Annotated in this window: 101 protein-coding genes, 1 tRNA gene and 3 pseudogenes (2 of these 105 cut by a window edge); 44 read left to right on the top strand and 61 right to left on the bottom strand. The window is 66.8% G+C overall.

The genetic code is table 11. From position 1 onward, the window contains the following. The 14 genes from BBJ41_RS00750 to BBJ41_RS40145 all read left to right on the top strand — a co-directional run. Positions 1–89, top strand: partial view of a hypothetical protein gene (locus BBJ41_RS00750; RefSeq protein WP_146121702.1) — the end only. The gene continues 136 nt to the left of window position 1, outside the view; 89 of the gene's 225 nt are visible here — the last part of the coding sequence; its start codon lies off the left edge, out of view; the stop codon is at positions 87–89. Positions 90–320: 231 nt separating this feature from the next. Then, positions 321–5135, top strand: coding sequence for a hypothetical protein (locus tag BBJ41_RS00745; RefSeq protein ID WP_069744883.1), 4815 nt, complete (start codon positions 321–323; stop codon positions 5133–5135). Between the two features lie 243 nt (positions 5136–5378). Continuing rightward, positions 5379–6092, top strand: coding sequence for a hypothetical protein (locus tag BBJ41_RS00740; RefSeq protein WP_227893494.1), 714 nt, complete (start codon positions 5379–5381; stop codon positions 6090–6092). Positions 6093–6161: 69 nt separating this feature from the next. After that, complete coding sequence (locus BBJ41_RS00735) at positions 6162–7964, top strand: hypothetical protein (RefSeq protein ID WP_069744881.1); 1803 nt, start codon at positions 6162–6164, stop codon at positions 7962–7964. A 118-nt stretch (positions 7965–8082) separates the two neighbouring features. Next, positions 8083–8448 carry a hypothetical protein gene (locus BBJ41_RS00730; RefSeq protein WP_069744880.1) on the top strand — a complete coding sequence of 122 codons (366 nt, stop codon included), beginning with the start codon at positions 8083–8085 and terminating at the stop codon, positions 8446–8448. A gap of 15 nt (positions 8449–8463) precedes the next feature. Beyond that, a complete protein-coding gene (locus tag BBJ41_RS00725) occupies positions 8464–10026 on the top strand; it encodes a DUF87 domain-containing protein (RefSeq protein WP_069744879.1) in 1563 nt (520 codons plus the stop codon). Next, positions 10023–11327 (top strand): type IV secretory system conjugative DNA transfer family protein, encoded by a 1305-nt coding sequence (locus BBJ41_RS00720; RefSeq protein WP_069744878.1) that lies wholly within the window; start codon positions 10023–10025, stop codon positions 11325–11327. Before BBJ41_RS00725 ends, BBJ41_RS00720 begins: the two co-directional genes overlap by 4 nt. 129 nt (positions 11328–11456) lie before the next feature. After that, positions 11457–12056: a hypothetical protein gene (locus tag BBJ41_RS00715; protein ID WP_069744877.1), complete on the top strand. Its 600-nt coding sequence runs from the start codon at positions 11457–11459 to the stop codon at positions 12054–12056. Position 12057: 1 nt separating this feature from the next. Further along, on the top strand, positions 12058–12609 hold the full coding sequence (locus tag BBJ41_RS00710) for a hypothetical protein (protein WP_069744876.1): 552 nt from the start codon (positions 12058–12060) through the stop codon (positions 12607–12609). A 93-nt stretch (positions 12610–12702) separates the two neighbouring features. After that, positions 12703–12993 (top strand): hypothetical protein, encoded by a 291-nt coding sequence (locus BBJ41_RS00705; protein WP_069744875.1) that lies wholly within the window; start codon positions 12703–12705, stop codon positions 12991–12993. A gap of 392 nt (positions 12994–13385) precedes the next feature. Continuing rightward, a complete protein-coding gene (locus BBJ41_RS00700; protein ID WP_069744874.1) occupies positions 13386–13874 on the top strand; it encodes a hypothetical protein in 489 nt (162 codons plus the stop codon). A gap of 23 nt (positions 13875–13897) precedes the next feature. Beyond that, positions 13898–15115, top strand: coding sequence for a GIY-YIG nuclease family protein (locus BBJ41_RS00695; protein WP_156814710.1), 1218 nt, complete (start codon positions 13898–13900; stop codon positions 15113–15115). 23 nt (positions 15116–15138) lie between these two features. Then, positions 15139–15801, top strand: coding sequence for a hypothetical protein (locus BBJ41_RS00690; RefSeq protein ID WP_069744872.1), 663 nt, complete (start codon positions 15139–15141; stop codon positions 15799–15801). Positions 15802–15902: 101 nt separating this feature from the next. Beyond that, complete coding sequence (locus tag BBJ41_RS40145) at positions 15903–16052, top strand: hypothetical protein (protein WP_156814709.1); 150 nt, start codon at positions 15903–15905, stop codon at positions 16050–16052. A gap of 69 nt (positions 16053–16121) precedes the next feature. Here BBJ41_RS40145 and BBJ41_RS00685 read toward each other — a convergent pair whose 3' ends face one another. The 4 genes from BBJ41_RS00685 to BBJ41_RS00670 all read right to left on the bottom strand — a co-directional run bounded on the left by BBJ41_RS00685 (position 16122) and on the right by BBJ41_RS00670 (position 18504). Then, the gene (locus BBJ41_RS00685; protein WP_069744871.1) at positions 16122–16583 is read right to left on the bottom strand and encodes a hypothetical protein; all 462 of its coding nucleotides are present in this window, start codon (positions 16581–16583) and stop codon (positions 16122–16124) included. Further along, positions 16580–16837 (bottom strand): toxin-antitoxin system HicB family antitoxin, encoded by a 258-nt coding sequence (locus BBJ41_RS00680; RefSeq protein WP_008650047.1) that lies wholly within the window; start codon positions 16835–16837, stop codon positions 16580–16582. The genes BBJ41_RS00685 and BBJ41_RS00680 overlap by 4 nt, the downstream gene beginning before the upstream one ends. Positions 16838–16920: 83 nt before the next feature. Next, positions 16921–17826 carry a murein L,D-transpeptidase catalytic domain family protein gene (locus BBJ41_RS00675; RefSeq protein ID WP_069744870.1) on the bottom strand — a complete coding sequence of 302 codons (906 nt, stop codon included), beginning with the start codon at positions 17824–17826 and terminating at the stop codon, positions 16921–16923. A 90-nt stretch (positions 17827–17916) separates the two neighbouring features. After that, positions 17917–18504, bottom strand: coding sequence for a hypothetical protein (locus BBJ41_RS00670; RefSeq protein ID WP_069744869.1), 588 nt, complete (start codon positions 18502–18504; stop codon positions 17917–17919). Between the two features lie 236 nt (positions 18505–18740). Here BBJ41_RS00670 and BBJ41_RS00665 point away from each other — a divergent pair, with 236 nt between their 5' ends. The 3 genes from BBJ41_RS00665 to BBJ41_RS00655 all read left to right on the top strand — a co-directional run bounded on the left by BBJ41_RS00665 (position 18741) and on the right by BBJ41_RS00655 (position 22573). Further along, complete coding sequence (locus tag BBJ41_RS00665; protein WP_069744868.1) at positions 18741–19487, top strand: hypothetical protein; 747 nt, start codon at positions 18741–18743, stop codon at positions 19485–19487. A 71-nt stretch (positions 19488–19558) separates the two neighbouring features. Continuing rightward, complete coding sequence (locus BBJ41_RS00660) at positions 19559–21748, top strand: beta strand repeat-containing protein (RefSeq protein WP_069744867.1); 2190 nt, start codon at positions 19559–19561, stop codon at positions 21746–21748. Positions 21749–21895: 147 nt separating this feature from the next. Further along, on the top strand, positions 21896–22573 hold the full coding sequence (locus tag BBJ41_RS00655) for a hypothetical protein (RefSeq protein WP_069744866.1): 678 nt from the start codon (positions 21896–21898) through the stop codon (positions 22571–22573). Positions 22574–22664: 91 nt separating this feature from the next. On the opposite strand, the gene BBJ41_RS00650 is transcribed toward BBJ41_RS00655, so the two are convergent. Together BBJ41_RS00650 and BBJ41_RS00645 are read right to left on the bottom strand one after the other, a co-directional pair. Next, complete coding sequence (locus BBJ41_RS00650) at positions 22665–23351, bottom strand: hypothetical protein (RefSeq protein ID WP_069744865.1); 687 nt, start codon at positions 23349–23351, stop codon at positions 22665–22667. Beyond that, positions 23348–25066, bottom strand: coding sequence for a tyrosine-type recombinase/integrase (locus tag BBJ41_RS00645; protein ID WP_069744864.1), 1719 nt, complete (start codon positions 25064–25066; stop codon positions 23348–23350). Before BBJ41_RS00645 ends, BBJ41_RS00650 begins: the two co-directional genes overlap by 4 nt. Positions 25067–25235: 169 nt before the next feature. Between BBJ41_RS00645 and BBJ41_RS00640 the strand changes: the two are divergent. Beyond that, positions 25236–25434, top strand: a pseudogene (locus BBJ41_RS00640) (MutS N-terminal domain-containing protein); the annotation flags it as partial. 198 nt (positions 25435–25632) lie between these two features. Then, positions 25633–26589 carry an IS110 family transposase gene (locus tag BBJ41_RS00635; RefSeq protein WP_027457584.1) on the top strand — a complete coding sequence of 319 codons (957 nt, stop codon included), beginning with the start codon at positions 25633–25635 and terminating at the stop codon, positions 26587–26589. A 54-nt stretch (positions 26590–26643) separates the two neighbouring features. Here the strand turns inward: BBJ41_RS00635 and chrA are convergent, their stop codons facing one another. The 7 genes from chrA to BBJ41_RS00600 form a co-directional block, all read right to left on the bottom strand. After that, positions 26644–27873: a chromate efflux transporter gene (gene chrA / locus BBJ41_RS00630; RefSeq protein ID WP_049405859.1), complete on the bottom strand. Its 1230-nt coding sequence runs from the start codon at positions 27871–27873 to the stop codon at positions 26644–26646. After that, positions 27870–28199: a PadR family transcriptional regulator gene (locus BBJ41_RS00625; RefSeq protein WP_223277441.1), complete on the bottom strand. Its 330-nt coding sequence runs from the start codon at positions 28197–28199 to the stop codon at positions 27870–27872. The genes chrA and BBJ41_RS00625 overlap by 4 nt, the downstream gene beginning before the upstream one ends. 67 nt (positions 28200–28266) lie before the next feature. Beyond that, complete coding sequence (arsC, locus tag BBJ41_RS00620) at positions 28267–28689, bottom strand: arsenate reductase (glutaredoxin) (protein WP_027457581.1); 423 nt, start codon at positions 28687–28689, stop codon at positions 28267–28269. Positions 28690–28704: 15 nt separating this feature from the next. Beyond that, positions 28705–29790, bottom strand: coding sequence for an ACR3 family arsenite efflux transporter (arsB, locus tag BBJ41_RS00615; RefSeq protein ID WP_069744862.1), 1086 nt, complete (start codon positions 29788–29790; stop codon positions 28705–28707). Between the two features lie 10 nt (positions 29791–29800). Continuing rightward, the gene (locus BBJ41_RS00610) at positions 29801–30298 is read right to left on the bottom strand and encodes an arsenate reductase ArsC (RefSeq protein ID WP_027457579.1); all 498 of its coding nucleotides are present in this window, start codon (positions 30296–30298) and stop codon (positions 29801–29803) included. A gap of 12 nt (positions 30299–30310) precedes the next feature. Continuing rightward, positions 30311–30781 (bottom strand): ArsI/CadI family heavy metal resistance metalloenzyme, encoded by a 471-nt coding sequence (locus BBJ41_RS00605; RefSeq protein ID WP_069744861.1) that lies wholly within the window; start codon positions 30779–30781, stop codon positions 30311–30313. Positions 30782–30793: 12 nt separating this feature from the next. Further along, entirely contained in the window at positions 30794–31123 is a 330-nt protein-coding gene (locus tag BBJ41_RS00600) for an ArsR/SmtB family transcription factor (RefSeq protein ID WP_027457577.1), read from the bottom strand. An 86-nt stretch (positions 31124–31209) separates the two neighbouring features. Between BBJ41_RS00600 and mutS the strand changes: the two are divergent. Both mutS and BBJ41_RS00590 read left to right on the top strand, forming a co-directional pair. Continuing rightward, a pseudogene (gene mutS / locus BBJ41_RS00595) lies at positions 31210–33699 on the top strand (DNA mismatch repair protein MutS); the annotation flags it as partial. After that, the gene (locus BBJ41_RS00590) at positions 33680–34939 is read left to right on the top strand and encodes a hypothetical protein (RefSeq protein ID WP_069744860.1); all 1260 of its coding nucleotides are present in this window, start codon (positions 33680–33682) and stop codon (positions 34937–34939) included. The pseudogene mutS and the gene BBJ41_RS00590, both read left to right, overlap by 20 nt. Here BBJ41_RS00590 and BBJ41_RS00585 read toward each other — a convergent pair. After that, on the bottom strand, positions 34919–35461 hold the full coding sequence (locus BBJ41_RS00585; protein WP_069744859.1) for an FKBP-type peptidyl-prolyl cis-trans isomerase: 543 nt from the start codon (positions 35459–35461) through the stop codon (positions 34919–34921). The genes BBJ41_RS00590 and BBJ41_RS00585 overlap by 21 nt on opposite strands. A 32-nt stretch (positions 35462–35493) precedes the next feature. Here BBJ41_RS00585 and BBJ41_RS00580 point away from each other — a divergent pair, with 32 nt between their 5' ends. The 3 genes from BBJ41_RS00580 to BBJ41_RS40140 are packed head-to-tail and all read left to right on the top strand — an operon-like array spanning position 35494 to position 37209. Beyond that, positions 35494–36714: a cupin domain-containing protein gene (locus tag BBJ41_RS00580; protein WP_069744858.1), complete on the top strand. Its 1221-nt coding sequence runs from the start codon at positions 35494–35496 to the stop codon at positions 36712–36714. Between the two features lie 56 nt (positions 36715–36770). Further along, complete coding sequence (locus tag BBJ41_RS41975; RefSeq protein ID WP_075122947.1) at positions 36771–37016, top strand: hypothetical protein; 246 nt, start codon at positions 36771–36773, stop codon at positions 37014–37016. Then, the gene (locus BBJ41_RS40140) at positions 36946–37209 is read left to right on the top strand and encodes a hypothetical protein (RefSeq protein ID WP_034195863.1); all 264 of its coding nucleotides are present in this window, start codon (positions 36946–36948) and stop codon (positions 37207–37209) included. The genes BBJ41_RS41975 and BBJ41_RS40140 overlap by 71 nt, the downstream gene beginning before the upstream one ends. Positions 37210–37321: 112 nt before the next feature. Here the strand turns inward: BBJ41_RS40140 and BBJ41_RS00575 are convergent, their stop codons facing one another. The 10 genes from BBJ41_RS00575 to BBJ41_RS00530 form a co-directional block, all read right to left on the bottom strand. Beyond that, the gene (locus tag BBJ41_RS00575) at positions 37322–38098 is read right to left on the bottom strand and encodes an MBL fold metallo-hydrolase (RefSeq protein WP_069744857.1); all 777 of its coding nucleotides are present in this window, start codon (positions 38096–38098) and stop codon (positions 37322–37324) included. Between the two features lie 4 nt (positions 38099–38102). After that, positions 38103–39248 carry an outer membrane protein assembly factor BamC gene (bamC, locus tag BBJ41_RS00570; RefSeq protein ID WP_069744856.1) on the bottom strand — a complete coding sequence of 382 codons (1146 nt, stop codon included), beginning with the start codon at positions 39246–39248 and terminating at the stop codon, positions 38103–38105. 111 nt (positions 39249–39359) lie between these two features. After that, positions 39360–40265, bottom strand: a complete 906-nt coding sequence (gene dapA, locus BBJ41_RS00565) for a 4-hydroxy-tetrahydrodipicolinate synthase (protein ID WP_048248727.1) — start codon at positions 40263–40265, stop codon at positions 39360–39362. A 47-nt stretch (positions 40266–40312) separates the two neighbouring features. Next, a complete protein-coding gene (locus BBJ41_RS00560; RefSeq protein ID WP_069744855.1) occupies positions 40313–40915 on the bottom strand; it encodes a class I SAM-dependent methyltransferase in 603 nt (200 codons plus the stop codon). 9 nt (positions 40916–40924) lie between these two features. Continuing rightward, complete coding sequence (locus BBJ41_RS00555; protein ID WP_069744854.1) at positions 40925–42127, bottom strand: tryptophan--tRNA ligase; 1203 nt, start codon at positions 42125–42127, stop codon at positions 40925–40927. 8 nt (positions 42128–42135) lie between these two features. After that, positions 42136–42798 carry a site-2 protease family protein gene (locus BBJ41_RS00550; RefSeq protein WP_069744853.1) on the bottom strand — a complete coding sequence of 221 codons (663 nt, stop codon included), beginning with the start codon at positions 42796–42798 and terminating at the stop codon, positions 42136–42138. 51 nt (positions 42799–42849) lie between these two features. Then, positions 42850–43482, bottom strand: coding sequence for an L-threonylcarbamoyladenylate synthase (locus tag BBJ41_RS00545; RefSeq protein WP_069744852.1), 633 nt, complete (start codon positions 43480–43482; stop codon positions 42850–42852). A 73-nt stretch (positions 43483–43555) separates the two neighbouring features. Then, positions 43556–44386, bottom strand: coding sequence for a 3',5'-nucleoside bisphosphate phosphatase (locus BBJ41_RS00540; protein ID WP_069744851.1), 831 nt, complete (start codon positions 44384–44386; stop codon positions 43556–43558). Positions 44387–44468: 82 nt separating this feature from the next. Beyond that, positions 44469–45359: an alpha/beta fold hydrolase gene (locus BBJ41_RS00535; RefSeq protein WP_069744850.1), complete on the bottom strand. Its 891-nt coding sequence runs from the start codon at positions 45357–45359 to the stop codon at positions 44469–44471. Between the two features lie 174 nt (positions 45360–45533). After that, positions 45534–46391: a ferritin-like domain-containing protein gene (locus BBJ41_RS00530; RefSeq protein WP_069744849.1), complete on the bottom strand. Its 858-nt coding sequence runs from the start codon at positions 46389–46391 to the stop codon at positions 45534–45536. A 147-nt stretch (positions 46392–46538) separates the two neighbouring features. Between BBJ41_RS00530 and BBJ41_RS00525 the strand changes: the two genes are divergently transcribed. From BBJ41_RS00525 to BBJ41_RS00515, 3 genes are all read left to right on the top strand, one after another. Next, positions 46539–47063: a gamma carbonic anhydrase family protein gene (locus BBJ41_RS00525; RefSeq protein WP_069744848.1), complete on the top strand. Its 525-nt coding sequence runs from the start codon at positions 46539–46541 to the stop codon at positions 47061–47063. 25 nt (positions 47064–47088) lie between these two features. Beyond that, positions 47089–48039 (top strand): Hsp33 family molecular chaperone HslO, encoded by a 951-nt coding sequence (hslO, locus tag BBJ41_RS00520; protein ID WP_069744847.1) that lies wholly within the window; start codon positions 47089–47091, stop codon positions 48037–48039. Between the two features lie 135 nt (positions 48040–48174). Beyond that, complete coding sequence (locus tag BBJ41_RS00515; protein ID WP_069744846.1) at positions 48175–48525, top strand: hypothetical protein; 351 nt, start codon at positions 48175–48177, stop codon at positions 48523–48525. Between the two features lie 89 nt (positions 48526–48614). Here BBJ41_RS00515 and ftsB read toward each other — a convergent pair whose 3' ends face one another. From ftsB to BBJ41_RS00470, 9 genes are all read right to left on the bottom strand, one after another. Continuing rightward, on the bottom strand, positions 48615–49040 hold the full coding sequence (gene ftsB, locus BBJ41_RS00510) for a cell division protein FtsB (RefSeq protein ID WP_069744845.1): 426 nt from the start codon (positions 49038–49040) through the stop codon (positions 48615–48617). A gap of 81 nt (positions 49041–49121) precedes the next feature. Next, positions 49122–50405, bottom strand: coding sequence for a phosphopyruvate hydratase (eno, locus tag BBJ41_RS00505; RefSeq protein WP_069744844.1), 1284 nt, complete (start codon positions 50403–50405; stop codon positions 49122–49124). A 106-nt stretch (positions 50406–50511) separates the two neighbouring features. Then, a complete protein-coding gene (kdsA, locus tag BBJ41_RS00500; protein ID WP_069744843.1) occupies positions 50512–51366 on the bottom strand; it encodes a 3-deoxy-8-phosphooctulonate synthase in 855 nt (284 codons plus the stop codon). A gap of 2 nt (positions 51367–51368) precedes the next feature. Next, entirely contained in the window at positions 51369–53021 is a 1653-nt protein-coding gene (locus tag BBJ41_RS00495) for a CTP synthase (protein ID WP_069744842.1), read from the bottom strand. 146 nt (positions 53022–53167) lie between these two features. Further along, positions 53168–54013, bottom strand: coding sequence for an alpha/beta fold hydrolase (locus BBJ41_RS00490; protein ID WP_069744841.1), 846 nt, complete (start codon positions 54011–54013; stop codon positions 53168–53170). An 86-nt stretch (positions 54014–54099) separates the two neighbouring features. Next, the gene (locus tag BBJ41_RS00485) at positions 54100–56583 is read right to left on the bottom strand and encodes a DNA internalization-related competence protein ComEC/Rec2 (protein ID WP_069744840.1); all 2484 of its coding nucleotides are present in this window, start codon (positions 56581–56583) and stop codon (positions 54100–54102) included. Positions 56584–56640: 57 nt separating this feature from the next. Beyond that, complete coding sequence (locus BBJ41_RS00480; protein WP_069744839.1) at positions 56641–57429, bottom strand: TatD family hydrolase; 789 nt, start codon at positions 57427–57429, stop codon at positions 56641–56643. Between the two features lie 67 nt (positions 57430–57496). Then, positions 57497–58255, bottom strand: coding sequence for a lipoprotein-releasing ABC transporter ATP-binding protein LolD (lolD, locus tag BBJ41_RS00475; protein ID WP_083281769.1), 759 nt, complete (start codon positions 58253–58255; stop codon positions 57497–57499). Further along, entirely contained in the window at positions 58248–59501 is a 1254-nt protein-coding gene (locus tag BBJ41_RS00470) for a lipoprotein-releasing ABC transporter permease subunit (protein ID WP_069744837.1), read from the bottom strand. The genes lolD and BBJ41_RS00470 overlap by 8 nt, the downstream gene beginning before the upstream one ends. 150 nt (positions 59502–59651) lie before the next feature. Here BBJ41_RS00470 and BBJ41_RS00465 point away from each other — a divergent pair, with 150 nt between their 5' ends. The 5 genes from BBJ41_RS00465 (at position 59652) to BBJ41_RS00445 (ending at position 66368) form a co-directional block, all read left to right on the top strand. Next, complete coding sequence (locus BBJ41_RS00465) at positions 59652–60728, top strand: regulator (protein WP_069744836.1); 1077 nt, start codon at positions 59652–59654, stop codon at positions 60726–60728. Positions 60729–60742: 14 nt separating this feature from the next. Then, positions 60743–62440 (top strand): single-stranded-DNA-specific exonuclease RecJ, encoded by a 1698-nt coding sequence (gene recJ, locus BBJ41_RS00460; RefSeq protein ID WP_069744835.1) that lies wholly within the window; start codon positions 60743–60745, stop codon positions 62438–62440. Between the two features lie 152 nt (positions 62441–62592). Then, positions 62593–63697 (top strand): peptide chain release factor 2 gene (gene prfB / locus BBJ41_RS00455; protein ID WP_122165467.1). Its coding sequence is split into 2 segments (ribosomal slippage): positions 62593–62673 and positions 62675–63697, totalling 1104 coding nucleotides; the frame shifts between segments, so codons are not numbered across the junction. Positions 63698–63769: 72 nt separating this feature from the next. Further along, positions 63770–65296 (top strand): lysine--tRNA ligase, encoded by a 1527-nt coding sequence (gene lysS, locus BBJ41_RS00450; RefSeq protein WP_069744834.1) that lies wholly within the window; start codon positions 63770–63772, stop codon positions 65294–65296. 346 nt (positions 65297–65642) lie between these two features. Beyond that, the gene (locus BBJ41_RS00445) at positions 65643–66368 is read left to right on the top strand and encodes a glycine zipper 2TM domain-containing protein (RefSeq protein ID WP_069744833.1); all 726 of its coding nucleotides are present in this window, start codon (positions 65643–65645) and stop codon (positions 66366–66368) included. A gap of 93 nt (positions 66369–66461) precedes the next feature. Here BBJ41_RS00445 and iscX read toward each other — a convergent pair whose 3' ends face one another. The 12 genes from iscX to BBJ41_RS00385 all read right to left on the bottom strand — a co-directional run bounded on the left by iscX (position 66462) and on the right by BBJ41_RS00385 (position 75690). Continuing rightward, complete coding sequence (gene iscX / locus BBJ41_RS00440) at positions 66462–66671, bottom strand: Fe-S cluster assembly protein IscX (protein WP_069744832.1); 210 nt, start codon at positions 66669–66671, stop codon at positions 66462–66464. A gap of 19 nt (positions 66672–66690) precedes the next feature. Further along, on the bottom strand, positions 66691–67032 hold the full coding sequence (fdx, locus tag BBJ41_RS00435; RefSeq protein ID WP_069744831.1) for an ISC system 2Fe-2S type ferredoxin: 342 nt from the start codon (positions 67030–67032) through the stop codon (positions 66691–66693). An 88-nt stretch (positions 67033–67120) separates the two neighbouring features. Next, positions 67121–68989 (bottom strand): Fe-S protein assembly chaperone HscA, encoded by a 1869-nt coding sequence (gene hscA, locus BBJ41_RS00430; RefSeq protein ID WP_069744830.1) that lies wholly within the window; start codon positions 68987–68989, stop codon positions 67121–67123. Positions 68990–69043: 54 nt separating this feature from the next. Continuing rightward, complete coding sequence (hscB, locus tag BBJ41_RS00425) at positions 69044–69571, bottom strand: Fe-S protein assembly co-chaperone HscB (RefSeq protein WP_006491598.1); 528 nt, start codon at positions 69569–69571, stop codon at positions 69044–69046. Between the two features lie 97 nt (positions 69572–69668). Continuing rightward, positions 69669–69992 (bottom strand): iron-sulfur cluster assembly protein IscA, encoded by a 324-nt coding sequence (gene iscA, locus BBJ41_RS00420; RefSeq protein ID WP_014896627.1) that lies wholly within the window; start codon positions 69990–69992, stop codon positions 69669–69671. Between the two features lie 170 nt (positions 69993–70162). Then, positions 70163–70570, bottom strand: a complete 408-nt coding sequence (gene iscU / locus BBJ41_RS00415) for a Fe-S cluster assembly scaffold IscU (protein WP_006481982.1) — start codon at positions 70568–70570, stop codon at positions 70163–70165. 68 nt (positions 70571–70638) lie between these two features. Next, positions 70639–71862 (bottom strand): IscS subfamily cysteine desulfurase, encoded by a 1224-nt coding sequence (locus BBJ41_RS00410; RefSeq protein WP_069744829.1) that lies wholly within the window; start codon positions 71860–71862, stop codon positions 70639–70641. 65 nt (positions 71863–71927) lie between these two features. After that, positions 71928–72467 carry a Fe-S cluster assembly transcriptional regulator IscR gene (gene iscR / locus BBJ41_RS00405; RefSeq protein ID WP_006760276.1) on the bottom strand — a complete coding sequence of 180 codons (540 nt, stop codon included), beginning with the start codon at positions 72465–72467 and terminating at the stop codon, positions 71928–71930. A gap of 112 nt (positions 72468–72579) precedes the next feature. Continuing rightward, positions 72580–73062, bottom strand: coding sequence for a low molecular weight protein-tyrosine-phosphatase (locus tag BBJ41_RS00400; protein WP_069744828.1), 483 nt, complete (start codon positions 73060–73062; stop codon positions 72580–72582). 101 nt (positions 73063–73163) lie between these two features. Beyond that, on the bottom strand, positions 73164–73391 hold the full coding sequence (locus BBJ41_RS00395) for a hypothetical protein (RefSeq protein WP_069744827.1): 228 nt from the start codon (positions 73389–73391) through the stop codon (positions 73164–73166). A gap of 129 nt (positions 73392–73520) precedes the next feature. Further along, entirely contained in the window at positions 73521–74933 is a 1413-nt protein-coding gene (locus tag BBJ41_RS00390) for a lactate utilization protein B (RefSeq protein ID WP_069744826.1), read from the bottom strand. Between the two features lie 34 nt (positions 74934–74967). Then, positions 74968–75690, bottom strand: a complete 723-nt coding sequence (locus BBJ41_RS00385) for a (Fe-S)-binding protein (protein WP_069744825.1) — start codon at positions 75688–75690, stop codon at positions 74968–74970. 183 nt (positions 75691–75873) lie between these two features. Between BBJ41_RS00385 and BBJ41_RS00380 the strand changes: the two genes are divergently transcribed. Next, positions 75874–76683, top strand: a complete 810-nt coding sequence (locus BBJ41_RS00380; protein ID WP_069744824.1) for an IclR family transcriptional regulator — start codon at positions 75874–75876, stop codon at positions 76681–76683. A 97-nt stretch (positions 76684–76780) separates the two neighbouring features. Here BBJ41_RS00380 and pbpG read toward each other — a convergent pair whose 3' ends face one another. Continuing rightward, the gene (pbpG, locus tag BBJ41_RS00375; protein ID WP_069744823.1) at positions 76781–77950 is read right to left on the bottom strand and encodes a D-alanyl-D-alanine endopeptidase; all 1170 of its coding nucleotides are present in this window, start codon (positions 77948–77950) and stop codon (positions 76781–76783) included. A gap of 655 nt (positions 77951–78605) precedes the next feature. Between pbpG and BBJ41_RS00370 the strand changes: the two genes are divergently transcribed. Further along, the gene (locus BBJ41_RS00370; protein WP_069744822.1) at positions 78606–79172 is read left to right on the top strand and encodes a phasin family protein; all 567 of its coding nucleotides are present in this window, start codon (positions 78606–78608) and stop codon (positions 79170–79172) included. A 198-nt stretch (positions 79173–79370) separates the two neighbouring features. Here the strand turns inward: BBJ41_RS00370 and lpdA are convergent, their stop codons facing one another. From lpdA to aceE, 3 genes are all read right to left on the bottom strand, one after another. Then, entirely contained in the window at positions 79371–81137 is a 1767-nt protein-coding gene (gene lpdA / locus BBJ41_RS00365) for a dihydrolipoyl dehydrogenase (protein WP_069744821.1), read from the bottom strand. Between the two features lie 282 nt (positions 81138–81419). Then, a complete protein-coding gene (gene aceF, locus BBJ41_RS00360) occupies positions 81420–83051 on the bottom strand; it encodes a dihydrolipoyllysine-residue acetyltransferase (RefSeq protein ID WP_069744820.1) in 1632 nt (543 codons plus the stop codon). A 68-nt stretch (positions 83052–83119) separates the two neighbouring features. After that, a complete protein-coding gene (gene aceE, locus BBJ41_RS00355; RefSeq protein WP_069744819.1) occupies positions 83120–85816 on the bottom strand; it encodes a pyruvate dehydrogenase (acetyl-transferring), homodimeric type in 2697 nt (898 codons plus the stop codon). A 273-nt stretch (positions 85817–86089) separates the two neighbouring features. Between aceE and fixL the strand changes: the two genes are divergently transcribed. The 4 genes from fixL (at position 86090) to BBJ41_RS00335 (ending at position 92664) form a co-directional block, all read left to right on the top strand. Beyond that, on the top strand, positions 86090–88606 hold the full coding sequence (gene fixL, locus BBJ41_RS00350; RefSeq protein ID WP_069744818.1) for an oxygen sensor histidine kinase FixL: 2517 nt from the start codon (positions 86090–86092) through the stop codon (positions 88604–88606). Next, the gene (gene fixJ, locus BBJ41_RS00345) at positions 88603–89241 is read left to right on the top strand and encodes an oxygen response regulator transcription factor FixJ (protein ID WP_006493245.1); all 639 of its coding nucleotides are present in this window, start codon (positions 88603–88605) and stop codon (positions 89239–89241) included. The genes fixL and fixJ overlap by 4 nt, the downstream gene beginning before the upstream one ends. Positions 89242–89481: 240 nt before the next feature. Continuing rightward, the gene (gene folD, locus BBJ41_RS00340) at positions 89482–90339 is read left to right on the top strand and encodes a bifunctional methylenetetrahydrofolate dehydrogenase/methenyltetrahydrofolate cyclohydrolase FolD (protein ID WP_069744817.1); all 858 of its coding nucleotides are present in this window, start codon (positions 89482–89484) and stop codon (positions 90337–90339) included. A 237-nt stretch (positions 90340–90576) separates the two neighbouring features. After that, the gene (locus BBJ41_RS00335) at positions 90577–92664 is read left to right on the top strand and encodes a M3 family metallopeptidase (protein WP_069744816.1); all 2088 of its coding nucleotides are present in this window, start codon (positions 90577–90579) and stop codon (positions 92662–92664) included. 63 nt (positions 92665–92727) lie between these two features. Here the strand turns inward: BBJ41_RS00335 and dinB are convergent, their stop codons facing one another. Further along, complete coding sequence (gene dinB, locus BBJ41_RS00330) at positions 92728–93891, bottom strand: DNA polymerase IV (protein ID WP_069744815.1); 1164 nt, start codon at positions 93889–93891, stop codon at positions 92728–92730. A 136-nt stretch (positions 93892–94027) separates the two neighbouring features. Between dinB and BBJ41_RS00325 the strand changes: the two genes are divergently transcribed. Then, on the top strand, positions 94028–94720 hold the full coding sequence (locus tag BBJ41_RS00325; RefSeq protein ID WP_069744814.1) for an aspartate/glutamate racemase family protein: 693 nt from the start codon (positions 94028–94030) through the stop codon (positions 94718–94720). A gap of 285 nt (positions 94721–95005) precedes the next feature. Beyond that, positions 95006–95809, top strand: a complete 804-nt coding sequence (locus BBJ41_RS00320) for a DUF3472 domain-containing protein (RefSeq protein WP_069744813.1) — start codon at positions 95006–95008, stop codon at positions 95807–95809. A 97-nt stretch (positions 95810–95906) separates the two neighbouring features. Here the strand turns inward: BBJ41_RS00320 and BBJ41_RS00315 are convergent. After that, positions 95907–95983, bottom strand: a tRNA-Met gene (locus BBJ41_RS00315). Positions 95984–96166: 183 nt separating this feature from the next. Between BBJ41_RS00315 and xth the strand changes: the two genes are divergently transcribed. Next, positions 96167–96943, top strand: coding sequence for an exodeoxyribonuclease III (gene xth, locus BBJ41_RS00310; RefSeq protein WP_069744812.1), 777 nt, complete (start codon positions 96167–96169; stop codon positions 96941–96943). 19 nt (positions 96944–96962) lie between these two features. Here the strand turns inward: xth and BBJ41_RS00305 are convergent, their stop codons facing one another. The 4 genes from BBJ41_RS00305 to glnA form a co-directional block, all read right to left on the bottom strand. After that, positions 96963–99071: a prolyl oligopeptidase family serine peptidase gene (locus tag BBJ41_RS00305; protein WP_069744811.1), complete on the bottom strand. Its 2109-nt coding sequence runs from the start codon at positions 99069–99071 to the stop codon at positions 96963–96965. 89 nt (positions 99072–99160) lie between these two features. After that, positions 99161–100678: a nitrogen regulation protein NR(I) gene (ntrC, locus tag BBJ41_RS00300; protein ID WP_069744810.1), complete on the bottom strand. Its 1518-nt coding sequence runs from the start codon at positions 100676–100678 to the stop codon at positions 99161–99163. A gap of 46 nt (positions 100679–100724) precedes the next feature. Continuing rightward, positions 100725–101867, bottom strand: a complete 1143-nt coding sequence (gene glnL / locus BBJ41_RS00295; protein WP_069744809.1) for a nitrogen regulation protein NR(II) — start codon at positions 101865–101867, stop codon at positions 100725–100727. 161 nt (positions 101868–102028) lie between these two features. Further along, positions 102029–103444 carry a type I glutamate--ammonia ligase gene (glnA, locus tag BBJ41_RS00290; protein ID WP_014896606.1) on the bottom strand — a complete coding sequence of 472 codons (1416 nt, stop codon included), beginning with the start codon at positions 103442–103444 and terminating at the stop codon, positions 102029–102031. 406 nt (positions 103445–103850) lie between these two features. Between glnA and BBJ41_RS00285 the strand changes: the two genes are divergently transcribed. Then, positions 103851–104315 (top strand): rhodanese-like domain-containing protein, encoded by a 465-nt coding sequence (locus BBJ41_RS00285; RefSeq protein ID WP_069744808.1) that lies wholly within the window; start codon positions 103851–103853, stop codon positions 104313–104315. A gap of 103 nt (positions 104316–104418) precedes the next feature. Here the strand turns inward: BBJ41_RS00285 and BBJ41_RS00280 are convergent, their stop codons facing one another. The 5 genes from BBJ41_RS00280 to hrpA all read right to left on the bottom strand — a co-directional run bounded on the left by BBJ41_RS00280 (position 104419) and on the right by hrpA (position 112536). Continuing rightward, the gene (locus BBJ41_RS00280) at positions 104419–105234 is read right to left on the bottom strand and encodes a competence/damage-inducible protein A (protein ID WP_069744807.1); all 816 of its coding nucleotides are present in this window, start codon (positions 105232–105234) and stop codon (positions 104419–104421) included. Continuing rightward, positions 105231–106058, bottom strand: a complete 828-nt coding sequence (locus BBJ41_RS00275; RefSeq protein ID WP_069744806.1) for an EI24 domain-containing protein — start codon at positions 106056–106058, stop codon at positions 105231–105233. The genes BBJ41_RS00280 and BBJ41_RS00275 overlap by 4 nt, the downstream gene beginning before the upstream one ends. Before the next feature lie 111 nt (positions 106059–106169). Then, entirely contained in the window at positions 106170–107144 is a 975-nt protein-coding gene (locus BBJ41_RS00270) for a sterol desaturase family protein (RefSeq protein ID WP_069744805.1), read from the bottom strand. Positions 107145–107160: 16 nt separating this feature from the next. After that, the gene (locus tag BBJ41_RS00265; RefSeq protein WP_069744804.1) at positions 107161–108150 is read right to left on the bottom strand and encodes a YVTN family beta-propeller repeat protein; all 990 of its coding nucleotides are present in this window, start codon (positions 108148–108150) and stop codon (positions 107161–107163) included. Positions 108151–108330: 180 nt separating this feature from the next. Then, positions 108331–112536 (bottom strand): ATP-dependent RNA helicase HrpA, encoded by a 4206-nt coding sequence (gene hrpA, locus BBJ41_RS00260; protein WP_069744803.1) that lies wholly within the window; start codon positions 112534–112536, stop codon positions 108331–108333. A gap of 23 nt (positions 112537–112559) precedes the next feature. On the opposite strand from hrpA, the gene argA reads away from it, so the two are divergent. Next, a complete protein-coding gene (gene argA / locus BBJ41_RS00255; protein ID WP_069744802.1) occupies positions 112560–113939 on the top strand; it encodes an amino-acid N-acetyltransferase in 1380 nt (459 codons plus the stop codon). Between the two features lie 51 nt (positions 113940–113990). Continuing rightward, complete coding sequence (locus BBJ41_RS00250; RefSeq protein ID WP_006478357.1) at positions 113991–114266, top strand: oxidative damage protection protein; 276 nt, start codon at positions 113991–113993, stop codon at positions 114264–114266. A 136-nt stretch (positions 114267–114402) separates the two neighbouring features. On the opposite strand, the pseudogene BBJ41_RS00245 reads toward BBJ41_RS00250, so the two are convergent. Then, positions 114403–114905: pseudogene (locus BBJ41_RS00245) on the bottom strand (MFS transporter) (it continues 894 nt past the right edge of the window).

The raw sequence follows: 114905 nt of genomic DNA, 5'->3' as shown, positions 1-114905 counted from the left end.
TGCGGGAAAACGAACGGGAGCAGGCCGCGAACCGCCAGGCCTGGCGCCGTGAAGCCCAGGGGAAGCGTTACGGGCAGTGGGCCGCCTGACCGCCCCGCTGGATCTGAAGAGCAAGGGGACGCGACGTTTCAGGGGTGAAGCGTTGCGATTTGAGGGGGCGCCATGCCCCCTCGTTTTCGTCTGGAGCCCCGGATTTCAAGCCGTGCCAAGGCACGGGCCAACGTGTTGCACCCAGGGCTTGCGCCCGCTCGAAAAGCCGCTACCCTGGGGTGATCGGACGCGTTCGCGCGCCCGCCACGTACAGTACAGGGGGAGACAGCATGGCCGACCAGCAGAACGCCCGTCCGGGCCTTTTCGGTTCCGTTCAGGAACGCGTGAGCAACCTGTGGGGCCGCGTGCGCGAGTTCCGCGCCGTGGAGACCGCCCGCACCGCGCCGGCGCCCGCCGCGTCCAAGCCGCTGGAGCAGTCCAGCGCTCAGGACGTGTTCGAGCTGACGGCCATGGCCGCCAGCGACGCGTCGAAGGCGGAGTTCCAGCGCTACATGGAACGGTTCCAGACCTCGCCCACCGCCGACTGGCTGCGTCAGCGCTACACCGACGGCCCGGATGCGTTCGACCGTGATCTGAACGCCGAGGCGACGAAGGCCCAGGCCGAAGCGCTGCGCGGGAACCTGCTGCACGAACGCCCGACCCCCGACACCATCGGCGACTTCCTGGCCCACACCGTGCCCGATCGCCTGCAGGACACGCTGCACCACACGATCTCGCACACGTTCCTCGAGCCCGTGGCGAAGGAGCATGGGGTCGACTGGCGCAGCCCGGAAGGGTTCGCCCTCTCCCAACAGTTCTACGTCGACGCGCCCGAATCGTGGCCGTCGAACTACGCGATGGAACTGCACAACATCACCGACAAGATGCCGGAAGACCTGCTGACCGACCTGGCCACCGGGCTGACCGCAGACGAGCGTGCGCTGTTCGACGAGCACCGCGCGTCCGTCGTGCACGATGCGGTGGCCTGGGTGTGGGAGACCCGCCCGGTCGACACCCCGGACGCGTCGATTTACCAGCAGTTCGAGGAGCACGCGCTGGGCCTCCTCGAAGAGCGTTCCGGCATCGACCTCACCCCGCAGCTCGACGAGCGCCTGCAAGCCGCCGAGGACCGCGACCTGCGTTGGCACGAGGTGGCCCCGCGCCAGGACGAGCTGCTGGAGCGGTTCGACAACACGCCGACGGGACAGGCGTTCAGCGCCTACGCGTACGAACGTAACCTGCCCACGGCCGAGCATCGCCAGTCGGCCCTGGACGTCGCGATCGCCGCCAACAACGACGTCATCGCCCCGGGCGTCGAGGTGCCCAACGGCATCACGCGTGCCGACCTGTTCGAACAGGGGTTCAAGGCGCGTCTGCTCGACGCGCTGACGCCGTTCGTCGACCACCTGCCAGCCGCCGAGCGTGACACCGCGCGCCAGCAGGCCGAGGAGGATCTGGTCGCCGTGTTCGCCCCCACCGACCTGCCCAGCCGCCAGATGGTGAACGATGCCGTCGAGAAGACGCTGGGCGTGACCGCCCCGGCGCCGGCGAAGGCCCAGGCCACCACCCAGCAGCGTGCCCAGCCGGTCGCCGCGCGTGCACCGGCCTCGCCGTCGCTCGCCCCGTCGAGCACGCCGTCCGTCGCCGCAACCGAGCAGGTCGAGCAGGCCCAGGCCCCTGCTTCCTCGTCCACGGCCACGGCCACCACCACCCCGGCCGCGAAGGTCCAGGACGGTGCTCCCGCCCAGGCTGCGGAAACGGTGGCTGCGCCCGAGCGCGTGCCGACCGGCCCGTGGGACAACTACCCGGGCAAGTGGGGCGTGGCCGTCTACGACTCCTGGCGTGCCCGCTACGCCGACCCGGCGAACAACGTGGCGATGAGCCCGCGTGAGGACGCCCCGGACGGCTTCGTGAAGAACGCCAAGGGCGAGCGTCTGGGTCTGTTCGACGCCGCTGCGTTCGTGAAGGCGCTCCCGGAAGGGACCAGCCGCACCGACTCGTTCGTGGCGCTGGACAACGCGTACAAGGCCCACGAGGAGGCCATGTACGTCAGCCGGATGAACAGCACCGGTCCGGACACCATCCGCTTGGACCTGGTGAAGGCCGCCGAGCACGCGTCGTTCAACGCCGAGCGTTCCGCCCTGCTCCGCGGGACGCCCGACCAGGTTGCGGCGAACCGCGAAATGGCGCGTGAGGCCTTCGGGGCCCTGTTCGCCTACGACGTGAAGCACGGTCACCCGATCACCGACCCGGACCGTGACCTGAGCAGCGGGGCCACGGTGCAGGAGCAGTACAACTGGGTCAAGCGCGAGGACACCCGCGAGGATGGCCGCCTCGTGGCGCGCAAGGAAGTCGGTGCGTCCGTGCTGGGGACCGTGCCCAGCGAGGGCCACCTGTTCATGACCCTGATGACCGGTCAGGGCGAGCTGATCGTGGGCCGCCGCCGGTCCATGATCGGGTTCAAGCCGTTGCAGGTCACCCCGCTCGAACGCAGCGAGTTCACCGCGCCGCAGGAGATCCGCACCGCGATCGCGAAGGCGCACGCCGAGGAGGTCGCCGCGAAGAACGCCAAGGTCCACGAGCTGCAGGAGGCGCAGAACGCCGTCCGCGTCGAGCTGGAAAAGGTCCAGGCGAAGGAGAAGGCCCAGGAGGCGGCCGTTGCCCAGCCGTTCGTGCCCGAGCCCGATTACCAGAAGACCGACGCGGTGGTCATCGCCCGCGGGAAGCTGGTCGATCACGGGGTCGACGACATCAAGATCAACGGCCAGGACCCGATGCCGTACGCGTCGATCGAGGACCGCGAGGGGAACGTGCGCCGCATCTACGGCCACGACGTTCCGCGCGCCCTGCAAGAGGGCAACGTGCTTCCCGGCATGACCGTGGAGCTGCGCGGCGACACGACCAACTACATGAAGCTCGACCAGAAGACCGGCGAGGAGTACCCCGCCACGGCGGTCCACTTCAGCGCCCGTCCGCACAACTTCGAGCAGTACGACGCCCAGCAGCGCGCGAAGCACGATGCGCTGGCGAACCAGGCGAAGGAGAAGGAACTGGCCGCGGCCCAGGGCATCCTGCCGTTCGTGCCGCAACCGGATTACGCCCGGACGGCCAGCGAGCATTACGCCCGCGGCACGCTGCTCGAGCAGGGTGTCCGCCCGTACCAGGACCGGGAAGGCGCCAAGCCCTCCCCGTTCGCCGTGGTGGAAGGCCGGGACGGTGAGAAGCACACCGTCTGGGGCAAGGACCTGGCGAAGGCCATCGAGGTCGGCGGGGTCCAGATCGGCGAAACCGTGGAGCTGCGTGCGTACCGCACCGAACCGAAGACCGTCCAGCTCGCCAACGGTGAGCAGCGGGTGGTGCCCCAGTCCACCTGGTCGGCCGCCCCGCACGATTTCGTGGCCCACGAAACGCAGCAGCGCGAGGCGCACGAAGCCCTGCACGGCAAGATCCGCCAGGAGGTGGCCCTGACCGTCGAGGAACGCATGGCCTCGTGGCTGGACGCGAGCGTCCAGAACCCCGAGCACTACCAGCCGATGGCGCGCGACCAGAAGGCCGGGTCGACCACGACCCTGGCCAGCGCCGCGGCCGAGCAGACCAAGGTCGTCGCCCAGGAGGAACTCTCCGCCGAGGCCCAGCGCCAGGCGGGGATCCAGGCCGCCATGAACGCGCCGGCCGCCTCGTTGAACGCCGACGTGCTGAACGAAGGGTTCAACTCGATCAACGTGAAGGGCTTCACGCAGCACGGCGTCGCGTACAGCATGTCCATGGGCGGCCAGACCGTCGAAGGGGTCGCGCCGTGGAACCGTGAGGCGAACAGCCTGGACGGGGCCACCAGCCCGGCCATCAACCATATGACCGCCGGTGCGCGCCTGAACAACGCGATGGGCGGCCCGATCTCGCCCGACGATCGCGCGTTCGTGAACGACGCGCTGCACGAGCACCTGGAAGCGCAGACCCAGGCGTTCGTGCGCGAGCACGGCCACCAGCTCGTGCCGATCGAAGCCCGCCTGCCGAATCGCCAGAACGGTGGCCTCGCCGCACGTCTGGACACTTGGGCCCAAGCCCAGGCGCAGAACGCCGAGCAGGACCAGCAGAAGGGTCGCGGTGAGCAGGGCCAGGCCACGCTCGTGCCGGCCGCCGCCACGGTGGAGCCGGTGCAGACGGTGCAGGCGGTCCAGCCCGTCGCCGAAGCGCAGGTGGTTGCCCCGTCCACGGTCAGCGTGGGCAAGGCCGAGGACCTGCGCCCGGTCGGAGCCACGCCGCTGATGGCCACCACCCCGCCGGCCGAGCGCGCGCCGCAGGAGCAGCAGGTCGCCGCGCCGATCGTCGATCGCGAAGCCAAGCTCGTGCCCCCGGGCCAGTCGAACGCGCACGTGCCGCAGCAGGACGCCACCAGCACCACCAAGGCCCTCGACAGCCTGATGTCGTGGACGGGTGGCCCTGCCGCGCAGGACCGCGAGTCCGCCCGCGCGGTGGCGGAGCCGGCCCACCAGGCCGACCGTCCGATCGCCGAGCGCGAGGCCAAGCTCCTGCCCCCGGGCCAGGCCAACGTGCAGGCGCCGCAGCAGGAGGTCGAGGGCACCGCCAAGGCTCTGGACAGCCTGATGTCGTGGACGGGTGGCGATCGCGAGCCGGTCCGCGTGGTGGGTGCCCCCGCCGCGCCGGCCCAGCAGGCCGAGCGCCCCATCGTCGAGCGCGAGGCCAAGCTGCTGCCGCCGGGCCAGTCGGGCGTGCAAGCGCCGCAGCAGCAGGTTACTGGCACCGCGAAGGCCCTGGACAGCCTCATGTCCTGGACCGGTGGCGCTGCCACGCAGGACCGGAAGGACGCGGCGCCCATCGTGGTGGATCCGAACAAGCCGCTGGCCCCGCAGGTCCACGAGCACAACGACCGTGTCCGCGAGAACAGCGACGCGGCGAAGCAGTTGTGGGAAAGCCTCGAGCTGCGTGGTCCGAAGGCCGAAGCCGCGCAGCGTGCACGCCTGGGCCTGCCGCCGGTGAACCAGGCGCAAGGCGTGAGCCAGACCCAGACGGGCCCCGCCCAGGATCTTGGCAAGCGCCGCGAGCTGAAGCTGAGCCTTGACGACGAGTACGAGCGCCGCCGCTGATCCGCAACGTCTCCTCCCGCCCTGTCCGGCATGGGCAGGGCCCCTGCCCCGGGTTCGCCCCGGGGCATTTTTGTGCCCATCGCTCCCGTTCGCCACCTTCCCCTGGTGACGGGGCGAAGCCGGATCGCCCGCCTTTTCCAGGTGTTTTAATCCGTGCCAGGGCACAGATTGACATACCCCCTGAAGCTGCTAGATGTGGGGGATCGGCCTAGCACGGCCCTAACGTTCGGGAGGATCCACCCCATGCGCAACACCCTCAAAACCTCGGTCACGTTCGTGGCCCTTGCTGCGTCGGTCAGCCTCACCGCCGGCTGCGCGTCGATCAACGACACGAGCGAATCGCTGGGCCATCACCTCGGCATTTCGAACCAGAGCGGTGCCGCTGCAGCCGGGGGTGCAGCCCTCGGTTGCCTGGGTGGCGCCGCGGTCGGCGGTGTCATCGGCGTGATCACGGGCCATGGCCTGGCCGGCGCCGGGATCGGTTGCGCCGGTGGTGCTGTTTTGCTGGGCGCCGAAAGCTACGCCGCCTCGGTGCAGAAGCAGCTCGACAACGCCCGTGCGGGCGCCAAGGTCCTGCAGGACCAGTTGACCGCGATGAACGCGCAGCAGCAGGCCGTCGTGGCAACCCAGATGGTCCACGACCACGACAAGGACGGGAAGCCGACCAGCAAGGAAATCCCGGCCTGGTACCACACCGACATCGGCCTGCCGCCCGCCGGCATGAAGTCCCACGACCCGCGCGTTGCCGCGCTGATCGGCAAGGCCGGCGAGCTGGCGAGCAAGTCGGACAAGCCGGTGACCATCGGCGTGTACGTGATGGCGCGTGACGCGAACTGGGTCCGCGGGATCCTGGACGCTGCGATCCCGAACAGCAACAAGGCTACGTCGTACGTGGTGCACACCGTGACCTCGCCCGCGAAGGCGAAGCTCGTGCTGACGCCGGTCCCGTCCGTCTGATCGGCCGGACGTCCAGGGCGGCCCGCCGGTCGCCCTGCCCTATTCCAACATCTCTGGAGGAGACAGACGATGGACAAGAAAGCGCTGGAAACCGCGGTCAGCTACGCCTGGGACGACCTCGGCAACGCAGCAGTGCTGGTGGCCATGGCCGCGAAGGACTACGTCGAGGCCGCGCAAAGCACGCTCGATGCGTTCAACGAAGTGCAGCGCCAGCTCACCACGATCTTCATGCAGAACCTGAACCTGGAACAGGCCGGCCAGCTCATGGCCGACCTGCGCAAGCAGCCCGCCGGCCAGATGACCGTTGCGTTCGCGGAAGACACGCAGCTTCAGGCCAAGCTCAAAAGCGCCAACGACGGCAAGCAGGCCTACCGGGATGCCCGACACGCATGGCGCCAGGCGGTCGAAGCCGCTGAAGCCGAAGGGTGCGAGCCGACCGAGCGGTTCAGCCAGCCCGACGAGGTCGTGGACGCTGACCAGGCCATCGAGGCCGAAGCCCAGATCACCGAGCGTCTCAACGCCCTGCGTGCCGAGATCGAAAAGGGTGCCCAGCACGTCGATACGATGGTTCTGAATGCGCAGCAAAGCGCGAGCGTCGCGCATGCCACGGCAGTCCCCCAGTCGGCTCCTGCCGCAGTGGCTGCACCGATCGCTCAGGTTTTGGAACCCGAGCCCCTCGTCGACAGCGGGGATGTGGACGTGGACGCGTTCGCCATGCTCGAAGGGATGACAGGCGACGTCGATGTTGACGTTGCTCCTCCTGAATCCACCGCCCCGGTCGCCCAACCCGCCCAGTCTGTCGTCGAGTCTGTCGTCGAACCTCATGCTGGCGATGGCGAGCCGATGAGGCCCCGTAAGGTGACGATGCCATCGGAGGGTTTGGGAGGTCAGGTGACTCGGGCCGTTGACAGCCTCTCCGAAGCTATGACCCCCTTCGAGGACGGAGACCTCGACCCCGCTGTTGTGCAAGGTCGACTTGCAGTGGCTCAGCCCGCCCTGGATGACCTTCGCGCAAAGCTCGAAGCGTACAGGCTCGAAAGTTCGGCTCCGGATCCCGATGTGATCCAAGGCGTCACCACGTTCATGAACCACGCCGAGTCCATCATCGCTTACTTCCGTGCGCACCTCGACGTCTACGATCTGCAGGCGCGTGCGGCCAAGGAAACGACGGTGATGGCCGAGGCACTTTTGTCGTATCGGCACGCCGAGCTTGCATCGAACTCTACCGATCGTGCTGTGGCTCAGCACATGTACAAGGCCGCGCACGAGCGGTTGGCCCAAATCTACCTGCAGCTTCAAAACAGCGGGCGTGACGGTCCGGCGCTTCAAGAGGTCCTGGCAGGCGTGGCGAAGGCCCTGGACGAGGGCAGCAAGCACCTGGCGATGATGGCCAACCGCTTCAACGCGGCCATGGTTGCGCCTGAAGGTGACGCCCACGACGACGCCTGGAGGGCCCGCCCGAACGGTGTTCGTATGCCCGATGTGAAGCGCTTCATCAAGCCAATCGGGATCGGCGTAGCCGCGGTCGTCGTGATCGTTTCTGGCGTGTGGATTGGCACGAGCGGTTCCGATCCGGTTGCCGTGCCGGCCCCTGCCCCGACGATTCCGGCACCAGCCGTTCCGACGCCTGCCCCAGCACCGGTGGTTGTGCCGCCGCGCGCACCTGCAGCGACGCGCGCACTGGTGCCGGTGCCTGCCTCTGTGCCTGCCTCTGTGCCTGCCCGTGCCCCCGCGGCCGAGCCGGCCGCCCCGCCCGTGGCCCATCGTCTTCCGGTCACGCGTCACGTGAACGGTCGTGCGCTCGAACAGGCCCAAATCAACGCAGCGAACGCCAAGCTGGACTCCTGGGCGAAGGCGAATCTTCAACGGTAAGGTGGTTTCACAAGGGGTGCCACGGCACCCCGAGTTTTAACGTCGGTACGCTTGACAAGCCTGTCGGACCTGCCAGATTGAAGCCGAGCAATGCACCGAACGCCCTCCGGAGGAGACCTTGAGCCTGAAAAACCGACACGTCGCATCCAAGCCCTTTCGCGAGCAGGTCACCCTCACCGACGACGGCATGTTCCCCGACGAGATTTCCTGGCGCAGCAAGGTGTTCGACATCATCGGTCGGGCGGTGTTCGGATCGCCGCAGGCTTTGCGCGTTCGGGAGAGCTTCTATTACGTCGCGGCCGAACGCTCCCAGCGATCTGGTCTGCGCACGAACGTGCGGGAGCAGCTCATCCGTCGGGACATCCGAGTGTGGCTGTCGCGCAGGATGCTGATCGTGGGTGTGCTGGTGGTCGCCGCGAGCTTTGCGCTCACCGACGGTTACACCCAGGCGCTGGCAACGGCGGCGCAGCACTACTTCAACTGACCCACGGGAGGAACCATGATGGACAAGAATGTGGCCACGAAAACGGCCTACACGGGCCTCCTGGGTCGTGCTGGTGATCGGATTCGCAAGAACGCGCAGATGCAATGCGCCGAATATTTCCGGCGTAAGATCCCGATCACCAACGCAGCACCGTTCGACCTGCAAGACATGATGGGCGACACCGCGGTGTCGGGGAGCGGTACGCCACTTGTTCAGCTCCTCAAGGTCGAAGGGGATGACTGCGAGATCGGTTATGGTGGGTCGAGCCTGGCCGAGAGCGCACTGCTCTACGCCCACCCGTTGATCACCGTCGCATCGCAGGCGGCCATGGCCGCTGGCTACATGGGTCTGCCCGGGTTCGTCTTGACCCAAGCCGCGTACGCCGTCGGAACTTTGGCCCTGCTCGGCCGAAACTGGCGCTACATCATCCGCCCGACCGCTCAATACACGTTGGGAATCCTCGCGGTGCAAACCGCCGCCGCCTCGTATTTCCCCGACTTCGCTGGGCCCGTTGTCGCTCTGGGCAATGCCCTGATGTTGGGCCGCCCGTTCCTCGAATCGGTGATCGCCAACCGCTCGGCTAAGGATCGCCTCTTCGAACTCCCGGATACGTACGAGGCGCCGGACGACTCTTCTGCCATGACCATGCGCGTCAAGCAGATCGATGTGGCGGCGGACTTCGCAAGGAACGGCCCGGTCATCGTGCTCGGGACGGCAAACGGTCACTTGAAGTTCAAGGGTGACCCGATGGCCCCGGATGAGGGCATGCCCATGGCCTTGTCCGCCCACGAAGACCTGAGCACGCACATGATGGTGATCGGCGGGACCGGAGGGGGTAAGACCTATCTCATGCTCAGCATGATCCAGCAGTGGCTGGCTTATGGACAGTATCGCAACGGCCGGTTCGAAAACTGCGGCGGGGCGCTCCTGCTCGACGGGAAGGGTTCGCTCCCCGATGACGTGATCAAGACCTTGCGTGCGCAAGGTCTGGACAAGGTCCTGACCATCATCAAGGTCTCGCCGGAAGACGACGGTCAGCCCATGGCGCTGATCGAAGGCATGACGCCCGACCAGGTAACGACTGCCCTCCTGGCGGTCAGCAACGATACCAGCGACATGAAGAGCTTCTGGACCGTCAGTTCGGGGAACTGGTTGCGTCACTCGGCACGCCTGCTGTGGGCCTGCATGCAGATGGAGATGTCGGAGCTGGAAGCCAAGGCTGTGCAGAAGGGTTACAAGAACTATCAGGCATGGTCCGACGACCTGGACCGCCAGATCCAGTCGAAACCGGCAAAGAGCGACGGCACGAGCTGGAAGAACTGGCAAGAGTATGTCGAATGGCGCAAAGAGACCGACCAGGACGTGCCGGAGCCGTTCGCCTCCGCCCAACGCCTCTACTTCTGGCACTTCGCGGCCCTGAACGACTTCGCCATGTCCTACATGGAAGATTCGATGTTCATCAGCGCCACCCCGCCGGTGCCGGATCCCAAGACCGGACAGGTACCGCTGCCGTCGGGCGCCCCGACCCCGCCGGGGGAGCGGGTCTCGTTGGGTGGCTTCGGAATCACCCGGACATGAAGGCGAACAACCCTCGCGGCAAGCTGATCCGAGCCGCGCTGAAGTTTGCGTCCTTCCACCTGCCGAAGCAACGGGCCGAGCTGCGCGCCGACATCCTGGGAACGTTGTCCACCATGTTCGAGCCGATCATGAGCAACGAAAAGCTCATGGACTGGTGCTACATGGAACACGGCTGCGACGTGCTGGCCTGCATGCGCGGGGCCGTCGTGGGGATCTCCTTGCCGGACACGCTCTATGAAGACGCCGGCCGAATCATCACGATGCTCGCCAAAAAGCGCGTGTTCAACGCGGTCAAGATGCGTGGCATCGTCGGGGACTGGAAGACCAAGTGGCCGGATCAGCGCCCGCTGATGTGCGTGGCCGACGAAGCGCAGATCCTGCTGGGCCAGGGTCGCACCGCCGAGGAAAGCGAGCTGCTGTCCATTGCCCGTAGCCTGGGCCTGCGTTGCGTGTTCGCGTCCCAAACGGTCAACGCGTTCAACGACCGTCTGGGTCAGGATGCCTCCAAGGCCTTCCTGGCTAACTTCATGTCGTGGTGCATGATGAAGTCCTCGCCCGAAAGCCACGATTACGCCAACGATCGCCTGCAGAAGCAGCGGGTGTTCGATTACAGCTACTACCTGTCCGGGGCGCTCAAATCGATCCTTTCCAACGATTTTGAACGCGCTCACGGGGAGGCCAAGGCAGCCCTCGGGGTCGGCAAGCGTGAGCTGAATCCGGGCCAGCGTTTGGCGATGCTGAAACGCCTGCGCTACAACCTGAGCCGTCCGACGGACGTCATCCTGACGAGTCACGACCGGGAGCACTTGAAGAACAAGGACGATCGGTCCGGGCGCCTGCCGCGGTCGTTGATGAAGCTCGCGTTGATGTTCTCCGTCGGCGCGGTCACCACCAACCTCTGGGAGGTTGTCCGTGGAACCGCGTCGCTTGCTGCGGGGCTGACCCGTCGTGTCGCCGGTGCCCTGAGCTGGAACTTCATGGGTGGTGCCGTCAAACACGACGACTACCACCCCCCCAGGTTCTTCGTCAAGAACAGGGACCAGGCTGGCCTCCTCGGAACGGACATCGACCTCTTCCCCCAGGGCGATTGGAAGTTCCTGGACCACCAATACTCGGCGATGATCTCCGTCAAGCGTGGCGGCCACCCTCGTCGAGACCTCTGCATGACCTACGGCAAGCTCTCGGTCCAGCAAATCCGTGATTTCGCCCTGCAGCAGGGCATCTCGACGGTGTACGACGAGTTGGAGAAGCGGCAGAAGATCGAACGCGCCGCGAACGACCCCACCAAGGTCGCTGCCTGACCCCATCGACAAGCCCGGAATATATCCGGGCTTGTCCGTGCCCTGGCACGGGTTGACACGACTAAGAATGCTGCTAAGTGTAGACCATGGCCCGACGCGTTGCGTGGGCATCACCGAGGAGGAGACCTCATGCAGAGCACCACCGTTCCCGCCTACGCGTACTGGGCCGGGCACTCCTATTACCCGACGCTCCTCGATCCACAGGGCACGGCCTCCCTTGCGATGCTTGTGCTGGTGTTCGTCCTGGTAGCGTTGGCCTTGCTGAGCTTCCGGTTCTGGATCCATCGGAAACTGCGAACCCTTCTGCAAAACAACCTCGATTACATGGTCCGGACGTGGGACGCCTACCGACTGGCCCGTCGGGAGGGTCGTGAACAGCAGGTCGAATCCCCGAACTTTCAGCCTGGTGACATCCAGCAAACCGAGTGGAAACTGAAGGACTGCCGACGCCATGGCTATTTCTTCATCGCGGGATTTGCCGTGCTCGGACTCTTCGCCACCGTCCTCCTGGCCACGATGGCGATGTCCTGGGGCCACTGGTGGATCGAGGGCGGTTACGAGTGCAGCGCTCTGGGCCCGGGCGCGGTCGTGTACGACCAGCTCGACCCGGAAGGGCTCCAAACCGACCAGCTCGACCACCGCATGAACCTGTGCGCACCAGGGATCTTCACGCAAGGCGCGCAGTTCTTCGCCCACCCGAAGCAAGCCATCCATGAGGCCCTGTACTGATATGCAACTCGATCCTCGTATCCAGCAGGGCGCTGCCCTCCTCGCCGGCCTGTGCGTGCTGTTCGCCGCCACCGTCGGTGTGACCAAGTTCCTGCACCGGCACGCCGGGCCCGCGCCCCTCACGCCGGAGCAGGTCGTCGCCCAGGAGGTGGCGGTCAACCCGGCGCTGGTGTCCCGTGATGCGTGCATCCGTCTGGCCATCCTGCCGCTGCCGGCGTCGATGCAGGACCCGAACCGTAACCCGCTGCCCACCAAGGCCGAGGCGCAAGCCCATCCGGACCAAGACCTGCGCCAGTGGCTGTCGCTGTTCAACCCGCCGCTGGCCAACATGCCGATGACCCACGACCAGCTCGTGATGGCGGTGATGGACACCCTGCCGGAGGTCCAGCGCCGCCGTGATGCCGCGAAGGAACGGATCCCGGCCCAGATGCGCCAGATCGCGGTCTACAAGGGCATCTGCGCGAAGAACTGGCCCGCGAAGGATCGCCTCGCCGCCGCGCTGTTCAGCCTGCACCGCGGCGCACTGCGCGCGGCGAGCCACGTGATCCGCTGACCCAGCCCTCGACCAGGAGACCACCACCCGATTCACCTTGTTGTTCAACCCCGGGCCGCGCCCTGCGGCCCACGCACACCGGAGGAGACCACCGTGCACCCGCTGACCGTTCCGTTCTACATCGCCCACCCGCTGCTCGCCTGCCTGTTCGAGGCCCTCGTCCTGCTGGCGAGCGTCGCCCTCGTCCTGGGCGGTGCGTACCTCGGCTTCGTCCTGGGCGCGCGTCGCCACGCCTCGCACGCGCTGCCCATCGAGCTGGACCACGAGGTGCAGCCCACCTGGATCCGCCCGGCCCGTCCGGCGTTCACGCAGGCCGAAGCCGGTGCCCGGCTGCGCGCCACGATCGCCTCGTTCAACGCCAACCGGACCGGCACGCTCGCCTGAGCATCGCCACCACCACCTGATCTGGGGGCCTCACGGCCCCCTTCGCGTTGCTGACGCCCCTGTGCCCTGGCACGTCGATTCGCCGCCACCACGGGCCGAAGGCACCCGCCCCCTGCTTTTTGCCCGGGTTTCGACGCGCCCGCGCACGACCCCTGCAAATAAATCCTGGAATCGCCCCTTTTACGGGGCTATAGCTATTGACCGACCGATAGACCCTGCTAGGTTGAGAGTAGGAGGTTCGCAAATCCACACCTGACCGAGAGCACCATGCACCACCTGAACCCGCTCAACGTTCGCACCCGTGGTTGTGCCCTGGCACGGGCTAATCACCTCACGACCCGCAGCGGTTGCCACCCCTGCACCACCACCCCGACCCTTACCCATACCCCATCATGAACGACCTGATTGTCATCCCCACCCCCGAGAGCCTGCCCGCTCCTGTCCCGGCCACCGTGGCTGCTGTGCCCGCCCGTGTTCGCCGGAGCGACGAGATCGACCGCTCCATCGCCCACTACCGCAAGCTGGTGGCCACCGGTGTTCGGGTCGACGTGCCCGGCAGCACGCCGGTCACCGCGCTGACCCTGTTCACCAGCGGCAAGGCCATCCACATCGCCCACGTGCCCACCTTCATCCGGGCCGAGGCCGACACGATCGGGGTGTCCCCCAAGGTCCTCGCCGCCGTGGTGACCGCTGCCCTGAAGCGCCGCAGCGAGGCCGACGCGGCCAGCCTGGCCATGGCGACCGAGAGCAAGGCCGCCTACGACCCGGTGAGCTACGCCTACGACGCCGAGGACGGCGTGGTGAAGGCCTACGACAGCCGGACGATGGACCGCATCGACGGCAACCCGTCGTGGTCCGCCGGCTTCGGCCTGAAAGCCTGAGCACGACACCCCCAGGAGACCGCATGGCCTACGAGCCCCGTCCGATCCTCCCGACCACGCCTGGCCCTGCGCCTATCCCGGAGCGGTCCCACCGCGGCTACGTGTACGTGCTCTCGAACCCGTCCATGCCTGGGCAGGTGAAGATCGGTCGCACCGAGCGCAACCCCATCACCCGCCGTGACGAGCTGTCGCGCGCCACCGGGGTGCCCACGCCCTTCGTGCTGGAAAGCTGGGAGCTGTTCGCCGACTGCTGGAAGGCCGAAAAGGACGTGCACCGTGAGCTGCAGCGCCTGGGGCAACGCGTGTCCAACGACCGCGAGTTCTTCTGGGTCAGCGTGTCCCAAGCCAACGCGGTGTTGAAGCGCCTGGCCGCCCTCGAACACGGTGTCGATCCCGGTGCCCCGCCGAGCCGTCAGGCCCGGGCCGCTTCCGACGACCAGGTGGATCGCGGTGTGAAGCTCCTCTTCGGTCTGGACGGCCAGATGCGGGACGCCCGCCAGGCCCTCTCGAACTTCGAGCAAGCCGCCGCCCTCGGGTCCGCCCGTGGCCGCTACTACGCCGGCCGGGCCGCCCACGTGCTGGCCAACGATGCACGCCCGAAGGATCGCCCGGAGCTGGACCACCGCGCCCAGCACCACTACCAGACGGCCATGGCCCATCCTACCGACCCGTCCCGGGTGGCCGCCGCCGGATGGTCGGCCAAGCTCTTTTGGCAACGCCAGCAGTACGGGGCCGGGGAGAAAGCCTGGAACACCTTCCTGGAGCGCGCCGCGCAGCTCGACCAGCCGTCGAACGACGTGCTGACCCTGCTGCTGGACCAGATCGAGTTCAGCGTGAAGCACCGCAAGCTGTGGCGCTGCGCCGCGGTCGAGAAGCACCGCGATGCCCTGCTGGCCGCGGCCAAGCCGTCCTTCCACACCCTGGCCATCGTCGCGCTGCGCCGCGTTGGTCAGCCCTGGTGGCGCTGGCCCCTGTTCGTCGCCGTTGACGTGTTCCGCTGGAGCCCCGTCGCGCTCACCGGCCTGGCCCTCACCGCCGCGCTCTACGCCGCCCTGGACGGGTGGTGGTGGGTCCTCGCCCTGCTGGCCACGGTGGTCGCCGGCTGGTTCGAGCACCGCCCGAAGCGAACCAGCGACGACGGCACGCCGGGCCGCTACCCGCGCCGGTCGAACCGTTCCAACTCAAACCGTACGTCCGGTTACCAGCGTGGGGGCCAACGCTCCACGTACCGGCGCCGCTGAATCACAACCACCAGGAGGAGACGATGGAAACGGATCACAACGATGTGCTGGACTGCGAGGAGGGGCGCTACCCCTACCCGGACGCGTGCGTGAAGCTGGTGATGGGTCTGGAACCGAACCCTCGTGCCGCCATCCCGCGCATGGCCGCCATGGTCATCGTCAGCACGCTGGACGAACGGGCCGAGAGCATGTTCGAGACGTACACCGGACTTGCTCGCCACACCGTCTCGTCGCTGCTGGATGTGCGGCAGCAGGTGCAGCAGCTCCGGGACCTGGACGCCCAGCGCGAGGACGGCTGGCTCCTGCGCAAACTGCGCTCGCCCTACATGATCACCTACCGTGGGCCCATGGGTGTGCTGCAGCGCCGGTTCGTGCTGGCCCGGTCCGCCGCCCACGCCTACCGCCAGGAGGTCCCCGAGCCCTACGTGGGTTCGGTGATCGCGTTGAGCGATCTCGACAAGGTCCTGGCCCGGATGGAGCGCGCCAAGATCGGGGAGGATCGGGTCCCGTATGCCTGGAACTACGGGGCAGGGGGCGACTGGAAGCGCCATGTCGCTGAACGGGTCGCCAACTGGACTCCGGAGGAGCGAGCAAAGGCTGACGAGATGATCCGGAACCACCGCCACTTCTTCCCTATGCAGGAAACGGTCGAGGAACGCGATCCCCAGACGCCCCTCGGCGAGTGACCTCATCCGTGCCAGGGCACGGGCTTGACGTGCCCCGGAATGCTGCTAAGTGTTGACCATCGCCCACCCACCCGGTGGGCACCACCCAGGGAGGAACCTTCATGCTCTACATCGTCGCCATCATCGTCGCGCTCGTCGTTCTCGTCGCGGTGTTCCGGAACACCCCCAGCTCGCTGTTCGGCGGCCAGAGCCTGGCCCAGCGCTTCAAGCAGAACCTCGATGCTGAGCGGGCCAAGCGCCCCCAGCGCTGAGCGACCCACCGCCACCATGTGCAAACGGGGCCGATGGCCCCGTTTCCCATTCCCCGCTCCGCCCTTGGGTCACTGCCAGCGGGCGCCGTCCATCTCCCGCTTGGCCGCGAGCACCCGCGCCAGGTGGTGCTGCTGGTGGTGATTGAACGCGGCCTCGCTGGCCAGGGCCTCGATCGCCGAGCGCACGTCCTGCGTGAAAAAGATGTCCTCGAACGCCATCAGCTCGCCGTCGAACACGTCGGCGACGATCTGCCGCTTCAACGCCTGCCAGGCCGGCCCGTCGTCGATGGAGGTGCGCAGCGCGTCCAGGCGCCCGTGGCGGGTGTACATCGTCCACCAGCTCTCGTCCGCCTGCTCCGTCGCCGGGATCGCGTGGTGCCGGCCGTTGAGCGTGACGCCCACCGTCACCGTCATCGCCGGGTACACCGCGTCGAGCCCCTCCACCACCACCGGCTCCTCCACCTGCTCGACCACCAGGCTGTTCAGAATGGCCGCCTGCGTCGCCCGCTGCTGTTCGGTCAGGTAGCTCATCGCACGCTCCCCAGGATCCGGTCGATGTCCACGCGCAACTGGGCCAGCCGTTGCGCCTGGTGGGGCTGCGTGCCGGGCGCCGCCTCGTTGAAGGCCACCCACCACCGCACCTCGGGGTGGTCCGACAGCACCGTCACGAGCAGCTCGTTCAGGCTCTGGTGGTGGCGACGGGCCACCGCCGTCGCTGCGTCGTGCAGCACCGGCGTCATGCGAAGCGTGGCGGTCCGTCGAGGGGTCTTGCAGGTGGTGGTCATCGGGTCCTCCGGTTCTGGGTGGTGGGCGGCCTACTCAACGTAGCAGGTCGATTCGGGTCGGCAAGATCGGGGGTACCCCCGGATCAGCAGAGCTTCCCCGTCAGGAACCCGGACGCCTGCTGCCAGCGCTTGTCCGGGTAGTACGAGAAGAGGTACGCCCCCTTCTTCAAGGTGTTGATCATCGGGACGATCACCCCCCGCTGGACCGCCGCGCAGCCCTCGGATTGCGACACGTGGCCCGTGGCCGCGCGCTCGTCGTTCACGTAGTCCGTGCCGTGCAACCAGATCCCGCGCTCCACCGCGTGGTCGTTGATGCCCTTCTCCAGCCCCACCATGCTCATGGCCGGGCCGAACTGGCTCTTGAACGGACTGCCCAGCTCGAACAGGCCCAGGCTGGACTGCTCGCTGTCCGGCTGGTTCGAGAACGACCGGGCGTAGAGCCCTGCGCCGGATCCGCGCCCGTGCAGGACGTACTCGTTCCAGAGGAGCGTGCCGTTGCGCAGGTCGAAGACCCAGAGCCGGCGCGCGGTGCTGGGCAGGGAGTAGTCGATCACCACCAGGCGGTCCTTGTCCCCGTAGTGCTTCGCCGCGCATTCCATCGCCCGCATGGCCAGGTGCAGCGCGTCCGGGTTGATCGTGGGCGCCGCCGCGAGGAGCTGCTCCTCCGTGACGCGGAACGTCGAGGGCTGCACGATCACCGGGGCCACCCCCATCCGCGTGGGCCAGAACGAGCCCACCAGGCGCTCCGGCATCCGGGTGAAGCGCGTGAGCCGCGGTGACGCGTCGAACGCCGGGGCCGGGTCGTCGAAGGACGCCGGCACGTCGACCAGGGACGCGGGTTGGGGAATCGCGGGAACCACGAAGTCGACCGGCTCTGGGGTGTGCCCTGGCACGGCCTTGAGCGAACTGGGGCAAAGCGCGAACGCAGCAAGGCAGGTCGCGGTGAGCACCACCAGGCGGTGGGCGATGGGTTTGAACGTCGGGTACAAGGTCTCCTCCGAGAACGTGTGGTGATCGCCTCCTTGTCGTGTTGTTGGCGACGGTGGGTAGTGGGCCCCTGAGCGGGGGCCCGTGGTGGTTCAGCGCGGGCTGAACCGTGAACGGGGACGGTAAGCCTCCACCCCGTTGTTCTGGTCGAACGCGACGGCGCTGGGCCGGATCACGCTCGGTTCGATGCGGTCCTCCACCCGACGCACGTCCAGGCGGTCGCCCAGGCTGCGCCGGTTGGGCACGTTGATGCCGGCCGAGGGGGTGCGGATCTCCGCGTCCCGCCCGTTGGCGTCGATGCGAGGACCACGGCTGGCCCGCACGTCCGCCATGCTGAACTTGCGGCGTCCGCCGTCGATGCGCTGGCCTTCGACGTCCAGGGCCTTCGGCTCGCTGGTCAGCACGTCGCGCGGCACGATCGTCACGCCGTCCGCTTCCAGCTTGCGAACCCGCACCAGCTTCGCGCTGGCCCAGGCCTGCCGCTGCTGGAGCTGACGGATCTGCTCCGCCTGCATCGCGATCGCGCGGTTCTGCATCTGGACGGTGAGCATCACCAGGATCGCCTCGAGCATGTCGAGCAGCGCCTCGATCGGCTTGCCGATCATCGCCTTCAGCTCCTCGTCGGGTTCGATCGAGAAGTCGTACAGGCCTTCTGGGGTGTATCCGTTGCGGGTGGTCATCGGGGTCTCCTGGTGCGCATCGCTGGCGCGTTGTCCTCTACCTTCAACCTAGCAGGACGTACAGGCCGGTCAAGCCTCTTGGACGTGCTTTTCCACCCCGTCCGACGAACGGTTAACCCGTGCCATAGCACGCTCAAAATATTTTCCCAAGTCGCTTGACTCGCCGTTTTAACCCGTTAGGTACAGAGGTGTCGGGCCCGGAGAGGAGGCCCCTGGATCGTCAAGGGAGGAGAACCGTGACGCGTAAGACCAAGTACCGCCTGAAACAGCTTGGGGCCGTGGCCCTGGCCATGATCACCGGGCTGGAAGCCCTGCCCGCCTTCGCCCAGAGCGATGCGGAACGCAACGTGAGCGACAGCACCGGTCAGCCGCAGGCCGCGGTGGTGAGCTACGTGCAGGACCCGGTTCCCCAGACGCCAACCCTCTACCCGAGCGTGTCGTTCCAGCCGCTGGGCTCGAAGGACTTCCACCTCTACGTGGACCTGAACCTCCACGCGTATCACTTCGACCGCCAGGCCAAGAAGGAATACAACTTCAACGAGAACAACTGGGGCGGTGGCCTGGAATACACCAACGACGTGATCGGCGTGATGGCCGGCTACTACCGGAACAGCGACTGGGACCCGAGCTGGTACGTGCTCGGCCGCTACACCCCTGTGCAGCTCGACATCACGTCGAAGGACCGGGTGAACGTCGGAATCGTGGGCGGCGCTCTCAGCGGCTACAAGAAGACCACGATGGTGCCGGGTTTCACCTACACGCCCATTCTGAACGCCCTGGGTGCTACGTGGGTCAAGACGCCGACCTCGGTGCCACGCCAGGAGCCCCGTGGGTTCATGCCGGCTGCCGGCCTGATCGTGTCCTACGAGCACGACCACAAGTGGGGCGTGAATGTCATCGCCGTGCCCAACGTCAAGAGCGCCGGCATCTACGGCTTCCTGGGCTTCCAGGCCCGCGTCGCCATCCCGTCGTCCTGGTTCTGATCAACCGATCGCTGCACCCCGTTTCACCCGCTGTCCGTCGTTCCAACCACCAACCTTGAGGAGACCTATACATGATGTTTGCATCTTCCCATCCCATCCTTCGCCGGACGTCCCTGGCGGTGGCTGCGCTGACGCTGTTCGCGTCGATGTCGGCCACCGCCCAGGTCGTGCAAGGCACCGGGGCCACCGCTGACTCGACGTCGGTGGCGTTGGGCAACAACTCGAACGCCGCGAACTCCAGCGTCGCCGAGGGGCCCAACAGCACCGCCACCGGCATTTTCAGCGCCGCCGTGGGCGCCAACTCACAAGCCACCGCTCAGAACAGCTCCGCGTTCGGCTACCAGTCGAACGCCTCCGCCACCGGTGCCACCGCGATCGGTACCGGCTCCGCCGCCAGTGGGGTGAACGGGTTCGCCGGCGGAAGCGGTGCCAGCGCCTCGGGCTCCAACTCGGTCTCGATCGGGACCAACGCCATCGGTGCCGCGGACTACTCCATCTCGTTCGGCGAGGGTGCCAACGTCGCCGCCGCGTCCACCAATGGCATCGCCATGGGCGAGTCGGCGGGCGTCTTCGCGGTGGGCGGGATCTCCATCGGTACGTCGGCCGCGGTGTACGGTATCTACGGGATCGCCAACGGGGCGAACGCACGCTCCACCGGCGCGTACAGCGTGGCCCTGGGCTACGGGTCCAACGCGTCGCAGGACAACAGCGTGGCCCTGGGCAACGGGTCCACGACCTACAGTGTGAACGGCACCTCGGGGATGACGATCCGAGGCACGGGCTACACCTTCGCAGCCGCGACGCCGACCGGCACCGTCAGCGTCGGGACCGTGGGCGGTGAGCGCACGATCACCAACGTGGCCGCCGGCCAGGTGAACGCCAACAGCACCGACGCGGTGAACGGCTCGCAGCTCTACGCCGCCACCCAGGCGATCGAAGCGCTGACCAGCGGGACCAGCCTGGTGGCCCAGCCGAGCGGTACCAGCGGCACCATCACGGTGGGCGCATCGACCGGTGGCACGACCGTGGACCTCACCGGGACCAGCGGTGCGCGCACCCTCACGGGCGTGGCCGCCGGCAGCGTGTCCGCCACCAGCACCGACGCGGTGAACGGTTCGCAGCTCAACGCGACGAACCAGACCGTGTCGTCGCTGAGCACCCAGGTGTCGACCAACACCACCAACATCGCGTCGAACACGTCGTCGATCAACGCGATCAACTCGGGCCTGAGCAACGGCACCGTGGGCCTCGTGCAGCAGACCTTCGGCTCGCCGGGCAACGGTTCGATCACGGTGGGCGCGTCGACCGGCGGGACCTCGGTGGACTTCACCGGGACCAGCGGTGCGCGCACCCTCACCGGGGTGGCCGCCGGCACGGGCAGCACCGACGCGGTGAACGTGGGTCAGCTCACCGCCGCGCTGGCCAACGTGACCAGCGCCACCTCCAACGCGGTGTCGTACGACAGCTCCGCGAAGACCAGCGTGACGCTGGGCGGGGTCGGGGCCACCACGCCGGTGATCTTCACCAACGTGGCACCCGGTGCGCTCACCGCCACCAGCACGAACGCGGTCAACGGTTCGCAGCTCTTCGCGACCAACCAGGCCGTGTCCTCGCTGGGCACCCGGGTCACCGCGCTGGAAGCTGCCGAAGGGACGTCCTCGGGGGTGTCCGCCGCCTACGTGCAGCAGCAGGTCGCTGCGGCCGTGTCCTCGGCGAACACCTACACCGACCAGCAGTCCGCTGCTGCGGTGACGTCGGCCAACGGGTACACCGACCAGGCGATCGCCAAGATCCCGACCACCGGTTCCGGTTCGGGTGATGCGACGACGGTCCTGCAGTCCGCGAACACCTACACGGACCAGCAGACCGCCCAGACCCTGTCGCAGTCGAAGACCTACACCGACCAGCAGGCCGCTCAGACGCTGTCCCAGTCGAAGAGCTACACCGATCAGCAGGTCGGCGCCCTCTCGAACAGCGTGGACCAGCGGTTCGACGCGGTGAACCGGGGGATGAACGACCTGAGCAACCGCATCGACGGTGTGGGGGCCATGTCCGCTGCGGCTGCGTCCGCGATGTACAACCCGGACAGCGCCCACGACACCCAGGCGGCCATCGGGGTGGCGAACTTCCGCGGCCAGTTCGGCTACTCCCTGAAGGTGTTCCACCGGTTCGGCCCGAACACCGTGGTCAACCTCAACGTCGGGGGCGCCACCGGTGCGGCCGGCGTCGCGGTCGGCGGTGGGGTCAACATCGGGTTCTGACCCACGCTCCGACGTCGATCACAACGCCCACTTCGGTGGGCGTTTGTCCGTGCCAGGGCACGGGTTGACAGCCCTGGCAATGCTGCTAGATGTGGACCACGGACGCCCGCCCCGTCGCGCGGGCATCACTCGGGAGGAGACCCTTTCATGCTCAAAACGACCATCACCGCCGCACTGCTCGCCGCTTCGCTGGTCAGCGGGGCCGCGATCGCTGCACCCCAGCCGTACACCCTGCTGAACGATCTGAAGACGCCGCAGCAACTGACCGCCGACGGTCAGGCCTCGGTCGAGGGCTACAGTTTCCTCCCCACCGACGGTTATAGCTTCCTCACCACCGGCTTCGTGCACGGCCTGGTGCTGGGTGAAGCGCTGCCGGCCCGCTGCTCGAAGAGCACCACGCCCGAGCAGCTTCCCTGCTCCATCCCCGTGCCGGGCGCGTCGAACCTCCACGTGATCGCCGGGCTGCACCCGGACGCCAACGACGGCGCGTACGAAACCAGCGCCCTGGCGGTGACCGGTCTGGGCAACACGATCGTGGGGATCGGTCAGCCCCTGGGCGCCACCGACGAAGCGGTGTCCGCCACCGCGAAGGACCTGCTGTTCTTCCTGGGCTCGCCCAGCGAAGCGAGCGCGAATCAGGCGACCTTCGACAAGACGACCTACGCCGTGACCATCGTGCGCGGCGAGGGCCCGACGGGTCCCTTCGCGAACGTGTGGGCGTATCAGAAGGCCGCGTTCCCGGTCACGAAGGTGCCGTACGTGGCGGGCACCTCGCCGATCGCCAACCTGCTGCGCTGGAAGCAGGAGGTCTTCATCGCCCCCTGAGCCGTGCCCACGGGCAGGCGCCGGATGTGAAAACGCCCCGAGTTCGGGGCGTTTGTCGTTGAAGCATCCAGGGGTTTTCGGGGTTCGGGTTTCAGAAGGTTTTGCGCCCCGGTCCCGGTGGCAGGGGTTCGCCCCGCTCGTCGTCCAGCGCGTCGAACTCCGAGCGCAGGACCGCGTCGTCCTGCCGGACCTGGCTCAGGCGCATGGCCTCGCCCAGCACGCCGATGTACGCGTCGTGGAACGGGGTGCGCTCCCGCAGGTTGCGCCACGGTCGGTCCATGGCCTCGGGCATGGGGAGCCAGGTCACCTCGATCTCGGGATCCACCAGCCGCTCCTCAAAGACCTCGATGGGTCCCGTCAGGGCGTGGCCCACCAGGTCGCCCGACCCCACCTTGGTGAACCAAGGTTGATCGTCCAGCAGGTCCGCCAGGGTGGTGAAGGACAGCGCGCGACGGTCCCGGGCGATCGCCTCCCGCGGGTTGCGGACCTTGTGGCTGTCCCGCCATTGCCGCAGGTCCTTCATCAGGTAGGTGATGCCGGGCCGACGCCCGTTGGGCTTCGCCCCAAACACCTCCGCCCGGGGCATGTCCTGCGTGTACTCGGGACCGTTGCCCTCCGTGCGCATGCGGTCCAGGGTGCGTTCGGAGCAGCAGAGGAACAAGGCCGCGATCTCCTTGTTCACGCTCACCTCGTCGTCGAGCTTCGCGATCGTGTTGTGCCGCCGGATCGCCACCTCAACGTCGGGCTGGTCCAGCAGGTCGATGGTGATGGTGCTCATGCTGCTTCGTCGTCCTCGTCGTCCTGATCGTCCCCGTCGACCCCATCGTCCTCGGCATCGGGATCCGGGTCCTTGCCGTAGCGCACCTCGATGCCGGGCCGGGGCTTCGGCCATTTTAGCGGTTCCGGCTCCCAGTGCTGCATCGGCGTGACCTCCGGGGACGTCGCGATGAGCATGTTGAACAACGGTGGGTAGGTCGACAGGATGGCCTGTTCCACCGTTTGCATCGCCTCACGTTTGCGCTCGGCGTCCGGCTCGGTGTAGCGCGTGGTCACGTCCGACAGGTGCTGGGTGTTTTGCAGGCTCCGGGCCACGTTGGGGGTCACCGCGTCCTCCTTCTCGATGCGTTGATCGCTCTGCGACCGTGCGTTCGTGAAGTGATTCAGCAACCGTTTCGTGGTCTGCTCGCTGAAATGCAACGCGTCGGTGACCCCACCGAACGTGCGCCGGAGGTCGTGCATGCCGACCGTCGGGGCCGGGATCTGGAACCGGGTGCCGTCCGGGTCGGTTTTGATCACCCAACGGACCAGCCCCGCGTCGCGGCAGATGTACGAGCGCAGCGACTTGCTGTCCTTGTAGTGGGGGGTCTTGCGCAGGCGCGACTCGGACCGGGGCGGGAACACCCACCGCTTGCGGGAGTCCCGACGGAACGTGTCCAGGTCCGCCTTCGCTTCCTCGTCGCGGATCGCCCGCCGCTCCTCCAGAATCCGACGCGCCGCCCTGCAAATAGGCACGGTGTGATCAAGCCGATTTTTAGTGTCCCGCATCAGTACGTAGCCGGCGTCCAGGTCGACGAACGACACGTGATCGATCTCCTCGGGCGTGATCTGGTCCAGCCACATGAGGTCGGAGCATTCCTGGCTGCGGCACCCCCAGAGGGTCGCCAGCAGCAGGTAATCGCACCCGGTGCGGTTTTCCTTGCGCCGGTTGTAGATCGCCTGAAGCCAGGGGCCCAAGGTCTGCTGCAAGGTCAGCGGGCGACGGCGGCCCACCTTCTTGTAATGGTTCTCCAACTCCTGGCGGGTGCGGTAGCGCGTGCGCAGGATGTTGAACGGGTTGTACAGCATCACCGGCCGTTCCGCGCGACGGTGCGCCAGACGCGCCTCGCGCTCGATGGCGAAGGACGTGGCCGTGCTGGCCCAGCGGAAGGTCTGCTCCGCGGTCGTCGGGGCCTTCACGTTGATCGCGTCGAACGCTTCGATCACTTCCTCGTCCAACAGGTCGTTCACCCGCCGGCTCGGCCAAAGATTGACCAGTTTACGTACCGCCTTGTCGTATGATCGCAGGGACGACGCCTTCGCCGGCCGCTTTCGGTGCACGAGTTCGTGCCTGTAAGCGTCCAGCACCTGATCCAACGACAGATCCCGTTCGTCCCGGTCCCGCTTGTCGGGCCCTGGTGCTCGACCCGTTTCCTCGATCTGGTCGAGCATCTCCTGGGCTTTTTTGCGCGCCTGTTGAACCGTCATCTCCGTGACCTTTCCAACGGTCGCGCGAATCACGGCTCCAGGCCCGCTCGCTCGGACCCGGCGCTGAACGATGTACGACGCGTTGCCGGCGGTCACCCGGATCGCAAACCCGGTGGGACCGTCCGTGCAGGTGATCAGGTACGACTTGCGTTCTGGGTTGGGCGGCCACTTCTCGGGTGGCAGTCCTTCCACCGGCAAAACGCCGATGTGGCAATGAGCCGCGACGGTCGCGGTGATGTGCAGTTTCATAGGGTGCTTTGCCCCGAAGTAATCACGGTTTTGGGCTGTATTCACGGGTTTGAGCCGTTGCCTGTATTCTATGACGTACGAATACGCCCGACATACATTTTACTGGCTGCTGTTGTCGAGAAACGACCAGCGCCCAGATTGAACAGATCGCCTGAAAGGCTTACGCAGCATGGATTTGAACGATTCGACCGAAACGGAAAGCCCGCCCGGCAAGGGGGTAAAAACCCATACCCCGTATATGCAGCAGTACCTGCGCATCAAGGCCGACCATCCCGACACGCTCGTTTTCTACCGGATGGGCGACTTCTACGAGTTGTTCTTCGAGGATGCCGAAAAGGCCGCACGCCTGCTCGACCTGACCCTTGTATCTTTGAAGTGCGTGTCCGGCAGTGCCGTCACGCCCGGACCTGTCAGGGTTCGGGGTTGGCCGCAGCATGTAGCCCGTCATCCCTCGGTGCCCATGGAGCCCGTGCGTGAGTCTTGGGCGCATGCATGCGCCCGATCTCTGAAAGCCCGAACAGTTGCGTGAACGCCGTTCGCATTTGCAAGGAAGGGACGCAGGGATCATGGCCAATCAAATTGCAGTCGGTATCGACATCTCCAAGAAGACCATGGATGTAGCCATGGGGCACGAGCAGCCTACGGCCATATTCAGCAACGATGGTGCCGGGCATCAAGCGTTGATCGAAGAGCTGAAAAACCATCAGGTCTCGCTGATCGTGATGGAGGCGACCGGACAGTACCAACTGGCCTGCGCCTGCGCACTTCAAGCTGCGGGATTCGCTGTCGTCGTCATCAACCCTCGGCAGGCACGGGACTTCGCCAAGGCCATGGGGCGCCTAGTCAAGACCGACAGCGTGGATGCCCGCATGCTGGCTGAGCTGGCCCAGGTGCTGAATCTGCGGCCGGATCGAGACCGCTTCATCAAGCCGATGCCAGACCAGGCGCAGCAATACCTTCATGCACTGGTGCTTCGACGCCGGCAACTGGTGCGCCTTCTGGTCAGTGAGCGCCAGCGCAAGCACATGGCGCATGCCGAGGTGGTGCAGGACATTGTGGAACTGATGGATGTGCTGTCGAGACAGCTTGAAGCGCTGGATCGGAGGATTGCGGAACACTTGGCGTACCATCAGCCCGATCTGGCCGCCTTGCTCAAGAGCGTCAAAGGGGTTGGTCCGGCAACGGCTGCGACGCTGATGTCCGAGCTGCCAGAGCTTGGCCGGCTCAAGGCCAGGCAGATCTCTGCGCTGGTAGGCGTCGCTCCGATGAACCGGGACTCGGGCCAGGCCCGCGGCAAACGCTTCATCTGCGGCGGACGTGCCGCGGTCAGGAGCGCTTTGTACATGGCCGCCATCGTCGCCATGCGTCACAACGCCGTGATACGGCGTTGCTATGAGCGTCTGCTGGCGGCAGGCAAGCCGAAGAAGGTGGCCATCGTGGCCTGCATGCGCAAGCTGCTGATTATCCTGAATGCCATGGTCAAAAGCGGGCGGCCATGGAATGACCAGCTTGCACAGGCCTGAAATTGCTGGAGAGTGTCCCCATGTCCGGCCGGCCGCTGCGCCGGCGAATGGGCTTCAGATACCCATCGCCATGACCCAGCCCGCCAGCCCGGCCAGCAGCACCACGAGCGCTGGCGGCACGCGTCCCACCGTCAGCAGCCCGAACGAGAGCAGCGCCAGCCCAAAATCCGCCTTGCCGTGGATGGCACTCGTCCATACCGGGTCATAGAGGGCGGACACCAGAATGCCGACCACGCCGGCGTTGATGCCGGCCATGGCCGTCTGGATGCCCGCGCGGTGGCGCAATCCTTCCCAAAATGGCAGTGCGCCGACCAGCACGAAGAAGGCCGGGAGGAAGATGGTGCCCAGGAGTGCCAGCCCGCCGATCCAGCCATGCAGCGGGCCGTGAGCAACCGCGCCGAGGTAGGCCGAGAACGTGAACAGCGGCCCCGGCACGGCCTGCGCCGCGCCGTAGCCGGCCAGGAAGTCGGCGTTGCTCACGACGCCGCTCGGCACCACGGCGGCCTGCAGCAGCGGCAGCACGACGTGCCCACCACCGAAGACCAATGCACCGGAGCGATACACCCCTTCCAGCAGCGCTATCGTGAACGAGTCCGTGGCTGCGGCCCACAGGGGCAGCCCAACGAGTGGGGCGGCAAACAGCAGCAGTGCCACGACGCCCAGCTTGCGCGAAACCGGGTAGCTATGGGCATGGCCGCCGCCAGGCTGTGCGATCTTCAAGCCCCACCAGCCCAGCAATCCCGCCACCGTGATGGCGGCGATCTGCCCCATCGCCGAGGGAAGAATGATGGTCAGCAGCGCCGCCAGAATGGCCAGGGCGGCGCGCGACCGGTCCGGGCACAACGACCGGGCCATGCCCCAGACTGCCTGGGCCACGATGGCCACGGCCACCACCTTGAGCCCATGGACCCAGCCGGACTGGGCCAGCCCCTGGTACTCGGCGATGCCAAAGGCGAACAGGATCAGCGCAATCGCCGATGGCAAGGTGAATCCGGCCCAGGCCGCCAGCAGCCCCAGCCAGCCCGCGCGGCCCAGCCCCAGCGCCATGCCCACCTGGCTGCTGGCCGGGCCGGGCAGGAGCTGGCACAGGGCGACCAGGTCGGAGTAGCTGCGGTCATCCAGCCAGCGGCGGCGCTCGACAAACTCCGAGCGGAAATAGCCCAGGTGCGCGATCGGCCCGCCGAAGGAGGTCAGCCCCAGCTTGAGAAAGGCGCCGAAGACTTCGACGGGTGAGCCGCGCGCGGCTGCGGACTCATGCTGCAAGGTGTTGGTTGAATCTGTCATTTGTGCATCGCCTCCCCGGTGAACTCCCGGATGCGTTCCTTGGCCAGTGCCAAGCCTTCCTTGCCCTTGGGCGTGATCGTGTAGAGCTTGCGCACGGTGCGCCCTTCACGCTCCTGGCGGGAGACGAGGTAGCCGTCGCGCTCCATCTTGTGCAACATCGGGTACAGCGTTCCGGGAGAGAGGCGGTAGCCGTGGTGGGCCAGCTCGTCGATCATCCATTGCCCGTAGATCTCCTGCTCGGCCGCGTGGTGCAGCACATGCAGGCGGATCAGTCCCGACAGCAAGTCGTGGTGCTCCATAGCGCGCGGTGTCGATTGTTCTTTCATATCGAATATCGATAACGAAATTCGATAATATCAGCTTCAGATCACCCGACTGCGCACGCAGAGGTATTTAGACCTTGCGACCCTCAGCATCCACCACGGCCTCACCATCCTCTTTGTTGAACGCGCCGCGCTGCGGCTGCGGCAAGATGTCCAGCACGGCCTCCGATGGCCGGCACAGGCGCGTGCCCAGCGGCGTGACCACGATGGGCCGGTTGATGAGGACGGGGTGCTGGAGCATGAAGTCGATCAACTGCACGTCGCTCCACTGCGGGTCATCCAGGCCCAGCTCGGCATAGGGCGTGCCTTTCTCGCGCAGCACGGCGCGCGCCGATACGCCCATCGCGGCGATCAGTGCCGTCAGCGTCGCCCGGTCGGGCGGCGTCTTCAGGTACTCGATGACCGTGGGCTCCTCGCCGCTGTTGCGGATCAGGGCCAGCACGTTGCGCGACGTGCCGCAGGCGGGGTTGTGGTAGATGGTGATGTTGCTCATGGTGGCTTGCCTGGGTTAGCGGGAGGGAGGGTTCGGGCCGCATTCGTACCAGCCGCGCGAGCGGTTGACCACGCGCACGACCAGCAGCATCACGGGTACCTCGATCAGCACGCCGACCACGGTGGCCAGCGCCGCGCCGGACTGGAAGCCGAACAGGCTGATGGCGGCGGCCACCGCCAATTCGAAGAAATTGGAAGCGCCGATCAGTGCCGACGGGCAGGCGATGCGGTGCTGCTCGCCCACCTGGCGGTTGAGCCAGTAGGCCAGCCCCGAGTTGAACAGCACCTGGATCAGGATGGGCACGGCCAGCATGGCGATCACCAGCGGTTGGCGCAGGATGGCCTCGCCCTGGAAGGCGAACAGCAGCACCAGCGTGAGCAGCAGCGCGGCCATGGACAGCGGGCCGATGCGGGCCAGCGCGGCATCGAAGGCGGCCTGGCCCTGGCGCAGCAGCGCGCGGCGCCAGAGTTGCGCGAGGATGACCGGGATCACGATGTAGAGCAGCACCGACACCATCAGCGTGCTCCAGGGCACGCTGATGGACGACAGGCCCAGCAGCAGGCCGACGATGGGCGCAAAGGCGAAGACCATGATGGTGTCGTTCAGCGCCACCTGCGACAGCGTGAACGCCGGGTCGCCGCCGGTCAGCCGGCTCCAGACGAAGACCATGGCCGTGCAGGGCGCGGCGGCCAGCAGGATCAGGCCGGCAACATAGCTGTCGAGCTGGTCGGCCGGCAGCCACTGGGCGAAGATCTGGCGCACGAAGATCCAGGCCAGCAGCGCCATCGAAAACGGCTTGACGGCCCAGTTGATGAACAGCGTCACGCCAATGCCGCGCCAATGCTGCCTGACCTGGCCCAGCGCACCGAAGTCCACCTTGAGCAGCATGGGAATGACCATGACCCAGATCAACAGGCCCACCGGCAGGTTGACCTGCGCGACCTCGAGGCGGCCGATGGCCTGGAACACGCCGGGTGCGAACTGGCCCAGGGCCACGCCCAGCACGATGCACAGGAACACCCACAGCGTCAGGTAGCGCTCGAAGAGGCTCATGGGCTGCGGCGCTTGTTCAGGCCGCAGCGCTTCAGGGATTGCATTCATTGCCCCGGCCTCACTTCGTACCGATATTGCGCAGCTCATGCTGCAACGACATGGCGTCCAGCCGCTGCAGCGGCAGCGACAGGAACAGCTCGATGCGTCGGCGCAGCGTCAGCGCCGCATCCGTGAATGCCTTGCGCTTCTGCTCATCGGTGCCTTTGACGGCTGCGGGGTCAGGAACGCCCCAATGCGCCGACATTGGCCGTCCCGGCCACACCGGGCAGACCTCGCCGGCGGCGTTGTCGCAGACCGTGAATATGAAATCCAGCTCCGGTGCACCGGGCGCCGCGAACTCATCCCAGTTCTTGCTGCGGTAGCCAGCGGTCGGCATGTGCAGCCGCTCCAGCGTGGCGAGCGCCAGTGGGTGGACTTCGCCCTTGGGGTGGCTGCCCGCCGAGTAGGCGCGAAAGCGCCCCTGGCCCAATTCATTGAGGATGCCTTCGGCCAGGATGGAGCGAGCCGAGTTACCCGTGCAGATGAACAGGGCGCTGTAGATCTTGTCGGTGGTCATGGGTATCTCACATCAGCAGCAGGAGGAGGCCGGCTTCACCGCAACGCCCATCGGCTTGCCGCGCACCGGGGTACAGCACGCTGCGGCGGAAGTCGCTGCAGGCGCCGCTTCGTTAAAGACCGGAATATTGCCCAGCGTGTGAAAGTGCTCCCAGGCCACGCCCTGCGGGTCGGTGATCCAGTGCTTCTCGCTGCGCGCGTAGCAGCAGGTCGTGGTGCCCTCGTCCAGCAGCGTCATGTCGGCCGCCTCGGCGCGGGCCTTCAGCACCGCCAATTCCTCGGCATCGTCGGTCTGGATACCCAGGTGGTCAATGCCCGGCTTGTTGCCACGTGTGGAGATGGCGAAGTTGACCGGCGGGTCTTCGAGCATCCATTTGGCGTAGTCGCTTTTGACGCGCGCGGGCTGCGCGGCGAACAGTTGGGAATAGAAGCCGATGCTGCGGTTCAGGTCATCGACGTGCAGGTGGACGTGGAAGCGCTTCATGGGGAGATCCTTTCAGCAGGAGGTACAGGCAGAGGAGGAATCACTGACCTCGCACGTGCTGCCTTGGCAGCAGTGCTCGGTCAGGTAGCCGAGCAGCCCATTCATCTGGCTGAAGTCGGCGCGGTAGATCAGGTTGCGGCCTTGCTGTTCGATGGTGACGAGGCCAGCATGAGCCAGTTCCTTCAGGTGGAAGGACAGCGCGTTGCGGGCCACGTCGAGCTGATCGGCCAGAACGCTGGGCGTGAGCCCTTCGGGGCCGGCGACGACTAGGGATCGGAACACGCGCAGGCGCTGGGCATGGGCCAGGGCACCGAGGGCGGAAACGGCTTGGGCTTCATTCATTATTCAATAATACATCAATTATTGAATCAATGGCAATGCCGCTTATGCTGGATCAAGCCTGCGTGGCTTGACTTTCAAGACAGTTGCTCACGCAGCGCGGCGCATCGGCCGGCACGCCGATCAAGATGGCCGGCGTACCGCATCACGCGGTCGAACAGTATCTGGCGAAGCTCGTGAAGATGGGCGAATCGGTCGCGATCTGCGAGCAGATCGGCGATCCGGCCACGTCGAAAGGCCCGGTCGAGCGCAAGGTCGTGCGCGTCGTCACGCCCGGCACGCTGACCGATGCCGCGCTGCTGTCCGACAAGAACGACGTCTACCTGCTCGCGATGTGCACGGGCCACAACAAGCGCGGCGTCGCGGTCAACATCGGCCTCGCGTGGCTGAACCTCGCCAGCGGCGCGCTGCGGCTCGCCGAAATCGAACCCGAGCAGCTCGGCGCTGCGCTTGAGCGCATCCGGCCGGCCGAAATCCTGACGGCGGACGGCGCGACCGACACCGTGCCGGCCGGCACGGGCGCGGCCAAGCGCGTGCCGGCGTGGCACTTCGACATCGCGTCGGGCACGCAGCGCCTGTGCGATCAGCTCGATGTCGCAGGCCTCGACGGCTTCGGCGCACATTCGCTGACGAGCGCCTGCGGCGCGGCCGGCGCGCTGCTGCTCTATGCGGCGGCCACGCAAGGCCAGCAACTGCGGCACGTGCGCAGCCTGAAAGTCGAGAACGAAACCGAATACATCGGGCTCGATCCGGCCACGCGCCGCAACCTCGAACTGACCGAGACGCTGCGCGGCACCGAATCGCCGACGCTGTATTCGCTGCTCGACACCTGCTGCACGACGATGGGCAGCCGTCTGCTGCGCCACTGGCTGCATCACCCGCCGCGCGCGTCGGTCGCCGCGCAATCGCGCCAGCAGGCAATCGGCGCACTGCTCGACGCGCCGGCGAGCGCAAGCCTCGACTCGCTGCGCAGCGCGCTGCGCCAGATCGCCGACGTCGAACGAATCACCGGGCGTCTCGCGTTGTTGTCCGCGCGCCCGCGCGACCTGTCGAGCCTGCGCGACACATTCGCCGCGCTGCCGGCGCTGCGTGAGCGCATCAGCGCAATCGTCGCGAACGCGGACGCGCTCACGCGCGTCGACGCCGCGCTCGCACCACCCGCCGAATGCCTCGACCTGCTGACGAGCGCGATTGCGCCGGAACCGGCCGCCATGGTGCGCGACGGTGGCGTGATCGCACGCGGCTACGACGCCGACCTCGACGAACTGCGCGACATCTCGGAAAACTGCGGACAGTTCCTGATCGATCTCGAAGCGCGCGAACGCGCGCGCACCGGCATCGCGAACCTGCGCGTCGAATACAACAAAGTGCACGGCTTCTACATCGAAGTCACCCGCGGCCAGACCGACAAGGTGCCCGACGATTACCGCCGTCGCCAGACGCTGAAGAACGCCGAGCGTTACATCACGCCCGAACTGAAGACGTTCGAGGACAAGGCACTGTCCGCGCAGGAACGCGCGCTGGCCCGCGAGCGCGCGCTGTACGACGCGGTGCTGCAGGCGCTGCTGCCTTTCATCCCCGAGTGCCAGCGCGTCGCGTCGGCGCTCGCCGAGCTCGACCTGCTCGCCGCATTCGCCGAGCGCGCCCGTGCGCTCGACTGGGTCGCGCCGACCTTCACCGACGAGATCGGCATCGAAATCGAACAGGGCCGCCACCCGGTCGTCGAAGCGCAGGTCGAACAGTTCATCGCCAACGACTGCCGGTTCGGCCCCGAGCGCAAGCTGCTGCTGATCACCGGCCCGAACATGGGCGGTAAGTCGACGTTCATGCGGCAGACCGCGCTGATCGCGCTGATGGCTTACGTCGGCAGCTACGTGCCGGCGAAGTCGGCCTGCTTCGGCCCGATCGACCGGATCTTCACGCGCATCGGCGCGGCCGACGATCTCGCGGGCGGCCGCTCGACGTTCATGGTCGAGATGACGGAGGCCGCGGCGATCCTCAACGACGCGACGCCGCAAAGCCTCGTGCTGATGGACGAGATCGGCCGCGGCACGTCGACGTTCGACGGCCTCGCGCTCGCGTGGGCGATCGCGCGTCACCTGCTGGCGCACAACGCCTGCTACACGCTGTTCGCGACGCACTACTTCGAGCTGACGCAACTGCCGGGCGAATTCCCGCAAGCGGCCAACGTCCACCTGTCGGCCGTCGAGCACGGCCACGGCATCGTGTTCCTGCACGCGGTCAACGAAGGCCCGGCGAACCAGAGCTACGGCCTGCAGGTCGCGCAGCTCGCGGGCGTCCCGGCGCCCGTGATCCGTGCGGCGCGCAAGCACCTCGCCTATCTCGAACAGCAATCGGCGACGCAGCACACGCCGCAACTCGACCTGTTCAGCACGCAGCCGATAGCCACCGACGATCTCGAATGCGCAGATGCGCCCACGCTGCCCGACACGCCGCATCCGGCGCTCGACAAGCTGCGCGACATCGATCCCGACGATCTCAAACCGCGCGAGGCGCTCGACCTGCTGTACGAACTGCGCACGCTGGTCAGGTCGCACGATGCCGACGGGCACGCGTAAGCGCATTGCGTCGGGCCTGCGGGCCCGCACCGCCGCCGCGCTCGTCGCGATGGCGCTTGCGCTCGCACAGGCCGGCGCGCTGGCCGCGCCGCCGAAGCGCACCACCACGCCCTACTCGTTCGCGGTCGTGTCGGGCGTCATCAACGTGCCGGCGGATGAGCCAGCCGCGCAGCGGCTGCTCGACGCGATCGCGCGCGAGCGCAACCTCGCTTTCGTCGTCTATGCGGGCGATCTCAAGGGCTCGAAGGAAGCGTGCCGCGACGCGCTGTATTCGGCGCGCGGGGCGATCCTGGATTCGGCACGCGTGCCGCTCGTGTTCATCCCCGGCCACGACGACTGGGTAAGCTGCAATACCGCGGCCGGCGGCGGCTACGATCCGGTCGAGCGGCTCGACTTCCTGCGGCAGACCCTCCTCGCCGATTCAGCGCTGCCCGACCCCGGCGCGCTGCAGATCACGCGGGAAAGCGAAGTTGCACGCTTCCGCCCGTATCGCGAGAACGCACGCTGGATGCGCGACGACATCGTCTACGTCGCGCTCAACGCACCGGCGCCGAACAATCATTTCCTGACGGCCGGCGGCCGCAACGGCGAATTCGAGGACCGCATCATCGCGAACGGTTTCTGGATCGACCACGCGGCCGAATATGCGAAGCGGCGCGAGGCGCGCGCGATGGTGGTCATTTTCGAAGGTGATCCGCAGTTCGAACGCTATGAACGCGCGGAACGCTTCGCATGGCTGCGTTTCAACCGGCCGCGCGTACGCGACGGCTTCCGGGAACTGAAACGAACGCTGGTGAAGGCGGCGGCGACGTTCCGCGGCCCGATACTGGTGATGCACGCAAGCGGCGAACCGCTGGCGAACGGTTTTCTGATCGACCGTCCGCTGCGTACCGACGACGGTGAGCTGGTAGGAAACGTGACGCGTGTCGCGATCGGACCGCGCCATCCGGTGAATCAATGGGTGAAGGTGAACGTGTCGCCGGCACGACAGACGATCTTCAACGTGAGCCTGCAGGAGGTGCCGAAGAACCTGCCTGTGCCGCCCGCGCTGCCGGTCGTGCCGCACGACGACGTCCCGCTGCCCCAGATGCCGGAAATCCCCGCGTTGCCGGCGCTGCCCGACTCGTCGTCGGTCGCGCCGCCGCTGCAGGGTGATGGTGCCGCGCCGGGCAGTGCGCCGCCCCCTGCATCAGGGCCGGCGCCTGGTCTGCCCGCGAGCTCAGTGCAGGGTGCGCCCTGACGGCGATTCGCCGTCTTCGTCTTCGTCCTCGTCGACGATCTCGAGCCCTTCCGCGCCGTGCGCGTGCTCATGCTCGATTTCGTCTTCGGTTGCTTCGCGAACGTCCTTCACCGTGAGCGCGAAACGCAGCGCCATGCCTGCCAGCGGGTGATTGCCATCGAGCACGACCTTGTCTTCGGCGACGTCGGTGACCGTGTAGATCAGTGAATCGACTTCCTCGTCACCGTCTTCCGGCGTGCCTTCGAACTGCATGCCCACTTCCAGCGGCTCGGGGAAACGATCGCGCGGCTCGACCTTCACGAGTTCGGGATCGTAGTCGCCGAACGCGTCTTGCGGCTCGAGCTGAATCTGCGCCTGGTAGCCCGGCTCCTGGCCGTCGAGCTGTTCCTCGATCTTGGGGAACGTGCCATCATAGCCGCCGTGCAGATAGACCATCGGCTCGTCGCTTTCCTCGATCAGATTGCCCTGTGCATCCGACAGCTTGTAAGTGACCGACACGACGGTGTTTTTTGCGATTTTCATCCAATTCTCCCAAATACAAGTCTCATTATACGATGCGCAACCGGTCTCAAGCCGAACCGCGGGATGCCGCTGCCGCCCCGCTCGGCGCGCCGCCTTCCGATCTTCCCACACCGCTGCTCGGCGGCCTTACGCCAGCGCAATTCATGCGTCGCTACTGGCAGAAGAAGCCGCTCCTGATCCGCCAGGCGATTCCCGGCGTCGCGTCGCCGGTCACGCACGATGCACTGTTCGAGCTGGCAGCGGACTATGACGCGGAATCGCGACTGATCACCCATTTTCGTAACAAGTGGCAACTGGTGCACGGCCCCTTCGAGCCGGGCTCGCTGCCTGCCGTCGCGCGCAAGTCCTGGACCCTGCTCGTGCAGGGGCTCGACCTGCACGTCGATGCGGCACGCGCGCTGCTCGACCGCTTCCGCTTCATCCCCGACGCGCGCCTGGACGACCTGATGATCTCGTATGCGACGGACGGCGGCGGCGTCGGCCCGCATTTCGATTCGTATGACGTATTCCTGCTGCAGGTCGAAGGCCGGCGCCGCTGGCGCGTCGGTGCGCAAAAGGACCTGTCGCTGCAGCCGGACGTCCCGCTGAAGATCCTCGAAAACTTCGAGCCGAGCGACGAATGGGTACTGGAGCCCGGCGACATGCTTTACCTGCCGCCGCACATCGCACACGACGGCGTCGCCGAAGGCGAATGCATGACCTGTTCGATCGGCTTCCGGGCCCCGTCCGCCGGCGAGCTGGGTGCGCAGTTCCTGTACTATCTCGCGGAGCGCGGCGGCCTGCGCGACGGGGGCGGCGACGATCTCTACCGCGATCCGAAGCAGCCGGCCGTCGATACACCCGCCCAGCTGCCTCCGGCAATGGTCGAGCGCGTCGCCGAGATCGTCGACGCCATCCGCTGGCGCAAACGCGACGTCTCCGAGTTCCTCGGTTGTTACCTGAGCGAGCCCAAACCGAGCGTCGTATTCGATCCGCCGGCACGCCCGCTGTCCGAGGCCGCCTTCGTCACGCAAGCGTCACGCCGTGGCGTGTGTCTCGACAGAAGGGCCGCATTGATGTATAACGCGCGCTCGTACTTCATTAATGGCGAGGAAGGACCGCTCGAGCAAGCCGGCGAATGGCTGCCCGAACTGGCCAATCAACGCTATATGGAGGCGAAACGGTTTGTAACACTATCCCGGGTCCCCTCGATGACAGCCTTGTTGCACGAGTGGTATTGTGCGGGCTGGATACGGGTCGGAAACCGGAATTAGTGTGAGTCGCCCCGTATGCCCGTACGGATCAAATTCTGTATGGGAAAGACAACGTATTGACCCCGCATTTGTCGACGGTCGATAGGAAAGTGCATATAATTTCCGCCCAAGCCGTAGGGAAGATTCACGCTCTAGAAGTGCATCTCCACCAGCGGCCCAGGTCGGTGTTGGAGCACATTACCGGTATTGTTTCGCGCTGTTGCTTACCTTTAACCATAAAAGGACGTGATCATGAAGAAATCCCTCCTCGTAGCTTCCCTGTTGGCTGCTGTTGCACTGGCTGCTTGCAACAAGAGCGCTGATCAAGCTGCTTCGTCGGCTGCAAGCGACGCGGCTGCTGCTGCTTCGACGGCTGCTTCGGCAGTTGCTGGTGCAGCGAGCGACGCTGCTGCCGCTGCTTCGTCGGCAACGGCTGCTGCGAGCGACGCTGCTGCTGCAGTGGCGTCGGCTGCTTCGGCAGCGACGGCTGCTCCGGCTTCGGGCGCAAGCCAGTAAGCCTCAGCGTCAGCTGAAAAAAACCGGCCCGAGGGCCGGTTTTTTTACGTCTGCGGTTTCCGGATCGATCGCCCGGCCGCCGCACCGGGCCGCCCCAGCGGCCCTGCCCCGCTCATCCGAGCGTCAGCCAGTCGAACCCCGCGTCCTGCGTGGCCACGACCACGTCCTCTCCGCTCGTCCCCAGTACGCCGGCAAACGCCTGGCGGGCCAGTTCCGGCAGGTTGTTCTGCTGGCTCAGGTGCGCCGCGACCAGGTGCTGGAGACGGCTGCGCTCGAGCGACGCGAGGATGTCGGCCGCCGCGTCGTTGCTCAGGTGGCCGTGGTTGCCGCCGATCCGCGCCTTCAGCGACTGCGGATAGCGGCTCGCGGCCAGCATGGCGGTGTCGTGGTTGGATTCGAGCATCAACGCGTCACAGCCGCTCAGGACGGCCGTGATGTGCGGCGTGGCCATTCCGACGTCCGTCAGCACGCCGAGCCGGCGGCAGCCGTCCATAAAGACGAACTGGAGCGGCTCTCGCGCATCGTGAGGGACCGTATAGGGCATGACGGCAAGATCGCGTATCGCGGCCGTCTCGTCGCCCCACAACACGTGGAGGTCGACATCGGCCTCGTCCGCGCCCACTGCGCGCGCGGTACCCCAGCTCATGTAGAGCGGCAGCGACGCACGGCGCGCGAGTGTCAGCGCACTGCCGACGTGGTCGCTGTGTTCATGGGTGATGAGAATCGCATCGAGGTCCCCGATGCCGAGATTCAGTCGGCCGAGCCTGCGCTCGACCTCTTTGGCGGAAAAGCCGCAGTCGAGCAGCACGCGGGTGGTCGTCGTGCCGCTCGAGGCCTCGACGACCAGCGCGTTACCTTCGCTGCCGCTTCCGAGGCTGGCGAATCGCACGCGCTCAGTTCAGCTGCGCGTGCAGCAGCGAAATGATCCGCTGCGCATCCGACGAGTTGTCGACCTGGCCATTTGCGCCGACCACCGCGACCTGCGTGCCGCCGGCGCCTTGTGCGCGCACGTTGACCAGGAATTCCTTGCCCGGCTTGGCCGCCGACGGGCCGCCGTAGAACAGCTTGCCGAACAGGCCGTCACGCTTGAGTTCTTCCATCGAATTCGCGTAGCGCACGGTATACACGCCCTTCTCGCGGTCGCGATTGTCGACCGTGAAGTTCGTGCGGTCGAGCGCGAGGCCCACGCGCAGCCATGCACGGTCGAACGACTCGGCCAGCTGCAGCGTCGCAGCGCCGCTGCTCGTATCGGTGACCTGCGCCGGCGCCGTCGCGGGACGCGCATCGGTCAGCAACTGCTTCGCCTGCGCATCGGTCAGGCCGAATTTCTGCATCAGCTTCGACAGGAACACGGCTTCGAGCACCGGGTTGCGCGGACGCTCTTCCCAGCGCGACGACGTGCCGCCCTGCGGGCCGACCATCATTTCCTCCATCGCGCTGTGCGTGATCGAGATGTCGGTGTTGCCGTCAGACGTGCGGTTCACGAGCGTACGGAAGCGGTCGCGCGTACCGGACGAGTACGCAAAATCGATGACCTTGCCGATCGTGCGGCGGAACCAGTCGTCGGGAATGTTCGCGCGGTTCTCGGCCCAGTCGGTGGCCATGATGCCCGTCGACGGCGCGTCGGTCTTCAGCGAGAAGCCGTTCTCCTGCCAGAACTCCTTCAGGATCGGCCACAGCTGCTCGGGCGTGCGACCATCGACGACGAGCCAGCGGCGATCGCCGTCACGCTCGATATGCATGCCGAGCGGATCCTGCGCGTTCGGGGTGCCGTCGGTTGCGTTGCCGGCCTGCGTGATGGCCCGCGGCGGCAGCGTGCCGAGCCCTGCGTTGGTCGGCGGCGCGACGAACTGCTGGGTCGTCGGCACGGGCTTCAGGTCGCTCGGTACCGCGAGCGGCGGCGCCGAGCCGGTGTTCTTGTAGTTGACCCGATCAGGGGCCAGATAGTCGTTCAGCGTATCGCAGCCGGCGAGCGCGCCCAGCGCCAGCGCCACCACCGACATCTGGATGGCGCGAGAGGAAAAGGCGAAACGTTTCATGAAATCCTTCGTCTTGCTAGAACGCTCGTCAGGAGCGGCGCCGGACGGAGCCGGCCGGTGCGGGTTGATCAGGGGTCGAGCCGGCGGCCGCAGGACGCGGCCGCCTCGGCATCAGGCGAGGACGCCGGCTTCGACGAGGGCCGAACGCACGGCATCGTGGCAGCGCTCGTCGAGCGCCGTGAGCGGCAACCGGATGCCGCCCTGCATCTTGCCCATCGCCTGCAGTGCCCACTTCACCGGAATCGGGTTCGCTTCGATGAACAGGTTCTTGTGCAGCGACAGCAGCTTCATGTGCAGCTCACGGGCCGTCTTCACGTCGCCGGCCAGCGCGGCGCGGCACAGCTCGCTCATCGCGCGCGGCGCAACGTTCGCCGTCACCGAGATGTTGCCGTGGCCGCCGAGCAGCATCAGCGCGATCGCGGTCGGATCGTCGCCGCTGTAGATCGCGAAATGCTTCGGCGCCGCCTTGATCAGCTGCGCGGCGCGATCGATGTTGCCCGTCGCTTCCTTCACGCCGATGATGCCCGGCACCTGCGCGAGGCGCAGCGTCGTCTCGTTCGCCATGTCGGCGACCGTGCGGCCCGGCACGTTGTACAGGATCACCGGCAGGTCGACCGCTTCGGCGATCGTCTTGAAGTGACGGTACATGCCTTCCTGCGTCGGCTTGTTGTAGTACGGCACGACCTGCAGCGTCGCGTCCGCGCCGACCGCCTTCGCGTGCTTCGTCAGCTCGATCGCCTCGGCGGTCGAATTGCCGCCCGCGCCCGCGATGATCGGGATGCGTTTCGCCGCATGCTCGACCGCCGTGCGGATCATCAGGATGTGCTCTTCGACGTTGAGCGTTGCCGACTCGCCGCTCGTACCGACCACGACGAGCGCATCGGTGCCTTCCGCGATGTGCCAGTCGATCAGTTTGCGAAACGCCGGCAGGTCGAGACTGCCGTCTTCGAGCATCGGGGTGACGATCGCGGGGATGCTGCCGCGGATTTGAATGCCGTCTTGGGTGCCGTTAGCCATGAAACGCGATGAGATTATGTACCGGTAAACATTGAGATTGTAGCGGATTAGCCGGGCAGTTCGTAACGTGGAATTCCCGCCCCCGCCTTCGGGGTCGCGCCCTCGCGCACTGCGCTAAGACGCTGGACAAATGCCTCGCGCGGCGTGGCGACGAAACCGTCCTCGTACGCAACCACCCGCAAGCGGCCGTGCACGGCGTTCAGCAGCTCGCCCGGAGCGAGCAGGAACGCGGGGTTGGACGGTTTGCCGACCGTTTCGTTTCCTTGCGCGAAAGTTTCGTAGATGAGCACGCCGCCCGGCGCCACCGCATCGAGCAGATGGGGCCAGAGCGGACGATGCAGATAATGCGTGACGACCACGGCCGCAAAGCGTTCGCCGGCCGGCAGCGGCCACGGCGCGCCTTCGAGATCGGCGTCGCGGGCATCGACGCCCGGAATCGCACGCAATGCGGCCAGCGCGGCCGGATCGCGATCGAGCGCGACGACCGGATGCCCTTGCGATGCGAACCAGCGCGCATGGCGGCCGCCGCCCGCGGCAACGTCAAGCACCGCGCCGCCTGCCGGAACGAGCCGCGACCACCGGGCGACCCAGCGCGACGGCTCGGCCTGTGCGACGTGGCCGCCCGCGGCGGCGATGACGGATTCGCTCATGCGGTCGGATCAGTTGTACGACAGGCCCATCGCGTCGCGCACGTCGCGCATCGTTTCCGTCGCGTACTTGCGCGCCTTGTCGCAACCGTCCGCAACGATCGCGCGCAGCAACGAAGGATCGTCCATGTACTTCTGCGCGCGCTCGAGCATCGGCTGCTGCTCGCGCAGGATGCCTTCGACGACCGGTTGCTTGCAGTCGAGGCAGCCGATGCCCGCCGAGCGGCAGCCCTTCTGCACCCACTCGTGCGTCGCTTCGTCCGTATAGACCTGGTGCAGCTGCCACACCGGGCACTTGTCGGGGTCGCCCGGATCGGTGCGGCGCACGCGCGCGGGATCGGTCGGCATCGTGCGGACCTTCTTCGTGATCGTCTCGGCGTCTTCACGCAGGCCGATCGTGTTGCCGTACGACTTGGACATCTTCTGCCCGTCGAGGCCCGGCATCCGGGATGCTGCGGTCAGGAGCGCCTGCGGCTCGACGAGGATGATCTTGCGCGCGCCTTCGAGATAGCCGAACAGGCGCTCGCGATCGCTCATCGACAGGCTCTGCGATTCCTGCAGCATCGCGCGCGCCTGTTCGAGCGCCTCGTCGTCGCCCTCCTGCTGATACGCGTTGCGCAGTTCGTGGTACAGCTTCGCGCGCTTGCCGCCGAGCTTCTTCGCCGCTTCGAGCGCCTTCTCCTCGAAGCCGGGCTCACGGCCGTACAGGTAGTTGAAGCGGCGCGCGATTTCGCGCGTCATCTCGACGTGCGGCACCTGATCCTCGCCGACCGGCACGAGCGAGCCGCGATACAGCAGGATGTCGGCCGCCATCAGCACCGGATAACCCAGGAAGCCGTAGGTCGACAGATCCTTGTCCTTCAGCTTCTCCATCTGCTCCTTGTAGGTCGGCACGCGTTCGAGCCAGCCGAGCGGCGTGCTCATGCCGAGCAGCAGCGCGAGCTCGGCGTGTTCGGGCACCTTGCTCTGGATGAACAGCGTCGCCTGGGCCGGATCGATACCGGACGCGAGCCAGTCGATCAGCACGTCCCACACGTTCTTCTCGATGACCTCGGGAGTCTCGTAGTGCGTCGTCAGCGCATGCCAGTCGACGACGCAGAAGAAGCACGGGTACTCGGACTGCAGCTTCACCCAGTTTTTCAGCACGCCGTGGTAATGACCGAGGTGCAGCGACCCGGTGGGTCGCATGCCGGAGAAAATACGTTCTGGGAACATGATTGTCGTTAGAAAAGCGAGGCGAATGGGGACAGGATGGCGCTCAGGACCGCGTAGCCGACATTGACGAGCGGACGCAGCCAGAAATTCGTCAGCACGCCCGTCGCGACCAGCGCGAGGACGATGATGAAACCGTACGGCTCGATGCGCGACAGCGCGATCGATTGCTTCGGCGGCAGCAGCGCCGCCAGGATGCGGCCGCCGTCGAGCGGCGGCAGCGGAAACAGGTTCAGCACGCCGAGCACGAGGTTCGCACTGACGCCGGCGAACGCCATCCGCGTGAAGAACGGCTCGTCGATGCCGACGGCAGGAAGCACGAGGGTCAGCACACCCCAGATCAGCGCCTGCACGAAGTTGCAGGCCGGGCCTGCGAGCGATACCCACAGGCTGCCCCAGCGCGGATCGCGCAGGTTGCCGAACGAAACCGGCACCGGCTTCGCATAGCCGAACAGGAATGCGCCGCCCGTCAGGAAATACATCGCGAGCGGGATCGCGATCGTGCCGATCGGATCGATGTGGCGCATCGGATTGAACGACACGCGCCCCATCATGTAGGCGGTGTTGTCGCCGAGCAGGCGGGCGGCGTAGCCGTGCGCGGCCTCGTGCAGCGTAATCGCGAAGATCACGGGCAGCGCGTAGACGGCGATGGTCTGTATCAGGGAAGCATCCATATCGCGTTATTGTAACAAGCGCACTCGCGCAAAAAATGGAACGGCGCGCGCTTACGCGGCCGAAAGTCCGAACGGCTCGAGCGCGCCGCGCCCCGCGCGCACGAGTTCCGGCTCGTCGCCCGTCAAGTCGATCACCGTCGACGGTTCGCGCGGGCATGCGCCGCCGTCGATCACGAGGTCGACCTGTTTCTCGAGCCGCGTGCGGATTTCTTCGGGATCGTTGAGCGGCTCGTCGTCCGGCGGCAGGATCAGCGTCGTGCCGAGCAGCGGCTGGCCGAGCGACTCCAGCAGCGCGAGCGTGATCGCGTGATCGGGCACGCGCAACCCGATCGTCTTGCGCGACGGGTGCGACAGCCGGCGCGGCACTTCCTTCGTCGCCTGCAGGATGAAGACGTACGGGCCCGGCGTCACCGACTTGATCTGCCGGTACTGACGGTTGTCGACCATCGCGAAGTTGGCGAGCTCCGACAGGTCGCGCACGAGCAGCGACAGGTGCTGCTTCTCGTCGAGGCCGCGAATGCGGCGCACACGCTCGACCGCATCCTTGTCGTCGAGATGGCACGCGAGCGCATAGCTCGAATCGGTCGGCATCGCGATCACACCGCCCTTGCTGACGATCTCCACGGCCTGCTTGATCAGGCGCGGCTGCGGATTATCCGGGTGAATCCTGAAGAACTGGGACATGGGAACACGTAAAGAGGGGTAAGTCGAATGCGCGTGACGGCGCGCAACTCGGGCGGCAGGCAGCCGCCGGACGTCAGAGCCAGCGCTCCCAGACCGGCGTCAGGTCGGATGGCAACGACGGCAAGCCGCCGAGCTCGACACGGCCCTCGCCCGGCGCGTGGAAATCCGAGCCGCGCGACACTTCGAAGCCGAAGCGGCGCGCAACGTCCGCGTATTCGCGGTACTGGTCAGGCGTGTGGCTGCCCGTGACGACTTCGATCGCGCGACCGCCCAGGTCGATGAATTCGCCGAAGAATGCGTCGAATTCGACGGGCGTATAGCGATAACGGCCCGGATGCGCGACCACCGCTTCGCCGCCCGCCGCACGAATCCAAGCGACCGCGTCGGGCAGCGTCGCCCAGCGATGCGGGACGAAGCCGGGCTTGCCATCGCCGAGCAGGCGGTCGAACACGTCGGACGTCGACTCGGCGTGGCCGTTCTCGACGAGGAAGCGCGCGAAATGCGTTCGCGAAATCAGGTCGGGATTCGATACGTATTTGAGCGCGCCTTCGTACGCGCCCGGAATGCCGAGCGTCGCGAGCTGCTCGCCGATCGCCACCGCGCGCGCCGCGCGGCCGTGCCGCGTGCGGTACAGGCCGTCGACGAGCGCCGGGTTCGCGGGATCGATGTTCAGGCCGACGATGTGCACGGTGCGCGACGCCCACGTGACCGAAATTTCGACGCCGCTCAGGTAGCGCATGCCAAGCGCTTCCGCCTCGCTGCGCGCCGCCGCCTGGCCGCCGATCTCGTCGTGGTCGGTCAGCGCCCACAGGGTCACGCCGCCGGCATGGGCGCGGCGCGCGACGTCGGCAGGCGACAGCAACCCGTCGGAAACATTCGAATGGCAGTGGAGATCGGCGTTCATTGTAGGCATGGCAGGTAAGGCTTCATTCTACTGCAACGCGGCAATTCCGCCGCCGGCCTGCCCCGCCGCCGCCGCCGCGCGCTTACGCGCAGAACGCCTCGATCAGCGCCGCGATCTGCTCGGGCTGGTCGTGATGCACCATGTGGCCGGCGTCCTCGACGAGCTTCTCGCGCCAGTCGGGGAACGCGTTGAAACGCGCCTTGAATTCCGGCAGCGGGATATCGCCGGCAATGTGCGCGAGCGTCGGCGAATTGACGGCCTCGACGTGCAGCACCTTCGCGCGCACCTGCGCCCAGGTGGCCATCACTTCGTCGAGCCGGTACAGCAGCGGGCCCGGCATCTTGTGCGCGGGGTCGGCCAGCAGATGGTAGAGGCCGTCGTCGCCGCGCTTCGACCAGTGCTCGGCGAGAAACGCGGCGCGGCGCGGATCGAGCCGCGGATTGGTCTTGATCAGGCGCGCCGCCACCTCGTCGAGGGACGCGTAAGGCCGCAGCGCGGGCGGCTCGCGCAGCTCGTCCAGCCAGCTGCGCAGCCGGCGCGGCGCCTGTTCGGCCCGCGCGGGCGCGAGCCCGAAACCCTCGAGGTCGACTACGCGCCGCACGCGTTCCGGCCGCGCGCCGGCATACAGGCACACGACGTTCGCGCCCATGCTGTGCCCGACCAGGTTGACTTCGCCGGTCGGCGCATAGTGGTCGACGAGCGTATCGAGATCGCCCAGGTATTCATGGAACCAGTAGTGACCGCCGCCCTGCCGTGCGACCGGCCAGTCTGACAGCCCGAAGCCCCGCGCATCGGGCGCGATCACCTGCCAGTCGCCCGCGAGCGCATCGACGACGAACTGGAATGACGCCGCGACGTCCATCCAGCCGTGCAGCATGAACAGCGTCGGCGCATCGGGCCGGCCCCAGCGCCGCACATGCAGTCGGACGCCGCGCACCATGACGAAATCGGAAACAGAACTCGAGGCACTCATCGCAGCCGCCAAAAAAAGAATGATCGTTCGATTATAGCGGCGGCGCCTGCGTTCCGGCGGTCGGCGGCCCGAGACACGTCTCTAGCGACGGGGGCCCGACAGCTTGCGAGGGCGCGCGGTTGGCCCGGCGCCTGAGGCGGTGGGCGGTGGGCAACGCAGCCTGCCGCACCCCGGCTAGCGCCCGGCGTTTCCGTCCGCCCTGTCCTGCGCTGCCAGTTCGTCGAGTTCAGCCTGCTCGAATCCGGCATCGCGACGCGCATCGAAATTGAACGGGCCGCGCAGCCGCGGCGCATGGTACTGCTCGGCGAGCTGCCGGTATGCCGGCACGGGATCGCGCCCGGCCTCGTCGCACAAATGCCGGAACCAGCGGTTGCCGATCGCGACATGCCCGATCTCGTCGCGCAGGATCACGTCGAGAATCGCGGCCGATGCATCGTCGCCCGCCTGCACGAGCCGCGCGCGGATCGGCGGCGACGCATCGAGCCCTCGGGCTTCGAGCGTGCGCGGTACGAGCGCCATGCGCGCGAGCGGATCGCCCTTGGTCCGCTCGCACATCTCCCACAGCCCGTTGTGCGCGGGAAAATCGCCGTACGCATGCCCGAATGCCGCGAGGCGATCGTTCAACAGCGTGAAGTGATAGGCCTCCTCGGCCGCGACCTTCAGCCAGTCCGCGTAGAACGCGTCCGGTTGGCCCGCGAAGCGCCAGACCGCGTCGAGCGCCAGATTGATCGCGTTGAATTCGATATGCGCGATCGCGTGCAGCAGCACGGCGCGCCCTTCGGGCGAACGCATGCTGCGCCGCTCGAGCTGGCGCGGCTCGACGAGCGGCGGGCGCGCCGGGCGACCGGGCAAATCAGCCGGTTCGGCCAGTTCGAGCGACGGTGCGATCACGGCCTGCCCGGCCCGCAGCGCGTCGTACAGCGCGCGCACCTGCGCGGCCTTGGCCGCGGGTTCCGGCGCACGCAGCGCGTCGAGCGCGGCGCGGCGCACGCAGGCCGGCACATTGCCGAAAGAAGAAGACACCAGACTCATAAACGGGGACACCCACCCTGTACGCACATCGCGGGAGCATACGCACGCGACGGTTTACAATATGCGATTGTTCCGCGGCGCAATGCGCCGGGCCAACCAGACGCGCCATTCTACCGGCGCCCATTATCAAAGAGACAAGGAGACTCCGTGACGATCTACAAGCTGGGCGATACGGCCCCGACGATCCACGAAAGCGTGTTCGTCGCCGATACGGCGGCCATCATCGGCAAGGTCGTGCTCGAGGAAAACGCGAGCGTCTGGTTCGGCGCGACGATTCGCGGCGACAACGAAACGATTGCCGTCGGCGCCGGCAGCAACGTCCAGGAAGGCGCGGTACTGCACACGGACCCCGGCTTTCCGCTGACGATTGCCGAAAACGTGACGATCGGGCACCAGGCGATGCTGCACGGCTGCACGATCGGCGAAGGTTCGCTGATCGGTATTCAGGCGGTGGTCTTGAATGGAGCAGTCATCGGCCGCAACTGTCTGGTTGGCGCCGGCGCGGTCGTGACGGAAGGCAAGACGTTCCCGGACAATTCGCTGATTCTCGGCGCACCGGCGAAAGTCGTGCGCGAGCTGTCGGCCGAAGACATCGCCCGGCTGCGCACGAACGCGAAGACGTACGTCGAGCGGCGTGCGCATTTCAAGGAGCAACTCGTGCGGATCGGCTGATTCGCACGGATTTCAAGGAAGAAGAGTGAGCGACCAGTTACAGAAATTCATGTTCAATGCGGCGCCCGTGCGCGGCGAGATCGTCTCGCTGCGCAATACGTGGCAGGAAGTGCTCGCCCGCCGCGACTACCCTGCCCCCGTGCGCACGGTGCTCGGCGAGATGATGGCCGCGTGCGCGCTGCTGTCCGCGAACCTGAAATTTCACGGCACCCTGATCATGCAGATCTTCGGCGACGGGCCGGTCCAGATGCTGGTCGTCCAGTGCGGCTCCGATCTGGCGATGCGGGCCACCGCGAAGTTCTCCGGCGACTCGGCGCAAACGATCGGCGACGACACGAGCTTCGCGTCGCTCGTCAACGCGAGCGGCCACGGCCGTTGCGTGATCACGCTCGATCCGGCCGACAAGCTGCCGGGCCAGCAGCCGTATCAGGGCATCGTCCCGCTGAACGGCGTCGACGGGCCGCTCGAATCGGTGTCGCAGGTACTCGAGCACTACATGCATCACTCGGAGCAGCTCGACACGCGGCTGTGGCTCGCGGCCGATCGCGACCGCGCGGTCGGCATGCTGCTGCAGAAGCTGCCGGGCGACGGCGGCATTGTGCCGCGCAACGCCGAAACCGATATCGACACGTGGGAGCGCGTCTGCACGTTGGGCGGCACGCTGTCCGCGAAGGAGCTGCTCGAGGTCGAACCGGAAGTCGTGTTCCGCCGGCTGTTCTGGCAGGAAAACGTGCAGCACTTCGAGCCGGCCGGCACGCGCTTCCAGTGCTCGTGCTCGCGCGAGAAGGTCGGTGCGATGCTGCGCATGCTCGGCCGTGACGAAGTCGACAGCGTGATCGTCGAGCGCGGCCACGTCGAAATCCACTGCGAGTTCTGCAACCAGCGCTACGAATTCGATCCGGTCGACGTCGCGCAGTTGTTCGCGTCGCCCGCGCTCGAAACCGGCATTGCGCCGGCAACCGACCAGCGTCACTGAGCGGTGCGCATCGTGCCCGCTGCATGGGCACGGGCGCATAATGACGCACGAGCGTCGCACGCATGGCTCCGGCGCCGAAGGCTCGGCCTTCGGCGCAAGCCGCTTCCCGTCGTCGGCGCGCTGCAGGAGAAACACATGAATCGCCCTTTCCGCTTCATCATCCTGACGAGCATTGCCGCCGGCACGCTCGCGCTCGCCGGCTGCGCGGTGCCGCCGCCGTCTTCCACGATCCTGAGCCGCCTGCCCGAACCGGGCGCGTCGAATGGCCAGCCGCCGGTGCTGTCGAGCGCCGAACGCAAGCGCTACGACGAGATCGATCGGCAGGTGCTGCGCGAACAGAACGACGCGATGGCCGCCGAGGCAGCCGCGCGCGCGTGGGCCTATTACTCGCCGCCACCCGTGACCGTCTACGGCGGCTATTACGGCGGATGGGGAAATCGCTGGGGAACGGGCGTCAGCTACGGCTACCCGGGCTGGTGGTGGTGAGCGTGCATCGCACGCCCGATTGAACACCGGCAGGAAATAAAAAAGCGCGGCATTTCCCGCGCTTTTTTAATGGATTCGAGCTGCCGCGCTCAGTGATGTGCAGCCTTGCCTTTGTCGCCGCCGTGATGCCGCGACGGCTTCGCGATCGACTGTGGATTCGGCACGACCCGCACCGGCGCCGCAGAGACGGCACCGCGCGTCGACGTGTTCGACGGCGTGTTGTTCAGCGGCCCGGCCGGCGCATTCGGCGACACAAACTGCACGAATACTTCACCGTCCTTCACCATGCCCATCTCGTAGCGCGCGCGCTCCTCGATGGCCGCGGTGCCACTCTGCAGATCCTGCACTTCGCCTGCGGTCCGCTCGTTGCGCAGCTTCTCGTCCGCATTTTTCTGGAGCTGGTCGTTGAGCTGCTGACGCAATTCATGCACCCGCAGCCAGCCGCCGTGTCCCCACCATAGGGGGTACTGAATGAGCGCCAGCAAGACAATCAGGACGACAGTGACAAGCCGCATGTAAGAGACGCAGATATAAGAAGCGCCGCTCCGCGCACATGCGCAGAGCGGCGTCGATATGACAAACCCGATAGTAGCGCGTTAGCGCAGGTTATAGAAAGCCGATTTACCCGGGTAGCTCGCGATGCCGCCGAGATCTTCCTCGATGCGCAGCAGCTGGTTGTACTTCGAGATACGGTCGCTGCGCGACAGCGAACCCGTCTTGATCTGACCGGCATTCAGGCCGACCGCGATGTCCGCGATCGTCGAGTCTTCCGTTTCGCCCGAGCGGTGCGAGATCACGGCCGTGTAGCCCGCGCGCTTCGCCATTTCAATCGCCGCGAACGTTTCGGTCAGCGTACCAATCTGGTTGATCTTGATGAGGATCGAGTTGGCGATGCCCTTCTCGATGCCTTCCTTCAGGATGCGCGTGTTCGTGACGAACAGGTCGTCGCCGACGAGCTGCACCTTCTTGCCGAGGCGGTCGGTCAGCAGCTTCCAGCCTTCCCAGTCGCTTTCGTGCATGCCGTCTTCGATCGACACGATCGGGAACTTGTCGGCGAGCGTCGCGAGGTAGTCGGTGAATTCGGCCGACGACAGTTGCAGGCCTTCGCCCGCGAGCTGGTACTTGCCGTCGTGGTAGAACTCGGATGCCGCGCAGTCGAGCGCGAGCAGCACGTCTTCGCCCGCGCGATAGCCGGCCTTCTCGATCGCCTGGAGGATCGTCGACAGGCACTCGTCGTTGCTGCCGAAGTTCGGCGCGAAGCCGCCTTCGTCGCCGACTGCCGTGCTCATGCCGCGGTCGCTCAGGATCTTCTTCAGTGCGTGGAACACTTCCGCGCCGCAACGCAGGGCTTCACGGAACGTCGGCTGGCTGACCGGGACGATCATGAATTCCTGGATGTCGAGGCTGTTGTTCGCGTGCGCGCCGCCGTTGACGATGTTCATCATCGGCACCGGCAGTTGCATCGCGCCCGAACCGCCGAAATAGCGGTACAGCGGCAGGCCGGCTTCTTCTGCCGCAGCCTTCGCGACGGCCATCGACACGGCCAGCATCGCGTTCGCGCCGAGGCGCGACTTGTTGTCGGTGCCGTCCAGCTCGAGCAGCGTCTTGTCGAGGAACGCCTGTTCCGACGCGTCGAGGCCCATGATGGCTTCGGAGATTTCGGTGTTGATGTGCTCGACTGCCTTCAGCACGCCCTTGCCGTTGTAGCGGCCGGCTTCGCCGTCGCGCAGTTCGATCGCTTCACGCGAGCCCGTGGACGCGCCCGACGGCACCGCCGCGCGGCCCATCGTGCCCGATTCGAGCAGCACGTCGCATTCGACGGTGGGGTTGCCGCGCGAATCCAGAATCTCGCGGCCGATGATATCTACGATTGCACTCATGGGTTTCCTCTGAGAATGACGATGGATTCTTCAAACTGCGACGGCGTGCGTGCCGGAACCGCTTTCGCTACAGACGCGCGAAGCCGTCGCAAGGTTCATTCGATCTTTAATTGAAATCGTTTTCCAGGAACGGATTGCGCTTCACCGCCTGGTCGAGCGTGACGAGGGTCTCCAGCAGCGCGCCCATCCGGTTCAACGGCACCGCGTTCGGGCCATCGGATTTCGCCTCGGCCGGATTCGGATGCGTTTCCATGAAGAGGCCCGCAACGCCCGTCGCGACCGCCGCACGTGCGAGCACCGGCACGAATTCGCGCTGACCGCCCGAGCTCGTGCCCTGCCCGCCCGGCAGCTGCACCGAGTGGGTCGCGTCGAATACGACGGGAGCGTTCGTCTCGCGCATGATCGCGAGCGAGCGCATGTCCGACACGAGGTTGTTGTAGCCGAACGAGACACCGCGCTCGCACGCCATGAAACGGTCGTCCGACAGCCCCGCTTCACGCGCCGCGTCGCGCGCCTTGTCGATCACGTTCTTCATGTCGTGCGGCGCGAGGAACTGGCCCTTCTTGATGTTGACGGGCTTGCCCGAGCGCGCGCACGCCTGGATGAAATCGGTCTGGCGGCACAGGAACGCGGGCGTCTGCAGCACGTCGACGACCGACGCGACCTGCTCGATCTCGTCGATCGAATGCACGTCGGTCAGCACCGGCAGGCCGAGCTGGCGCTTCACCTCGGACAGGATCCGCAGGCCCTCGTCCATTCCGAGGCCGCGAAACGACTTGCCCGAGCTGCGGTTCGCCTTGTCGTACGACGACTTGTAGATGAACGGAACGTTCAGCTTCTCGCAGATCTCCTTCAGGCGGCCCGCCGTGTCGATCGTCATTTGCTCCGATTCGACGACGCAGGTACCCGCGATCAGGAAGAAAGGCTTGTCGAGACCGACCTCGAAATCGCAAAGCTTCATGCTTACACTCCGCGCGCTTGCTTGTTGGCGAGCGCGGCTTCGACGAACGACTTGAAGAGGGGATGACCGTCACGCGGCGTGGACGTGAATTCCGGGTGGAACTGGACGCCGACGAACCACGGGTGCATCGAACGCGGCAGCTCCATCATTTCCGGCAGATCCTCGCTCGGGGTACGGGCGCTGATGATAAGGCCGCCGGCTTCGAGCTGGGGCACGAAGCGGTTATTGACTTCATAACGGTGGCGATGGCGTTCGTTCACGTCCTTGCCATAGATTTCTTCGGCCATCGTGCCCGGCTTGATCGGGCAGCGCTGCGAGCCGAGGCGCATCGTGCCGCCAAGATCGGACTCTTCAGTGCGCGTCTCGACCTTGCCTTCGCGGTCGTGCCATTCGGTGATCAGCGCGACCACGCGTTCCGGCGTATCCGCATCGAATTCCGTGCTGTTCGCCTGCTTCAGACCGACGACATCGCGCGCGAATTCGATCACCGCGAGCTGCATGCCGAGGCAGATGCCGAGATACGGCACCTTCGCTTCGCGCGCATAGCGGATCGCCGCGATCTTGCCTTCCGTGCCGCGACGGCCGAAACCGCCCGGCACCAGCACGGCGTCGAGGTGCTTCAGGCTGTCGACACCGTTCGCCTCGATCTCTTCCGAGTCGATGTACTCGATGTTGACCTTGGTCGACGTATGCAGCGACGCGTGGCGCAGCGCTTCGATCAGCGACTTGTACGACTCCGTCAGGTCGACATACTTGCCGACCATGCCGATCGTCACTTCGTGCTTCGGGTTCTCGAGCTTTTCGACGAGCGCCGACCACATGCTCAGGTCGGCTTCCTTCGGCGACAGCTTCAGCTCCTCGCAAATGATGCGGTCGAGGCCCTGGTCGTGCAGCATCTGCGGAATCTTGTAGATGCTGTCGGCGTCCCACACCGAGATCACGGCGTCTTCCGGCACGTTCGAGAACATCGAGATCTTCTTCGATTCGTCGTCGGGGATGCGGCGATCCGCACGGCACAGCAGCACGTGCGGCAGGATGCCGATCTCGCGCAGCTTCTGCACGCTGTGCTGGGTCGGTTTCGTCTTCAGCTCGCCGGCCGTCGCGACGTACGGCACCAGCGTCAGGTGCACGAAGCACGCGCTGTTGCGGCCGAGGCGCAGGCTCATCTGGCGCGCAGCCTCGAGGAACGGCAGCGACTCGATGTCGCCGACCGTGCCGCCGATCTCGACGATCGCGACATCCGGCTCGCCGCAGGTGGCCGACGCGGCCCCGCGCTCGATGAACGCCTGGATTTCGTTCGTGATGTGCGGGATGACCTGCACGGTCTTGCCGAGATAGTCGCCGCGGCGTTCCTTGCGGATCACCGATTCGTAGATCTGGCCGGTCGTGAAGTTGTTGGCCTTGCGCATCTTCGTGCTGATGAAGCGCTCATAGTGGCCGAGGTCGAGGTCGGTCTCCGCTCCGTCTTCCGTCACGAACACTTCGCCGTGCTGGAACGGGCTCATCGTGCCGGGGTCGACGTTGATGTAGGGATCGAGTTTGAGGAGGGTGACTTTCAGACCGCGCGATTCGAGGATCGCGGCGAGGGAAGCGGCGGCAATACCCTTGCCAAGGGAAGAAACTACGCCGCCGGTGACGAAAACATATTTGGTCATCGCTGGATGCTCGCGGGAAAAACGGATTATACCGTAAAGCCCGCCCTTTTCTCAGCAACTGACGCGATGATCGCGCCCTTTCGCGCCGACCCGCGCTGGCCGGGCAAACCGGCCGGCCGGTGCGGCCGGGCCCGCCCGGCGAAGCGTCAGGCGCGCTTCGCGAGCGGGGCAGCGCCCGGCGAAACGTCGCCCTCCGCCGCCTTCAGCGAATTCAGCATCCGCTGCAATGCGCGGGCGGTTTCGAGCGGCCGCTCCATCGGGAACAGGTGGCTGCCCTCGAGCCATTCGACGCGCCCGCGCGCAGCCCGCCGCGTCGCATCGAGCCCGACCTGGCGCACCTCGCGCGAACGCGTGCCGGCGAGAAAGCCGAGCGGCACCGGCGCGCCGTGCGCAAGCCGCGGGCCGAGCGTGTGCGGCAAGGTCCGGTAGATCAGGTATTCGACCTGCCGGTCGAACGCGAGCGCGCGTTCGCCATCGGCGCCGGCCTGCGGAATGCCGTAGTCGATGTAGTCGGCGAGCATCCGCTCGTCCCAGCGCGCGAACGCCGGCTTCTCGCGGAAGTGCCGCCAGACTTCGTCGCGGCTCACCCAGCGCGTGCGCCGGTTGCGCGTCGCGGCGGCCGGCGACAGCCGCTCGTCGAGCCCCGCCCACTGGCTCGCGCGCAACGCGCCGGCGCGCCAGCCGGCGATGATCGGCGAATCGATCATCACCACGCCGCGCACCCATTGCGGCTTCTTCAGCGCGGCCATCAGCGACAGGTAACCGCCGAGCGAATGGCCGACGAGCCAGACGGGGCGCTCGTAGCGGCTGCCGATGTCGTCGAGCAGTTGCTCGACGAGATGCGGCCAGTCGCGCGTCACCGGGTAGCGGCGGTCGTGGCCGATCCGTTCGATGTAGCGCAGCTCGTAGTCGTCGGCCAGTTCGGCGAAGATCGTCCGGTACGTCGACGCCGGAAAGCCGTTCGCATGCGAGAAGTGGAGGATGTCCTTCAAACGCCGATGTCTCCTTGTTCTACCGGGCCGCGCTTCGGCACATTGCGCGGTCCCGCGCATTCCTTGTAATCCGGCCCTCGCGCCGGTCAGCGGTCCATCCAGTACCGCCGCCGTCTGTCGCGATGACGCTCGAATGCAAACCCGCCGCCGGCCGGCGCGACGTCGAACCGCACGGCGCCGTCGCGATCGGTGCGCGGCAACGGGATCCCGCGTGCCTCGTAGCGCGCGAGGACGGTCCGGTGCGGATGGCCGAAACGATTGCGATAGCCTACAGGAAATACCGCGACGCGCGGCCCGACCGAATCGAGGAAAGGCTCGACCGACGACGTGCGGCTGCCGTGGTGAGGAACGACCAGGATCTGCGCGGCCAGCGCGTCGCGCACGGTGGCCACGAGCCGACGTTCGGTGCGCGCATCGATGTCGCCCGTCAGCAGCGCGGACGTGCCGCCCGCGTCGATGCGCAACACGCACGACTGGCCATTCGACGAACCCGGGCCCGGGCCGCCCGGCGGCGAGAGCATCGTGAACACGACGCCGTCCCAGGTCCAGCGCTGCCCGGCCGCGCACGGCAGCCGGTCGGCGACGCCGGCAGCCGCCGCGTCGCGCCACAGCCCGCTCTTCGGCGGGATGCCGGCCAGCAACTGGCGCACGTCGGTAGCCGCATAAACAGCCGGTGCGCCGCCTGCGTGATCGGCATCCGCATGACTGAGCACGAGCGAGTCGATCTCCTTGATTCCGCGTGCACGCAACGCCGGCGCGACGATCCGCGCACCGGCATGCGTCGACTCCGCGCCCGGCCCCGCATCGAACAGCAACGTTCGCCGCGTGGTCTCCACCAGCACCGACGCGCCCTGCCCGACATCGAGCACGGTCAGCCGGAAACCACCGGGCGGCGGCGCATCGGGGGCCGGCGCGACGAGCGGCAGCCACGTGAGCGGCGCCGCCCAGCGCAACGGCCAGCCGCGCGGCATCAGCGCCCACGCGACACCCATACACGCAAGCGCCAGCACCGGCCAGTCGGGCATGCGCAGCCAGAACACGCCCGCCGGCCAGTCGGCGAGATGCCCGAGCAACGTCATCATCGGTTCGAGCGCCGCGTGCGCGAGCCGGAACACATGAGCATCCAGCGGTGCGGGCATCACGATGCCGGCCAGCACGATCGGCGTCACGACCGAGCTGACCCACGGAATCGCGAACGCATTGCCGAACGGGCCCGACAGCGAGATCTGCGCGAACCACGCCGCCGTCAACGGCGCGAGGCCGATCGTCACCGCGTACTGCACGCGCGTGGCCTCGGCGATACGGTGTCTTGCGCGCCTGCCCCACGCGCACAACCCGCTCCATGGGCCAGCCGTGTTGCCGCCCGCGTCGCCGTCCGCATCGAACGTACGCGCCGCGCGCCATCCGGCGACGACCAGCAGGATGACGGCGACCGCCCCGAACGACAGCCAGAACCCGGCCGACAGCACGGCCCACGGATCGGCGAGCAGCACGCCGCCGAGCGCCGCGCACAGCACCGCGGACGTCGGCACGCTGCGCCCGGCGAGATACGCGATGCCGCCGGCCGCGATCATCCACCACGCGCGCTGCGCCGGCACGTTGAAGCCTGCAAGCGCCGCATAACCGGCCGCGGCCGCCAGCGCGGCAAGCGATGCCGCATACGGCGCCGGCAACACGAGAGTCGCGGCCCGCTCACGCCAGCGCAGCCGGCGCCAGAGCATCGACACGAGGCCGCCCGCGATCGCGCCGACCAGCCCGACATGCAGGCCGGAGATCGCAACCAGGTGGCTCGTGCCGGTGTTGCGCAACACGCGCCAGTCGTCGTCGCCGATGCCGGACTGGTCGCCGATCGCGAGCGCCGCGACGATGCCGCGATGCGCCGAGTCGGCCCCGAGCGCATCGCCGATGCGGGCCCGCAGCGCATCGCGCAGCCGGTCGATCGATGCAAGCCATCCCGCGGCGCGCGCACCGATCAATTCCGCGCGCCGCGGCACGCTGACATACCCGATCGCTCGAATGCCTGCGGCGAGCCACCCCGCCTCGCTGTCACGCACGCCGGGATTGGATTCGGCGTGCGGGCGCTTCAGGCGCACGACGAAGCGCCAGCGCTGCGCGGCGCGCAGGTCGGGAAGCGCGTCGCGTGTCGCAGGTGCGCCGTAGGCGCGCCACGACAGCCGGATCAATGGCGGGAAACGAGCCAGCCCTGCATCGTTCGACTCGACCGCGAACAACAGCCGCGCGCCTGTTTCGTCGACGACGGGCAGCCCCCGGATCACACCGGTGACGACGATGTCGCGCCCTTCCCACTCGACGGGCAAGCTGTCGCGCAGCCGCCATTCGGCGCGCGCGGCCGCATAACCGAACCCCGCCACGCAGGCCGCGATCACGCACAGCATCCATCCGAGCGCGACGGTCGGGCGCGTGCGCCGGCAGCGCATGCACCACGCACCCAGCACCGCGCAGCCTGCGAGCACGGCCGCACTCATCGTCCATGCGATCGCGCCCGGCAACGCCGCCTGTCGCTGCAGCACGACGACGCCGAGCGCGAACGCGATCCACCACACACGCATCCCGCCTCCTCGTCGATCTGGCGCCGCGGTTGCGAATGCGGCGCCTTCCGTCAACGATTATGCAGACGAAAGTGCGAGGCGCGGCAGCGCGGCGAGCGCGTTAGCCGTTGTGCATAGGGACACCGTGCCGGCGTCGAGCCCGCGCAATTCGGCGAGCACGTCGCCGATGCGCGGTACCTGGTCGGGCGTGTTACGGGATTTGTACGCCCATTCGGGCGCGATGTCGGGGGCGTCGGTCTCGACGACGATCGCGTCGAGCGGCAACTCCGTGGCGAGCCGGCGAATCTGCAGCGCACGCGCGAACGTCACGTTGCCGCCGAAGCCGAGATGCATGCCGTGCGCGAGATACGCGTCGGCCTGCTGAAAACTGCCGTTGAATGCATGCGCGATGCCGCGCCGCACGCCGAAGCGGCGCAGCCCGGCGAGCACGCGGTCCTGCGACTTGCGCACGTGGCACAGCACGGGTAGATCGAATTCGCGCGCCAGCTTGAGCTGCCCCTGATAGAAGAACTGCTGCCGATCCTCGTCGAGCCCCGGCACGAAATAGTCGAGACCGATCTCGCCGATCGCGACGAAGCGCGGATCGTCGAGGCTCGCCTCGATCTCCATGCGCAGCCGGTCGAGATCCTCGTCGCGTGCGTGCGGCGTATACATCGGATGGATGCCGAGCGCATAGACCGCGCCCGGCGTGCGGTGCGCGAGCTCGCGCACCGTCGTGAAGTTGTCGCGCCCGATGCTCGGGATCACGATGCGAGACACGCCGGCCGCGTGCGCCGCCTGCGCGACCGCGTCGCGGTCGGCGTCGAACTCGGCGGCATCGAGATGGCAGTGCGTATCGATCCACATGGCGGCATTCCTGCACCCTGGCGCCGCGCCGGGACCAACCCGGCAGCCCGCGACCAGGGGCGTTCGCTTACACCGGCAGCGCCGGCTCCTCGTGCAGCACGCCGTCGCGCAGCCGCATGATGCGGTCGCAGCGCGCGGCGAGATCGGGATCGTGCGTGACGATCACGAAGCTCGTTTCGAGCGTTTCGGACAATTCGAGCATCAGGTTGAACACCGTGTCGGCCGTCGTGCCGTCGAGGTTGCCGGTCGGCTCGTCGGCGAGCACGCAGGCGGGCTTCGTCACCAGCGCACGCGCGATTGCGACACGCTGCCGCTCGCCGCCCGACAATTCGCCCGGCCGGTGCTTCGCGCGCGGGCCGAGACCGACGCGCTCGAGCATCGTCTGCGCCTGCTCGCGCGCGTCCTCGGTCGTCATCCGGCGGATGCGCAGCGGCATCGCGACGTTGTCGAGCGCGGTGAACTCGGGCAGCAGGTGATGGAACTGGTAGACGAAACCGAGCGCACGGTTGCGCAAATCGTTGCGCTCGCGCTCGGCGAGTTGCGTAAACGGCTTGCCGAGCAGCGACACCTCGCCCGCGCTCGGCTCGTCGAGCCCGCCCAGCACATGCAGCAGCGTGCTCTTGCCGGAGCCCGACGCGCCGACGACCGCGAGCTTCTCGCCGCGCCGCACCGTCAGCTCGGTATTGCTGAGCACCTGCACGTTGAAGCCGCCCTGCACGAACGCCTTCGTGATCCCGCGCGCCTGAAGCACGTATTCCTGCATACCTGCCGAATCCTGTTTGTTGTGTTGTCGTGAATCCGCGAATGCGGTCGCGCGGTCATTCATAGCGGAGCGCCTCCGCCGGCTTCACCTTCGCGCCGCGCCAGCTCGGATAGAGCGTCGCGACGGCCGACAGTGCGAACGCGATCAGGCCGATCCGGATCACGTCGCTCGCGACGAGTTCGGACGGCAGTTCGCTGATGAAGTACACGGACGGCGGCAGGAACTGCACGCCGAACAGATGCTCGATCATCGGGATCAGCCACGGGATGCTCCACGCGATCAGGCAGCCGAGCGCCACGCCCGACGCCGTGCCGACGAAGCCGATCGTCACGCCCTGCACGACGAAGATCTTCATGATCGACCCCGGCTGCGCGCCGAGCGTGCGCAGGATCGCGATGTCCGCCTGCTTGTTGGTCACCGTCATCACGAGCGACGACACGAGGTTGAACGCGGCCACCGCGATGATCAGCGTGAGGATGATGAACATCATCCGCTTCTCGATCTGCACGGCCGAGAACCACGTCTTGTTCTGCTGGGTCCAGTCGCGGATGTACAGGCTGCCCGACAGCGTATGCGACAGCTCGACCGCGACCTGCGGCGCCTTCTGCATGTCCGTCAGCCGCAGCCGCACGCCGGTCGGCGCGGACATCCGGAACAGCGCCTCGGCGTCGCGGATGTTGATCATCGCGAGCGTGCTGTCGTATTCGTAGTGGCCCGACTCGAACACGCCGACGACCGTGAACTGCTTCAGCCGCGGCATCATGCCGGCCGGCGTGATCGAGCCTTCGGGTGCCACGAGCGTGACCTTGTCGCCGACCGTCACGCCGAGGTTGCCGGCCAGCGCGTCGCCGAGCACGATGCCGAACTGGCCCGGCACGAGCGCGCCGAGCTGCCCGGCCTTCATGTCCTTGCCGATGTCCGACACCTGCGGCTCGAGCGTCGGCTCGACGCCGCGCAGCATCACGCCGCTCACCGCGTCCTGGCGCGTGAGCAGCGCCTGCGCGTCGACGTACGGCGCCGCACCGACCACCGACGGATTGCGGCGCGCTTCCTGCGCGGTCAACTGCCAGTCGGGCATCGAGCCCGTCGGCGAGAACACCTCGACGTGCGCGAGCACCGACAGCATGCGGTCGCGCACTTCCTTCTGGAAGCCGTTCATCACCGACAGCACGACGATCAGCGCCGCGACGCCGAGCGCGATCCCGAGCATCGACACGAGGGCGATGAAGGAAATGAAGCCGTTACCGGTCGTGCGTTTGCCGGCGCGCGTGTAGCGCCAGCCGATCTGCCATTCGTACGGAAGTTTCAAGCGAATCCTTTCTGCTGGTTACGGCGGGGAGGCGCCGCGCGGCCGGGCCGCCACCCGGCGCCGGCTGCCGGCCCGGGCACGGTCGAAAAGCGGCCGCCGGACGCAAACGGGCCGTCGGCCGGCCCGATCACGCGCGCAGTTTGCCATACAATGCGCACCATCATGCACGACCGACGCCTCCATTTTCTCGTTCCGTTCGCGCTGCCGTCGGCAGCCGATGCGGCCTCGTCCCTGCACACGCTGGACAGCCCCGCACTCGAAAAGTTGCTCGCCCGCGCGAGCCTCGTCGAGCGCGTGGCCGGCGAGGACTTCCAGCGCACGCTGCCGCACGAGCGCTGGCTGGCCCGCCAGTTCGGCGCCACGCAAGGGAACGCAGCGGACGAGGCACCGCTCGCGCCCTACATGCTGCTTGCCGACGGCGGCAACCCCGGCACCCACGCGTGGGCATGCGTCGAGCCCGTACACGTCGAAATCGCGCACGATCACCTCGTGCTCGTCGATCCGGCCGCCCTCGCGCTCGACGACGGCGACGCCGCCGCGCTGCTCGCGGTCGCGCGGCCGCTGATCGAGGAACTCGGCGTGCGGCTCGAAGCGCCGAACCCGGCGCGCTGGTACCTGTCGAGCGAACAGCTCGCGCGGCTCGCCGGCGCCGCCCCGTTGCGCGCGAGCGGCCGCAACATCGAGATCTGGCTGCCGCACGAGGCGCACACGGGCGAACGCTCGCGGATGTGGATGAAACTGCAGAACGAAGTGCAGATGGCGTGGTTCCAGCACCCGGTCAACGAAGCCCGCGAGGCGCGTGGCCTGCCGGCCGTCAATTCGATCTGGTTCCATGCGCAGGGCACGCTGAAGCCGGTCGGCCAGCCGTTCGCGCGTGTGCTGTCCGCGTCGCCGGCGGCGCTCGGCCTCGCGCGCGCCGCGCAAGCCGACGCCGGCGCCCCGCCCGCCACGTTCGGCGCGCTGCCCGCGGCCGACGGCGCGACGCTGGTCGAGCTGCCAACGCTGACCACCCCGTTCATCGAGCAGGACTGGGCGCGCTGGCACGACGGGCTCGCCACGCTCGAGCGCGACTGGTTCGCGCCGGCGCTCGCGGCGCTGCGAAGCGGCGAGTTGGCGAGTGTCGACTTCACGCTGTGCGGCGACACGAGCTCCGTGACGCTGCACGCGACGCGCGGCGACCTGCGCAAGTTCTGGCGCCGCCGCGCGCTCGCCTCCCTGTTCGAATAACCAGCAGACCCCGAATGACCCGGATCGTTACCCGCCCCGTCGCGCCCGCCGACGCCGAAGTGCTCGCGCGCCACGGCCTGCACCCCGTCCTCGCGCGCCTGTACGCGTCGCGCGGCGTGCAGTCGCCGGCCGACATCGAGACCGCGCTCGCGCGCCTCGTCCCGCCCACCGAACTGAAAGGCTGCGCCGACGCGGCATCGCTGCTCGCCGATGCGATCGCCGACAAGCGGCGCCTGCTCGTCGTCGCCGACTACGACTGCGACGGCGCGACCGCCTGCGCGGTCGCGGTGCGCGGCCTGCGGATGTTCGGCGCGCAGATCGACTATCTGGTGCCGAACCGCTTCGAATACGGCTACGGCCTCACGCCCGAGATCGTCGAACTCGCGGCCGCACGCAAGCCCGACCTGCTGATCACCGTCGACAACGGGATCGCGAGCGTCGCCGGCGTCGAAGCCGCGAACGCGCGCGGCATCGACGTACTCGTGACCGACCACCACCTGCCCGGCGACGCACTGCCCGCCGCCCGTGCGATCGTCAACCCGAACCAGCCGGGCTGCGCGTTCCCGAGCAAGCACATCGCCGGCGTCGGCGTGATGTTCTACGTGCTGCTCGCGCTGCGCGCCGAGCTGCGCCGCCGCGGCGCATTCGCGAGCAAGGAGGCCGAGCCGCGCCTCGACGGCCTGCTCGACCTCGTCGCGCTCGGCACCGTCGCCGACGTCGTGCGGCTCGACGGCAACAACCGCGTGCTCGTCGCGCAAGGGCTGCAGCGCATCCGCAACGGCCGCATGCAACCGGGCATCGCCGCGCTGTTCCGCGCCGCCGCGCGCGAAGCGCGCACCGCGTCGGGCTTCGATCTCGGCTTCGGCCTCGGCCCTCGGCTCAACGCCGCCGGGCGGCTGTCCGACATGTCGCTCGGCATCGAGTGCCTGATCACCGACGACATCGGCCGCGCGTGGGATCTCGCGCAGCAGCTCGACGTGATGAACCGCGAGCGCCGCGAGATCGAGGCCGGCATGCAGCAGCAGGCGCTCGCCGATCTCGCCGACGTCGACCCGGCCGACGCGTGCACGATCACGCTGTTCAACCCCGAGTGGCATCAGGGCGTGATCGGCATCGTCGCCGGACGGCTCAAGGAAAAATTCCACCGCCCGTCGTTCACGTTCGCGCACGCCGACGAGGAAGGCAAACGCGTCAAGGGTTCGGGCCGCTCGATCCCCGGCTTCCACCTGCGCGACGCGCTCGACCTCGTGTCGAAGCGCGAACCGGACCTGATCGTCGCGTTCGGCGGCCACGCGATGGCGGCCGGCCTCACGCTCGACACCGAAAACGTGCCGCGCTTCGCGGCCGCGTTCGAGGCCGTCGCACGCGAATGGCTGTCCGACGACGCGCTTGCCCGCGTGATCGAAACCGACGGCGAACTCGAGGACGCGTATTTCACACCGCAGTTCGTCGGGCTGCTCGACGAGGCCGTCTGGGGGCAAGGTTTTCCGGCCCCGCTTTTCTCCGGCGAATTCGACGTCGTATCGCAGTCGCTCGTGAAGGAAAAGCACCTGAAGCTGCAGCTTGCACGCGGCCGCCAGCGCTTCAACGCGATCTGGTTCAACCACACCGAGCCGCTGCCGGCGAGCGCGCTGGTCGCATACCGGCTCGTCGCCGACACGTGGAACGGCGTCACGCGCGTCCAGTTGATCGTCGAACACGCGGCCGGCTGAGCGCGCGCCACCCGGCCCGCGGTGCCCGCCGATACGCGCGCGCCGCGCCGGACGGGGCCGCGGCATGCGCGCGAGCACCGTTTGCGTCACCGGGCAACCCTGCCGATCGGCTATAATTCCGCTTTTTTACGAAGCAAGAATAGCGAGCGATCATGGAAGCGGAACGTCTCAACGCGATCGAAAGCTCCCTGCTTGACCTGCGCAACCGCGCGGGCGAGCTTCGGGGGTATCTTTGACTACGACGCAAAAGCTGCGCGTCTGATTGAAGTCAACAAGGAACTGGAAGACCCGAACGTCTGGAGCGATTCGAAAAACGCCCAGGCGCTCGGTCGCGAGAAAAAGCTGCTCGATGGCGTCGTCACGACGCTGACGGTGCTCGATAGCGACCTGCGCGACGCGCTCGACCTGTTCGAGATGGCTCGCGAGGAAGGCGACGAGGACACGCTCGTCGCGTCGGAAGAAGATGCCGCGAAGCTCGAGGCACGCGTCGGCGACATCGAGTTCCGCCGGATGTTCTCGAACCCGGCCGACCCGAACAACTGCTTCATCGACATCCAGGCGGGCGCCGGCGGCACCGAGGCGTGCGACTGGGCGTCGATGCTGCTGCGCCAGTACCTGCGCTACTGTGAACGCAAGGGCTTCAAGGCCGAGGTGCTCGAAGAGTCCGACGGCGACGTCGCCGGCATCAAGAACGCGACGGTCAAGGTCTCGGGCGAATACGCATACGGCTTCCTGCGTACCGAAACGGGCATCCACCGCCTCGTGCGCAAGTCGCCGTTCGACTCGTCGGGCGGCCGCCACACATCGTTCTCGTCGGTGTTCGTGTATCCGGAAATCGACGACTCGATCGAAGTCGAGATCAACCCGGCCGACCTGCGCATCGACACGTACCGCGCATCGGGCGCCGGCGGCCAGCACATCAACAAGACCGACTCCGCGGTGCGGATCACGCACATGCCGACCGGTATCGTCGTGCAGTGCCAGAACGACCGCTCGCAGCACCGCAACCGCGCGGAAGCCATGGCGATGCTGAAGTCGCGCCTGTACGAAGTCGAAATGCGCAAGCGCCAGGCCGAGCAGGACAAGCTCGAATCGAGCAAGACCGATGTGGGCTGGGGCCACCAGATCCGCTCGTACGTGCTCGACCAGAGCCGCGTGAAGGACCTGCGCACGAACGTCGAAATGAGCAACACGCGTGCGGTGCTCGACGGCGATCTCGACGACTTCATCAGCGCGAGCCTCAAACAGGGCGTGTAAGCGCCGCGGCGCGGCCCGGCCGCGCCGCCCTTCCCGTTTGCGTTGCCGCACCCAATCCGAATTCCGACCATCATGACCGAACCGACTCAAACGCAGCCCGCCGTCGCAGCGGACGAAAACCAGATCATCGCCGAGCGCCGCGAAAAGCTGCGCGCCCTGCGCGAGCAAGGCGTCGCCTACCCGAACGATTTCCGGCCGACCCACCATGCAGCCGATCTGCAGGTGAAATTCGCCGACTCGGACAAGGCCGCGCTCGAAGCGAACCCGGTCGAGGTGTCGGTGGCCGGCCGCATGATGCTCAAGCGCGTGATGGGCAAGGCCAGCTTCGCGACGGTGCAGGACGGTTCGGGCCAGATCCAGTTCTTCGTGACGCCAAACGACGTCGGCGCGGAAACCTACGACGCATTCAAGAAGTGGGACCTCGGCGACATCGTCGCTGCGCGCGGCGTGCTGTTCCGCACCAACAAGGGCGAGCTGTCGGTCCAGTGCAAGGAACTGCGCCTGCTGTCGAAGGCGCTGCGCCCGCTGCCGGACAAGTTCCACGGCCTCTCCGACCAGGAAATGCGCTACCGCCAGCGCTACGTCGACCTGATCGTCACGCCGGAAACGCGCGACACGTTCCGCGCGCGTACCAAGACGATCGCGTCGATCCGCAACTTCATGGACTCGGCCGACTTCATGGAAGTCGAGACGCCGATGCTGCACCCGATCCCGGGCGGCGCGGCCGCGAAGCCGTTCGTCACGCATCACAATGCGCTCGACATGCAGATGTTCCTGCGCATCGCGCCGGAGCTGTACCTGAAGCGCCTGATCGTCGGCGGCTTCGAGCGCGTGTTCGAGATCAACCGTAACTTCCGGAATGAAGGCGTGTCGCCGCGTCACAACCCGGAATTCACGATGATGGAGTTCTACGCCGCGTACACCGACTACCGCTGGCTGATGGACTTCACCGAGCAGCTGATCCGCCAGGCGGCGATCGACGCGCTCGGCACCGCGACGATTCAATATCAAGGCCGTGAACTCGACCTCGCGAAGCCGTTCCATCGCCTGACGATCACGCAGGCGATCCAGAAGTACGCGCCGCAGTACACCGACGGCCAGCTGTCGGACGACGCGTTCCTGCGCACCGAACTGAAGCGCTTCGGCGTCGACGTCACGCAGCCGGCATTCCTGAACGCAGGCACCGGCGCACTGCAGCTCGCGCTGTTCGAGGAAACCGCCGAAGCGCAGCTGTGGGAACCGACGTTCATCATCGACTACCCCGTCGAGGTGTCACCGCTCGCACGCGCATCGGATACGGTGCCGGGCATCACCGAGCGTTTCGAGCTGTTCATGACCGGCCGCGAAATCGCGAACGGCTTCTCCGAGCTGAACGATCCGGAAGACCAGGCCGCGCGCTTCAAGAAGCAGGTCGAGCAGAAGGATGCGGGCGACGAGGAAGCGATGTTCTTCGATGCCGACTACATCCGCGCGCTCGAATACGGGATGCCTCCGACCGGCGGCTGCGGGATCGGCATCGACCGTCTCGTGATGCTGCTGACCGACAGCCCGACGATCCGCGACGTGCTGCTGTTCCCCCATCTGCGCCGCGAAGACTGACGGCCGCGCCCGCGTGTGCGCCGCGCCCTGCGGCGCGCACGCGTCAGCTTTGTAACGACGCGTAAATCCCGCCAGTCGGCGCGCGTCGTCATTCGATCCTCCCCCGTTTTATCCCCTCGCCGCACTGGCCTTCTCCGGGTTTTCCCGGGATCGACCGTCTCCGCCCCGCTGCAATTGGTTACACCTTGATACGGCGCGCCGCTCGCCGGTGAACGACACTCCGTTTGCGTCACCACGCATGACCACGGGACCAGAACGAGGCGCAGGAACGCCGAGTCTGCTCGCTCCCGAGCGTGGGATCCGACCGGGCGCCGACGCGCCGATCGGGTCGACCTTGGAGAAAAAAATGGACAACCAGAATCAGACCACGCCGCAAAAGCAACGCCTCCACCCGCTCATCGCCACGGCCGCCGGCGCCGTCATCGTCGCGAGCCTCGCGGCGACGGCAGCAATCACGGGCGTTTTCCCGAAGGCCAGCAGTAGCAACGAACAGAACGGCCAGACCCAGGCCGCGCTGATCGCATCGCAGCCGGCCGTCGATACGGCTGCGGCCGCCAGCGCCGCGCTGGCTGCGCAAGCCCAGCAGCAGGCTGCCGAACAGGCCGCCGCGCAGCAGAAGGCCATCGCGCAGGCCGAACCGAAGCCCGCGCCGCGCCCGGCGCCGACGCACCGCCGCCATACGACGGCACCGCAGCCGCCGCAATACGCGCAGCAGCCGTCGGCACCCGCCCAGACCTACTGCCAGAGCTGCGGCACGGTCGTCGCTATCACGCAGACGCGCACGCCGGGCCAGAGTTCGGGGATCGGCGCCGTTGGCGGCGCAGCGGCCGGCGGCCTGCTCGGCAACCAGTTCGGCCACGGTAACGGCCGCACTGCGATGACGATCATCGGCGCACTGGGCGGCGGTCTCGCCGGCAATCAGGTCGAGAAGCAGGTGCGCGCGGAAACCGACTATCAGGTGCAAGTGCAGATGGAAAGCGGCGCGACGCGCACGTTCACGTACCACAACCCGCCGCCGTTCGGTCAAGGCCAGCGCGTGCGGATCGAGAACGGCTCGCTGGTCGGCGCGTAAGCGACCTCGCCGCCGATAAAAAAAGGCTCGCGACCGTTCCAGGTCGCGAGCCTTTTTGCTTCGTGCACGCCGCGCGCAGCGCGGCGGCCGGGTTCAGTCTTCGTCGTCGAAGTCGGATTCGTCGATCCAGTGCGCCTGGATCGCTTCGAGGATCTTCTCGCCGGAGTGCTGCGGATCGTCGTTGAAGCCGTCGAGCTCGAGCACCCACTGGCGCAGGTCGACGAAGTTGATCCGCTGCGGGTCGATGTCCGGGTACTTGTCCGCCAGCGCAATGGCTATTTCACGCGAATCGGTCCATTTCATCGCCTGCCTCCGGTTCCTGTCAGTGGTTTTCCTTCGCGTGGTTGATCGAGTACTTCGGAATCTCGACCACCAGATCCGAATCTTCCGTCACGATCGCCTGGCACGACAGGCGCGACGTCGGCTCGAGGCCCCACGCCTTGTCCAGCAGATCGTCCTCGTCCTCTTCGGACGGCGTCAGATCGTTGAAGCCCTCGCGGATCACCACGTGGCACGTCGTGCACGCGCACGACTTCTCGCATGCATGCTCGATCTCGATCCCGTGATCGAGCAGGTTGTCGCAGATACTCTTGCCGGGCGTCGCGTCGATCACTGCGCCATCCGGGCACAGTTCGACGTGAGGCAGCACCACCAGTTGAGGCATGTCCGTTCCGTCAGTCAGGGTGCGGCGACGGGCGCCGCACGGTTCATTGTTGCGCGGGCCGTCGCCGGCCGACGCGCGGTTGCTTGGTTCAGATCTCGTCGAGCCGGCGGCCCGACAGTGCGCGCTTGATGCTCTTGTCCATCCGGCGCGCCGCGAATTCGTCGGTGCCGTCGGCCAGCGCCTTGGTCGCCGCTTCGATCGCGTTCGTATCGTCGCCCTGCGCGACCGCGCGCAGCGCCGCGGCGAGCGCGTCGACCTGCGTGCGCTCGTCCGCATCGAGCAGTTCGCCGTCGGCCGCCAGCGCGGCCTGCGTCGCCTCGAGCATCCGCTCGGCCTCGACCTGCGCTTCGCGCAACGCGCGGGCGCGCATGTCGATTTCGGCGGTCTTGAAGCTGTTTTCGAGCATCTTCGCGATGTCGTCGTCGGCAAGGCCGTACGACGGCTTCACGACGACCGACGCCTCGACGCCCGACAGCTGTTCGCGTGCGAACACCGACAGCAGGCCGTCCGCGTCGACCTGATAGGTCACGCGAATGCGTGCGGCGCCGGCCGTCATCGGCGGAATGCCGCGCAGCTCGAAGCGCGCGAGCGACCGGCAGTCGGCGACGAGCTCGCGCTCGCCCTGCACGACGTGGATCGCCATCGCGGTCTGGCCGTCCTTGAACGTGGTGAATTCCTGCGCGCGCGCGATCGGGATCGTCGAGTTGCGCGGAATGATCTTCTCGACGAGGCCGCCCATCGTCTCGACACCGAGCGACAGCGGAATCACGTCGAGCAGCAGCCAGTCGTCGCCGGTGCCGCGGTTGCCCGCGAGCAGGTCGGCCTGGATCGCCGCGCCGAGCGCAACGACCTGGTCCGGATCGAGGTTCACGAGCGGCGGCTGGCCGAAATACTTCGCGACCGCATCGCGGATCACCGGCATGCGCGTCGCGCCGCCGACGAGCACGACGCCCTTGATGTCGGCGGGGCTCACCTGCGCGTCGCGCAGCGCCTTGCGGGTCGGCGTCAGCGTGCGCTGCACGAGCGGCTCGACGAGCGATGCGAACGTGTCGTGAGAGATCGTCTGCACGAGATGCGCGCCGCCCGACAGCGTCACGTCGAGCGACGCTTCCGGCGCGGACGACAGCGCTTCCTTCAGCACGCGCACGCGGTCGAGCAGCAGGCGCACGTCCTCGGGCGCGAGCGTTTTCACGTCGATGCCGGCCTGCGCGAGCACGTGACCGAACAGCGCGTGGTCGAAGTCGTCGCCGCCGAGCGCGGAATCGCCGCCCGCGGCCAGCACTTCGAACACGCCCTTCGTGAGCTTCAGGATCGACAGGTCGAACGTGCCGCCGCCGAGGTCGTACACCGCATAGAGGCCTTCGGACCCGTTGTCGAGACCATAGGCAATCGCCGCGGCGGTCGGTTCGTTCAGCAGGCGCAGCACGTTCAGGCCCGCGAGGCGCGCGGCGTCCTTGGTCGCCTGGCGCTGCGCTTCGTCGAAATACGCGGGCACCGTGATCACCGCGCCGACCAGGTCGTCGCCGAGCGAATCTTCGGCGCGATAGCGCAGCGTCGCGAGAATCTCGGCCGACACCTCGACCGGGCTCTTCACGCCGTCGACGGTGCGGATCTGCACCATGCCCGGCGCATCGACGAATTCGTACGGCGCGTTCGCCGCGCCTTCGACCTCGGCCTTCCCGCGGCCCATGAAGCGCTTGACCGACACGATCGTGTTGCGCGGATCGGTCGCGGCCTGCTCCTTCGCCTCATGGCCGATGCGGCGGCCGCCCTTCTCGAGATAACGCACCACCGACGGCAGCAGCACACGGCCCGCTTCGTCCGGCAGCACTTCGGGCACGCTGTTGCGCACGGCCGCGACGAGCGAGTTCGTCGTGCCGAGATCGATCCCGACGGCGAGTCGCCGCTGATGCGGCGCCGGCGCCATGCCCGGTTCGGAAATTTGCAGTAAAGCCATCTTGGTTCGTTCGGGCACTCGGCCCGTTTGCTGCGCGTGCCGCAAGGCACGCGGTTAAGTTTCGAGGCGCTCGATCTGCGCGCCCACTTCCGACGCGACGCGTTCGATGAACATCAGCTGGCGCACGGCCTCTGCGGCGGCCTGGTCGGCGCCGCTGTCGAGCAGCGTGCCGAGGCGCTCGACACGCACGCGCTTCTCGTCGCGCAGCTCGGCAAGCAGCGCGTCGAGCGCGTCGACGTTGCGGGCGGCCGCGGCATCCTCGATACCCTCGCGCCACTCCATCTGCTGCATCAGGAACGCGGGCTCCATCGCGGTGTTGTTTTCCGCGCCGATGTCGACGCCGCGCAGCGACAGCAGATACGACGCGCGCTTCAGCGGATCGCGCAGCGTGCGGTACGCCTCGTTCGCGCGGGTTGCCCATTGCATCGCGATGCGCTTTTGCGCATCGCCGGCCGCCGCGAAGCGGTCCGGATGCACCTGCGTCTGCACCGTTCGATAGGCGGCGTCGAGCGCCGTCTCGTCGAGCGCGAATTGCGCCGGCAGGTGAAACAGGTCGAAATGGCTGTCTTTCAGCGAGACCATCGTCGCGTTCAATTCCGGTTCGTCGCGCGGCAAACGCCGCACATTAAAAAGGCGGCCCGTGCCGCCTCTTGCCCGCATCGCGCGGAGATCCGCGTTGTTACACGCGGAACGATTCGCCGCAGCCGCACTCGTCCTTCACGTTCGGGTTGTTGAACTTGAACCCTTCGTTCAGGCCTTCGCGGGCAAAGTCGAGCTCGGTGCCGTCGATGTACGCGAGGCTCTTCGGATCGACGATGACCTTCACGCCATGGCTCTCGAACACCTGATCCTCGGGAGCCAGCTCGTCGACATACTCGAGCTTGTACGCGAGCCCCGAGCACCCGGTCGTGCGAACGCCAAGCCGCAGGCCCACACCCTTGCCGCGACGGACGAGGTATTTCTGGACGTGCTGTGCTGCTTTTTCGGTCAGTGTAATTGCCATGATGTCCTTGCCGCGGCGCGCCACCGGGGCTCGCCGCGTTCCGTCTAAGCGCCGCCAAACCTGGCGCATCGCGCCAGGCCCGCCGAGGGGGTCATCCCCCAAGGGGACTTCCTGCGGGGCGGAAAACCTGGGGCGGCCCGGCGTTTCCCTGAGAAGTCGCTCGATGCCGCTCAGGCTGCTGCCTGATCGCCTTCCTTCGTGTCGTGGCGCTTCTTGTAGTCGGCCACGGCTGCCTTGATCGCGTCTTCCGCGAGAATCGAACAGTGAATCTTCACCGGCGGCAGCGCGAGTTCTTCGGCGATCTGCGTGTTCTTGATCGACAGTGCCTCGTCGAGCGTCTTGCCCTTCACCCATTCGGTCACGAGCGAGCTCGACGCGATCGCCGAACCGCAACCGTACGTCTTGAACTTCGCGTCTTCGATCACGCCGTCAGCGCCGACGCGAATCTGCAGCTTCATCACGTCGCCGCAAGCCGGCGCGCCGACCATGCCCGTGCCGACCGTGTCGTCGTCCTTCGCGAACGAACCGACGTTGCGCGGGTTTTCGTAGTGATCCAGAACCTTGTTGCTGTAAGACATGACTCAGACTCCTTGACTCGTTACGTCTGCGTGCGTCAATCCGCCCGCGGGTGCATTCAATGCGGTGTTCAGTGTGCGGCCCATTCGATCGTCGACAGATCGATGCCTTCCTGGTGCATTTCCCAGAGCGGCGACAGTTCGCGCAGCTTCGCGATCTTGCTGTTCAGCAGATCGATCACGAAGTCGACTTCCTGCTCCGTCGTGAAGCGGCCGACCGTGAAGCGGATCGAGCTGTGCGCGAGCTCGTCGTTGCGGCCGAGCGCACGCAGCACGTACGACGGCTCCAGCGACGCCGACGTGCACGCGGAGCCCGACGACACCGCGACGTCCTTGATCGCCATGATCAGCGACTCGCCTTCGACGAAGTTGAAACTGATGTTGAGGTTGTGCGGGACACGGTGTTCCATGTCGCCGTTCACGTAGGTTTCCTCGATCTGCGACAGGCCGCGCAGCAGCTTGTCGCGCAGCATGCGCACGCGCTCGTTCTCGGTCGCCATTTCTTCGCGCGCGATGCGGAACGCTTCGCCCATGCCGACGATCTGGTGCGTCGGCAGCGTGCCCGAACGCATGCCGCGCTCGTGACCGCCACCGTGCATCTGCGCTTCGATGCGCACGCGCGGCTTGCGGCGCACGTACAGCGCGCCGATGCCCTTCGGGCCGTAGGTCTTGTGCGCCGAGAACGACATCAGGTCGACCTTCAGCTTCGCGAGGTCGATCGGGGTCTTGCCGGTCGATTGCGCGGCGTCGACGTGGAAAATGATGCCCTTCTCGCGGCAGATCTCACCGATCGTCTCGATGTCCTGGATCACGCCGATCTCGTTGTTCACGTGCATCACCGACACGAGGATCGTGTCCGGGCGCAGCGCGGCCTTCAGCACGTCGAGGTCGATCAGGCCGTCATCCTTCACGTCGAGGTAGGTGACTTCGAAACCGTCACGCTCGAGCTCGCGACACGTGTCGAGCACGGCCTTGTGCTCGGTCTTCACCGTGATGATGTGCTTGCCCTTGCCCTTGTAGAAGTTCGCAGCACCCTTGATCGCGAGGTTGTCCGATTCCGTCGCGCCGGACGTCCAGATGATCTCGCGCGGATCCGCGTTCACGAGCGCGGCCACCTGCTCGCGCGCCTCTTCGACTGCACGCTCCGCGTCCCAGCCGTAAGCGTGGCTGCGCGACGCCGGGTTGCCGAACTGCTCGCGCAGGTACGGCACCATCTTGTCGACCACGCGCGGATCGACGGGCGTCGTCGCGCTGTAATCCATATAGATGGGCAGGTGGAGAGTCTCTTGGGTCATCTGTCGCTCCGGGTATTCTGTGCAGGGACTATGTGCGTTATGGGGTATGGCGGGCGCCTTCGCGCTCACGAACTCGCGATGTTGAACACCGAATTGGGGCCGAGCGGCATCGTGCGCACGGGCTCGGCCGGTGCGGCGGCAGGCTCCGGCGCGCGCCGGTCGCGCAGCACCGCGGGTGCGCCCTCGCGGGCACGCTGCTGATCGACGAGATCCTGCAGCGATACCGAATCGAGGTATTCGACCATCTTCTGGTTCAGGGTCGACCACAGCTCGTGCGTCATGCAATGGCCGTCGGGCTGCTTCGAGCCGTCGCACGTGCCTTTGCCGCCGCACTGCGTGGCGTCGAGCGGTTCATCGACTGCGATGATGATGTCTGCAACGGTGACATCCTGCGCGCGACGCGCGAGGTTGTAGCCGCCGCCTGGACCGCGCACGGATTCGACGATTTCATGCCTGCGCAGCTTGCCGAACAGCTGTTCGAGATACGAGAGCGAAATCCGCTGGCGCTGGCTGATGCCTGCAAGCGTCACCGGGCCCTGCTCCTGGCGCAGTGCCAAGTCAATCATCGCCGTGACGGCGAAACGGCCTTTGGTGGTGAGTCTCATAGTGTCTAGGGGACTGCAATCTTGACGATTTTGGTCAAGTATAAATATTTGACGAATTTAGTCAAGTATCCATGCCTTTGATAGGGTATTCGCAGATCGCTGAAAACCGCGATCAGCGCTCCGTACGGGCCCGAAGCGTCTCCAGCAGGCCTGCGCACGCGCGTTCGACCTGATCGAGCACCTGTTCGAAGCCCTGCGCACCGCCGAAATAGGGATCGGCCACTTCGGTTTCGGTCGCTTCCGGCGCGAATTCCATCAGCAGGCGCACCTTGTCGCGATGCTGCGGCGGGCAGCGGCGGTGCAATTCCGCGAGATTGGCTTCGTCCATCGCGAGCAGCAAGTCGAAACGTTCGAAATCCGCCGCGCTCACCTGCCTTGCGCGCAACGCCGACAGGTCGTAACCGCGGCTGCGCGCGGCAGCTTGCGCACGCGTGTCGGGCGGCTCGCCCACGTGCCAGTCACCAGTGCCGGCCGAATCGATCGCGATCTTGTCCGCCAGCGCGGCAGCGTCGACCTGATGGCGCATCACGCCTTCCGCAGTGGGCGAACGGCAGATGTTGCCGAGACAGACGAAACAGATCGCAACGCGGGTCATCGCACTATCGGAAAGCCGCGGCGAACCGCGTAGGAGAAGAACACGCCATTATACAAAGGCGCTCAAAATCGCGCCGCCGCGCAAAGCGACGGCGCCGTGCATTACAGCGCCTTCGGCGCGGCGAGCACCACGTCGCCGGATGCGGCCGGCAGCGGCTTCGCCGCGTCGTCGACCAGCCCGAACGACACCGCGCGCGCCAGCTCGGCAGACGCCTGGTGCACCGCGAGCGGGCCACGCGACGGCGCATCGGCCATTGCATGCAGATAGGCAGCCGCAGCCAGCGGGACGACGATTGCCAGCGGCCAGTACATCGATATTGTCTTTTTCATGATGCGGACCTCCTTGACCTCGTTCCCCGAAACCCAATTCCGGGGACTACAGACAGGATTCTATAGACCGCATCTATCGAGATAAATATGCAAATAGCGAACGCACTGTTGCTACCCGATGAACAGTCGTCAACCGAGGTGGCTTTGCGATGCCGCGTACAGCTCGCGGAACGTGCGCCCGGTCGGCGTCGGCATGTCGCGCGTGTCCATCCAGCCGGCCATCATCGGCAGGCGCCGCAGCGTGCCGCCGTTGCCGCCCAGCCGCTCGAGGACCCGCACCGCGAGCTTGGTCGTCAGCGCGTACAGCATCGGCCGCCGTGCAACGAAGCCCCACGCGGCGAGCGCCGCCCGCTCGCGCCACGGCCGCAGGTGCCGCTCGACCTGCTTTTCGCGCAGCGTGCGCAGCAGGTGCGACAACGGAATCCCCGCCGGGCACACGCTGTCGCATTCGCCGCACAGCGTCGCGGCCTGCGGCAGGTCGAGCGTGCGCTCGAGCCCGACGTAGCTCGGCGTCAGCACCGACCCCATCGGGCCCGGGTAGACCCAGCCGTACGCATGGCCGCCGACCTTCTGGTACACCGGGCAGTGGTTCATGCACGCGCCGCAGCGGATGCAGCGCAGCATCTCCTGGAACTCGCCGCCGATCAGGCCCGTGCGGCCGCCGTCGACGAGCACCACGTAGTTGTGCTCGGGGCCGTCCTCGTCGCCCGGCCCGCGCGGCCCGGTCAGCAGCGAGAAATAGTTCGATGTCTTCTGCCCCGTTGCGGAGCGCGGCAACAGGCGCATCGCGGTCGCCAGATCCTCGAGCGTCGGCAACACCTTCTCGATGCCCGTCACCGCGACATGCACGCGCGGCATCACCGTGCACATCCCTTCGTTCCCTTCGTTCGTCACGATCGCGACCGAGCCCGTCTCGGCAATCACGAAGTTGCCGCCCGTCACACCCATGTCGGCCGACATGAAATGCGGGCGCAGCACTTCGCGCGCCTCGCGCGTCATGTCCGGAATCTCGGTGAGCCGCTCGCGGTGGTGCGTACGCGCGAACAGGTCGGCGATCTCGTCCTTGTCCTTGTGCACGACAGGCGCAATGATGTGGCTCGGCGGCTCGTTGTCGTTGATCTGCAGGATGTATTCGCCGAGGTCCGTCTCGATCGACTGCACGCCCATCTCCGCGAGCACCGCGTTCAGGCGCATTTCCTCGGACACCATCGACTTCGTCTTGATGACCTTCTTCACGTCGTGACGGCGCGCGATGTCGGCCACGAGCCGCGCGGCATCCGCGGTCGTTTCCGCGAACAGCACCGTCGTGCCGCGGCGCGTCGCCTCGCGCTCGAATGCCTCGAGCCACACGTCGAGGTTCTCCAGCGCGCGGTTGCGGCGCGCCTTGAGTGCGGCGCGCGTGGCCGGGAAGTCGATCGCGGTCATCGCGTCGGCGCGCGCGGACACGAACTTCGTCGACAGCTTCTTCAGGTTCTGCTGCAGGCGCTGGTCGGCCAGCTTCTGGCCGGCGCGCGCCTTGAAATGCATCGATTGGACTTGCATCGCGGTATCGGGGAAAAGTGAGCGGAACCGGGCGTCAGACGTCGCCCGCCAGCACCTGCGCGACGTGCAGCACGCGCGTGTCGCGGTCGCCGGTGCGGCGCAACCGCCCTTCGATGTTCAGCATGCAGCCGAGATCGCCGAGCACGACCGCGCCCGCGCCGGATGCACGCACGTTCGCGCATTTCTCGTCCGCGATGGCCGCCGAAATGTCGCCGTACTTGACCGCGAACGTGCCGCCGAAGCCGCAGCAGTGCTCGCAGTCCTTCATCTCGGTGACCGCGACGCCCCGCTGCGCGAGCAGCGCGCGCGGCTGCGCCTTCACGCCGAGTTCGCGCAGGCCCGAACACGAGTCGTGATAGGTGACGGGCCCCGCGAACTCGCCCGGCGCGAGCGAGACCTTCGCGACGTTCGCGAGGAAATCGGTCAGTTCGTAGACTTTCTGCTGGAACCGCGCATAGCGCCCCATCAGTTCGGGATCGTCGCGAAACAGGTCGCCGTAGTGCGCGCGAATCATCCCGCCGCACGAGCCCGACGGCGCGACGACGTAATCGAACTGCTCGAACTCGCGCAGCGTCTTTTCCGCGAGATCGCGCGCGAGCGCACGGTCGCCCGAGTTGTAGGCCGGCTGGCCGCAGCAGGTCTGCGCGGGCGGCACGAACACCTCGTAGCCGGCGTCGCGAATCAGCTTGAGCGCCGAGAAACCGATTTCGGGACGCATCAGATCGACCAGGCAGGTCACGAACAAACCGACTCGCATACGTGCTCCTTCGAGAAAACGGCTCTCATTATCCGCCGTTTGGCTGGCAAGACCAACGCCGGCTCGCACGCAAGCCCGCACGGCGCGAAACGAGGACTTCCTCGAACGGCGTTCGCTTTTTTCACAATACGAGATACAATCGTTGCAACCTCGCTTGACGCGTCAACCGATTTCTCCCCCGACATGAGCCAACCCACCCCGGATTCAAAAACGTCGATCCAGGTGATCGAACGCATGATGCGGTTGCTGGACGCGCTCGCCGCGCACAGCGACCCTGTCAGCCTGAAGGAGCTTGCGCAGCGGACGGAGCTGCATCCGTCGACCGCGCACCGCATCCTCAACGACATGGTGACCTGCCGTCTCGTCGACCGCTCCGATCCCGGCACGTATCGCCTCGGCATGCGTCTGCTCGAGCTCGGCAATCTCGTGAAGGCGCGCCTGTCGGTGCGCGACGCGGCGCTGATGCCGATGCGCGAGCTGCACCGCCTCACCGGGCAGACCGTGAACCTGTCGGTGCGCCAGGGCGACGAGATCGTCTATATCGAACGCGCGTATTCGGAGCGCTCGGGGATGCAGGTGGTCCGCGCGATCGGCGGCCGCGCGCCGCTGCACCTCACGTCGGTCGGCAAGCTGTTCCTCGCGGCCGACGAAACGTCGCGCGTGCGTGCCTACGCAACGCGCACGGGGCTTTCCGGCCATACGCAGAACAGCATCACCGACATCGCGAAGCTCGAGCGCGAGCTGACGATCGTCCGCCAGCAATCGTGCGCGCGCGACAACGAGGAACTGGAGCTCGGCGTGCGCTGTATCGCGGCCGGCATCTATGACGATTCGGGCAAACTCGTCGCCGGCCTGTCGCTGTCGGCACCGGCCGATCGCTTGCAGGACGCGTGGCTCGGCCAGTTGAGCCGCACGGCCCTGACCATCTCGGAATCGCTCGGCTACCGGCCGGCCCCCTCGAAGGATATCGACGGGCTGCAGCGGCAGGCGTAAGCCGCACCGCCAGCGGTTCTCCGAAACGAAAAAGCCCCGCGATTGCGGGGCTTTTTCTTGCAGCCATCGGCGCGGCGGCGAACTGCCGCAAGCACGATCAGGTGCCGCCGTTCGGCGCGTTGGCTGCGGTCAGACGCTCGCCGCCGCCGGCATCGAGCCAGTTGCGCAGGCGTGCCGCATCGGCGAAGCGTGAATACTTGCCGAACGAATCGAGCAGCACCATCACCATCGGCCGGCCGTGAATCGTCGCCTGCATCACGAGGCACTCGCCCGCTTCGTTGATGAAGCCCGTCTTCTGCAAACCGATATCCCACGAGCCGTTGCCGCGGATCAGCGCATTCGTGCTGTTGTAGGCCAGATTGCGCTTGCCCGTGTACACCTCGTAGCTGCGATCGGTCGAGAACTGGCGGATCATCGGGTACTGGTACGCCGCATTGACCATCTTCACCAGATCGCGCGCGCTCGACACGTTCGAGCTCGACAGGCCGGTCGAATTCTCGAAGTGCGTATCGGCCATGCCGAGCGACTTCGCCTTCGCATTCATCGCGGCGATGAACGCCGGACGCCCGCCCGGGTAGTAGCGCGACAGCGCAGCGGCCGCGCGGTTTTCCGACGCCATCAGCGCGATGTGCAGCATGTCTTCGCGCGACAGCACCGAGCCGACCGACAGGCGCGAGCCCGTGCCCTTCTCATAGTCGCGGTCTTCGTCCGTGACTTCGATCTGGTCGGTCATCGGCGACTTCGAGTCGAGTACGACCATCGCCGTCATCAGCTTCGAGATCGACGCGATCGGCACGACGGCGTGCGAATTCTTGTCGAACAGCGGCTCGCCGGAATTCTGGTCGACGACGTACGCGACGCTCGAGCGCAGCGCGAGCGCGTCCGGCGTATCGTGCAGGCCGAACGCCTGGCCGACGGTCGGACGGCGCGGCTGGAACGCGACCTTGCGGACCGCGCCGCGGTGGCCGCCATGCACGCTGTTCGCCGTGAGCGTCACGCGCTTGCGCGACGCCTTAGCGCGCGGCGCGTCGGCCGCAGCGACCTTGGCGGATTTGTCGGAAGTCGCCTTGGCCGTCTTCTTCTTCGCGGGCGAAGCAGGAGCGGCGGCCTTTTTCTTGGCGGCTTGTTGGGTCTTCGCAGTGGCGGCAAAGGCGTCAGCGGGCGCGACGGACGCGGTGGTCGCCAGCAAGGCGACTGCGACCGACACAGCCGTGCCGAGCGTCATGCTCTGCAACAATCTGCGCGGTGAAAACGATTCGGCTTTCATTGGGGTCTGGACAAAGCGGGCGGGAGGTTTCCGCAAGTGTAGTTAAAGCTGAAAAAAAGAGCAATATTAGGCACTTACCGATCGTCGTTAAACCGGAATGTAAGCGTCGATCAACATCCGGTCGATCGACCCTCCCGCTCCCATCGAAAAAAACCATGGGATGCACTGCCCGACAGCGCCCGTCTCCCGATTACCACACGGTTAATTGAGATAACGTCACTTCGGAGGCGATTTAAAGCGGGGAAACTACGTATCCGGCGCTCGGCGTGCCAGGGGCACCAGTCTCGACCGTGGCGGCGGCACGTCGCCACGGCACGCGCATCGAAACGGCGCGTTTTTCGACAGGAGCAGAAGGATAACGTTCCACGGGCCTGTCAGGTTTACCTGTGCGTGATCATGGTGCGCCGCGCGCGCCCCACCGCCGTGCGCACCATGTGGGAACGGCGCATGAAACCGATTCCGAACGGTCACGATAACTCGTTGTTTTATCGATAATTTGTCGCGATTGTGCAACGCACAAAAAGTGCTTGACAACAGTTTTCTCTGCCCTAAAATACGCTTCATTGCTGCGTTGCACAAAGCACGCGCATCCGAGGTTCCCCGTCGTAGTGCCCTTTACCCTGCGATCGACGCGATCGCTTTTCAGGAGCTGGACATGTCCTTGCTGACCCCCGAGCAAATCGCCGCCGCACAGAAAGCCAACCTCGAAAGCCTGTTCGGTCTGACGACCAAGGCGTTCGAAGGCGTCGAAAAGCTGATCGAACTCAACCTGCAGGTCGTGAAGTCGACGCTGGCCGAAGGCCAGGAAAACGCCCAGCGCCTGCTGTCGGTGAAGGACGCACAGGAACTGATCGCGCTGCAAGCCAGCCTGTCGCAGCCGGTTGCGGAAAAGGTGCTGTCGTACGGCCGTCACCTGTATGAAATCGCATCGTCGACGCAAGCCGAGTTCGCGAAGGTTGCGGAAGCGCAATTCGACGAGCAGAACAAGAAGGTCCAGGCCCTCGTCGACAACGTCGCGAAGAACGCCCCGGCCGGTTCGGAAACGGCTGTCGCCGCGCTGAAGTCGGCACTGAACGCTGCGAACACCACGTACGAAACGGTTCAGAAGGCTGCGAAGCAAGCCGTCGAGATCGCTGAAACGAACTTCAACGCCGCTGCTGCCGTCGCAACGAAGGCTACCGCCGCCGCTGCCGCACGTCGTACGAGCAAGCCGGCCGCGTAAGCGTCCCCTGCTCCTGAAAGAGCCGCGCGCAGCGCGGCTTTTTCGTTTGTGGCGCCTGAAGATTCGCGAACCGGCAGCCGCCCGCCACGTTCGAACGACCGTTTGATCCGCCGCACACAAAAGAAAACGCCGCCGCCCGGGGTGCCCGGGCGGCGGCGTTTTTTTCATGGCCGGCGCATGCCGGCCGTGCCGGTCGCGTTACTTCTTGCGTTGCGGCGGCAGGTCCGTACAGACGCCTTCGTACAGTTCGGCGGCCATCCCGACCGATTCGCCGAGCGTCGGGTGCGGATGGATCGTCTTGCCGATGTCTTCCGCGTCCGCGCCCATCTCGACGGCCAGGCACACTTCGCTGATCAGGTCGCCCGCGTTCAGGCCGACGATCGCGCCGCCGATCACGCGATGGGTTTCCTCGTCGAAGATCAGCTTCGTGAAGCCTTCGTCGCGACCGTTCGCGATCGCGCGGCCCGAAGCGGCCCACGGGAACACGGCCTTGCCGTACTTGATGCCTTCGGCCTTGCACTGGTCTTCCGTCTTGCCGGCCCACGCCACTTCCGGATCGGTGTACGCCACCGACGGGATCTGCAGCGCGTCGAAGTACGCCTTCTCGCCGTGCGCGGCTTCCGCTGCGACGTGGCCTTCGTGCACGGCCTTGTGCGCGAGCATCGGCTGGCCGACGATATCGCCGATCGCGAAGATGTGCGGGACGTTCGTGCGCATCTGCTTGTCGACGTCGATGAAGCCGCGATCCGTGACCGCGATGCCTGCCTTGTCGGCGCCGATCTTCTTGCCGTTCGGGCTGCGGCCCACCGCGACGAGCACGAGGTCGTAGCGCTGCGCTTCCGCCGGCGCCTTCTCGCCCTCGAACTTCACGTAGATGCCGTCTTCCTTCGCTTCCGCGCCGACCGTCTTGGTCTTCAGCATCACGTTGCCGAAGCGCTTCGCGTTGTACTTTTCCCAGACCTTCACGAGATCGCGGTCCGCGCCCATCATCAGGCCGTCCATCATTTCGACGACGTCGATCTCGGCGCCGAGCGTCGAGTACACCGTCGCCATTTCGAGGCCGATGATGCCGCCGCCGATCACGAGCATGCGCTTCGGCAGCTGGCGCAGTTCGAGCGCGCCGGTCGAATCGACGACGCGCGGGTCTTCCGGCATGAACGGCAGCTTCACGGCCTGCGAGCCCGCGGCGATGATCGCCTGCTTGAAGCGGACGACCTTCTTGCCGTTTTCGCCCTGCACTTCCATATGATACGGATCGACGAATGCGCCGACGCCGGTGACGACTTCGACCTTGCGCGCCTTCGCCATGCCGGCGAGGCCCGTCGTCAGCTTCTTGACGACGCTGCCCTTGAAATCGCGCAGCTTGTCGAGATCGACCTGCGGCTTGCCGAACGAGATGCCGTGCGACGCGAGCGCCGCGGCTTCGTCGATGACGAGCGCCGTGTGCAGCAGCGCCTTCGACGGAATGCAGCCGACGTTCAGGCACACGCCGCCGAGCGTCGAATAGCGTTCGACGAGCACCGTCTTCATGCCGAGATCGGCTGCGCGGAACGCGGCCGAGTAACCGCCGGGGCCGGCGCCGAGCACGAGCATGTCGCACTCGACGTCGACTGCGCCGGCATAGCTGCCGGCTTGCGGCGCGGGCGCCGGAGCGGCTGCGGCCGGTGCCGGTGCGGCGGCTGCGGGCTTGGCCGGCTCGGGTGCTTTCGCGGGAGCAGCAGCGCCTGCCGATGCTTCGACGATGGCGATGACCGTGCCTTGCGAGACTTTCTCGCCGGCCTTCACCTTGATTTCCTTGACCGTGCCGGCGACATCGCTGGGCACTTCCATGGAGGCTTTGTCCGATTCGAGCGTGATGAGCGTCTGCTCTTTTTCGATCACGTCGCCCGGCTTCACGTTGACTTCGATGACATCGACGCCGCTGAAATCGCCGATATCCGGAACCTTGACTTCGATGAGACTCATTACTGTCCCCTTCTTGATTAGCTGCAGACAGAGAGGGAGAAACCCGCGATGACCCGATGACGGCCGCGCAAGAACGGAACGCGAACCCGGGCAGAACCACCTTTGCTGTCCGCCCAAGGACGCGCCTTTCTTTTGGTTACTTTTCTTTGGAAGACAAAGAAAAGTGACCGCCGCCCCGCGCAGGGGCGACGCCAGCAGACCGTAAGCAAAACTAGGTTCAACGACAGAGCGTGGATAACCGACATAAAAAACCCACGCCCCCGCGAGCAACCTCCCCGCTCATCAAAGAATGATGCGACGGAAATCGCCGAGCAACGCGCCGAGATAGGCGTTGAAGCGCGCGGCTTCCGCGCCATCGATCACGCGATGGTCATACGACAGCGACAGCGGCAGCATGAGACGCGGCACGAACTGCTTGCCGTCCCACACCGGCTTCGTCTGGCCGCGCGACAACCCGAGGATCGCCACTTCCGGCGCGTTGATGATCGGCGTGAAGTTCGTCCCGCCGATCCCGCCGAGCGACGAGATCGAGAAGCAGCCGCCCTGCATCTGGTCCGGCTTCAGCTTGCCCTCGCGCGCGGCCTTCGACAGGTCGCTCATTTCCTTCGCGATGTCGACGAGACCCTTCTTGTCCGCATCGCGGATCACCGGCACGACGAGGCCGTTCGGCGTATCGGCCGCGAAACCGACGTGGAAGTACTGCTTGAACACGAGGTTGTCGCCGTCGAGGCTCGCGTTGAAGGTCGGGAATTTCTTCAGCGCGGCGACGACCGCCTTGATCACGAACGCGAGCATCGTGAACTTCACGCCCGCCTTCTCGTGCTCCTTGTTCAGCTGGACGCGCAGCGCCTCGAGATCGGTGATGTCCGCTTCGTCGTTGTTCGTGACGTGCGGGATCATCACCCAGTTGCGATGCAGGTTCGCGCCCGAGATCTTCTTGATGCGCGACAGCGGCTTCGCCTCGAACGGGCCGAACTTCGAGAAGTCGACCTTCGGCCACGGCAGCAGGTTCAACTCGCCGCCGCCTGCCGGCGCGGCCGCTGCGGCCGGCGCTGCGCGCTGGCCGGTCATCACGCCCTTCACGAAGCCCGTGACGTCGTCCTTCGTGATGCGGCCCTTCGGGCCCGAGCCCTGCACGCGTGCGACGTCGACGCCGAGTTCGCGCGCGAACTTGCGCACCGACGGCGATGCGTGGCTGGCGCGGTATTCGCCCGACGGCGCGGCGGCCGGAGCGGTAGCAGCCGGGGCCGGCGCCGCCTTCGCGGGCGCGGGTGCGGCGGCGGGCGCCGGTGCAGCAGCGGCCGGAGCCGGTGCGCTCGCCTGCGGTGCGGCAGCCGGTGCGCCTGCGGCTTCGAGCAGCACGATCAGCGTGCCTTCCGACACCGAATCGCCCACCTTCACCTTGATATCCTTCACGACGCCGGCGGCCGGGCTCGGCACGTCCATCGTCGCCTTGTCCGATTCGAGCGTGACGAGCGACTGCTCCTTCTCGACCGTGTCACCGATCTTCACGCCGATCTCGATCACCGGGACATCCTTGTAGTCGCCGATGTCGGGCACCTTCACTTCGAGCGTGCCGCCGGCTGCTGCCGGTGCGGCAGCCGGTGCAGCCGCGGCCGGTGCTGCCGCCGGGGCCGGGGCCGGAGCCGCCGCACCATTGGCCTGCGCCGCAGCACCGCCTTCGAGCAGGATGATCAGCGAGCCTTCCGACACGGAATCGCCCACCTTGACCTTGATTTCCTTCACCACGCCACCTACCGGGCTCGGCACGTCCATCGTCGCCTTGTCCGACTCGAGCGTGACGAGCGACTGCTCGGGCTCGACCGTGTCGCCGACCTTCACGCCGATCTCGATCACCGGCACGTCCTTGTAATCGCCGATATCCGGCACCTTCACTTCGATCGCTTGACTCATCTGTTTCTGTCTCCATGGCCGCGCGCGCCCCTCCCGGAGGCGGCGCGCGGCATCACACGGCGTGTGCGTTAAACGGTCATCGGGTTGGGCTTGGACGGATCGAGGTTGTACTTGGCGATCGCTTCAGCGACCACCTTGCGCTCGATCGTACCTTCGTCGGCCAGCGCGTTGAGCGCCGCGACGGTGACCCAGTGACGGTCGACCTCGAAGAAGTGACGCAGGTTCTCGCGCGTGTCCGAACGGCCGTAACCGTCGGTGCCCAGCACGACAAAGCGGCGATCGATCTGGCCGCGAATCTGGTCGACCAGCGCACGGACGTAGTCGGTCGATGCGATGACCGGGCCCTGCGTGTCCTTCAGGCACTTCTGCACGTGCGACAGGCGGCGCTCTTCGGTCGGATGGAGCAGGTTCCAGCGCTCGATTTCGTGGCCTTCGCGCGCGAGCTCGGTGAAGCTCGGCACGCTCCACAGGTCGGCGGCGACGCCCCAGTCGTTCTTCAGCAGGTCGGCGGCAGCGATCACTTCGTTGAAGATCGTGCCCGCGCCGAGCAGTTGAACGCGCGGCGCCTTCTTGTCGGCGTCGGCCTTCTTGAACGCGTACATGCCCTTGATGATGTCGGCCGCCACGTGCTCGCCCTGCGGAATCGCCGGGTGCTCGTAGTTCTCGTTCATCACCGTGATGTAGTAGTACACGTCTTCCTGGTCCTGCACCATGCGGCGCAGACCGTCCTGGATGATCACCGCGAGCTCAAAACCGAAGGTCGGGTCGTAGCTCACGCAGTTCGGCACCGATGCCGCCCACAGGAGCGAGTGACCGTCTTCGTGCTGCAGGCCTTCGCCGTTCAGCGTCGTGCGGCCCGCGGTACCGCCGAGCAGGAAGCCGCGCGAGCGCATGTCGCCTGCGGCCCATGCGAGGTCGCCGATCCGCTGGAAGCCGAACATCGAATAGAAGATGTAGAACGGCACCATGATCTCGCCGTGCGTCGAGTACGACGTCGCCGCCGCGATCCAGTCGCACATGCCGCCCGCTTCGTTGATGCCTTCCTGCAGGATCTGGCCGGTTTCCGATTCCTTGTAGAACATCAGCTGGTCGGAATCTTCCGGCACGTACTTCTGACCCTGCTGGTTCCAGATACCGATCTGGCGGAACAGGCCTTCCATGCCGAACGTACGCGATTCGTCCGGGACGATCGGCACGACGCGCTTGCCGAGCGCCTTGTCCTTCAGCAGGATGTTCAGGATCCGCACGAACGCCATCGTCGTCGAGATCTCGCGGCCTTCGCCCGTGCCCTTCAGGAGCGGCTCGAACGCGTCGAGCGCCGGCACCGGCAGCGACGTCGCCTTCTCGCGACGCTGCGGCAGGTAGCCGCCGAGGTCCATGCGCTGCTTGCGCATGTATTCGAGTTCCTTCGAGCCTTCCTCGAACTTGAGGTACGGCACGTCGGCGATCTGTTCGTCGGTGATCGGCAGGCGGAACTGGTCACGGAACTTCTTCAGTTGCTCGACCGGCAGCTTCTTCTGCTGGTGCGTGATGTTCATCGCCTGGCCCGACTCGCCCATCCCGTAGCCCTTGATGGTCTTCGCGAGGATGACGGTCGGCGCGTCCTTCGTGTTGCTGGCTTCGTGGAACGCCGCGTAGATCTTGTGCGGATCGTGGCCGCCGCGGTTCAGCGCCCAGATGTCGTCGTCCGACCAGTCGGCGACGAGCGCCTTCAGCTCAGGCGTGTTGAAGAAGTGCTCGCGCACGAACGCGCCCGATTCCGACTTGTACGTCTGGTATTCGCCGTCGACGACTTCCATCATGCGGCGCATCAGCGCGCCCGTCTTGTCGCGTGCGAACAGCGCATCCCAGCGGCTGCCCCAGATGACCTTGATCACGTTCCAGCCGGCGCCGCGGAATTCCGATTCCAGTTCCTGGATGATCTTGCCGTTGCCGCGCACCGGGCCATCGAGACGCTGCAGGTTGCAGTTGATCACGAACACGAGGTTGTCGAGCTTCTCGCGGCTCGCCATCCCGATCGCGCCGAGCGATTCCGGTTCGTCCGTCTCGCCGTCGCCGAGGAACGCCCACACCTTGCGGCCCTGCGTCTTCGCGATGCCGCGCGCTTCGATGTACTTCATGAAGCGGGCCTGGTAGATCGCCATGATCGGGCCGAGGCCCATCGACACGGTCGGGAACTGCCAGAAGTCCGGCATCAGCCACGGGTGCGGATACGACGAAATGCCGTTGCCGCCGACTTCCTGGCGGAAGTTGTCGAGCTGGTTCTCGGTCAGGCGGCCGAGCAGGAACGCGCGCGAATACACGCCCGGCGACGAGTGGCCCTGCACGAACACGAGATCGCCGCCGTGGTTCTCGGACGGCGCATGCCAGAAGTGGTTGTAGCCGACGTCATAGAGCGTCGCGGCCGACGCGAACGATGCGATGTGGCCGCCGACGTTGGTGTCCTTGCCTGCGCGCAGCACCATCGCCAGCGCGTTCCAGCGCGTGTACGAACGGATGCGGTGCTCGAGGTCCTGGTCGCCCGGAATCTTCGCCTGGGCTTCGACCGGGATCGTGTTGATGTACGGGGTATTCGCGGAAAACGGCAGGTGTTCGCCGTGCATGCGTGCGAACTCGATCTGCTTTTCGATCAGGTAATGCGCACGGCCGGTGCCCACGGAGGAGATCACGCCATCGAGGGACTCCAGCCACTCGACGGTTTCTTGCGGGTCGTCGTCACGTTCGGCGGCGACATATTTCATCACTTCGTTCGGTACAGCGGACATTCTCGTCTCCTGGGTCCTGGAATGTGAGGATCGCTCTCGTGCAGACGACGCGACGCGACCGGCTGCGGGCAAGCTCCAGCGGATTGTAATGAGCGTGCGCGGGCCTGCGCAACAAAATTTTCGAATTGTGAGATCTTTTCTCGTAATGCGGAATATTGCTGCGCTGCACCCATATTTCGGGGCTCTCCGGCACGCCGCCGCGGCACAAATCCGTTTCCGTTCAACATATCCGGTATAGGTTTTCCATGTATTGCGCTGCGCTACAATCCTGCCATGTTGACCGATCGGCTTTTCGCACGCTCGGCGCGACCGTCGGGCCCGCCGGCGGAGTCGCAGCCGTCCCGTTGGCACCACGGACCGTGGTGGTCCAATTCCTATTTGCTGACGCCGCTGCTGTCGATCCTGGTGTTCCTCGTGGTGATGAGCCTGATCCTGTGGAGCCTCAATCGCCGCGAGCAGCAGCAGCAGGAAGACACCCTCTTTCGCAACGTCGCGTGGGCGCAGCAGCAGATCCGCCTGTCGATGACGGGCGCGCAGGAACAATTGCAGGCGCTGTCGCGCGATCTCGCGTCCGGCCGCCTCGACCAGAACGCGTTCCAGATGGCCGTCGCGGACGTGATGCAGACGCATCCGGAAATCCTCTACCTGAACTGGTACACGGCGCCCGGCGTGCAACGCTGGCCGACCGTGCATCCGCCGCTGCTCGGCCAGCGGCTCGCGAAGCCCGGCGACGCGCAGATGCAGGAAGCCGTGCGCGGCGCCTATGACGAAGCGCGCAGCACGCGCCGCCAGGCCTATTCCCCGCTGATCTACGACGACTTCGGCAACGGCTTCATCACGCTGCAGACGCCCGTAATGCGCGGCGATCGCGAATATCTCGGCTCGATCGCCGCGGTGTTCTCGGTCGAAGGCATCCTGAAGCACGACATCCCGCAAGAGCTGTCGTCGAAGTACAAGATCTCGATCACCGACGCGAACAACCGCGAGCTGTCGTCCACGTCGACGCGCCCGCGCCTGCCGCGCGACTCCCACTACGACCTGCCGCTCGATCCGCCCGGCCAGGGGCTGACCGTGCGCGTGTACGCGTTCCCGCAGCTCACGAACCTGACCAACAACACGCTCGTGTGGCTCGTGGCAGGCCTGTCGTGCTTCGTGCTGTGGAGCCTCTGGAGCCTGTGGAAGCACACGCGCCAGCGCTTCGAGGCGCAGCAGGCGCTGTACGCGGAAGCGTTCTTCCGCCGCGCGATGGAAAACTCGGTGCTGATCGGCATGCGCGTGCTCGACATGCACGGCCGCATCACGCACGTGAACCCCGCGTTCTGCCGGATGACGGGCTGGGACGAAACCGACCTCGTCGGCAAGGTCGCGCCGTTCCCGTACTGGCCGCGCGATGCCTACCCGGAAATGCAGCGCCAGCTCGACATGACGCTGCGCGGCAAGGCGCCGAGTTCGGGCTTCGAGCTGCGCGTGCGCCGCAAGAACGGCACGCTGTTCCACGCGCGCCTGTACGTGTCGCCGCTGATCGACAGTTCCGGCCGCCAGACCGGCTGGATGTCGCCGATGACCGACATCACCGAGCCGAAGCGCGCGCGCGAGGAACTCGCGGCCGCACACGAGCGCTTCACGACCGTGCTCGAAAGCCTCGACGCCGCGGTGTCGGTGCTGGCCGCCGACGAAGCCGAGCTGCTGTTCGCGAACCGCTACTACCGCCACCTGTTCGGCATCCGCCCGGACGGCCACCTCGAACTGTCGGGCGGCGGCTTCGACCGCGCGCAGGCATCGTCCGACTCGATCGACATGGTCGACGCGTTCGCGGGCCTGCCGGCCGCCGCGCTGACGAGCAGCACCGCCGATGCGCAGGAGGTGTACGTCGAGAGCATCCAGAAGTGGTTCGAAGTGCGCCGCCAGTACATCCAGTGGGTGGACGGCCACCTCGCGCAGATGCAGATCGCGACCGACATCACGACCCGCAAGAAGGCGCAGGAGCTCGCGCATCAGCAGGAAGAAAAGCTGCAGTTCACGAGCCGATTGATGACGATGGGTGAAATGGCGTCGTCGATTGCTCACGAATTGAATCAGCCGCTCGCCGCGATCAACAACTATTGCTCGGGCACGCTCGCGCTCGTCAAGAGCGGCCGCGGCACGCCCGAGACGCTGCAGCCCGCGCTCGAGAAGACCGCGCAGCAGGCGCTGCGCGCGGGGATGATCGTCAAGCGGATCCGCGAATTCGTGAAGCGCAGCGAGCCGAAGCGCCAGCCGGCGCGGGTCGCGGACATCGTCGCCGACGCGGTCGGGCTCGCCGAAATCGAGGCCAGGAAGCGCAGGATCCGGATCGTCACGGAAATCCTCGCAAGAATGCCTATTATTTATGTCGACCCCGTGCTGATCGAGCAGGTGCTGATGAACCTGATGAAGAACGCAGCCGAGGCGATGGCCGACGTGAAGCCGGCGTCGGCGGACGGCGTGATCCGCGTCGTCGCCGACATCGATGCGGGATTCGTCGACATCCGTGTGATCGACCAGGGCCCGGGCGTCGACGAAGCGACCGCCGAGCGCCTGTTTGAACCGTTTTACAGCACCAAGTCCGATGGCACGGGCATGGGGCTGAACATCTGCCGTTCGATCATCGAATCGCATCGGGGGCGTCTGTGGGTGGTCAACAACGTCGAGCCGGATGGCCGCATTTCCGGCGCGACGTTCCACTGCAGCCTGCCCATTGGGGAACCCGCTGATCTCGGCCAAGGGGGGCGCGAGGCATCGGCATCACATACCGTTACGGGAGAACTATGAATAGCCCTGTCACCACCACTCAGGAAACCGTCTTTGTCGTCGACGACGACGAGGCCGTACGGGACTCGCTGCGCTGGCTGCTGGAGGCGAACGGCTATCGCGTTCAATGCTTCTCGAGCGCCGAGCAATTCCTCGATGCATACCAGCCCGCACAGCAGGCCGGCCAGATCGCGTGCCTGATCCTCGACGTGCGGATGTCGGGCATGAGCGGTCTCGAGTTGCAGGAACGCCTGATCGCCGACAACGCCGCACTGCCGATCATCTTCGTCACGGGTCACGGCGACGTGCCGATGGCCGTCTCGACGATGAAAAAGGGTGCGATGGACTTTATCGAGAAACCGTTCGACGAAGCGGAGCTGCGCAAGCTCGTCGAGCGGATGCTCGACAAGGCCCGAAGCGAGAGCAAGAGCGTCCAGGAACAGCGGGCCGCAAGCGAACGCCTGTCGAAGCTGACCGCGCGCGAGCAGCAAGTGCTCGAACGGATCATCGCGGGCCGCCTGAACAAGCAGATCGCCGACGATCTCGGCATCAGCATCAAGACGGTCGAAGCGCACCGCGCGAACATCATGGAAAAGCTCAACGTCAACACGGTGGCCGACCTGCTGCGCCTCGCGCTGTCGAAGAAACAGGCCTGAGCGTTCGCCGGCCGCGGCGGCGCTGCCCGCCCGGCCTGCAACCCGTACCTGCCGCCCCGCGCGATGCGGCCCACTCGCGCGGCGGCGGCCTTTCCTCCCGGCGCGCGAGCGCCGCGGCCGTGACGCTTCCCGCTTATTCGCTGTCGGACGGCAACAGGCGAACGGTATAATTGCGTGTTTTGCTGCGGCGCTTCGCGTGCCGCACGCCCGCATTCCAACTTCCCGGCAGGACCCACCACCATGACAGCCCTCCTCATCGACGGCAACGCCCTTTCGAAGACCCTGCGCGCGCAGGCCGCCGAACGCGCCGCCGCCCTGACCGCACGCGGCCACCAGCCCGGCCTCGCGGTGATCCTCGTCGGCGAAAACCCGGCGAGCGAAGTCTACGTGCGCAACAAGATCAAGGCGTGCGAGGACAACGGCTTCTTCTCGCTGAAGGACGCATACCCGGCGACGCTGTCGGAAGCCGACCTGCTCGCGCGCATCGACGAACTGAACCGCGATCCGAAGATCCACGGCATTCTCGTCCAACTGCCGCTGCCCGCGCACATCGACAGCCACAAGGTGATCGAGGCAATCGCGCCGGAAAAGGACGTCGACGGCTTTCACGTCGCGAACGCCGGTGCGCTGATGACGGGCAAGCCGCTGTTCCGCCCGTGCACGCCGTACGGCGTGATGAAGATGTTCGAGGCGCACGACATCCCGCTGCAGGGTGTGAACGCGGTCGTGATCGGCCGTTCGAACATCGTCGGCAAACCGATGGCGATGATGCTGCTCGACGCCGGCGCGACCGTGACGATCTGCCACAGCAAGACGCGCGACCTCGCCGCGCACACGCGGCAGGCCGACGTCGTGGTCGCCGCGGTCGGCAAGCGCAACATCCTGACCGCCGACATGGTGAAGCCCGGCGCGACCGTGATCGACGTCGGCATGAACCGCGACGACGCGGGCAAGCTGTGCGGCGACGTCGACTTCGCCGGCGTGAAGGAAGTGGCCGGCCACATCACGCCGGTGCCGGGCGGCGTCGGCCCGATGACCATCACGATGCTGCTGATCAACACGATCGAAGCGGCCGAGCGCGCCGCCGCGGCCGCCTGACCCTCTGCCCGTTCAGCCGGCGCGTTCCCGCGCGCCGGCGCCCCGCATCCGCACTGCACCGGCCACCGCGCCGGACGGCCTTCCGCCCCGCATCCGACCCCGCGTCAATCGCGCCGTTAGAAACTAACGATTGGAAAGCGCACGATGCGCCCCAATAATGTCGGTATCGGGCGCCATCGCGCCTTGCCGCCGTTACCCTTTTCATCCCGGTTCATCCGGCAACAGACAGGGAGTCTTATGTCCGCCAGCGCCAACACCAATCCGCTCCTCGACTTCTCCGGCCTGCCCCGCTTCGGCGAAATTCGCCCGGAACACGTGACGCCCGCGCTCGATACGCTGCTCGACGCAGCCAGCCGCGCGGTCGAGGCCGCGAGCGCGAGCGCGACGCCGTCGACCTGGGCCGCCGTCGTCGAGACGGTCGAGCACGCGACGGAGCCGCTCGGCCGCGCATGGGGCATCGTCGGCCACCTGAACGCGGTCGCCGATACGCCCGAGCTGCGTGCCGCGTACGGCGAGAACCTGCCGCGCGTGACCGAGTTCTGGTCGAGCGTCGGCCAGAATCTCGCGCTGTACGAGAAGTACAAGGCGATCGCCGCGAGCGCCGAATACGCGTCGCTGTCCGCCGAGCGCAAGAAGATCCTCGACAACGCGCTGCGCGACTTCCGCCTGTCGGGCGCCGAGCTGCCCGAAGACCAGAAGCCGCGCTTCGCGGAACTGCAGGAACAGCAGGCCGCGCTGTCGAAGGCGTTCTCCGACCACGTGCTCGACGCGACCAACGCGTACGCGTACTTCGTGCAGGACGAAGCCGAACTGGCCGGCCTGCCGGGCGACGCGATCGAGGCCGCCCGCGAAGCGGCGCAGAAGGACGGCAAGGAAGGCTGGAAATTCACGCTGCACTTCCCGTCGTATTTCCCGGTGCTGCAGTACGCCGACAACCGCGCGCTGCGTGAAACGCTCTACCGCGCGTACGCCACCCGCGCGTCGGAACTCGGGCCGCAGTACGGCAGCGGCAGCGCAGAATGGGACAACACGGCGATCGTCGCCGACGAGCTGAAGCTGCGCCGCGAAGAGGCGCAGATGCTCGGCTACCGCAACTTCGCCGAAGTGTCGCTCGCGCCGAAGATGGCCGAATCGCCGCAGCAGGTGATCGCGTTCCTCGAGGATCTCGCGACGCGCGCGCGTCCGCACGCGGACAAGGACTGGGAAGAACTGCGCGCGTTCGCCGCGAAGGAACTCGGCCTCGCCGAACTCGCGCCGTGGGACGTCGCGTATGCAGCCGAAAAGCTGCGCCAGCAGCGTTATGCGTTCTCGGAAAACGAGGTCAAGCAGTACTTCCCGGAGCCGGCCGTGCTCAAGGGCCTGTTCACCGTCACCGAGACGCTGTTCGGCGTGCGGATCAAGCCGGACGACGCGCCGGTGTGGCACAAGGACGTGCGCTTCTTCCGCGTCGAGAATCGCGACGGCTCGCTCGTCGCGCAGTTCTATCTCGACCTGTACGCCCGCGAAGGCAAGCGCGGCGGCGCATGGATGGACGACGCGCGCTCGCGCGCGAAGCGCGGCAGCGACGTGCAAACGCCCGTCGCCTATCTCACCTGCAACTTCTCGGCGCCGATCGGCGGCAAGCCCGCGTGCTTCACGCACGACGAAGTCATCACGCTGTTCCATGAATTCGGCCACGGGCTGCACCACATGCTCACGCGTGTCGACGAGCTCGGCGTGTCGGGCATCAACGGCGTCGAATGGGATGCGGTCGAGCTGCCGTCGCAGTTCATGGAAAACTTCTGCTGGGAATGGGACGTGCTGTCGTCGATGTCGTCGCACGTCGACACGGGCGCCGCGCTGCCGCGCGAGCTGTTCGACAAGATGATCGCCGCGAAGAATTTCCAGAGCGGGCTCGGCACGCTGCGCCAGATCGTGTTCTCGATGTTCGACATGCTGCTGCACGTCGACTTCGACCCGGCGGGTACGACCGGCGTGAACGCGTTCGCGCGCGAGATCAACGAGCGCTACCACGTGATTCCGCAGGCGGCGTTCTCGCGCTGGCCGAACACGTTCAGCCACATCTTCGCGGGCGGCTATGCGGCCGGCTACTACAGCTACAAGTGGGCGGAAGTGCTGTCGGCCGACGCGTACGCGGCGTTCGAGGAAGCGGCCGCCGCGAGCGGCAGCGTGCTCGACGCGGCGACCGGCACACGCTATCGCCGCGAAATCCTCGAGGTTGGCGGCAGCCGCCCGGCGATGGATTCGTTCAAGGCATTCCGCGGCCGCGAGCCGGAGATCGATGCGCTGCTGCGCCACAACGGGATGGCCACGCCCGCGCACTGAGCGCGCCGCATCTTCAGGCTCATCCGGCTCGATCGAAAGGCACCGCTTCGGCGGTGCCTTTTTTCATGGCGCGGCCGAATCGTCGTCGAACAGCGAGAATTGCCCGTGACGCTCGGCCGTGTCCTCGTCGATGCGCACGCCGACGCCAAGCAGCCGCACGGCCTGCGCGCGCCGCTGCAGCCCCTTCGCGAGCAGCGTGACGGCCGTGTCCGCGTTCGTCGCATCGGCCACGCACTCGACCGTCGTGCGCTGGAAATCGGCGAAACGGATTTTCACGTACAGCTTGCGGACCGAGCGCACGGCGCCCGCGCGCGCAATCCGCGCGTCGAGCTGCACGACGAGGCGGCGGATTTCCTCCGCGCATTGCTCGAGCGTCGTCAGGTCGGTCACGTAGGTCGTCTCGACGCTGACCGACTTGCGCTCCTGGTCGGCCTGCACGGGCCGCTCGTCGATCCCGCGCGACAGTTCGTACAGCCGCCGCCCGAACGCGCCGAACTCGCGGTGCAGGTCGATCAGCGGCCAGTCGCGCAATTGCGCGCAGGTCTGGATACCGAGCCGGTCGAGCCGCGTGGCCGTCACCTTGCCGACGCCGTGCAGCTTGCGCACCGGCAGCGCCGCAACGAACGCGTCGATCTCGTGCGGCCGCACGACGAACAGCCCGTCGGGCTTGTTCCAGTCGGACGCGATCTTCGCGATGAACTTGTTCGGCGCGACGCCCGCCGACACGGTCACGCCCACCGTGTCGTGCACGCGCTGGCGGATCTCGCGCGCAATCAACGTCGCGCTGCCCTGGCAGCGCTCCGAGCCGCTGACGTCGAGATACGCCTCGTCGAGCGACAGCGGTTCGACGTCGGGCGTGTAGTCGCGATAGATCGCCATGATCTGCCGCGACGCCGCGCGGTACTTGTCCATCGCGGACGGCAGGATCAGCAAGTCCGGGCACTTGCGCATCGCGAGCGCCGACGACATCGCCGAATGCACGCCGTAGCGCCGCGCTTCGTAGTTGCAGGTCGCGATCACGCCGCGCTGGTCGGGCCGGCCGCCGACCGCGAGCGGCCGGTTGCGCAGCGAAGGATCGTCGCGCATCTCGACCGACGCGTAAAAGCAGTCGCAATCGCAGTGGATGATCTTGCGCATGCGCGACGGCGCGTCGCCCGGCGGCAGCAGGTGCGGATCGGCAGGCGGAATGGTGGTCGGGCTCACGGTGCCGATACTGTACAAAAACACAGTGCCGGTTTCAACTGTCGCGTGCACCCTCAACCGGCTGCGCCGTACCGGCCAGGTTCGCGCGGATCGTACCGCCGGGCGCGGGCGGCGGCACCTATACTCGTCTGCCGCGACACACAAAAGATAAAGGTGACGGATGAAGACGATCGGACTGATCGGTGGCATGAGCTGGGAATCGTCGGCCGAGTATTACCGGCTGATCAATCGCCACTCGAAGGCGCTGCACGGCGGGCATCACAACGCGAAGAGCGTGCTGGTCACGGTCGATTTCGCGGAGATCGAGGCACTGCAGCGCGCGCAGGACTGGGGCGCGCTCGGCGAACGGATGGCCGGCGCCGCGCGGCAGCTCGAAGCGGCCGGCGCCGATCTCGTCGTGCTGACGACCAATACGATGCACCGCGTGCACGACGCGATCGAAGCCGCGGTGACGCTGCCGTTCCTGCACATCGCCGATCCGACCGGCGCCGCGCTGCGCGACGCGGGCGTCGGGCGCGTCGCGCTGCTCGGCACGCGCTATACGATGGAGCTGCCGTTCTATGCGGAACGGCTGCGCGACAAGTTCGGGATGGAGGTGCTCGTGCCGGACGAACGCGGCCGCGACGACGTGCACCGGATCATCTACGACGAGCTGTGCCACGGCATCGTCGACGCAGCGTCGCGCGCGACCTACGTGACGATCATCGAGCAACTCGCGCAGCAAGGCGCGCAGGCCGTGATCCTCGGCTGCACGGAAATCACGCTGTTGATCGGCGCGGACGATTCGCCGCTGCCCGTGTTCGACACGACCGCGCTGCATGCGAAGGCGGCGGTCGAGTGGGCCGCGCGCTGAGCGACGGGCGCCGTCGCCTATCGGCAACCACCGCCGGATTGTTCCGCTCGGCAGGATTCACTCTCCCGGATTGCGCCCTCCCCGTCAGCCCGACTCCCTGCTCTCGCCCGTTGCTCGGGCCCGGCAGGAACGGCCCGCGCATCACGCGGCCCGCTTCGCGCGGCCGCGTCGACACGGCTTGTTATCCATTGGTAATAAAGTGAACGCGGATTGGCATTCGGGCAGCGGCACCGACATCGACGCTGCTCGTCGCGGTCTCTTTTTCCACCAACAGGAAACAGGAACATGAAAAGACTCAGCTTCTTGTCCGGCGCGCTGTTCGCCATGACGGCCATGCTCAACGCATACGCTGATCCCAACATCACCGCATCGGCCGCATTGACGCCCGCGAGCGGCTTCGATCGCATGACGTGGGACATCACGCCCGAAGTCGTGCCGACCCAGGTCAACGCCAGTTACTACTGGGCGAACCAGCTGTCGTCGCAACATGGCGGGCACGCGATCTACACCGGCATCCAGCCGCGCACCCGAAGCAGCAACGTGGTGATCTTCAGCGCGTTCGGCACCGGCACGACACCGCTGTCGGCGAATTGTCGCGGCGGCGCCGACGGCGGTGCGGGAACGTCGTGCTCGATCGCCTACGCATGGAAAACGGGCCACGCCTACCGGCTGCAGATCACCGTCACGCAGGCCAATCTCAGTGACGGGCGCTCGACCCTCGACGGCTTCATCACGGATGTCGCAACCGGCGTCACGACGCCGACCGGCAGCATCGCGGTGCCGGCGGACTGGGGCGGCCTGTCGAGCTCGGCGTACCTGTTCGACGAATACTTTCCGTTCAACGGCGCGTCGCCCGACCCGATGCAGCGGCCGTGCGTGCCCTATGCGCGCTACACGACGTCGCTGCCGCATTTCTATCTGAAGGATGTCGACTACCCGACGACCGAACGATCGATCCGGGTGAATACAGGCAAGGACAAGTGCGCGGCACTGGCGGGTACGCCGAACGCGCGGGCGACCCTCGTCAACACGACGACCTACTTGCTCGAGAACGGTTTCCTGCCCGGGAGCCCGGGCGCACCGAAATAACAATCCGGACGCGGAAAACAAAAAACCCGGCACGGGGCCGGGTTCCTGTCGACGAAGCGCGCATCGGTCACTTGCGCTGCACATCGTCTGGTGTGCTTGGTTGCGGGGGTAGGATTTGAACCTACGACCTTCGGGTTATGAGCCCGACGAGCTGCCAGACTGCTCCACCCCGCGTCAGAGAAATAAATTATAGGGTGAGGAAGTACTCACGTCAACACTTTTGTCACAATTCTTGCTCCCCTTCCCGCTGCGCCGATGCATGACGCCTCTGCAGCACCGCGTATCGCGCGCGTTTGCACCGCGTGCTCGCGGTAAGATGGCGGCCTTCGCATTCACCCCGCACGCACATTCCCGTTCATGAAAATTGCCACCTGGAACGTCAACTCGCTCAACGTCCGCAAGCAGCACGTGCTCGACTGGCTCGCGCAAAGCGGTACCGACGTGCTGTGCCTGCAGGAACTGAAACTGCCTGACGAGAAATTCCCGCGCGCCGATCTCGAGGCGGCCGGCTATCGCAGCTGGTTCACCGGCCAGAAGACCTACAACGGCGTCGCGATCCTCGCGCGCGACACGCTGTCCGTCGACGAATCGGACGTCGTGCGCAACATCCCCGGCTTCGACGATCCGCAGCAGCGCGTGGTCGCCGCGACGGTCGACGGCGTGCGCATCGTGTCCGCATATTTCCCGAACGGCCAGGCGCCCGACTCCGACAAGTTCGCCTACAAGATGCAGTGGCTCGACGCGCTGCAAGCGTGGCTGCGTACCGAGATGCAGCGCTACCCGAAGCTCGCGCTGCTCGGCGACTACAACATCGCGCCGGAAGACCGCGACGTGCACGACCCGGCGAAATGGGAAGGCCAGAACCTCGTGTCGCCGCAGGAGCGCGCGCACTTCGCGCAACTGATCGAGCTCGGCTTCGTCGATGCGTTCCGCCGCTTCGAGCAGCCCGAGAAGACCTTCACGTGGTGGGACTATCGAATGATGGCGTTCCGCCGCAACGCGGGGCTGCGCATCGACCACATCCTGCTGTCACCGGCGCTCGCCGAAACCTGCACGTCGTGCGAAGTCGATCGCACGCCGCGCACGTGGGAACAGCCGTCCGACCACACGCCCGTCGTCGCGGTCGTCGGCTGATCGCGCGGCCCGCGCGCGTTCAGCGCCGCGCGGGCGCCGGCCCGAGATGGGCCCACAGGAACCCGAATTCGGCTGCGTCGGATTCGGCGCGTTCCAGATCGTCGGCGCTGCCGTGGCCGCCGTCGGTGTTCTCCCAGTACCACACCCGTTCGTGACCGAGCGCATGCATGCGCGCGGCCATCTTGCGCGCATGCGCGGGATGCACGCGGTCGTCGCGCGTCGACGTCGTCAGCAGCAGCGGCGGATACACGACGCCTTCGCGCACGCGGTGATACGGCGAATACGCGGCCAGCGCCGCGCCCTCGCGCGGCTCGTCCGGGTCGCCGTATTCGTCGAGCCACGCGGCGCCCGCGTGCAGCTTCGGATAGCGCCGCATGTCGAGCAGCGGCACGCGGCACAGCACCGCGCCGAACAGTTCCGGCCGCTGCGTCATGCATGCGGCGACCAGCAGCCCGCCGTTGCTGCCGCCCTCGATTCCGAGCTGCGCGGCGCTCGTCACGCCGGTCGCGGCCAGATCCTCGGCCACCGCGATGAAATCGTCGAACGAGCGCTGCCGGTGTTCGCGCTGCGCATCGACGTGCCATTGCGGCCCGAATTCACCGCCGCCGCGGATGTGCGCAAACGCCATGACGCCGCCGCGTTCGAGCCACGCGATGCCGAACGCGTCGCTGTAGCCCGGCAGGTTCGGTATCGCAAAGCCGCCGTAGCCCGACAGCAGGCACGGTCGCACCACGCGCGCCGCGCCTTCGGGCGCATCGAGCGCGTCGCGCGGTCCGATCAGCGTGTACGGCACCACCGTGCCGTCGTGCGAACGCGCGTTCGCGCGGCGCACGACGAGCCCGGTCGCATCGAACTGCACCGGCGGCCGGTCAAGCAGCACGCGGCGCGACGGTGCATCGGCCGCGCGATCGGCAAGGTCGGCCAGCCAGCACTCGGGCGGATCGAGATAGGTGTCGACGTCCACGTAAATCTCGTCGTTCAGCGTCGATTCGACCGGCTCGATGTCGATCTGCGCATCGCCCGGCCAGTCGAACGGACGTGCATCCCACGTCCACGTGCCGTCGTCCGCCTGCGTCGGTTGCCACAGCATCGTGCGGTTGTGCACGTCGTCGAGCCAGCTCGCGATCAGCGTCGTGCGCGTGTGCGTCCACGTGCACGCGGACGTCGACGGTTGCGGCGCGAACAGCGTCGTGAGTTCGCGCGACCCGGCCAGGAACGCCTGCTCGCGAATCGCCAGCAGCGAGCCGCCCGCATGGCGCACGCCGCCGCATTCCCAGTCGAGACGCGGCTCCAGCACGAGCCAGCCTTCCCAGAAGCCGACCTCGACATGCGTGGGCACGTCATAGCGCGCCCACTCGCCGGCGTCGGTCAGCCGGTACGCATGCGCGTCGAAGAAATCGACGCTGCGCCACGCGACGTGACGGTTGTCGATCGGATCGAAACCCGCGCCCGCGCTGATGTCGTCGGGTTCGCCGCGGAATACGACGGGCGCATCGGCGAGCGGCGTGCCGCGCACCCAGCGGCGCGCTTCATACGGATAGCCGGCCGCGGTCGCATGCGCTTCGCCACGGTCCCAGCTCACGTAGACGGTATCGCGATCGATCCAGCCGACCGTGTGATGTCCCGGCTCGTCGATCGTGAAACCGCCGTCGACGAAACGACGCTCGACGAGATCGAATTCGCGCACGACGACCGCATCGGCACCACCCGGCGACAGCGACAGCAGCGCGCGATCGCCGTCCGGATACAGGATCGAGTCCTGCTCGAACACCCACGACTCGCCCTCTTCTGCGCCGAGCGCGTCGACGTCGAGCAGCGTTTCCCACGCCGGCCGGCCGGCGCGCCAGTCGTCCCAGCGCGTGCGGCGCCACAGCCCCTTCGGATGGAGATCGTCCTGCCACAGGTCGTAGGCCCAGTCGCGCCAGCGGGTCGGAATCACCGGGTGTTCGCGCGGCAGATACGCTTTTGCCAAGCGCGCCGTGAGCGCGCGCCAGGCGTCGTCGTCGCGCAGCGCGGCGCGCGTGCGCGCGTTCTGTTCGTCGACCCACGTGCGGGCACGCTTGCTGTCGAGCGATTCGAGGAAACGGAACGGGTCGGCCCCGGCGGGCCAGCGGAAGGAATCGGACATTGAGGATCGGCGGATGGTGAAACGACAGGCAAACCGCGATTATGTCCGATCGCGGCATGCGCGATGCCCGCGCATGCCGCAAATCGTGCTCAGGGCTCCAGATGGAGTTCCTGGATCTTGCGCGTGATCGTGTTGCGGCCAATGCCGAGCCGCTCCGCGGCCTCGACCTTGCGGCCGCGCGTGAAGTCGAGCGCCTCGCGAATCACGGCGGCCTCGAAGCGGCGCGCGAGCTCGTCCATCACGTCGGCCGAATTCTCGCGCAGCAGCCGCGCGACTTCGGTGCGCAGGCCATGCTCCCACAGCGGATAGCCGGCCGGCGCGCCGCCGTTCGGTGCCGCCGCGACAGGCGCGACTGCCACCGGTGCCGCGCCGAGCGCCGGATGCGCGAGCACCGCGTCGCCGCCGCTGCCATGCGCATCCGCGCCGTCGCCGTTCGCGACGACGGGCGCACCGGCCGGCACGAGATCCGGCGGCAGGTCCTTGATCTCGACCGTCTGCGCGGGCGCCATCACGGTCAGCCAGTTCGCGAGGTTCTCGAGCTGCCGCACGTTACCGGGAAACGCCAGCGACGAGAGGTACGCGAGCGCATCGTCGGACACGCGCTTCGGCTCGACGCCGAGATCGCGCGCGCTCTTCTGCAGGAAGTGCCGCGTGAGCAGCGCGATGTCCTCGCTGCGTTCGCGCAGCGGCGGCAGACGCAGCCGGATCACGTTGAGCCGGTGGTAAAGGTCCTCGCGGAACAGCCCCTGCCGCACGCGCGATTCGAGATTCTGGTGGGTCGCGGCGATCACGCGCACGTTCGCGCGCAGCGGGTTGTGCCCACCGACCCGATAGAACTGCCCGTCCGACAGCACGCGCAGCAGGCGCGTCTGCAGGTCGAACGGCATGTCGCCGATTTCGTCGAGGAACAGCGTGCCGTTCTCGGCCTGCTCGAAGCGGCCCTGCCGTGTCGTCTGCGCACCGGTGAACGCGCCGCGCTCATGGCCGAACAGCTCGGATTCGAGCAGGTCCTTCGGAATCGCCGCGGTGTTCAGCGCGATGAACGGCCCGTTCGCGCGCGGGCTGTGACGGTGCAGTGCGCGTGCGACGAGCTCCTTGCCGGTGCCCGACTCGCCCGTGATCAGCACGGTCGCGGCCGAATGCGACAGGCGGCCGATCGCGCGGAACATGTCCTGCATCGCGGGCGCCTGGCCGAGCATCTCGGGCGCCTCCGCGACGCGCTCGTCCTGCGGCGCGCCACCGCGCAGGCTTTCCTCGACCGCGCGGCGGATCAGCTCGACCGCCTTGTCGACGTCGAACGGCTTCGCGAGATATTCGAACGCGCCGCCCTGGAACGCCGCGACGGCGCTGTCGAGATCGGAGAACGCCGTCATGATGATGACGGGCAGGCCCGGCAGGCGCTCGTGCATCGCCTGCAGCAACTCGAGGCCCGAGCCGCCCGGCATCCGGATGTCGGACACGAGCACCTGCGGCGTCTCGTGGTCGAGCGCGGCCAGCGCGTCGCGCACGTTCGCGAAGCTCTTCGTCGCGAAGCTGTCCCGGGCGAGTGCCTTTTCAAGCACCCAGCGGATCGATTGGTCGTCGTCTACTATCCAGATCGGCTTCATAGGTCGGTCAGGTATGGGTGAATCCGGTGAATCGCACTGCTGCCGCTCAATGATCGAGCGGCAGCAGAATCTGAAATTCGGTACGTCCGGGTCGGCTCTCGACCTCGATCATCCCGTCATGCTGCTGCACGAACGTCTGCGCGAGCGTGAGGCCGAGGCCGCTGCCGTCTTCGCGCCCGGACACGAGCGGGTAGAAGATCCGGTCGCGAATCTCCTCCGGAATGCCGGGCCCGTTGTCGATCACGTGCAAGTCCAGTGCCAGCTTGTACAGGCGCTTCGCGATCGTGATCTTGCGCGCGATGCGCGTGCGCAATTCGATCTTCGCGTCGCCCTGCGCGATCCGTTCGCGCAACGCCTGTGCGGCGTTACGCACGATGTTGAGCAGCGCCTGGATCAACTGCTCCTTGTCGCCGCGCAGGTCGGGCACGCTCACGTCGTAGTCGCGCTCGATCGTGAGCCCGCGCGGGAATTCCGCGAGCATCACCGCGCGCACGCGTTCGCATACTTCATGAATGTTCACGTCGCCGACGATGTGCGGATGCCGATGCGGCTCCAGCAACCGGTCGACGAGCGTCTGCAGGCGATCGGACTCCTTGATGATCACCTGCGTGTATTCGCGCAACTCGCCGCGCTCGCGCTCGCCGAGCTCGAATTCGAGCAGCTGGGCTGCGCCGCGAATTCCGCCGAGCGGGTTCTTGATCTCGTGCGCGAGGTTGCGGATCAACTGCTTGTTGACCGCGGTCAGGTCGTGAATGCGCTCCTCGCGATCGGTGCGCGACTGCCGCTCGTTCTCGAACAGCTCGACGAGCACGAAATCGGGCGCGGTCTCGAGGAAACCGACGATCGCGTGCACGTGCAGCGGTTCGCGGCCGGGCCGGTCGAGCACGGTATCGAGGTGCGTCGCGTGAAAGCGCTCCTCGCCGATCGCGGTGATCGTCGACGCGAGTTCGTTCGCGTTCGGAAAAATCTCGCCCCACGGCCGCTGCGCGAGCTGCCGGCGCGAGATGTCGAGCATCGCCTCCGCGGACGGGTTCGCGAACGCGATCCGCAGCGTCTTGCGGTCGAGCACGATCACGACCGTCGGCAGCGCTTCCAGCCCCGCCAGCAGGCCCGAACGCGCGAGCCGTTCGTCGTCCGTCAGTCGCTCGGGCTGCCCCGCTTTCGCCTTGATCAGATTCTTCAGAACCATCTGCGTGCTTGTCGCGCCTCAACGGGCCAGAAAATGAAAATCACCGGAACAAAAAAGGGACGGCTGGACGCCGTCCCCTTTCAGACTCCGCCGCCCCCGCCGCAGGCCGCGCGGCGGGAACGAACCGGCAAAACGGCGCTGAATCGAAGCGCCATCGCCGATTAGAGCGAGTAGTACATCTCGAACTCGATCGGGTGCGTCGTCATGCGGAACTTCGCCAGCTCCTGCTCCTTCAGCGCGAGGTACGCGTCCAGCATGCCGTCCGTGAACACGCCGCCGCGCGTCAGGAACTCGCGATCCTTGTCGAGCGCTTCGAGTGCCTGGTCGAGGCCCGCGCAAACGGTCGGGATCTTTGCATCTTCTTCCGGCGGCAGGTCGTACAGGTTCTTGTCCGCTGCTTCGCCCGGATGGATCTTGTTCTGGATCCCGTCGAGGCCGGCCATCATCAGCGCCGTGAAGCACAGGTACGGGTTCGCCATCGGATCCGGGAAGCGCGTTTCGATACGGCGGCCCTTCGGGTTCGACACGTGCGGAATGCGGATCGATGCCGAACGGTTGCGTGCCGAGTAAGCGAGCTTGACCGGTGCTTCGAAGTGCGGGACCAGACGCTTGTACGAGTTCGTCGTCGGGTTCGTGATCGCGTTCAGCGCGCGAGCGTGCTTGATGATGCCGCCGATGTAGAACAGCGCCAGTTCCGACAGGCCGGCGTAGCCGTTGCCCGCGAACAGGTTCTGGCCGTCCTTCCAGATCGACTGGTGAACGTGCATGCCCGAACCGTTGTCGCCGACGACCGGCTTCGGCATGAACGTCGCCGTCTTGCCGTACGAGTGCGCGACGTTATGGATGATGTACTTCGACCATTGCGTCCAGTCCGCACGCTCGACCAGCGTCGAGAACTTCGTGCCGATTTCGTTCTGGCCCTGGCCCGCCACTTCGTGGTGGTGCACTTCGACCGGGATGCCGAGCTGTTCGAGCAGCAGGCACATTTCCGAACGCATGTCCTGGAACGTGTCGACCGGCGCGACCGGGAAGTAGCCGCCCTTCGTGCCCGGACGGTGGCCCGTGTTGCCGCCTTCGAATTCCTTGCCTGCCGACCACGGCGCTTCTTCGGAGTTGATCTTCACGAAGCAGCCCGACATGTCCGTGTTCCACTGGACCGAGTCGAAAATGAAGAATTCCGGTTCCGGACCGAAGTAGGCCGTGTCGCCGATGCCCGTGCTCTTCAGGTACGCTTCGCCGCGCTTGGCGAGCGAACGCGGATCGCGCTCGTAGCCCTTGCCGTCGGCCGGCTCGACCACGTCGCAGGTCAGCACGAGGGTCGACTCTTCATAGAACGGGTCGACGAACGCAGCGTTCGGATCCGGCATGAGCAGCATGTCCGACGCTTCGATACCCTTCCAGCCCGCGATCGACGAACCGTCGAAGGCATGACCGCTTTCGAACTTGTCTTCGTCAAACGCCGAAACCGGCACCGACACGTGCTGTTCCTTGCCGCGCGTATCCGTGAAGCGGAAATCGACAAACTTGCAGTCCTCGTCCTTCACGAGTTGCATGACGTCGGCGACGGTTTTACTCATAACCTCTTCTCCTGATTGAACAATTCCGGCGGACTGGGAACCGCCTCGTTTATCGAGCTGATCGGGGTCTTGCTTTGGCGCAGCGCGCCCCGATTCGACCGAATTCTATAAAGCAGCTTCCGTGCCACCTATGTGCAAGATCGGCGCGAATCGCGCCGGCGCTCGCTGCGTCGGGGCTGTGCTGCGCGATTCCGGGGCTCGGCATTGCACCGGCCGTCGATCGAAAGCACCCGAATGGTGCAATCGTCGCGGCACGCCGCGCCCACGGAATCATTCTGGTGCACGCACGCAATTCTGCACTCTTTTGGTGAACGCGTGTGCGGCGCGTGCACCGTACCGCATGCGGGCATCCGTGCCGCGACGCCGCGCTAGAATGTTCGTTTGACCGATACGGAGACTCCCCGCCATGAGTACGCTCGACCAGCTTTACGCAAAGGCCGACGAACGCCGCGCACAAGGCGCGCTCAACTACGCCGGCGCGCTGCTGCCGGTCGAGGCATTCGAACTGCTGCAGCTCGACCCGTCGGCGCGCCTCGTCGACGTGCGCACCCGCGCCGAACTCGACTGGATCGGCCGCCCGCTCGTCGGCGACGGCCAGTACCTGCACCTCGAATGGACGCGCTACCCGGGCGGCGTGCCGAATGCCGAATTCGTCAACGAACTGAAGGCGGCCCTCCCGCCCGATACGCCCGTGCTGTTCCTGTGCCGCAGCGCCGCGCGCTCGAAGCTCGCCGCGGTCGCCTCCACGCAGGCCGGCTTCACGAAGGCATTCGACCTGCTCGAAGGCTTCGAAGGCGCCAAGGACGCCGAAGGCCACCGCAAGACGGTCGACGGCTGGTGCTTCCGGAAACTGCCCTGGATCGGCGCCTGACGGCGCGCCGCTCGCGCTCGGTACGACTGCACCATCGTCGAGCCGGGCGATGACATGCCGATGACGGGCCGCCTTGCGCGGCCCGTGGTTTTTGCGCGAGCGCTCAGGCGCGCGGCGAGTCGGGTTCGACCACGTCGCCGCCAAGCAGGTGCACGCCTTCGCGCAGCTTCACGAACGCGGCCGCGACCGCCTCCGGCTCCCCCTTCACGCCGAGGTCGATGTGACGGCGCGCGTAGATGCCGCCGCGCTCCGCATCGCCCACGCTCGGCAGGCTGAACACGCGCACGCCCGGGAAATCGCGCTCGATGCGCTCCATCAGCGGCGTGAGCGTCGATTCCGGCAGCTCGAATACATACAGCGAGCGCTCCGCGTGCGGCGTCGCGTGATGCAGGTGCGCGTATTTCGTGTCGAGCACCCACTCGATCATCGGCCACGCCATCACCGGGAAACCCGGCACGAAATGCAGATCGCCGACCGAGAAGCCGGGAATCCGGTTGTAGCCGTTCGGGATGATCGTCGCGCCGACCGGAAACACGCCCATGTTGAAGCGGTGCTGATTCTCCGGCGAGTCGAAATCGACGGGCTTCGTCGGGTCGGTATGCGTTTCGCGCACCCGCTCCGCGATCAGCAGCTTCGCCTCCGGATGCAGTTCGAGCGGCACGCCGAGCGCGGCGGCCGCACACTGGCGCGTGTGGTCGTCCGGCGTCGCGCCGATCCCGCCCGTCGAGAACACGATGTCGCCCGACGCGATCGCGCGCGCGAGCGTCGCCGTGATGCGGGCCGGATCGTCGCCGACGTATTCGGCCCAGTCGAGCGCGAGGCCACGCGCGCCGAGCAGCTCGATGACCTTCGCCAGATGCTTGTCCTGCCGGCGGCCCGAAAGGATTTCGTCGCCGATGATGATGATGCCGATGCTCATGCCTGCCCCATGTCGATTGCGGTGGCGCGCGTACTCGCGCGCAGGTCCTCCAGCGCGCGCAGGCAATAGTGCCCGAACCACAGCGCCGAGAAGACGAGGATGAAAGCGTATACCCAGATCATGGCCGCCGCGACGAACGGGAACAGCACCATCATCCAGACCGACGACACCCACACGAAGGTCGGCACGGTGCCGAGCAGCCCGGTCGCGACGCCGATGCCGATCAGCGGCCAGCGGTGCTGCCGCACGAGTGTGCGGCGCTCGTCGCGGCTCGCATGCAGCGCGAGCGCGTCGTAGGTCATCACGCGATACGTGAGCCAGCCCCAGATCACGGGCGGCAGTATCGCGAAGAACGGCGGAATCAGCCACAGCGGAATCGTGACGACGAGCACGACGACGCCGGCCAGCGCCGCCCACAGCGAATTGAACACGCTGCCGAAGAAGGTGCCGCCCCGCTTCGGCTCGAGCGTCGCGAACTGCCGGTTCGACAGGTGCTTGATGACGACCGGCATCGAAATCGTCGCGATCAGCAGCAGCACGGTCAGCACGATCAGCGGAATCGCGAGCGATACGACCACGAACGGCGCGACGACCGCGTGCAGTTGCGACATCCCGATCGCGTCGAACGCGCGATACAGCGCGGACGTCAGCACGAAGCCGTCGAGCGCGCCGCGCGCGGCGTCGATCAGCGTCTGCCACGAGAACCACAGCAGGACGCCCCACAGGACGGCCGACACGAGGAACGGCATCAGGGTGAGCCAGAGCATGCGCGGGTGCAACGCGCTCGCCAATGCCCGGACGAAGGAACGCAGCAGGTCGTTCATGCGAGCCTGTATGGACGGAGAAAAACGGGGAAAGGATAAACCACGCGGCCCGCATGCGCCAAAGCGCATGCGGGCCGCGTGGGAGCGTCGTTCAACGGGAGTGTGGCCGGGTCAGGCCGACGCCGCGCCGCGCTTCGCGGAGAACAGGCGCCGGAAGATCCGCACGAACGCGAGGCCGTGCTGCGCCCAGAAGCCGTCGCCGTAGGACACGCCTTCGACCTGCTCGCGAATGCCGGTCGGCTCGACCGTGCGGTTCCACGACGCGGTGCCGAACATCATGTCCCACCACGGGAACAGCACGCCGAAGTTGCAGCCGTACTTGGTGCCTTCGTGGCCGTAGCCGACCGCGTGGTGGCGCCGGTGGAAGATCGGGCTCACGAGCAGGCGCTCGCCGAGCCAGCCGAACGACAGCCGCGCATTCGTATGCTGGATGCTCTGCATGAAGTTCGTGAACGCGGTCAGCACGACGAACTGCGACGGCGTCACGCCGATCACGAGCGCGATCGCCGCGAAGAAGCACGACTGGATCACGTCGTCGAGCAGGTGGTTGCGGTCGTCGCACCACAGCGACATCTGCCGCTGGCTGTGATGCACCGCGTGCAGTTCCCACCAGATACCGAACTTGTGCTGCCAGCGGTGATACCAGTAGCCGGCGAAGTCGAGCACGACGAGATAGATCGCGAACGCGACGATCGGTTGCGAGGTCACGCCCGGCCACAGATAGTCGAGGTTGAAGTTCGCGACGCCGTGCAGGCGCAGCCACGCCTGGAAGTTGTCGAACACCGGCTGCAGCGCGAAGAAGAAGAACAGCGTGTAGATGCCGAGCTTCGAGATCGCCGTATAGATCACGTCGACGCGCACGGCCCGGCGGTTCTTCCAGCGCTCGACGGGCAGCAGCGCCTCGAGCGGGCGCAGCAGCGCGAACATCAGCACCATCTGCAGCGCGCCGATGATCACCCAGTACAGCGCGTCGTAGGTGTCCTCGTCATAGTCCATCAGGTTGAACTTGAAGAGGAGCGGCTGCACAACGTCGACGTACAGCCAGGTCTGGATGTCCGACACGAACGCATCGATCAGGTGCAGCATCGTCCGCCTCCGTCCGTCACGCGCCGTTCGCCGCCTTCCACGGCGCGCGGTCGTAGAAGTAGATGCCGTGCGGCGAGCGGCCGACGGCGATCGTCTGCACCAGCTTGCGCGACGCCAGGTCGATGATCCCGACCTTCTTCGCGAAGCGGAACGTCACCCACAGCGTCTTCTTGTCGGCGGACAGCTCCATGTCGTCCGGCCCCGGCAGCAGGCCGGTGATGTCGCCGACGTTGGTGAGCGTGTTCTCGTCGATGATGCTGATCGTGTTCGCGACCCGGTTCGTCACCGCGACGTGCGTGCCGTCGGCGAGCGAGCGGAAGTTGTGCGCGCCCTTTCCCGTGTAGATCTGCTTGACGACCTTCTGGTTGCGCCAGTCGACGACCGCGACGTAATCCGCGCCCGTCATCCCGACCAGCAGGAACTTGTCGTCCGGCGTGAGCCACAGGCCGGCCGGCACCTTGCCGACCTTCATCTTCCATTTGACCGTCTGCGTCGGCAAATCGATCGCCGCGATCTCGCCGGACACCTGCAGCGACACCAGCACCGTCTTGCTGTCCTTCGTGAATGCGAGGTGGCTCGGCATCACGGCGAGCGGCACGCGCTTCGCGAGGTGCAGGTTCTGGCCGTCGTAGCCGTAGATGTCGACGCGGTCGAGGCGGAGCCCCGCCGCCGCGAACCACTTGCGGTCGGGCGAGAAGCCGAGCTGGTAAGGATCGTCGATCCCTTCGACGGTGCGCTGCAGCTTGCCCGTCTTCGGATCGAGGAACATCAGGCTGTTCGAGACCGAATTAGCAACAATCAGCGACGAATTGTCGGGCGTCGCCATCAGGTGATGCGGTTCCTTGCCGGTCGGCATCGTGCCGACGACTTCGCGGGTCTGCTGGTCGATCAGGGAAAGCGTCGCTTCGGCCGAATTGAGGACGATCACGTTATTCGCGTGTGCGGCGGGCGCCAGCACGGCGGCGGCCAGCGCGAGCGTGCGGCCGAGGGAAAGGAAAGTGCGCATGAAGACTCACGTCGTGGAACAACCGTCATTGTAAAACGTTCAACCGGCCCCGCCGGTTGACGGAAGCCGGTATTGCGCCACTTCGACGCACGCCGCGGCGGCCGGATGAGCCGACGCGGCGTGCGCAGTACGGCCGGCCGGGGCCGGCCGCCGGTACGGGCCTGGAAAACCGATGTTGCGCTAGCGCTGCATCGACTCCCAGACCTTGTGCAGACGCTTGACAGAGACAGGCATCGGCGTGCGCAGTTCCTGCGCGAACAGCGAAATCCGCAATTCCTCGAGCAGCCAGCGGAATTCCGTGAGCCGCGGGTCGGCGACGCCGCCGCGCTGCGACACCGCGCGCTGGTACTGCTGGGCGAGCGGCAGCAGGTCGCCGGACTGCTTCGCGTCGCGCGCCGGATCGGCCTTCAGCTTGTCGATCCGCAGCGCGATGCCCTTCAGGTAGCGCGGGAAGTGCGCAAGCTGCACGTAAGGCGTGTCGAGCACGAAGCGCTTGCCGACCAGCGCGGCGAGCTGCTGCTGCAGATCCGCGTGCGCCTGCGCGAACGGCTTCGCCTGCGCGAGTTTCTTCACGAGGCCCGCGTATTCGGCCAGGATCTGCCCGACGAGCCGCGCGATTTCCTGCGCGAGCAGGTTCAGGCGGCTGCGGCCCTCGTCGCGGCGCGCGTGGAAGCTCGCGTCGTCGTCGGGCAGCGGGTCCTGCAGGCACGCGCGGTCGAGCGCCGTGTCGATCAGCTGGTCGCGCAACTCGTCCTGCGTGCCGAGCGACATGTACTGCATCGCCATCTCGCGCAGGCCCGGCAGGTTCTTCTCGAGGAACTTGATCGGTTCCTTCAGCTGCAGCGCGAACAGCCGCCGCAAGCCGGCCCGGTGGATGCGCGCGGCCTCCTCCGGCGAATCGAACACCTCGACGTCGCAATGCGTGCCGCGATCGACGAGCGCCGGGTAGCCGTACAGCGTCTGGCCGCGCCGGCGGATCTCCAGCAGCTCGGGGAGCTTGCCGAAATTCCACGTCGTCAGGTTCTCGTACAGCGCCGTCGCGCCAGCTTCCGCCGGGGCGGCCGTCTGCGGCGCCGTGCCCTTGCCGGCCTTCGCGCCGCGGCCGGCAGCGCCGGCGGTGGCGGGCGCCGCAGCGGCAGGCGCCTCGGCCTCCGAGCCGGTGGTCGCGATCGTCGACGCCGCCGCGATCTTCTGGAACTGCTGCTGCGCCTGCGCGCCCAGCTCCTGGCGAAGCTGCGCGAGATTGCGCCCCATCGCGAGCTGGCGGCCGTGCTCGTCGATCACCTTGAAGTTCATGAACAGGTGCGCGGGCAGCGTCTCGAGCTTGAAGTCGGCCGTTTTCATCGCGATCTGGGTCTCGCCGCGCACGTCGGCGATCAGCGCCTCGACGAGCCCGCCCGCGCCGAAGCGCTCGCGGCCCATCCGCTCGACGAAACCGGCCGCGTACTCGGGCAGCGGCACGCAGTGGCGGCGCAGCTTCTGCGGCAGCGACTTCAGCAGCAGCTGCACCTTTTCCTTCAGCATCCCCGGCACGAGCCACTCGCAGCGGCGCGCATCGACCTGGTTCAGCGCGTAGAGCGGCACCGCGAGCGTCACGCCGTCGCGCGGCGTGCCGGGCTCGAAGTGGTACGTGAGCGCCATCTCGACGCCGGCCATCGTCGCGCGCTTCGGGAACAGCTCGGTCGTCACGCCCGCCGCCTCGTGGCGCATCAGGTCGTCGCGCGACAGGTACAGCAGCCGCAGCTTGTCCTCGGGCTGGCCGCCCTTCTTCACCTCGTCGCGATACCAGCGCTCGAACGCGGCGCCCGTGTGAATCCCTTCCGGAATCGCCTGGTCGTAGAACGCGTAGATCAGCTCGTCGTCGACCAGCACGTCCTGCCGCCGCGACTTGTGCTCGAGCTGCTCGATGTCGGCGAGCAGCTTGCGGTTGTGCGCGAAGAACGCGAGCTTCGTGTCGAACTCGCCTTCGACGAGCGCGCCGCGGATGAACAGCTCCCGCGCGCGCGCCGGGTCCTGCTTGCCGAACGCGACGCGCCGGCGGTGGTAGATCGTCAGCCCGTACAGCGTCGCGCGCTCGTACGCGCTGACCTGCGCCGGACGCTTTTCCCAATGCGGCTCCGACAACGACTTCTTCAGCAGGTGCGCACCGACCTTCTCGACCCACTCCGGCTCGATCTTCGCGAGGCAGCGCGCGTACAGCCGGCTCGTCTCGACCAGTTCGGCCGCCATCACCCAGCGCCCGGCCTTCTTCGCCAGCGCGGAGCCCGGCCACAGATAGAACTTGATTCCGCGCGCGCCGAGGTAGTGCGGATCGTCGTCGGCCTTCATGCCGAGGTTGCCGAGCAGGCCGGTCAAGAGGGCCAGATGCACCTGTTCGTGGGTCGCCTCGACTTCGTTGAGCCGCCAGCCGTGCTCGCGCACGACGGTCAGCAACTGCGAATGAACGTCGCGCCATTCGCGCAGCCGCAGGTGCGACAGGAAGTTCTGCCGGCACGCATCGACGAGCTGGCGGTTCGACTTCTTGTGCGCGACCGCCTCTTCGAACCACGCCCAGATCTTCAGCCACTGCAGGAATTCGGAGCGCTCGTCGGCGAACCGGCGGTGCGCCTGGTCGGCCTGCTCCTGCGCTTCGATCGGCCGGTCGCGCGGGTCCTGCACGGACAGCGCGCTCGCGATGATCAGCACCTCGCGCAGCGACTGCTGGTCGCGCGCGGCGAGAATCATCCGCCCGACGCGCGGGTCGAGCGGCAGCCGTGCGAGTTCGCGACCAAGCGGCGTCAGCGCGTTGTCGTCGTCGACCGCGCCGAGTTCGTTGAGCAACTGATAGCCGTCCGCGATCGCGCGGCCGGGCGGCGGCTCGAGGAACGGGAACGATTCGATCGCCGTCAGGTGCAGCGACTTCATCCGCAGGATCACCGACGCGAGCGACGAGCGCAGGATTTCCGGATCGGTGAAGCGCGCGCGGGCCTGGTAGTCGCTTTCCTCGTACAAGCGGATGCAGACGCCGTCGGCCACACGGCCGCACCGGCCCGCGCGCTGGTTCGCGGCTGCCTGCGAAATCGACTCGACCTGCAGCTGCTCGACCTTGTTCCGGTACGAATAGCGCTTCACGCGCGCGAGACCGGTATCGACGACGTAGCGGATGCCCGGCACCGTCAGCGACGTTTCGGCCACGTTGGTCGCGAGCACGATCCGGCGCGCGTTCGACGCCTTGAACACCTTGTCCTGGTCGGCCGCCGAGAGCCGCGCGAACAGCGGCAGGATCTCGGTGTGCGGCGGATGGTGCTTGCGCAGCGCCTCGGCCGCTTCGCGGATTTCGCGCTCGCCGGGCAGGAACACGAGCACGTCGCCGGGGCCTTCGCGGCACAGCTCGTCGACCGCGTCGACGATCGCGTCCATCAGGTCGCGCTCGGCCTCGCGGGCGGTCTTCACGCGATCGCGGCTCGCCGTGCCCTCGGCATTTTTCACTGCCGGGCGATCTTCGGCCACCGGGCGGTAGCGCATCTCGACCGGATACAGCCGCCCGCTCACCTCGATCACGGGCGCCGGGCGCTCGTCGGTGCCGAAATGGCGCGCGAAGCGATCGGCGTCGATCGTCGCGGACGTGACGATCAGCTTCAGGTCCGGCCGCCTCGGCAGGATTTCCTTCAGGTAGCCGAGCAGGAAGTCGATGTTCAGGCTGCGCTCGTGCGCCTCGTCGATGATCAGCGTGTCGTACGCCTTCAGCAGCGGGTCGGTCTGCGTCTCGGCGAGCAGGATGCCGTCCGTCATCAGCTTCACGGACGCGCCCGGCGCGAGATTGTCGGTGAAGCGCACCTTGTAGCCGACCACCTCGCCGAACGGCGTGCCGAGTTCCTCGGCGATCCGGCGGCCGGTCGACGACGCAGCGAGACGCCGCGGCTGCGTATGGCCGATCAGGCCCGTGCCGCCGGCGCCGAGGCCGCGGCCGAGATCGAGACAGATCTTCGGCAACTGCGTGGTCTTGCCCGACCCCGTTTCGCCGCAGACGATGACGACCTGATGACCGGCGATCGCGCGCGCGATCTCGTCGCGCTTGCCCGACACGGGCAGGCTTTCGGGATACGTGATCGGCGGGACGGGGTTGGGCGCCACGACGGCGCGCGGCGGCCGCTCGCGGCGCGGCGCGCGCGCCTCGGGCGCGTTGGTCGCGTTGGTCGCGTTGGTCGCGTTCGTCGCCGCTTGCTGGCGCGCCTCGCCGCGCCGTTCGTCGCCGCGCGGCCCGCGCGGCGGCTGGCCCGCCTGCTTGTCCTGTTGCTGGCGCGGCGGCTGGCCCTGCTGCTGACGCGCATCGGCCGCACCATCCGGGTGCCGGGCCGACGGCGTTTTGGCCCGCGTCGGCGCGGGACTTTTAGGTACATTCGACATGGGGGCGCATTATAATCCCGCCCATGAATTCCCAAACCGACCTCCCTCCCGCCCAGACCGCCGCCGCGACGCCGCCGGCCGCCGACGATTCGGCCGCCAGCCACGCGCAGTTCGTCGACTGGATGCGCTCCGTCGCGCCCTATATCCACAAGTTCCGCAACAGCACGTTCGTCGTGGGGTTCGGGGGCGAGGTGGTGCAACAGGGTTTGCTGAACGCGCTCGTGTCCGACATCGCGCTGCTGCAGGCGATGGGCATCCAGATCGTGCTCGTGCACGGCTCGCGCCCGCAGGTCGAGGAGCAGCTGAGCCTGCACGGTGTCGAATCCGAGTTTTCGCACGGCCTGCGCATCACCGATGCGCGCGCGCTCGAATCCGCGAAGGAAGCGGCCGGCGAAGTGCGTCTCGACATCGAGGCCGCGATCAGCCAGGGCTTGCCGAACTCGCCGATGGCGCACGCGCACATCAGCGTCGTGTCGGGCAACTTCGTGACCGCGCGGCCGGTGGGGATTCTCGACGGGGTCGATTTCGCGCATACGGGCATCGTGCGCAAGATCGACGCCGAATCGATCCGTCATTCTCTCGCGAGCCGCAAGCTCGTGCTGCTGTCGCCGCTCGGTTTCTCGCCGACCGGCGAAGCGTTCAACCTGTCGATGGAAGACGTCGCCTCAGCCGCCGCGATCGCGCTGCGCGCCGACAAGATCGTGTTCCTGACCGACGGCCCCGGCATCGTCGACGACGAAGGCGAGCTGATCCGCGAAATGTCGCTCGACGCGGCGGCCGAGCTGCTCGATTCCGGCAACGTCCAGGGCGACGACGCGTTCTTCCTGAAGCACTCGATCCGCGCATGCCGCGGCGGCGTGACGCGTGCCCACCTGATCCCGCAGTCGCTCGACGGCAGCATGCTGCTCGAACTGTTCCTGCACGACGGCGTCGGCACGATGATCTCGTACGAGAACCTCGAAAGCCTGCGCGAGGCGACGCCGGACGACGTCGGCGGCATCCTGTCGCTGATCGAGCCGCTCGAATCGGACGGCACGCTGGTGCGGCGCGGCCGCCACCAGATCGAACGCGACATCGACCACTTCTCGGTGATCGAGCACGATGGCGTGCTGTTCGGCTGCGCGGCGCTGTATCCGTACCAGCAGGAGAAGATCGGCGAGATGGCGTGCCTGACGGTCGCGCCGGAAGCGCAGGGCTCGGGCGACGGCGAACGCCTGCTCAAGCGTATCGAGCAGCGCGCGCGAGCGCGCGGCCTCACGCACATCTTCGTGCTCACGACGCGCACCGAGCACTGGTTCCTCAAGCGCGGCTTCGTCAAGGTCAGCGTCGACGACCTGCCGGAAGACCGTCGCAAACTCTATAACTGGCAGCGCAAGTCGCTCGTGCTGATGAAGCAGCTCTGAGCGGCGCAAGACGCCCGCCCTCCCCCAGTCCGATTACAGGAGAAGTACACGATGGCCCGTATGATTCAATGCGCGAAGCTCGGCAAGGAAGCCGAAGGTCTTGATTTCCCGCCGCTGCCGGGCGAACTCGGCAAGCGCATCTATGAAAGCGTCTCGAAGGAAGCATGGCAAGGCTGGCTCAAGCAGCAGACGATGCTGATCAACGAGAACCGCCTGAACATGGCCGACCCGCGCGCGCGCCAGTACCTGATGAAGCAGACCGAGAAATACTTCTTCGGCGACGGCGCGGACCAGGCGTCCGGCTACGTGCCGCCGACGGAAGGCTGATGACGTGATGCGCGGAGCCGGCAGCCTGCCGGCCCCTTGCGATCCGAAGAAAAACGGCACCGTGTATTCGCACTGTGCCGTTTTCTTTTTGGGGCAGCGCGATCCGCACCGCCCCGGCGATCGCGTTCCGTGCCGCTCAACCGGCCGGTTTCAGCGCGCCGCGGTCGCCCGGTTGCTCCGCGCTCCCCCTTCGGCGCCCCATTCCGCCGCATCGCTGCGCTCGGCCGTGGACAGCTCGTCCGCGCGATACCCCGTGCGGTTCAGCAGCGCCAGCATGCACGCGAGCGACACGAGCGCATAGAGCCCCGACGCGATCGCGACACCGACGATGCTGCCCGTCGCGTTGAGGATCGCCTGCGCGAGCACCGGCGTGCCGCCGCCGACGACGAGTGCGCTCAACTGATACGCGAGCGACAGGCCCGTGTAGCGGATGTTCGCCGGGAACACGCGCGCGAGCACGCCGCCGACCGCGCCGTAGAACATCGCCGACGGAATCGTCGAGATGCACATGCCCGCGACGGCCACCCAGTACGAGCGCGTGGCCAGCGCATGGAACATCACCGGCATCAGCACGATCTCCGGAATCAGGATCCAGCACATCGCGCGGCGCATGTCGATCTTCGACACGAACCACGCGCC

This window comes from Burkholderia stabilis (genome assembly GCF_001742165.1).
GTDB lineage: Bacteria > Pseudomonadota > Gammaproteobacteria > Burkholderiales > Burkholderiaceae > Burkholderia > Burkholderia stabilis.
This window is presented reverse-complemented; position numbering and strand designations above follow the sequence as displayed.

Bases quoted from the DNA above. Each gene is read 5' to 3' on its own strand.
- BBJ41_RS00745 (WP_069744883.1), top strand. From the start codon at position 321: ATGGCCGACCAGCAGAACGCCCGTCCGGGCCTTTTCGGTTCCGTTCAG.
- BBJ41_RS00720 (WP_069744878.1), top strand. From the start codon at position 10,023: ATGAAGGCGAACAACCCTCGCGGCAAGCTGATCCGAGCCGCGCTGAAG.
- BBJ41_RS00325 (WP_069744814.1), top strand. From the start codon at position 94,028: ATGAAGACGATCGGACTGATCGGTGGCATGAGCTGGGAATCGTCGGCC.
- lolD (WP_083281769.1), bottom strand. From the start codon at position 58,255: ATGAATGACCGCGCGACCGCATTCGCGGATTCACGACAACACAACAAA.
- BBJ41_RS00550 (WP_069744853.1), bottom strand. From the start codon at position 42,798: ATGGATGCTTCCCTGATACAGACCATCGCCGTCTACGCGCTGCCCGTG.
- BBJ41_RS00695 (WP_156814710.1), top strand. From the start codon at position 13,898: ATGGCCTACGAGCCCCGTCCGATCCTCCCGACCACGCCTGGCCCTGCG.
- BBJ41_RS00380 (WP_069744824.1), top strand. From the start codon at position 75,874: ATGAGCCAACCCACCCCGGATTCAAAAACGTCGATCCAGGTGATCGAA.
- hrpA (WP_069744803.1), bottom strand. From the start codon at position 112,536: ATGTCGAATGTACCTAAAAGTCCCGCGCCGACGCGGGCCAAAACGCCG.
- BBJ41_RS00395 (WP_069744827.1), bottom strand. From the start codon at position 73,391: ATGAAAAAGACAATATCGATGTACTGGCCGCTGGCAATCGTCGTCCCG.
- recJ (WP_069744835.1), top strand. From the start codon at position 60,743: ATGACCCGGATCGTTACCCGCCCCGTCGCGCCCGCCGACGCCGAAGTG.
- eno (WP_069744844.1), bottom strand. From the start codon at position 50,405: ATGAGTGCAATCGTAGATATCATCGGCCGCGAGATTCTGGATTCGCGC.
- arsB (WP_069744862.1), bottom strand. From the start codon at position 29,790: ATGAATGCAATCCCTGAAGCGCTGCGGCCTGAACAAGCGCCGCAGCCC.
- BBJ41_RS00265 (WP_069744804.1), bottom strand. From the start codon at position 108,150: ATGCGCACTTTCCTTTCCCTCGGCCGCACGCTCGCGCTGGCCGCCGCC.
- BBJ41_RS00280 (WP_069744807.1), bottom strand. From the start codon at position 105,234: ATGAGCATCGGCATCATCATCATCGGCGACGAAATCCTTTCGGGCCGC.
- iscU (WP_006481982.1), bottom strand. From the start codon at position 70,570: ATGTCTTACAGCAACAAGGTTCTGGATCACTACGAAAACCCGCGCAAC.
- chrA (WP_049405859.1), bottom strand. From the start codon at position 27,873: ATGACAGATTCAACCAACACCTTGCAGCATGAGTCCGCAGCCGCGCGC.
- BBJ41_RS00610 (WP_027457579.1), bottom strand. From the start codon at position 30,298: ATGACCACCGACAAGATCTACAGCGCCCTGTTCATCTGCACGGGTAAC.
- BBJ41_RS00680 (WP_008650047.1), bottom strand. From the start codon at position 16,837: ATGACCACCACCTGCAAGACCCCTCGACGGACCGCCACGCTTCGCATG.
- BBJ41_RS00710 (WP_069744876.1), top strand. From the start codon at position 12,058: ATGCAACTCGATCCTCGTATCCAGCAGGGCGCTGCCCTCCTCGCCGGC.
- BBJ41_RS40140 (WP_034195863.1), top strand. From the start codon at position 36,946: ATGAAGAAATCCCTCCTCGTAGCTTCCCTGTTGGCTGCTGTTGCACTG.
- BBJ41_RS00385 (WP_069744825.1), bottom strand. From the start codon at position 75,690: ATGCGAGTCGGTTTGTTCGTGACCTGCCTGGTCGATCTGATGCGTCCC.
- BBJ41_RS00270 (WP_069744805.1), bottom strand. From the start codon at position 107,144: ATGCTGCACCTGATCGATGCGTTCGTGTCGGACATCCAGACCTGGCTG.
- BBJ41_RS00335 (WP_069744816.1), top strand. From the start codon at position 90,577: ATGTCCGCCAGCGCCAACACCAATCCGCTCCTCGACTTCTCCGGCCTG.
- aceF (WP_069744820.1), bottom strand. From the start codon at position 83,051: ATGAGTCAAGCGATCGAAGTGAAGGTGCCGGATATCGGCGATTACAAG.
- BBJ41_RS00545 (WP_069744852.1), bottom strand. From the start codon at position 43,482: ATGTCCCAGTTCTTCAGGATTCACCCGGATAATCCGCAGCCGCGCCTG.
- glnA (WP_014896606.1), bottom strand. From the start codon at position 103,444: ATGAGTAAAACCGTCGCCGACGTCATGCAACTCGTGAAGGACGAGGAC.
- BBJ41_RS00320 (WP_069744813.1), top strand. From the start codon at position 95,006: ATGAAAAGACTCAGCTTCTTGTCCGGCGCGCTGTTCGCCATGACGGCC.
- glnL (WP_069744809.1), bottom strand. From the start codon at position 101,867: ATGGTTCTGAAGAATCTGATCAAGGCGAAAGCGGGGCAGCCCGAGCGA.
- kdsA (WP_069744843.1), bottom strand. From the start codon at position 51,366: ATGAAGCTTTGCGATTTCGAGGTCGGTCTCGACAAGCCTTTCTTCCTG.
- BBJ41_RS00660 (WP_069744867.1), top strand. From the start codon at position 19,559: ATGATGTTTGCATCTTCCCATCCCATCCTTCGCCGGACGTCCCTGGCG.
- BBJ41_RS00535 (WP_069744850.1), bottom strand. From the start codon at position 45,359: ATGAGTGCCTCGAGTTCTGTTTCCGATTTCGTCATGGTGCGCGGCGTC.
- folD (WP_069744817.1), top strand. From the start codon at position 89,482: ATGACAGCCCTCCTCATCGACGGCAACGCCCTTTCGAAGACCCTGCGC.
- BBJ41_RS00305 (WP_069744811.1), bottom strand. From the start codon at position 99,071: ATGTCCGATTCCTTCCGCTGGCCCGCCGGGGCCGACCCGTTCCGTTTC.
- BBJ41_RS00390 (WP_069744826.1), bottom strand. From the start codon at position 74,933: ATGCAAGTCCAATCGATGCATTTCAAGGCGCGCGCCGGCCAGAAGCTG.
- ftsB (WP_069744845.1), bottom strand. From the start codon at position 49,040: ATGCGGCTTGTCACTGTCGTCCTGATTGTCTTGCTGGCGCTCATTCAG.
- iscX (WP_069744832.1), bottom strand. From the start codon at position 66,671: ATGAAATGGACCGATTCGCGTGAAATAGCCATTGCGCTGGCGGACAAG.
- BBJ41_RS00625 (WP_223277441.1), bottom strand. From the start codon at position 28,199: ATGAAAGAACAATCGACACCGCGCGCTATGGAGCACCACGACTTGCTG.
- xth (WP_069744812.1), top strand. From the start codon at position 96,167: ATGAAAATTGCCACCTGGAACGTCAACTCGCTCAACGTCCGCAAGCAG.
- BBJ41_RS00370 (WP_069744822.1), top strand. From the start codon at position 78,606: ATGTCCTTGCTGACCCCCGAGCAAATCGCCGCCGCACAGAAAGCCAAC.
- BBJ41_RS00725 (WP_069744879.1), top strand. From the start codon at position 8,464: ATGATGGACAAGAATGTGGCCACGAAAACGGCCTACACGGGCCTCCTG.
- BBJ41_RS00690 (WP_069744872.1), top strand. From the start codon at position 15,139: ATGGAAACGGATCACAACGATGTGCTGGACTGCGAGGAGGGGCGCTAC.
- BBJ41_RS00605 (WP_069744861.1), bottom strand. From the start codon at position 30,781: ATGAAGCGCTTCCACGTCCACCTGCACGTCGATGACCTGAACCGCAGC.
- pbpG (WP_069744823.1), bottom strand. From the start codon at position 77,950: ATGAAAGCCGAATCGTTTTCACCGCGCAGATTGTTGCAGAGCATGACG.
- BBJ41_RS00600 (WP_027457577.1), bottom strand. From the start codon at position 31,123: ATGAATGAAGCCCAAGCCGTTTCCGCCCTCGGTGCCCTGGCCCATGCC.
- fixJ (WP_006493245.1), top strand. From the start codon at position 88,603: ATGAATAGCCCTGTCACCACCACTCAGGAAACCGTCTTTGTCGTCGAC.
- iscR (WP_006760276.1), bottom strand. From the start codon at position 72,467: ATGAGACTCACCACCAAAGGCCGTTTCGCCGTCACGGCGATGATTGAC.
- BBJ41_RS00655 (WP_069744866.1), top strand. From the start codon at position 21,896: ATGCTCAAAACGACCATCACCGCCGCACTGCTCGCCGCTTCGCTGGTC.
- BBJ41_RS00670 (WP_069744869.1), bottom strand. From the start codon at position 18,504: ATGACCACCCGCAACGGATACACCCCAGAAGGCCTGTACGACTTCTCG.
- iscA (WP_014896627.1), bottom strand. From the start codon at position 69,992: ATGGCAATTACACTGACCGAAAAAGCAGCACAGCACGTCCAGAAATAC.
- fixL (WP_069744818.1), top strand. From the start codon at position 86,090: ATGTTGACCGATCGGCTTTTCGCACGCTCGGCGCGACCGTCGGGCCCG.
- fdx (WP_069744831.1), bottom strand. From the start codon at position 67,032: ATGCCTCAACTGGTGGTGCTGCCTCACGTCGAACTGTGCCCGGATGGC.
- BBJ41_RS00530 (WP_069744849.1), bottom strand. From the start codon at position 46,391: ATGAGTCTGGTGTCTTCTTCTTTCGGCAATGTGCCGGCCTGCGTGCGC.
- BBJ41_RS00485 (WP_069744840.1), bottom strand. From the start codon at position 56,583: ATGCGTGTGTGGTGGATCGCGTTCGCGCTCGGCGTCGTCGTGCTGCAG.
- BBJ41_RS00465 (WP_069744836.1), top strand. From the start codon at position 59,652: ATGCGCACCATCATGCACGACCGACGCCTCCATTTTCTCGTTCCGTTC.
- BBJ41_RS00590 (WP_069744860.1), top strand. From the start codon at position 33,680: ATGCCGACGGGCACGCGTAAGCGCATTGCGTCGGGCCTGCGGGCCCGC.
- BBJ41_RS00250 (WP_006478357.1), top strand. From the start codon at position 113,991: ATGGCCCGTATGATTCAATGCGCGAAGCTCGGCAAGGAAGCCGAAGGT.
- BBJ41_RS00400 (WP_069744828.1), bottom strand. From the start codon at position 73,062: ATGACCCGCGTTGCGATCTGTTTCGTCTGTCTCGGCAACATCTGCCGT.
- BBJ41_RS00540 (WP_069744851.1), bottom strand. From the start codon at position 44,386: ATGAACGCCGATCTCCACTGCCATTCGAATGTTTCCGACGGGTTGCTG.
- dapA (WP_048248727.1), bottom strand. From the start codon at position 40,265: ATGGCTAACGGCACCCAAGACGGCATTCAAATCCGCGGCAGCATCCCC.
- BBJ41_RS00555 (WP_069744854.1), bottom strand. From the start codon at position 42,127: ATGTTCCCAGAACGTATTTTCTCCGGCATGCGACCCACCGGGTCGCTG.
- argA (WP_069744802.1), top strand. From the start codon at position 112,560: ATGAATTCCCAAACCGACCTCCCTCCCGCCCAGACCGCCGCCGCGACG.
- BBJ41_RS00285 (WP_069744808.1), top strand. From the start codon at position 103,851: ATGAGTACGCTCGACCAGCTTTACGCAAAGGCCGACGAACGCCGCGCA.
- arsC (WP_027457581.1), bottom strand. From the start codon at position 28,689: ATGAGCAACATCACCATCTACCACAACCCCGCCTGCGGCACGTCGCGC.
- aceE (WP_069744819.1), bottom strand. From the start codon at position 85,816: ATGTCCGCTGTACCGAACGAAGTGATGAAATATGTCGCCGCCGAACGT.
- BBJ41_RS00740 (WP_227893494.1), top strand. From the start codon at position 5,379: ATGCGCAACACCCTCAAAACCTCGGTCACGTTCGTGGCCCTTGCTGCG.
- BBJ41_RS00700 (WP_069744874.1), top strand. From the start codon at position 13,386: ATGAACGACCTGATTGTCATCCCCACCCCCGAGAGCCTGCCCGCTCCT.
- BBJ41_RS00515 (WP_069744846.1), top strand. From the start codon at position 48,175: ATGAATCGCCCTTTCCGCTTCATCATCCTGACGAGCATTGCCGCCGGC.
- BBJ41_RS00580 (WP_069744858.1), top strand. From the start codon at position 35,494: ATGCGCAACCGGTCTCAAGCCGAACCGCGGGATGCCGCTGCCGCCCCG.
- BBJ41_RS00715 (WP_069744877.1), top strand. From the start codon at position 11,457: ATGCAGAGCACCACCGTTCCCGCCTACGCGTACTGGGCCGGGCACTCC.
- BBJ41_RS00735 (WP_069744881.1), top strand. From the start codon at position 6,162: ATGGACAAGAAAGCGCTGGAAACCGCGGTCAGCTACGCCTGGGACGAC.
- hscA (WP_069744830.1), bottom strand. From the start codon at position 68,989: ATGGCTTTACTGCAAATTTCCGAACCGGGCATGGCGCCGGCGCCGCAT.
- BBJ41_RS00480 (WP_069744839.1), bottom strand. From the start codon at position 57,429: ATGTGGATCGATACGCACTGCCATCTCGATGCCGCCGAGTTCGACGCC.
- BBJ41_RS00445 (WP_069744833.1), top strand. From the start codon at position 65,643: ATGGACAACCAGAATCAGACCACGCCGCAAAAGCAACGCCTCCACCCG.
- lpdA (WP_069744821.1), bottom strand. From the start codon at position 81,137: ATGAGTCTCATCGAAGTCAAGGTTCCGGATATCGGCGATTTCAGCGGC.
- bamC (WP_069744856.1), bottom strand. From the start codon at position 39,248: ATGAAACGTTTCGCCTTTTCCTCTCGCGCCATCCAGATGTCGGTGGTG.
- lysS (WP_069744834.1), top strand. From the start codon at position 63,770: ATGACCGAACCGACTCAAACGCAGCCCGCCGTCGCAGCGGACGAAAAC.
- BBJ41_RS00650 (WP_069744865.1), bottom strand. From the start codon at position 23,351: ATGAGCACCATCACCATCGACCTGCTGGACCAGCCCGACGTTGAGGTG.
- BBJ41_RS00645 (WP_069744864.1), bottom strand. From the start codon at position 25,066: ATGAAACTGCACATCACCGCGACCGTCGCGGCTCATTGCCACATCGGC.
- BBJ41_RS00275 (WP_069744806.1), bottom strand. From the start codon at position 106,058: ATGAACGACCTGCTGCGTTCCTTCGTCCGGGCATTGGCGAGCGCGTTG.
- BBJ41_RS00495 (WP_069744842.1), bottom strand. From the start codon at position 53,021: ATGACCAAATATGTTTTCGTCACCGGCGGCGTAGTTTCTTCCCTTGGC.
- hscB (WP_006491598.1), bottom strand. From the start codon at position 69,571: ATGGTCTCGCTGAAAGACAGCCATTTCGACCTGTTTCACCTGCCGGCG.
- BBJ41_RS40145 (WP_156814709.1), top strand. From the start codon at position 15,903: ATGCTCTACATCGTCGCCATCATCGTCGCGCTCGTCGTTCTCGTCGCG.
- ntrC (WP_069744810.1), bottom strand. From the start codon at position 100,678: ATGAAGCCGATCTGGATAGTAGACGACGACCAATCGATCCGCTGGGTG.
- BBJ41_RS00685 (WP_069744871.1), bottom strand. From the start codon at position 16,583: ATGAGCTACCTGACCGAACAGCAGCGGGCGACGCAGGCGGCCATTCTG.
- BBJ41_RS00410 (WP_069744829.1), bottom strand. From the start codon at position 71,862: ATGACCCAAGAGACTCTCCACCTGCCCATCTATATGGATTACAGCGCG.
- BBJ41_RS00635 (WP_027457584.1), top strand. From the start codon at position 25,633: ATGGCCAATCAAATTGCAGTCGGTATCGACATCTCCAAGAAGACCATG.
- BBJ41_RS00585 (WP_069744859.1), bottom strand. From the start codon at position 35,461: ATGAAAATCGCAAAAAACACCGTCGTGTCGGTCACTTACAAGCTGTCG.
- BBJ41_RS00560 (WP_069744855.1), bottom strand. From the start codon at position 40,915: ATGAGCGAATCCGTCATCGCCGCCGCGGGCGGCCACGTCGCACAGGCC.